The organism is Paraburkholderia sp. BR14320, from assembly GCF_040948665.1.
GTDB lineage: Bacteria > Pseudomonadota > Gammaproteobacteria > Burkholderiales > Burkholderiaceae > Paraburkholderia > Paraburkholderia youngii.
Window position 1 is genome coordinate 1 of the sequence record NZ_JBFPKG010000034.1, and the last position, 85,831, is coordinate 85,831.

General features: G+C 64.9%; 71 protein-coding genes, 3 tRNA genes and 1 pseudogene. 28 read left to right on the forward strand and 47 right to left on the reverse strand.

What is annotated here, in order from left to right; genetic code table 11:
- The 5 genes and pseudogenes from AB3X89_RS26405 to AB3X89_RS26425 all read right to left on the reverse strand — a co-directional run.
- On the reverse strand, positions 1–368 hold a 368-nt coding region (locus AB3X89_RS26405; RefSeq protein WP_368585919.1), incomplete at its 3' end, for an alpha/beta hydrolase fold domain-containing protein.
- Positions 369–458: 90 nt separating this feature from the next.
- The gene (locus AB3X89_RS26410; RefSeq protein WP_368585920.1) at positions 459–1,340 is read right to left on the reverse strand and encodes an SDR family oxidoreductase; all 882 of its coding nucleotides are present in this window, start codon (positions 1,338–1,340) and stop codon (positions 459–461) included.
- Between the two features lie 52 nt (positions 1,341–1,392).
- Entirely contained in the window at positions 1,393–2,391 is a 999-nt protein-coding gene (locus tag AB3X89_RS26415; protein ID WP_368585921.1) for an NADP-dependent oxidoreductase, read from the reverse strand.
- A 78-nt stretch (positions 2,392–2,469) separates the two neighbouring features.
- Positions 2,470–2,955: a PaaI family thioesterase gene (locus AB3X89_RS26420; RefSeq protein ID WP_013089423.1), complete on the reverse strand. Its 486-nt coding sequence runs from the start codon at positions 2,953–2,955 to the stop codon at positions 2,470–2,472.
- A gap of 103 nt (positions 2,956–3,058) precedes the next feature.
- A pseudogene (locus tag AB3X89_RS26425) lies at positions 3,059–3,448 on the reverse strand (aminotransferase class I/II-fold pyridoxal phosphate-dependent enzyme); the annotation flags it as partial.
- Positions 3,449–3,691: 243 nt separating this feature from the next.
- Between AB3X89_RS26425 and AB3X89_RS26430 the strand changes: the two are divergent.
- Entirely contained in the window at positions 3,692–4,198 is a 507-nt protein-coding gene (locus tag AB3X89_RS26430) for an LEA type 2 family protein (RefSeq protein ID WP_368585922.1), read from the forward strand.
- Positions 4,199–4,268: 70 nt separating this feature from the next.
- Here AB3X89_RS26430 and AB3X89_RS26435 read toward each other — a convergent pair whose 3' ends face one another.
- The 3 genes from AB3X89_RS26435 to AB3X89_RS26445 form a co-directional block, all read right to left on the reverse strand.
- Complete coding sequence (locus tag AB3X89_RS26435; RefSeq protein ID WP_368585923.1) at positions 4,269–5,447, reverse strand: acetyl-CoA C-acyltransferase; 1,179 nt, start codon at positions 5,445–5,447, stop codon at positions 4,269–4,271.
- Between the two features lie 146 nt (positions 5,448–5,593).
- The gene (locus AB3X89_RS26440) at positions 5,594–7,684 is read right to left on the reverse strand and encodes a 3-hydroxyacyl-CoA dehydrogenase NAD-binding domain-containing protein (protein ID WP_368585924.1); all 2,091 of its coding nucleotides are present in this window, start codon (positions 7,682–7,684) and stop codon (positions 5,594–5,596) included.
- A gap of 146 nt (positions 7,685–7,830) precedes the next feature.
- Entirely contained in the window at positions 7,831–9,528 is a 1,698-nt protein-coding gene (locus tag AB3X89_RS26445; protein WP_368585925.1) for a 3-(methylthio)propionyl-CoA ligase, read from the reverse strand.
- 210 nt (positions 9,529–9,738) lie between these two features.
- Here AB3X89_RS26445 and AB3X89_RS26450 point away from each other — a divergent pair, with 210 nt between their 5' ends.
- The 5 genes from AB3X89_RS26450 (at position 9,739) to AB3X89_RS26470 (ending at position 13,603) form a co-directional block, all read left to right on the forward strand.
- On the forward strand, positions 9,739–11,295 hold the full coding sequence (locus tag AB3X89_RS26450) for a YdiU family protein (RefSeq protein ID WP_368585926.1): 1,557 nt from the start codon (positions 9,739–9,741) through the stop codon (positions 11,293–11,295).
- 75 nt (positions 11,296–11,370) lie between these two features.
- Positions 11,371–11,793: a peptide-methionine (R)-S-oxide reductase MsrB gene (msrB, locus tag AB3X89_RS26455; RefSeq protein ID WP_013089415.1), complete on the forward strand. Its 423-nt coding sequence runs from the start codon at positions 11,371–11,373 to the stop codon at positions 11,791–11,793.
- A gap of 176 nt (positions 11,794–11,969) precedes the next feature.
- Complete coding sequence (locus AB3X89_RS26460) at positions 11,970–12,500, forward strand: septation protein A (RefSeq protein WP_085481354.1); 531 nt, start codon at positions 11,970–11,972, stop codon at positions 12,498–12,500.
- 1 nt (position 12,501) lies between these two features.
- Positions 12,502–12,813 (forward strand): BolA family protein, encoded by a 312-nt coding sequence (locus tag AB3X89_RS26465; RefSeq protein WP_368585927.1) that lies wholly within the window; start codon positions 12,502–12,504, stop codon positions 12,811–12,813.
- A 10-nt stretch (positions 12,814–12,823) separates the two neighbouring features.
- Positions 12,824–13,603, forward strand: a complete 780-nt coding sequence (locus AB3X89_RS26470) for a peptidylprolyl isomerase (RefSeq protein WP_368585928.1) — start codon at positions 12,824–12,826, stop codon at positions 13,601–13,603.
- 175 nt (positions 13,604–13,778) lie between these two features.
- On the opposite strand, the gene purL is transcribed toward AB3X89_RS26470, so the two are convergent.
- Positions 13,779–17,861, reverse strand: coding sequence for a phosphoribosylformylglycinamidine synthase (gene purL, locus AB3X89_RS26475; protein WP_368585929.1), 4,083 nt, complete (start codon positions 17,859–17,861; stop codon positions 13,779–13,781).
- A gap of 313 nt (positions 17,862–18,174) precedes the next feature.
- Here purL and AB3X89_RS26480 point away from each other — a divergent pair, with 313 nt between their 5' ends.
- The 3 genes from AB3X89_RS26480 (at position 18,175) to pgi (ending at position 23,269) form a co-directional block, all read left to right on the forward strand.
- Positions 18,175–19,470 (forward strand): FAD-dependent oxidoreductase, encoded by a 1,296-nt coding sequence (locus AB3X89_RS26480; protein WP_368585930.1) that lies wholly within the window; start codon positions 18,175–18,177, stop codon positions 19,468–19,470.
- 178 nt (positions 19,471–19,648) lie between these two features.
- A complete protein-coding gene (locus AB3X89_RS26485) occupies positions 19,649–21,304 on the forward strand; it encodes an NAD(P)H-hydrate dehydratase (RefSeq protein WP_368585931.1) in 1,656 nt (551 codons plus the stop codon).
- A 342-nt stretch (positions 21,305–21,646) separates the two neighbouring features.
- Complete coding sequence (pgi, locus tag AB3X89_RS26490; protein ID WP_368585932.1) at positions 21,647–23,269, forward strand: glucose-6-phosphate isomerase; 1,623 nt, start codon at positions 21,647–21,649, stop codon at positions 23,267–23,269.
- A gap of 128 nt (positions 23,270–23,397) precedes the next feature.
- On the opposite strand, the gene AB3X89_RS26495 is transcribed toward pgi, so the two are convergent.
- Complete coding sequence (locus AB3X89_RS26495; RefSeq protein WP_368585933.1) at positions 23,398–24,087, reverse strand: ABC transporter ATP-binding protein; 690 nt, start codon at positions 24,085–24,087, stop codon at positions 23,398–23,400.
- Between AB3X89_RS26495 and AB3X89_RS26500 the strand changes: the two genes are divergently transcribed.
- Positions 24,086–24,790, forward strand: coding sequence for an arylesterase (locus AB3X89_RS26500; protein ID WP_368585934.1), 705 nt, complete (start codon positions 24,086–24,088; stop codon positions 24,788–24,790). The two genes, AB3X89_RS26495 and AB3X89_RS26500, sit on opposite strands and share 2 nt — an antisense overlap.
- A gap of 122 nt (positions 24,791–24,912) precedes the next feature.
- Positions 24,913–25,260, forward strand: a complete 348-nt coding sequence (locus AB3X89_RS26505; RefSeq protein WP_368585935.1) for a hypothetical protein — start codon at positions 24,913–24,915, stop codon at positions 25,258–25,260.
- A gap of 82 nt (positions 25,261–25,342) precedes the next feature.
- On the opposite strand, the gene AB3X89_RS26510 is transcribed toward AB3X89_RS26505, so the two are convergent.
- From AB3X89_RS26510 to tig, 8 genes are all read right to left on the reverse strand, one after another.
- The gene (locus AB3X89_RS26510; protein ID WP_368585936.1) at positions 25,343–27,277 is read right to left on the reverse strand and encodes a SurA N-terminal domain-containing protein; all 1,935 of its coding nucleotides are present in this window, start codon (positions 27,275–27,277) and stop codon (positions 25,343–25,345) included.
- Between the two features lie 86 nt (positions 27,278–27,363).
- Positions 27,364–27,440, reverse strand: a tRNA-Asp gene (locus tag AB3X89_RS26515).
- Between the two features lie 47 nt (positions 27,441–27,487).
- Positions 27,488–27,563 (reverse strand) — tRNA-Val (locus AB3X89_RS26520).
- Between the two features lie 101 nt (positions 27,564–27,664).
- Positions 27,665–27,937, reverse strand: coding sequence for an HU family DNA-binding protein (locus tag AB3X89_RS26525; protein ID WP_008923411.1), 273 nt, complete (start codon positions 27,935–27,937; stop codon positions 27,665–27,667).
- A 316-nt stretch (positions 27,938–28,253) separates the two neighbouring features.
- Complete coding sequence (gene lon / locus AB3X89_RS26530; RefSeq protein WP_368585937.1) at positions 28,254–30,674, reverse strand: endopeptidase La; 2,421 nt, start codon at positions 30,672–30,674, stop codon at positions 28,254–28,256.
- Between the two features lie 201 nt (positions 30,675–30,875).
- Positions 30,876–32,147, reverse strand: coding sequence for an ATP-dependent Clp protease ATP-binding subunit ClpX (gene clpX, locus AB3X89_RS26535; protein ID WP_013089402.1), 1,272 nt, complete (start codon positions 32,145–32,147; stop codon positions 30,876–30,878).
- Positions 32,148–32,343: 196 nt separating this feature from the next.
- On the reverse strand, positions 32,344–32,997 hold the full coding sequence (clpP, locus tag AB3X89_RS26540; protein WP_013089401.1) for an ATP-dependent Clp endopeptidase proteolytic subunit ClpP: 654 nt from the start codon (positions 32,995–32,997) through the stop codon (positions 32,344–32,346).
- 195 nt (positions 32,998–33,192) lie between these two features.
- Positions 33,193–34,539: a trigger factor gene (gene tig / locus AB3X89_RS26545; RefSeq protein ID WP_368585938.1), complete on the reverse strand. Its 1,347-nt coding sequence runs from the start codon at positions 34,537–34,539 to the stop codon at positions 33,193–33,195.
- Positions 34,540–34,996: 457 nt separating this feature from the next.
- Here tig and AB3X89_RS26550 point away from each other — a divergent pair, with 457 nt between their 5' ends.
- From AB3X89_RS26550 to AB3X89_RS26560, 3 genes are all read left to right on the forward strand, one after another.
- The gene (locus AB3X89_RS26550; protein ID WP_368585939.1) at positions 34,997–36,142 is read left to right on the forward strand and encodes a glycerate kinase; all 1,146 of its coding nucleotides are present in this window, start codon (positions 34,997–34,999) and stop codon (positions 36,140–36,142) included.
- A gap of 63 nt (positions 36,143–36,205) precedes the next feature.
- Complete coding sequence (locus AB3X89_RS26555) at positions 36,206–36,655, forward strand: MarR family winged helix-turn-helix transcriptional regulator (RefSeq protein ID WP_368585940.1); 450 nt, start codon at positions 36,206–36,208, stop codon at positions 36,653–36,655.
- Positions 36,656–36,774: 119 nt separating this feature from the next.
- Positions 36,775–37,062, forward strand: coding sequence for a hypothetical protein (locus AB3X89_RS26560; RefSeq protein WP_368585941.1), 288 nt, complete (start codon positions 36,775–36,777; stop codon positions 37,060–37,062).
- A gap of 118 nt (positions 37,063–37,180) precedes the next feature.
- Here AB3X89_RS26560 and AB3X89_RS26565 read toward each other — a convergent pair.
- Positions 37,181–37,267: transfer RNA gene (locus AB3X89_RS26565), tRNA-Leu, on the reverse strand.
- 230 nt (positions 37,268–37,497) lie between these two features.
- Here AB3X89_RS26565 and AB3X89_RS26570 point away from each other — a divergent pair.
- A complete protein-coding gene (locus tag AB3X89_RS26570) occupies positions 37,498–38,334 on the forward strand; it encodes a squalene/phytoene synthase family protein (protein WP_368585942.1) in 837 nt (278 codons plus the stop codon).
- Positions 38,335–38,370: 36 nt separating this feature from the next.
- Here AB3X89_RS26570 and AB3X89_RS26575 read toward each other — a convergent pair whose 3' ends face one another.
- The 3 genes from AB3X89_RS26575 to AB3X89_RS26585 form a co-directional block, all read right to left on the reverse strand.
- Positions 38,371–39,546 carry a DUF1501 domain-containing protein gene (locus AB3X89_RS26575; protein ID WP_368585943.1) on the reverse strand — a complete coding sequence of 392 codons (1,176 nt, stop codon included), beginning with the start codon at positions 39,544–39,546 and terminating at the stop codon, positions 38,371–38,373.
- A 160-nt stretch (positions 39,547–39,706) separates the two neighbouring features.
- Positions 39,707–39,898, reverse strand: a complete 192-nt coding sequence (locus AB3X89_RS26580) for a hypothetical protein (RefSeq protein ID WP_368585944.1) — start codon at positions 39,896–39,898, stop codon at positions 39,707–39,709.
- A 327-nt stretch (positions 39,899–40,225) separates the two neighbouring features.
- Positions 40,226–40,552 carry a hypothetical protein gene (locus tag AB3X89_RS26585; RefSeq protein ID WP_176108610.1) on the reverse strand — a complete coding sequence of 109 codons (327 nt, stop codon included), beginning with the start codon at positions 40,550–40,552 and terminating at the stop codon, positions 40,226–40,228.
- Positions 40,553–40,788: 236 nt separating this feature from the next.
- On the opposite strand from AB3X89_RS26585, the gene ompR reads away from it, so the two are divergent.
- The 3 genes from ompR (at position 40,789) to AB3X89_RS26600 (ending at position 43,634) form a co-directional block, all read left to right on the forward strand.
- Positions 40,789–41,514 carry a two-component system response regulator OmpR gene (gene ompR, locus AB3X89_RS26590; RefSeq protein ID WP_033379433.1) on the forward strand — a complete coding sequence of 242 codons (726 nt, stop codon included), beginning with the start codon at positions 40,789–40,791 and terminating at the stop codon, positions 41,512–41,514.
- A gap of 145 nt (positions 41,515–41,659) precedes the next feature.
- Positions 41,660–43,009: an ATP-binding protein gene (locus tag AB3X89_RS26595; protein ID WP_013089393.1), complete on the forward strand. Its 1,350-nt coding sequence runs from the start codon at positions 41,660–41,662 to the stop codon at positions 43,007–43,009.
- Positions 43,010–43,085: 76 nt separating this feature from the next.
- A complete protein-coding gene (locus AB3X89_RS26600) occupies positions 43,086–43,634 on the forward strand; it encodes a peroxiredoxin (RefSeq protein ID WP_368585945.1) in 549 nt (182 codons plus the stop codon).
- Positions 43,635–43,668: 34 nt separating this feature from the next.
- On the opposite strand, the gene ispF is transcribed toward AB3X89_RS26600, so the two are convergent.
- Positions 43,669–44,148, reverse strand: a complete 480-nt coding sequence (ispF, locus tag AB3X89_RS26605; RefSeq protein WP_368585946.1) for a 2-C-methyl-D-erythritol 2,4-cyclodiphosphate synthase — start codon at positions 44,146–44,148, stop codon at positions 43,669–43,671.
- A 77-nt stretch (positions 44,149–44,225) separates the two neighbouring features.
- Positions 44,226–44,939, reverse strand: coding sequence for a 2-C-methyl-D-erythritol 4-phosphate cytidylyltransferase (ispD, locus tag AB3X89_RS26610; protein WP_368585947.1), 714 nt, complete (start codon positions 44,937–44,939; stop codon positions 44,226–44,228).
- Between the two features lie 119 nt (positions 44,940–45,058).
- On the opposite strand from ispD, the gene mfd reads away from it, so the two are divergent.
- The 4 genes from mfd (at position 45,059) to mscL (ending at position 51,589) form a co-directional block, all read left to right on the forward strand.
- A complete protein-coding gene (gene mfd, locus AB3X89_RS26615; RefSeq protein ID WP_368585948.1) occupies positions 45,059–48,538 on the forward strand; it encodes a transcription-repair coupling factor in 3,480 nt (1,159 codons plus the stop codon).
- A gap of 148 nt (positions 48,539–48,686) precedes the next feature.
- On the forward strand, positions 48,687–49,919 hold the full coding sequence (gene argE, locus AB3X89_RS26620) for an acetylornithine deacetylase (protein ID WP_368585949.1): 1,233 nt from the start codon (positions 48,687–48,689) through the stop codon (positions 49,917–49,919).
- 89 nt (positions 49,920–50,008) lie between these two features.
- Complete coding sequence (locus AB3X89_RS26625; RefSeq protein ID WP_176377838.1) at positions 50,009–51,043, forward strand: threonine/serine dehydratase; 1,035 nt, start codon at positions 50,009–50,011, stop codon at positions 51,041–51,043.
- A gap of 99 nt (positions 51,044–51,142) precedes the next feature.
- Positions 51,143–51,589: a large conductance mechanosensitive channel protein MscL gene (gene mscL, locus AB3X89_RS26630; RefSeq protein WP_368585950.1), complete on the forward strand. Its 447-nt coding sequence runs from the start codon at positions 51,143–51,145 to the stop codon at positions 51,587–51,589.
- 125 nt (positions 51,590–51,714) lie between these two features.
- Here the strand turns inward: mscL and AB3X89_RS26635 are convergent, their stop codons facing one another.
- The 3 genes from AB3X89_RS26635 to AB3X89_RS26645 are packed head-to-tail and all read right to left on the reverse strand — an operon-like array spanning position 51,715 to position 55,905.
- Positions 51,715–53,688 carry a response regulator gene (locus tag AB3X89_RS26635; RefSeq protein WP_368585951.1) on the reverse strand — a complete coding sequence of 658 codons (1,974 nt, stop codon included), beginning with the start codon at positions 53,686–53,688 and terminating at the stop codon, positions 51,715–51,717.
- A 60-nt stretch (positions 53,689–53,748) separates the two neighbouring features.
- Entirely contained in the window at positions 53,749–54,240 is a 492-nt protein-coding gene (locus tag AB3X89_RS26640; RefSeq protein ID WP_368585952.1) for a response regulator, read from the reverse strand.
- Between the two features lie 54 nt (positions 54,241–54,294).
- The gene (locus AB3X89_RS26645; RefSeq protein ID WP_368585953.1) at positions 54,295–55,905 is read right to left on the reverse strand and encodes an ATP-binding protein; all 1,611 of its coding nucleotides are present in this window, start codon (positions 55,903–55,905) and stop codon (positions 54,295–54,297) included.
- Between the two features lie 117 nt (positions 55,906–56,022).
- Between AB3X89_RS26645 and AB3X89_RS26650 the strand changes: the two genes are divergently transcribed.
- A complete protein-coding gene (locus tag AB3X89_RS26650) occupies positions 56,023–56,358 on the forward strand; it encodes a hypothetical protein (RefSeq protein ID WP_368585954.1) in 336 nt (111 codons plus the stop codon).
- Entirely contained in the window at positions 56,291–56,782 is a 492-nt protein-coding gene (locus tag AB3X89_RS26655; RefSeq protein ID WP_013089382.1) for a hypothetical protein, read from the forward strand. Before AB3X89_RS26650 ends, AB3X89_RS26655 begins: the two co-directional genes overlap by 68 nt.
- 195 nt (positions 56,783–56,977) lie before the next feature.
- Here the strand turns inward: AB3X89_RS26655 and AB3X89_RS26660 are convergent, their stop codons facing one another.
- On the reverse strand, positions 56,978–57,103 hold the full coding sequence (locus AB3X89_RS26660) for a hypothetical protein (protein WP_368585955.1): 126 nt from the start codon (positions 57,101–57,103) through the stop codon (positions 56,978–56,980).
- Complete coding sequence (locus AB3X89_RS26665; RefSeq protein ID WP_368585956.1) at positions 57,103–59,562, reverse strand: AsmA family protein; 2,460 nt, start codon at positions 59,560–59,562, stop codon at positions 57,103–57,105. The genes AB3X89_RS26660 and AB3X89_RS26665 overlap by 1 nt, the downstream gene beginning before the upstream one ends.
- Positions 59,563–59,768: 206 nt before the next feature.
- On the opposite strand from AB3X89_RS26665, the gene AB3X89_RS26670 reads away from it, so the two are divergent.
- Both AB3X89_RS26670 and fetB read left to right on the forward strand, forming a co-directional pair.
- Positions 59,769–60,509 (forward strand): ATP-binding cassette domain-containing protein, encoded by a 741-nt coding sequence (locus tag AB3X89_RS26670; RefSeq protein ID WP_368585957.1) that lies wholly within the window; start codon positions 59,769–59,771, stop codon positions 60,507–60,509.
- Positions 60,506–61,312 (forward strand): iron export ABC transporter permease subunit FetB, encoded by an 807-nt coding sequence (gene fetB / locus AB3X89_RS26675; protein WP_368585958.1) that lies wholly within the window; start codon positions 60,506–60,508, stop codon positions 61,310–61,312. Before AB3X89_RS26670 ends, fetB begins: the two co-directional genes overlap by 4 nt.
- A gap of 72 nt (positions 61,313–61,384) precedes the next feature.
- Here fetB and AB3X89_RS26680 read toward each other — a convergent pair whose 3' ends face one another.
- Positions 61,385–61,933, reverse strand: coding sequence for a DUF6013 family protein (locus AB3X89_RS26680; protein WP_368585959.1), 549 nt, complete (start codon positions 61,931–61,933; stop codon positions 61,385–61,387).
- Between the two features lie 222 nt (positions 61,934–62,155).
- Complete coding sequence (locus AB3X89_RS26685; RefSeq protein ID WP_368585960.1) at positions 62,156–63,172, reverse strand: zinc-binding alcohol dehydrogenase family protein; 1,017 nt, start codon at positions 63,170–63,172, stop codon at positions 62,156–62,158.
- Between the two features lie 112 nt (positions 63,173–63,284).
- Here AB3X89_RS26685 and AB3X89_RS26690 point away from each other — a divergent pair, with 112 nt between their 5' ends.
- Positions 63,285–64,253: a LysR family transcriptional regulator gene (locus tag AB3X89_RS26690; protein WP_368585961.1), complete on the forward strand. Its 969-nt coding sequence runs from the start codon at positions 63,285–63,287 to the stop codon at positions 64,251–64,253.
- A 22-nt stretch (positions 64,254–64,275) separates the two neighbouring features.
- On the opposite strand, the gene AB3X89_RS26695 is transcribed toward AB3X89_RS26690, so the two are convergent.
- The 4 genes from AB3X89_RS26695 to AB3X89_RS26710 form a co-directional block, all read right to left on the reverse strand.
- On the reverse strand, positions 64,276–64,578 hold the full coding sequence (locus tag AB3X89_RS26695; protein ID WP_368585962.1) for a hypothetical protein: 303 nt from the start codon (positions 64,576–64,578) through the stop codon (positions 64,276–64,278).
- Positions 64,579–64,664: 86 nt separating this feature from the next.
- A complete protein-coding gene (ligD, locus tag AB3X89_RS26700; RefSeq protein WP_368585963.1) occupies positions 64,665–67,490 on the reverse strand; it encodes a DNA ligase D in 2,826 nt (941 codons plus the stop codon).
- Positions 67,491–67,537: 47 nt separating this feature from the next.
- Positions 67,538–68,548: a Ku protein gene (locus tag AB3X89_RS26705; protein WP_368585964.1), complete on the reverse strand. Its 1,011-nt coding sequence runs from the start codon at positions 68,546–68,548 to the stop codon at positions 67,538–67,540.
- Positions 68,549–68,749: 201 nt separating this feature from the next.
- Complete coding sequence (locus AB3X89_RS26710) at positions 68,750–69,985, reverse strand: cytochrome P450 (protein ID WP_368585965.1); 1,236 nt, start codon at positions 69,983–69,985, stop codon at positions 68,750–68,752.
- A 286-nt stretch (positions 69,986–70,271) separates the two neighbouring features.
- Here AB3X89_RS26710 and serB point away from each other — a divergent pair, with 286 nt between their 5' ends.
- On the forward strand, positions 70,272–71,111 hold the full coding sequence (serB, locus tag AB3X89_RS26715; protein WP_368585966.1) for a phosphoserine phosphatase SerB: 840 nt from the start codon (positions 70,272–70,274) through the stop codon (positions 71,109–71,111).
- Between the two features lie 664 nt (positions 71,112–71,775).
- Here the strand turns inward: serB and AB3X89_RS26720 are convergent.
- The 12 genes from AB3X89_RS26720 to AB3X89_RS26775 all read right to left on the reverse strand — a co-directional run.
- A complete protein-coding gene (locus tag AB3X89_RS26720; RefSeq protein WP_368585967.1) occupies positions 71,776–72,960 on the reverse strand; it encodes a cystathionine beta-lyase in 1,185 nt (394 codons plus the stop codon).
- Between the two features lie 84 nt (positions 72,961–73,044).
- Complete coding sequence (locus tag AB3X89_RS26725) at positions 73,045–73,710, reverse strand: hypothetical protein (protein WP_368585968.1); 666 nt, start codon at positions 73,708–73,710, stop codon at positions 73,045–73,047.
- 63 nt (positions 73,711–73,773) lie between these two features.
- A complete protein-coding gene (bktB, locus tag AB3X89_RS26730) occupies positions 73,774–74,958 on the reverse strand; it encodes a beta-ketothiolase BktB (protein ID WP_368585969.1) in 1,185 nt (394 codons plus the stop codon).
- An 85-nt stretch (positions 74,959–75,043) separates the two neighbouring features.
- Positions 75,044–75,994 carry a sugar kinase gene (locus AB3X89_RS26735; RefSeq protein ID WP_368585970.1) on the reverse strand — a complete coding sequence of 317 codons (951 nt, stop codon included), beginning with the start codon at positions 75,992–75,994 and terminating at the stop codon, positions 75,044–75,046.
- A gap of 3 nt (positions 75,995–75,997) precedes the next feature.
- Positions 75,998–77,392: a 30S ribosomal protein S12 methylthiotransferase RimO gene (rimO, locus tag AB3X89_RS26740; protein WP_368585971.1), complete on the reverse strand. Its 1,395-nt coding sequence runs from the start codon at positions 77,390–77,392 to the stop codon at positions 75,998–76,000.
- 81 nt (positions 77,393–77,473) lie between these two features.
- Positions 77,474–78,517, reverse strand: coding sequence for a tRNA dihydrouridine synthase (locus AB3X89_RS26745; protein WP_368585972.1), 1,044 nt, complete (start codon positions 78,515–78,517; stop codon positions 77,474–77,476).
- A 429-nt stretch (positions 78,518–78,946) separates the two neighbouring features.
- Complete coding sequence (gene phaR / locus AB3X89_RS26750; protein WP_176108638.1) at positions 78,947–79,564, reverse strand: polyhydroxyalkanoate synthesis repressor PhaR; 618 nt, start codon at positions 79,562–79,564, stop codon at positions 78,947–78,949.
- A 137-nt stretch (positions 79,565–79,701) separates the two neighbouring features.
- Positions 79,702–80,442 carry a 3-ketoacyl-ACP reductase gene (locus tag AB3X89_RS26755; RefSeq protein WP_176108639.1) on the reverse strand — a complete coding sequence of 247 codons (741 nt, stop codon included), beginning with the start codon at positions 80,440–80,442 and terminating at the stop codon, positions 79,702–79,704.
- A gap of 227 nt (positions 80,443–80,669) precedes the next feature.
- The gene (locus AB3X89_RS26760) at positions 80,670–81,851 is read right to left on the reverse strand and encodes an acetyl-CoA C-acetyltransferase (RefSeq protein WP_018432060.1); all 1,182 of its coding nucleotides are present in this window, start codon (positions 81,849–81,851) and stop codon (positions 80,670–80,672) included.
- 180 nt (positions 81,852–82,031) lie between these two features.
- Positions 82,032–83,837 carry a class I poly(R)-hydroxyalkanoic acid synthase gene (gene phaC, locus AB3X89_RS26765; protein ID WP_368585975.1) on the reverse strand — a complete coding sequence of 602 codons (1,806 nt, stop codon included), beginning with the start codon at positions 83,835–83,837 and terminating at the stop codon, positions 82,032–82,034.
- Positions 83,838–84,437: 600 nt separating this feature from the next.
- On the reverse strand, positions 84,438–85,301 hold the full coding sequence (pgeF, locus tag AB3X89_RS26770) for a peptidoglycan editing factor PgeF (RefSeq protein WP_368585973.1): 864 nt from the start codon (positions 85,299–85,301) through the stop codon (positions 84,438–84,440).
- Positions 85,298–85,831: RluA family pseudouridine synthase (locus tag AB3X89_RS26775; protein ID WP_368585974.1), on the reverse strand; the 534-nt coding region annotated here is incomplete at its 5' end. The genes AB3X89_RS26775 and pgeF, both read right to left, overlap by 4 nt.

Below are 85,831 nucleotides of genomic sequence, written 5' to 3' on the forward strand. Positions count from 1 at the left end.
GGCGCGAGCCGGTAATCGACCGACAGCACCGCGCACTGGCCGTCGCGCGCGAACATCCGGCACAGCGCATCGTGCGTGTCGACGCTGCCGACCGTGAAGCCGCCGCCGTGGTAGTACACGAACGCCGGCAGCGGCTCGGCCCAGTTCGGCTCGACCGGGAAGTACAGGCGCGCGCGGATCGTCGCGCCATCGCGCGTCGGCACCCGCAGGTCTTCGACGGAGTACATCGGCGCGCTCGGGATCTCGAGGATCGGCGCGCTTTTCTCGTACGACGCGCGCGCCGCTTGCGCGCTCATCTGGTGATATTGCGGGCGTTTGGCCCGCGCGATCATGTCGAGCACCTGCTCGATCGTTGGATTCAGCGGCATGGTTTCAGCAACGTGATGCGCACAGCGCAGCGCGACGCGCAGTGCGCCAATTGTTGTCAGGACCCGGCAGAGCGGCCACGCAGCCGGCCGCTACTCCGCGTTCTTCACTTCGGGTTTCAGCGACATCGGATCGGACGGCTCGCGCAACTGCTCGATGTCCTCGTGACGCAGCTTGACGGTCGCCATGATGCCCGGGTGCGTGATGATGTAGAAACGGCGCGCGGCGATCGCCTCGAACGCAATGTCGGCGACATCGTCGACGCTGAGCTTGCCCGACTGCACCGCGCGCTGCAACTGCCTGGCCGCAGCGATTTGCGAGCGCGTCGGCCGGCTCGCGTTGCGCAGTTCGTCCGGACGCGCGCGCTCGGCCTGGGCGATGCCGGTCGGCACGAAGGCGGGACACAGCAGCGAACAGCCGACCTCGCCGTCCGTGCCGGCCTGCGCGAGCTTCAGGTCGTGATACAGCGTCTCGGTCAGCGCCACCACCGCATGCTTGGACGCGTTGTAGATGCCCATCCCCGGCGGCGCGAGCAGCCCCGCCACCGACGCCGTATTGACGATATGCGCGGGCTCGTTCTGCGCCAGCATGATCGGCGCGAACACACGCACGCCGTGCGCGACGCCCATCACGTTGACGCCGAACACCCACGACCAGTCGTTGGCCGAGCTTTCCCACAGGAAGCCGCCGGTGCCGACGCCCGCGTTGTTGAACAGCAGGTGGACCTTGCCGAACGCGGCGAGCGCGGCTTGCGCGAGCGCCTCGACCTGCGCGGCGCTCGATACGTCGGTCGGTACGGCGATCGCTTCGGCGCCGGCTTCGCGCAATGCGTCGACGGTCTGCGCGAGCTGCCCGGCGTTGACGTCGGCGAGCACGAGCTTCATGCCGAGCGCCGCGCCCTTGTGCGCGAACGCGCGGCCGAAGCCGCTGCCCGCGCCGGTGATCACCGCCACCTTGCCTGCGAATTCGAACATCCTGTGACTCCCTGTTTGAGTGGCGGCTGGCCGATGCGTGACGACGTCGTGCTCAGATCAGCTTGACCAGTTGCTTGCCGAAGTTGCGGCCCTTGAGCAAGCCGATGAATGCCTCGGGCGCGGTTTCGAGCCCTTGCGCGATCGTCTCGCGATAGTGCAGCTTCTTCTGCGCGACGAGCGTGCCGAGCTGCTTGAGCGCCTCCGGCCACACGTCCATGTGCTCGCTGACGATGAAGCCCTGCACGAGCAGCCGCTGCGTCAGCATCAGCGACGGATGCTTGAGCGGCAGCGGCTGGCCGTCATAGCCGGCGATGAAGCCGCACAGCGCGATGCGCCCGAACGGGTTCATGCGCGCGAGCGTCGCGTCGAGCCCCTCGCCGCCGACGTTCTCGAAGCAGCCGTCGACCCCGTCGGGCGTCGCGGCCTTCAGGTCCTGGTACAGGTTGCCGGCCTTGTAGTCGACGCAGGCGTCGAAGCCGAGCGTGTCGACCACGTAGCGGCACTTGTCCGCGCCGCCCGCGATGCCGACCGCGCGCGCGCCAGCCACCTTCGCGAGCTGGCCGACCACGCTGCCCACCGCGCCGCTCGCCGCGCTGACGACTATGGTCTCGCCCGCTTTCGGCGCGATGATGCGGTTCAGCCCGTACCACGCGGTGACGCCCGGCATGCCGACCGGGCCGAGATACGCGGAGAGCGGCACATGCGTGTCGTCGACCTTCTGCATGCCCGCGCCGTTCGAGGTGCCGTACTCCTGCCAGCCGAACATCGCGACGACCTTGTCGCCGACCGCGAACTTCGGATTCCTCGTCTCGACGACCTCGCCCACCGTGCCGCCGATCATCACCTCGTTCAGCGGCTGCGGCGGCGCGTACGACTTGCTGTCGTTCATGCGTCCGCGCATGTACGGATCGAGCGACAGATAGTGGTTGCGCACTCGTACTTGGCCGTCGGCGAGCGGCGCGAGCGGCGTTTCGACGAGCTTGAAATTAGCGGGCGTGGCTTCGCCTTGCGGACGCGAAACCAGCAGCACCTGGCGGTTGATCTGGGCCATGAAGTCGTCTCCTTGGGTTGTTGGCGGGTGACCGGCATGTGTCGAATCCAGGTCTGAACTTGACTGCGATCAGGGGGCTCAGTCGCTCGGACCGGGCTTGGCCGCCGGATCGCTGCGCAGACGCTGACGCCTGACGTCGCGGCCCACCGCGAGGCGGCGCATGTACTTGAAGGTGCCGAGCGCCTTGGCGACGAAGTGACCTTCGCTGTCGCGGATCTCGCCTTCGCAATAGGCCATCGTGGTCGAGCGATGCAGCACGCGGCCGGTCGCGCGCAACTCGCCGCGCCCCGGCTGCATGAAGTTGACCTTCATCTCGACGGTGACGACGCCGACGCCGTCGCCCGCGAGACTGCGCGCGGCCATCGCGAGCGCGACGTCGGCGAGCGTCATCGTGACGCCGCCGTGCGCGACGTCCCATGTGTTCATGTGATCGGGTTGCAACGGCAGCACGACTTCGCTGACGCCATCGGCGGCGCGCAGCAGCTGCGCGCCGAGACGGTCGATGAAGGGGCTTTCCGGCAACGATGGGTTGCCTGTTGTGGCGGAAGTGGTTGGGTCGGTCATGGCGGTGTGTGGAGTTCGTGGCCGGCAAGCCCGGAAATCGGTTCGCCGCGTGCCGGTACTCCGCGAGGTGTACGCATTAACGCTAAATGGGAAATTCTACCGGCTATCGCGTGGCTCCATCCGCCTCATTCCGCTGCAGCATGCGCGTCGCCAAGCGCCCCAATCGGCGCACCGCTTCATCGAGCAGATCGAGGTCCGCGCTCGGGCAACTCAGGCGAATGAAACGATCGAAGCGCCCGGTGTTCGAAAAAACGGTCCCAGGCATGATGCGGATGCCATCGTCCAACGCCGCCTCGAAAAATGCGGCCGACGACAACCCGTGCGGCAACTCCACCCAAAAGAACATGCCGCCGCGCGGCGGCGTGAAGCGTGTGCCATCGGGAAACGCCGCGGCGATCCCCGCCGCCATGCGCTCGCGCTGCAGCCGCAGACTCTCGCGCAAGCGCCGCAAATGCCGCGCGTAAGCGCCCGTCCCCAGAAACCCGGCGAGCACGGCCATGTCGATCCGCGCGTCGCACGCGTCGCGCGCGGGCGCGGCTGTGCTGATCGCGCAAGCTTCGCCCGGCGATGCGGCGGACCGTCGCGAACTCGTCCGTCGAGCCGTCCGGCGACTCGCTGGTGCCGTCGCGAGATCGTGGCGGCGTACTACCTGAAACTCCGACCCGATCACGAGAATCGACGCCTCGCCGCCAGTTAGAATGCGTGACCAACCGCTTCCTGCTTCGAGGTGCCGGTCATGTCCTTCCCACGCCCGCGGCTTTTCGGCCGTCTCGCTACCTTCGTACGCTGTTTCCACCTCGTCTGCGCGATCACGCTGACGCTTGGCGCATGCGCCGGCCTGCTCGGCGGCGATGCGTTGCGCGTCAACGTCGCCGGCATCGAGCCGCTGGCCGGCGAAGGCCTCGAGATGCGCTTCAATCTGAAGCTGCGCGTGCAGAACCCGAACGACTCCGCGGTGAGCTTCAACGGCATCGCGGTCGATCTCGAACTGAACGGCAAGCCGTTCGCGAGCGGTGTCAGCGATCAGAGCGGCACCGTGCCGCGCTTCGGCGAAACCGTCGTCAGCGTGCCGCTGACCGTGCCCGCGTTTGCCGCGGTTCGCCAGGCGCTCGGGCTTGCGGGCATCGCGCAGTCCGGGCAGGTTCCATACCGGCTGCAAGGCAAGCTCGCGGGCGGCCTGACCGGCACGACACGCTTCACCGATCAGGGCATGTTGACGCTGCCGGGTATGGCGTCGCAGTAGGCACGATGGCGGCGGGATAAAAGCGTCGAACCCACGCCGCCCGTCTTCTTGAGCCGCGCTCGCGCCCGAGTTACGCGATCTCGAACAGACCCGCCGCGCCTTGCCCGCCGCCTATGCACATCGTCACGACGACGAACTTCACGCCGCGCCGCTTGCCCTCGATCAGCGCATGGCCGACGAGCCGCGCACCCGACACGCCATACGGATGGCCCACCGCGATCGCGCCGCCGTTCACGTTCAGGCGGTCGTGCGGAATACCGAGCTTGTCCGCGCAATAGAGCACCTGCACCGCGAAGGCTTCGTTCAGCTCCCACAGGCCGATGTCGTCGACCTTGAGGCCGGCCTTCTGCAACAGCTTCGGCACCGCGAACACCGGGCCGATGCCCATTTCATCCGGCTCGCAGCCAGCCACCGCAAAGCCGCGGAAAATGCCGAGCGGCTGCAGACCTTCGCGTTCGGCCAGCGTCGCGTTCATCACGACGCAAGCCGATGCGCCGTCCGAGAACTGGCTCGCATTGCCCGCGGTGATCACGCCGCCCGGCAGCGCGGTGCGAATCTTCGACACGCCTTCGAGCGTCGTGTCGGCGCGAATCCCTTCGTCGCCGCTGACGGTCACTTCCTTCGTGTAGAGACGGCCGCTCGCCTTGTCGGCGACACCGGCGAGCACCGTCAGCGGCACGATCTCGTCGTTGAACCTGCCGGTTTCGAGCGCGGCCGCCGCGCGCTGCTGCGAGCGCACGCCGTATTCGTCCTGGCGCTCCTTCGAGATCGAGTAGCGCTTCGCGACGGTCTCGGCGGTCTGCAGCATCGACCAGTAGATTTCCGGCTTATGCTCGGTGAGCCAGCCGTCGGTCATCATGTGGTGGTTCATTTCGTTCTGCACGCACGAGATCGACTCGACGCCGCCCGCGACGTATACGTCGCCCTCACCGGCAATCACGCGTTGCGACGCGAGCGCGATCGTCTGCAATCCCGACGAGCAGAAACGGTTCACGGTCATGCCCGGCACGCTGACCGGCAGGCCCGCACGCAACGCGATCTGACGCGCGATATTGCCGCCCGTCGCGCCTTCCGGATTCGCGCACCCCATGATCACGTCCTCGACGCGCGCCGGATCGAGCTTCGCGCGCTCGACCGCGGCCTGCGTCACGTGACCGCCGAGCGTCGCGCCGTGCGTCATGTTGAAACCGCCGCGCCACGATTTGGCGAGGCCCGTGCGGGCGGTAGATACGATTACGGCGTCAGTCATGGGTGTCTCCAATTGCAATGTCGAAGTGGCGCGCCGGCTCACCGCCGTGCGTTCAAAAGCGCATCACCGCGCCGCCTCTGTCGTTTGATGCGAGCGCTGCGGGCGTCACCCGCTGCGCTCAATTCGTGTGCTGAAGTCAGCCGCGCTCAGTCGTTGAAGCCGCGACCTTCGGCCGCCAGCTTCGCGATGCTCGGCGCGAGCTTCCACGCGTCGCCGTTCGGCCGCGCCGCGTAGCGGCGAATCGCGCGCTCGACGTTGTAGAGCCCGACCGTGTCCGCGTACAGCATCGGGCCGCCGCGATAGAGCGGGAAGCCGTAGCCGGTCAGATAGACCATGTCGATATCCGACGCCTTCGACGCGATGCCTTCCTCGAGAATCTTCGCGCCTTCGTTGACGAGCGCGAACACCAGACGCTCGACGATTTCCTCGTCGCTGATCTTGCGGCGCTCGCAGTGGGTTTCCTTCGAGTACTCGACGATCATTTCGTTGACCACGCCGGACGGATACGCGGTGCGATCGCCCGTCTTGTAGTCGTACCAGCCGCCGCCGGTCTTCTGGCCGAAGCGTCCCATCTCGCACAGACGATCGGCGATCTTCGAGTAGTGCATGTCGGGATGCTCGACGTAGCGGCGCTTGCGGATCGCCCAGCCGATGTCGTTGCCGGCGAGGTCGCTCATGCGGAACGGGCCCATCGCGAAGCCGAATTTCTCGATGGCCTTGTCGACTTGCGCGGGCAATGCGCCCTCTTCGAGCATGAAGAGCGCCTGGCGCAGGTACTGCTCGATCATCCGGTTGCCGATGAAGCCGTCGCACACGCCCGACACCACCGCGGTCTTCCTGATCTTTTTCGCGAGCTTCATCACGGTGGCGAGCACGTCTTTCGCGGTCTCTTTGCCACGCACGACTTCGAGCAGCTTCATCACGTTGGCCGGGCTGAAGAAGTGCATGCCGACCACATCCTGCGGACGCTTCGTGAACGCGGCGATCTTGTCGACGTCGAGCGTCGACGTGTTCGACGCGAGGATCGCGCCCGGCTTCGCGACTTCATCGAGCCGGCCGAACACCTGCTCCTTCACACCGAGCTCTTCGAACACGGCTTCGACGATCATGTCGGCGTGCTTCAGGTCGTCGTAGGACAGCGTCGGGCTCAGCAGCGCGAGACGCTGCTCCATCACTTCGGGCTTCAGCTTGCCCTTCTTGACGGTGGCCTCGTAGTTCTTGCGGATCGTCGCGAGACCGCGGTCGAGCGCCTCCTGCTTCGTTTCCAGCAGCGTGACCGGAATGCCGGCGTTGAGGAAGTTCATCGCGATGCCGCCGCCCATCGTGCCGGCGCCGATCACTGCCACCTGATTGATGTCGCGCACGGGCGTATCGGACGGCACGTCGGGAATCTTGCTCGCCGCGCGCTCGCCGAAGAACGCGTGACGCAGCGCGTGGCTCTCCGGCGTCTGCACGAGCGCGATGAAGCATTCGCGCTCGAATGCGAGGCCCTTGTCGAAGCCATCCTTCACACCGGCCTCGACCGCGTCGATGCATTTATGTGGCGCCGGGAAGTTCTTCGCGATGGCCGCGACGCTATTGCGCGCGAACTGGATGAAACCGGGCGCGTTCGGATGTTCGATCTTGCGGTCTCGCACCTTCGGATGCGGGCCCGTTTGGGCGCCGACCTTGCGCGCGAACGCGAGCGCGGCTTCGGCCAGTTCGGCGGGATTCGCGACGAGTTCGTCGAACAGCCCCGAATCGGCGAGCTTTTCCGACAGCACCGGCGCGCCCGACACGATCATGTTCAGCGACGCTTCGAGGCCGATCGCGCGCGGCAGACGTTGCGTGCCGCCAGCGCCCGGCAGGATGCCGAGCTTCACTTCGGGCAGCGCGATCTGCGCGCCGGCCGCGGCGACGCGGTAATGCGCGCCGAGCGCAAGCTCGAGGCCGCCGCCCATCGCGACACTGTGAATCGCCGCGACGACCGGCTTCGCGCTGCCTTCGACGGCCTTGATGACGGTCGCGAGCGTCGGCTCCTGGGTCGCCTTCGGCGTATTGAATTCGGTGATGTCGGCGCCGCCCGAGAAGGCCTTGCCCGCGCCGGTCAGCACGATGGCCTTGATGGCCGAGTCGTTCTGCGCGCGATCGAGCCCTTCGACGATCCCCGCCCGCGTCGACAGACCGAGCCCATTGACGGGCGGATTGTTCAGCGTGAGAACGGCCACGCCGTCATGAGTTGTGTAGTCCACTGCCATCTGCGTGCCTCCGTGCGATCCATGCATTCATTGAGGCGGCGCATGATGCGCCGCCTGTCCGGTTCATCGAGCCTGACTATTGTCAGACTTTCTCAAGCGACGGTCCGGGTGTCAGCGCGCAGAATACACCGAAAAAGCACGAACGTTCAATTTATTATCGAACGGGGTTTCCCCTGGGCCTCGGTGGTCAGTGGACAGTCGCGGCTGTCTTCGAGCGCGGACGGCAGCACGTGGTCGCGGAACAGGTCGCGCAACTTGAGCTTCTGCAGCTTGCCGGTCGCCGTGTGCGGCAGTTCGTCGACGAACACGACGTCGTCGGGAATCCACCACTTCGCCACTTTGCCGTCGTAGAACGCCAGCAGTTCGTCGCGCGTGACGTCGTGCCCCGCGCGTTTGACGACGACGAGCAGCGGCCGCTCGGTCCACTTCGGATGCGCGCATGCGATGCACGCGGCTTCCGCGACCGCCGGATGCGCGATTGCGACGTTTTCGAGTTCGATCGAACTGATCCATTCGCCGCCCGACTTGATCACGTCCTTCGAGCGGTCGGTGATGTGCAGGAAGCTGTCGGGGTCGATCGTCGCGACGTCGCCGGTCGGAAACCAGCCGTCGATGAGCGGCGAATCTTCCTTGCGGAAATACCGGTCGATGACCCACGGCCCGCGCACGTGCAGATCGCCGAACGCAACGCCGTCCCACGGCAGCTCGCGGCCATCCTCGCCGACGATCTTCATGTCCACGCCATAGATCACATGGCCCTGCTTTTCGAGCAGCTTGCGCTGCTCGGCGAGCGGCCGCTGGCTCTGCTCCCAGTTCAGCTTCGACAAGGTACCGAGCGGCGACATCTCCGTCATGCCCCATGCATGGATCACCTGCACGCCGTAGTCGTCCTCGAGCACCCGCAGCATCGCGGGCGGACAGGCGGAGCCGCCGATCACGGTGCGCTCGAGCGACGAAAACTTCGCTCCGGTTTCGCGCAGGTGGTTCAGCAGACCGAGCCACACGGTCGGCACGCCGGCCGAGCACGTGACGCGTTCGCTCTCCATCAGTTCGTACAGCGACTTGCCGTCGAGATCCTTGCCGGGGAACACGAGCTTCGCGCCGGTCAGCGGCCCCGCATGCGCGAGGCCCCACGCGTTGACGTGGAACATCGGCACGATCGGCAGCACCGAGTCGCGCGCCGATAGGCTCATCGAGTCGGGCAACGCCGCGCCGAACGCATGCAGCACCGTCGAGCGATGCGTGTACAGCGCGCCTTTCGGATTGCCAGTCGTGCCCGACGTATAGCAGAGGTACGACGCCTGCTGCTCGTCGAGCGCGGGCCAGTCGAACACGCCGTCCTGCCCGTCCATCAGCGTTTCGTAGCACAGCACCGACGTTTGCATCGGCGGCCGATGCGCTTCATCGCACAGTGCGATCCAGCCGCGCACGCGCGGGCACTGCGGCGCGAGCGTGTCGACCAGCGCCGCGAACGTCGTGTCGAACAGCACGTACGCATCGTCGGCGTGATTGATGATGTAGGCGATCTGATCGGGGAAAAGGCGCGGATTGATGGTGTGACACACGGCGCCGAACCCGGTGGTGCCGTAATACGCTTCGAGATGCCGGTAGCCGTTCCACGCGAGCGTCGCGACCCGGTCGCCCGGTTCGACGCCGAGCGCGATGAGCGCCTGCGCGAGTTGCTTCGCGCGCTTCTCGCAATCGCGGTAGGTGTAGCGATGCAGGTCGCCTTCGATGCGCCGCGACACGATCTCGGTGCTGCCGAAATGGCGCGCGGCATGCGCGAGCAACGATGATACGGTGAGCGGCACGTCCATCATCTGGCCCAGCAGCGGCGTCGTCATAAGGCGGGGTCTCCTCGGCTCGTTAGTGTGTCGATGGGGTTGCGGTCGGGTTCGTCGAATATATGGTCGTGAAACGGATAGCGCGCCGAACAGCGCGAGGTGCACGATCGTGGCGGCGTCGTACGCAGCATGGTCCGAACGATGTAGCCGGCCGCCCAGCACCGCCGCGGGCGCGGACTTACAATATCGGCTAATCCAGAGGCGCTCAACATGTCGTTTTCCCCAAGCTTTGCAGGGTTATCCGCAGCATTGACGGATCTTTCCAACACACTCGCCACTCCCCCAGCCAACGCGTTCGCGCGGCTCGGCGGCACCTTCTTCACGCGGCTGCCCGCCGCGCCGCTCGACGCACCCTACCTCGTCGGCTTCTCGGCCGACACCGCCGCGCGGCTCGGGATGCCCGAGGGCATCGAACGCGAGCCGGGCTTCCTCGAGCTGTTCTGCGGCAATGCGACGCGCGACTGGCCGGCCGACGCACTGCCTTATGCGTCGGTGTACTCGGGCCATCAATTCGGCGTGTGGGCCGGCCAGCTCGGCGACGGCCGCGCGCTCACGCTGGGCGAGCTGGAACACGACGGCGAGCGCAACGAGCTGCAGCTCAAAGGCGCGGGCCGCACGCCTTATTCGCGCATGGGCGACGGCCGCGCGGTGCTGCGCTCGTCGATCCGCGAATATCTGTGCTCCGAGGCGATGCATCATCTCGGCATTCCGACCACGCGCGCGTTGTGCGTGATAGGCTCCGACCAGCCGGTGCGGCGCGAGACGATCGAAACCGCCGCGGTGGTCACGCGCGTCGCGCCGAGCTTCGTGCGCTTCGGACACTTCGAGCACTTCTATGCGAACGATCGGGTCGACGCGTTGCGCGCGCTGGCCGATCATGTGATCGAACGCTTCTATCCGCATTGCAGGGAGGCCGACGATCCGTATCTGGCGCTGCTCGCCGAAGCGGTACGCTCTACCGCCGATCTGATGGTCGACTGGCAGGCGGTCGGTTTCTGTCACGGCGTGATGAATACCGACAACATGTCGATTCTGGGCCTGACGATCGACTACGGCCCGTTCGGTTTCATGGATGGCTTCGATGCCAGCCACATCTGCAATCACTCCGATACCCAGGGGCGTTATGCCTACCGGCTGCAGCCGCAAATCGCGTACTGGAACCTCTTTTGCCTCGCGCAGGGATTGCTGCCGTTGTTCGGCGAAAAGCATGACGAAAGCGTGCGCGCCGACAAGGCGGTCGAAGAAGCGCAGCATGTGCTCGCCGGCTTCAAGGAGCGCTTCGCGCCGGCGCTCGAAAACCGCATGCGCGCGAAGCTCGGCCTCGAACAGGCGCGCGACGGCGACGACGCGCTCGTGAACCGGCTGTTCGAAGCGATGCACACGAACCGCGCCGATTTCACGCTGACGTTCCGCAATCTCGCGCGCCTGTCGAAACACGATGCGAGCGGCGATGCGCCGGTACGCGATCTGTTCCTCGATCGCGCCGCCTTCGACGCATGGGCGAACGACTACCGCGCGCGGCTCGCCGTTGAGTCACGCGACGACGCTGCGCGCGCCATTGCAATGAACCGTGTGAACCCCAAATTCGTACTTCGCAACCATCTGGCGGAAACGGCGATCCAGCGTGCGAGGGAGAAGGATTTCTCCGAGGTGGAACGGCTCGCGGCCGTGCTGCGTCGCCCGTTCGACGAGCAGCCCGAATACGCGACGTATGCGGGTCTGCCGCCCGACTGGGCGAGCTCGCTCGAAGTGAGCTGTTCGTCATGACGCGCCGGCGCGGTTCAATCGCCGCGGCCATCCCGCCAGAAAACACCGGTACAAACCCGAGACAGGAACCCGACCATGAGCAACCCCGACGATCTCAAGCATGACGCCCCAGCCGTCCAGAAAAGCGACGCCGAGTGGCGCAAGGAGCTGTCCGACATCGAATACCAGGTGACCCGCCACGCGGCCACCGAGCGCCCGTTCACGGGCCGCTACAACGATCACTGGGAACGCGGCGTCTACGACTGCGTGTGCTGCGGCACGCCGCTGTTCGAATCGGACACCAAGTTCGACGCCGGCTGCGGCTGGCCGAGCTATTTCCGGCCGATCAACGGCGAGGTGATCGCCGAGAAGACCGACCGCTCGCACGGCATGCTGCGCATCGAGGTGCAGTGCAAGAACTGCGGCGCGCATCTGGGCCACGTGTTCGAGGACGGACCGGCGCCGACCGGTCTGCGCTACTGCATCAATTCGGCTGCGTTACAATTCGAGCCCAAGTAACGCGGCGCGGCAGCAGCCTTGCCCGCTTCGGGCGCCGCGGCGCAAAACCGCGCGCGGCGCCCTTTCAATGCGGTACTCCCGCTCGTCGGCGGGCGCCGCGCACCTTGCGCGCCAGGCGGGCGCGCATCAATGTTCGACTCACCGTTCGACTCACTCTCCCACTTCCCGACCAGATAATGAAATTCCTGTTCGATCTGTTCCCGATCATCCTGTTCTTCGTCGCCTTCAAGATCTGGGGCATTTTCACGGCGACGGCAGTGGCGATCGTCGCCACGCTGGTGCAGATCGCGTGGGTGGCGTTCCGCCACCGCAAGGTCGACCCGATGCTGTGGGTGAGCCTCGGCGTCGTCGTGGTATTCGGTGGTGCGACGCTCGTGCTGCACAACGACACCTTCATCAAATGGAAGCCGACCGTGCTGTACTGGGCGTTTTCCGTCGCTTTGATCGTGTCGCAGCTCGGCTTCAACAAGAATCTGATCGAAGCGATGATGGGCAAGCAGATCACGCTGCCGCACGCGATCTGGGGCAAGCTGAACCTGATCTGGGCGGTGTTTTTCGTGCTGCTCGGTCTTCTGAACCTGTTCGTCGCGTATCACTACACGACCGATCAGTGGGTCAATTTCAAGCTGTTCGGCGCGACCGGGTGCCTGCTCGTGTTCATCGTCGGACAGAGCCTGTGGCTGTCGAAGTACATGAAGGAGGAATGACATGAGCGACCTGTTCATGCACGCGACCACCGCCGAGCGCGCCGCGCTGATCGAGGCGCGCCTCGCGGCCGCGCTCGCACCCGTCGAGTCGATCAGCATCACCGACGACAGCGCGCAGCACGCGGGCCATGCAGGTGCCGCGGCTGGCGGTCATTTCAGCGTCACTATCGTGGCCGTCGCGTTTGCCGGCAAGCCCCGCGTGGCAAGGCATCGCATGGTGTATGATGCGCTGGCCGATGCCATGCAGCGCGGCATTCATGCCCTTGCCATCACGGCGTACACGCCCGAAGAATTTGCTTTGTTGCCCCGCTAGGAACCTTTCGATGACCTTGAAGAAAACCCGCCTCTGGGTATTGCTGGCTGCGTTCGCGGCCGCACCTGCATTCGCACAGAACATCGCCGTCGTGAACGGTACGCCGATTCCGAAGTCGCGCGCCGATGCGTTGATCCAACAACTGGTTCACCAGGGCCAGCAGGACACGCCGCAGCTGCAGCAGGCCGTGCGCGAAGAGCTCGTGAATCGCGAAATTCTGATGCAGGAAGCCCTGCGTCGCGGGCTGCCGAACCGTCCGGACATCAAGGCGCAAATCGCGGTCGCACAGCAAACCGTCGTGCTGCGCGCGCTGATCGAAGATTTCGTGAAGAACAACCAGCCGACCGACGCCGAAGTCACCGCGCGCTACAACGCGCTCGTCAAGGAAGCGGGCGGCAAGGAATATCACCTGCACCATATCCTCGTCGACAACGAGCAGCAGGCGAAGGACCTGATCGCCAAGATCAAGGCCGGCGCAAGCTTCGAAGATCTCGCCAAGCAGTACTCGAAGGACCCGGGATCGGGCAAGAACGGCGGCGACCTCGACTGGTCGGACCCGAAGGCCTACGTGCCTGAATTCGCGGACGCGGCCACCCATCTGCAGAAAGGCCAGATGACCGACACGCCGGTGCATACGCAATTCGGCTGGCACATCATCCGTGTGGATGACATCCGCGCCGTCACGCCGCCGCCGCTCGAGCAGGTGCGTGCGCAGATCGTGCAGCAGATCCAGCAGGAAAAGCTGCAGGCATTCGAAGAGAATCTGCGCAAGAGCGCGAAGATTCAGTGAGTGTCAGCGGGCGGATCGTCTTTGGACAGTCCGCCGTCTCCTGGCTCTGAAGAAGCTGGAACGCAAAAAAGCCGCCCGTGGGCGGCTTTTTTGTTGCTGTGAGACTTGCGGGGCGTCAACGTGCTGCCGCCGCAAACAGAGGCCGCCGCACGCAGGCGGCAGCCCCCTCGACTCATCAACCGAGCCAGCGACGTGCGTTCTGGAACACACGCAGCCACGGGCTCGCGTCCGTGCCGATCTCGCCCCAGCCCTGCGGATGCCAGCTCATCTGCACAGCGCGATGCACGCGCTCCGTGTGCGGCATCAGCACCGTGAAGCGGCCGTCTGCCGTCGTGACCGACGTGATGCCCTCGGGCGAACCGTTCGGGTTGAACGGATACTGCTCGGTGGCCTGACCACGGTGATCGACGTAGCGCATCGAAACCGCGACCTTCGACTTGTCGCCCTGCTGCGAGAAGTCCGCAAAACCTTCGCCGTGCGCGACGGCGACCGGAATGCGCGAGCCTTCCATGCCCGCAAAAAACAGCGACGGCGATGCCTGCACTTCGACGAGCGAGAAGCGCGCCTCGAACTTCTCCGACTTGTTGCGCGTGAACTTCGGCCACGCTTCGGCGCCGGGGATCATCGACGCGAGACTGCTCATCATCTGGCAGCCGTTGCAGATGCCGAGCGCGAACGTGTCTTCACGGCCGAAGAACGCGGCGAACATGTCGGCCAGTTGCGCGTTGAAGCGGATCGTCTTCGCCCAGCCTTCGCCGGCACCCAGCGTGTCGCCGTACGAGAACCCGCCGCAGGCGACCGCGCCCGCGAAATCGGCGAGGTTCGCGCGGCCCGCGAGCAGGTCGCTCATGTGCACGTCGTGAGCATCGAAGCCGGCGCGATCAAAGGCATAGGCTGTCTCCAGATGCGAGTTCACGCCCTGCTCGCGCAGGATCGCGACGCGCGGACGCGCGCCCTTGCCGACGAACGGCGCGGCCACGTCTTCCGCCGGATCGAAGCTCAGCACCGGCGTGATGCCCGGGTCGGCCGCATCGAGCAGCGAATCGTATTCGGCGTCGGCGCAAGCGGGGTTGTCGCGCAGACGGGCGATGCGCCAGCTCACTTCGCTCCACGTGCGATGCAGTTCGGTGCGCGGCGCTTCGTAGACCTTCTTTGCGTCGCGATAGATCTCGATCACGTCGCGCTCGTTGGTCTTGCCGATCACGTGCGAACACGCCGACAGACCATGTTCGCGCAATGCGGCGAGCACCGCGTCGCGATCGGCCGTGCGCACCTGCACGACGGCGCCGAGCTCTTCGTTGAAGAGCGCGCGCAGCGTGCGGTCTTCGCGGCGGCCGCTGGTCTGCTTTGCCCAGTCCTTCGCGTCGCCGTAATCGGATTCGTGATTCGCGTCGAGCACCAGCATGTCGACGTTCAGCGACACACCCGCGTGACCCGCGAACGCCATTTCGCAGACCGTCGCCCACAGGCCGCCGTCCGAGCGGTCGTGGTACGCGAGCAGCTTGCCGTCGCTATTGAGCGCCTGGATCGCGTTGAAGAAGCGCTTCAGATCTTCCGGATCGTCGACGTCCGGCACCGTATCGCCGACCTGCTGCGTGACCTGCGCGAGGATGCTGCCGCCCAGACGCTGCTTGCCGCGGCCGAGGTCGATCGCGATCAGCACCGTCTCGCCGACTTCGCTCACGCGCTGCAATTGCGGCGTCAGATGCTTGCGGACGTCTTCGACCGGAGCGAAAGCCGAGATGATCAGCGACACGGGCGCGACCACTTCCTTCGCTACGCCGCTGTCTTCCCAGCGCGTGCGCATCGACAGCGAATCCTTGCCGACCGGAATGCCGATACCGAGCGCCGGGCACAGTTCCATACCGATCGCCCTGACCGTGTCGTAGAGCGCCGCGTCTTCGCCCGGTGCGCCGCACGCGGCCATCCAGTTGGCCGACAGCTTCAGCTTGTCGAGCGACGCGATCGGCGCCGCCGCGATGTTGGTGATCGCCTCACCGACCGCCATGCGGCCCGAGGCCGGCGCGTTGATGACGGCGAGCGGCGTGCGCTCGGCCATCGTCATCGCTTCGCCGCTGAAGCCCGCGTAGTCCATCGTCGTGATCGCGACGTCGGCCACCGGCACCTGCCACGGGCCGACCATCTGGTCGCGTGCGGTCGTGCCGCCGACCGAACGGTCGCCGATCGTGATCAGGAACGACTTGCTCGCAACCGTCGGGTGACGCAGCACGCTCTGCGCGACCTCTTGCAGCGCGAGGCCGGTCACGTCGACCGGTTCGAGCTTGCGCTCGACGCGCTTCACGTCGCGGTGCATACGCGGCGGCTTGCCGAGCAGCACTTCCATCGGCATGTCGACCGGCTGGTGCGCGGCTTCGTTCTGCTCGGCATCGATCAGTTTCAGCTGACGCTCGGCGGTGGCCGTGCCGATCACCGCGAACGGGCAGCGCTCGCGCTTGCACATCGCCTCGAACACCGGCAGATCGGCCGGCGAAATGGCCAGCACGTAGCGCTCCTGCGCTTCGTTCGACCAGATTTCGCGCGGCGACAGGCCGCTTTCTTCGAGCTGGATCTTGCGCAGTTCGAACCGTGCGCCCTTGCCCGCACCGTCGACCACTTCGGGGAATGCGTTCGACAGACCGCCCGCGCCGACGTCGTGAATGCTGAGGATCGGGTTCTTGTCGCCGAGCTGCCAGCACGCGTTGATCACTTCCTGCGCGCGCCGCTCGATTTCCGGGTTGCCGCGCTGCACCGAGTCGAAGTCGAGTTCAGCGGTGTTGGTGCCGGTCGCCATCGAGCTCGCGGCGCCGCCGCCCATGCCGATGCGCATGCCCGGACCGCCGATCTGAATCAGCAGCGAGCCTTCCGGCAGATCATGCTTGTGCGTGTGCTGGTCGGAGATATTGCCGATGCCGCCCGCGATCATGATCGGCTTGTGATAGCCGCGCACGAGACCCGCGACGTTCTGCTCGTAGGTGCGGAAGTAGCCGCCGAGGTTCGGCCGGCCGAATTCGTTGTTGAACGCGGCGCCGCCGAGCGGGCCGTCGATCATGATCTGCAGCGGCGACGCGATACGGTCCGGGCGGCCGTACGCTTCGTGCTGGTCGGCGGGATTGCGCTGCGCGAGCGGCTGCGCCGAGTCGCGCGCGTTTTCCCACGCCTCGACGCCGTCCGGCAATTCGAGGTTCGATACCGTGAAGCCCGTGAGACCCGCCTTCGGACGCGCGCCGCGGCCGGTCGCGCCTTCGTCGCGGATTTCGCCGCCCGCGCCGGTCGCGGCGCCCGGGAACGGCGAGATCGCCGTTGGGTGGTTGTGCGTTTCGACCTTCATCAGCGTGTGCGTGAGCTCGACGCTGCGGCCATAGTGCTCGGGCAATTCGCTCGCGCCGAGCGCGGCCGGCGTGCGCGGGAACCAGCGCTCGGCCATGCCGCCGACCATGATCGCCGAGTTATCCGAATACGCGACGATGGTGCCCTGCGGGTTGAGTTTCTCGGTGTTGCGGATCATGTTGAACAGCGACATGTCCTGCTTCTCGCCGTCGATCGTCCAGTCCGCGTTGAAGATCTTGTGGCGGCAGTGCTCGCTGTTGGCCTGCGCGAACATCATCAGTTCGACGTCGGTCGGATTGCGCTCGAGTTTCGTGAATGCGTCGACCAGGTAGTCGATTTCGTCGTCGGCGAGTGCGAGGCCCAGTTCCACATTGGCGGTTTCTAGCGCGGTGCGGCCGCTCGCGAGCACGTCGACCGTTTGCAGCGGCCTGGCCGGCAGTTCGTCGAACAGATGCAGCGCATGGTCGCGCGACGGCGCGACGCTCTCCGTCATGCGGTCGTGCAGCGCGGCGGCGACGGCCGCGCGCGCTTCGTCGGACAGCGTCTTCTTGCCGCCGAGCAGGCCGCTTTTCAGCGTCACCGAATATTCGACGCCGCGCTCGATGCGGCGCACGTGCGTGAGACCGCAATGATGCGCGATGTCGGTTGCCTTGCTGGCCCACGGCGACACGGTGCCGAAGCGCGGCACCACGAGGAAGGTTTCGACCGCGCCACGCTCCTTGCCTGCTTCGAACGGATCGCCGTAGTGCATCAGCGCCTCGATCTTCGCGCTGTCTTCAGCGGACAGTTCGGTCTGGGCATTGACGAAGTGCAGATACTGCCCGCGCACGCCGGTGATATTCGGGTCGATGCGCGTGAGCGTTTCGAGCAGGCGGGTTTGACGGAAATCGGAAAGGGCCGAAGCGCCGGGGAAACACGAGAAGTGGGCCATGGGACTTGACGTTGCGTCGCTCATTGATGCCGGGGAGCCGCGCATGCAGGCGACGTGAGGCGGAAAGGAAGTCCGAGATTATACCCCGGGAACGGGCTTCCAGCGGGCTCCGGGGTGTCGCGCCGGCGGGCTGCATCTGCGCGCGCGAGGCGTCGCTGGAGTGCCCGTCGCGTCGCCGCGCGGGTGCTTTGACTGCTATCATTCGCGTTTCACCAGATCGGCGCACGCGGCATGGGCTTCACCCTGCGGCGCGCCGCATGTCACAGCCAGCGGGAACGCGCGCGAGCCGCCCGTCGGCACATCGAATCAGAACATGGATGTCATCGTCATTGGCGGCGGGGTAGCGGGCGTCGCCACCGCTTATCAGCTGCGCGCGGCCGGCCATCGGGTATGCGTCGTCGAGCGTCACGCGACCGTCGCGCAAGGCGCCACCTACGGACAAGGCGGCAGCGTGCTGCCGACGCCGCTCGACGTCTGGTTCGGCCCGACCTTCATGGCGAGCCGCTACAACGCGAAAAATGGCGTGATCAGCAAGACCGGCTTCAACGGCGCCGCGCGGCAGTTCATCAAGCAGCTCGGAGCATGGCAGGAACCCGCGGCGTTCGCGCGCCAGTACGCGCTGTTGCGGCCGCTGATCGAATCGTCGCGCGAGGCGATGGCCGACGTGGAAGCCCGCTTCGGCCTCGAATTCGAACAGGCGAGCGGTCTCTTGTACCTCGTGCGCAGCGCGCACGAATGGGAATTGAGCGCCGCTGCGCTCGATCTGTTGGGCCAGTTCGAAGTGCCGCATCACGTGATGAGCCCGGCCGAATGCGCGGCGTTCGAGCATGCGGTGCCCACAGATCCTGAATTCGCCGGCGGCGTGCTGTTCGAGCATGAGCGCACCGCGAACTGTCCGCTTTTCACCAAGCTCGTCAAACAGGTGCTCGACGCCCAGGGCGGCGTGCAGTTCATGCCGAACTGCGAGGTGACCGGCATCCGGCTCGAAAATCAGCGTGCGGCGGTCGAACTCGCGCCGCGCGACGGCGCGCCCCGCTCGCGCGAAATCGACGTGGTCCAGGCCGACGCGGTCGTGGTCGCGGCCGGTTATGGCAGCCTGGCGCTGCTCGAACGCGCGGGACTCAAGCTGCCGCTGCACCCGCTGCGGCTGCATTCGCTGGTCGCGCCGATCGCGCACGAGGAATGCGCGCCGCATGTCGCGATCGTCGATGCGGTCAAGCGCATCGGCATCAGCCGGATGAACCATCGGCTGCGGATCGCGGGCGGTGCGGTGCTGCAAAGCGCGAGCCAGATCGACAAGCCGCTCGGCGAAGCGCTGACCAAGGAGGCGCTCGCGATGCTCGGTCAGGCGACGCACGACTGGATTCCGGGCGCCGCGCGCATTTCGGCGGCGCTGCCGTGGGAAGGCGTGAAACTGCTGTCGCCGGACGGCTTGCCGGTGATCGGCAACGCGCTGCATCCGCGCCTGTTCGTCAACGTCGGGCATGGCCCGGCCGGCTGGGGCCTCGCCTGCGGCGCGGGCAAGCTCGTTGCAGAGCTGATGTCGGGGCAGACACCGACGTTGCCGCCAGACACGCTCGCGGCGTTGCGGCCGGAGCGGTTCCAGTAAGGTTTCGCGCTCTTCCGCGCGGGGATGGCGGGCTGACAGCCCGCTGTCGACACGGCGCGCTCATCGCGCCACTCCCACCGCCAACACCGAAACAGCCGCACGCCGCGCGCCTATCGGCACTACCATAGCGATTCCCAAGTCTGCCCGCCGTGCCGCGGGCGCACCGCCAGGTTTCGCCATGACAGACGCCGAAAACTCGCTGCTCACCCTTTTCGATCCGCTCACCGCCCCACTCAGCGACCCGCAGCCGCTTGCGCTGCCGCTGCTGACGCTGACCGACCTGCGCATCGCCGAATCCCAGGCCACCGCGGCCCTGCCCGAGCACACGCTGATGGCGCGCGCCGGTCACGCGGCCGCGCGCTGGCTGCTCGAACGGATCGCCGCGGATACCTCGGTGACGAAAGCGCAGCAGCGCGCGTGGCTGGTCGCCGGCCCCGGCAACAATGGCGGCGACGCGCTGGTCGTCGCAACGGAGCTGCACAAGGCCGGCATCGCCGTCGAAGTCTGCATGCCGGTCGAAGTGAAGCCGGCCGACGCGCGCTGGGCGCTCGACGCCGCACGCGCCGCCGGCGTGCCGATCGACACTGCGCCGCCCGCCTCGCTCGACGGCTATGGCTGGCTCGTCGATGGCATGTTCGGCATCGGTCTCGCGCGGCCGCTCGACGGCGTATTCGCGACGCTCGCGCGGCAATTGTCGCAACGCACGAAGACGCGCCCGACCCAAGGCGCGGTACTCGCGCTCGATGTGCCCAGCGGGCTCGACAGCGACACCGGCGCGGTGATCGGCGGCAATGGCGCGGCGGTGGTCCATGCGACCCACACGATCACGTTCATCGGCGCGAAACCGGGGCTTTTCACCGCGCAGGGCCGCGACCTGACCGGGCGGGTGACCGTCGCACCGATCGGGCTCACCGCAGGAATCAACGGCGGCGGCGGTGGCCAGGACGCTGCCCCAGGCGCCCCCCGCGCCGCGATCCAGCTCAGCGCCCCCGACCTCTTCGGCCCGTTCATGCCCCCGCGCACCTTCGCGACCAACAAGGGCACCTTCGGCAGCCTCGCGGTGGTCGGCGGCGACACCGGCATGTGCGGCGCGCCGATCCTCGCGGCGCGCGCGGCGCTATACCGCGGCGCGGGCAAGGTTCATGACGCGCCGCTCGGCGCAGGCGCCCCGCCCTACGATCCGCCGCACCCGGAACTGATGCTGCATCCGATCGACACGCTGCCGCTCGATTCGATGGATGCGCTCGCGATCGGCTGCGGCATGGGGCATGGCGAACGCGCGACGCGCGTACTGCACGACGTGCTGCCGCTCGACGTGCCCAAGCTGTTCGATGCCGACGCGCTGAACCTGATCGCCAAAGATCCCGCGCTCGCCGCCGAAGTCACCGCGCGCGGCGTGCAGGGCGATCCGTGCATCCTGACGCCGCATCCGCTCGAAGCGGCGCGCCTGCTCGGCAGCGATGCGGCGAGCGTGCAGCGCGACCGTCTCGCGGCCGCCCGTGCGCTCGCGGCGCGTTTTGCGTGCGTCGTCGTGCTGAAAGGCGTCGGCACGATCATCGCCGCGCCCGACGGCCGCCTCGCGCTGAATCCAACCGGCAACGCCGCGCTCGCGACGGGCGGCACCGGCGACGTGCTCGGCGGCATCATCGGCGCGCTCCTCGCGCAGCACCTGCCACGCTTCGAGGCGGCGCTCGCGGGCGTCTATCTGCACGGCCTCGCCGCCGATACGCTGACCGCGCAGGGCCAAGGTCCCGCGGGTTTGACGGCCGGCGAGCTGGCGCCGATGGTGCGCACCCTACTGAACCGGCTGTTCTATTCGGCGACGCCTGCCTGACGGACGGGTCGTGCGCGGCTCGTTCGCCTCGCTCTTTCACACCGGTGAAACATCGCGATCCCAATCATTGCGAGCGCGCGCAACGCACTGCTGCCCGCCACGCATCCCCGCTATACTGATTGCCTGCGCCGCGCGTCGGATCGATGTCGCGGGTCGCGGCGATACTCCAGCGGGCGCGTGCGCCGCCTCGCGTTTTCGCGAAGTTCACCGGCTTCGCGAAGTATCGTCGGCACCCGCTCGCGAACCGGTCCGCGTGGCATCGCTCTGACTGAATCGCCGCATCATTCTCGGCCGTGCTTCATGCGCGCGCCTTCCTTCGTGCCCCTTGGTTAGACGGACGCTATGACCCAGAACTCGCTCCCCTCCTGGTCCTCGCTGCAGACGCATTACGACAAGATTCGCGATGCGCATCTGCGCGACTGGTTCGCCCCCGAGAACGATCCCGCTCCCACGCGCGCCGAGCGCTTCACGTTCGCGGGCGGCGGTCTCGCAGCCGATTTCTCGAAGCACCGCATCACCGACGAAACCCTGCAACTGCTCGTGCAACTCGCGCGCGAAGCCGGCGTCGAAAAGCGCCGCGACGCGATGTTCGCGGGCGAAGTCGTCAACCCGACCGAAGGCCGCGCCGCGCTTCACACGGCATTGCGCGCAACCGACCCGAAGGCGCCTTTCTTCGCCGACGTGCAGGCCGAGCGCAAGAAAATGGCCGCGTTCGCCGAGCAGGTTCGCAGCGGCGCGTGGACCGGCTACACCGGCAAGCGGATTCGTCATGTCGTGAACATCGGCATCGGCGGCTCGGATCTCGGGCCGAAGATGGTCGTGCACGCGCTGCATCATCTGGCGACGCCCGAGATCTCGACGCACTTCGTGTCGAACGTCGACGGCGCCGATCTGTACAACGTGATGCAGCAGATCGATCCCGAGGAGACGCTCGCGATTATCGTGTCGAAGACCTTCACGACGCTGGAGACGATGACCAATGCCCGTTCGCTGCGCGACTTCTTCATCCAGAAAGGCTGCCCGGAAAGCGCGCTTGCGAAGCACTTCGTCGGCGTGTCGGCGAATACGGCCGAAGTCGTCAAGTTCGGCATCGCGAAAGAAAACGTGTTTTCGATGTGGGACTGGGTCGGCGGACGCTACTCGCTGTGGTCGGCCGTCGGTCTGTCGATCATGATCGCGATCGGCCCGCTGCAGTTCGACGAGCTGCTCGCCGGCGCCAACGAGATGGACCAGCACTTCCGTACCGCGCCGCTCGAAAAGAACCTGCCGGTGCTGCTCGGCATGATCGGCATCTGGTATCGCAACTTCTTCGGCTCGCAGAGCTATCTGGTCGCGCCGTACTCGCAGGCGCTGCATTTTCTGCCGTCGTATCTGCAGCAGCTCGAAATGGAGAGCAACGGCAAGTCCGCGCGTCTCGACGGCGCATTCGTCGACTATGCGACCTCCGCGGTCACATGGGGCGAGCCGGGCACGAACGGTCAGCACGCGTTTTTCCAGATGCTGCACCAGGGCCCGACGATCGTGCCGATCGATTTCATCGCAGTGCTGACGCCCGAGCATCCGCTCGCGAGCCATCATCCGAAGCTGCTCGCGAACTGCTTCGCGCAAAGCGAAGCGCTGATGCTGGGTCGTACGCTCGAGGAAGCAAAGAAGGTGGCCGGCCCCGACAAGCCGGAACTCGCGCCGCACCTGACCTTCCCCGGCAACCGCCCGACCGCGACGCTGCTGCTCGACGCGTTGACCGCGCGCACGCTCGGCGCGCTGATCGCGCTTTATGAACACAAGGTGCTGGTGCAGGCGTCGGTGTGGAACATCAATCCGTTCGACCAGTGGGGCGTCGAGCTCGGCAAGATCCTCGGCAAGGTGGTCGAGGCCGATCTGGGTGCGGCGAGTGCCGACGTGAAGAAGCATGATTCGTCGACCTCGGCGTTGATCGCGCGGGCGCGGGCTGCGTTGAAGCGCTGAGTGGAAGTTTGATGTGCGCGTTAGCGCGCCATAGACAAAACGAAGCGGGCCACGGCCCGCTTTGTTTTTGCTTCGACGACTACATGGTTGCGGCGGTGCGCGAGCGCGAGCCCGCGATCCGGCGCAGATCATTGCGCGAGCCGCCCCGCTTCTATCGTCACCGTCGTATCGCAACGCCGCGCGAGTTCGATGTCATGCGTGACGAGCACGAGCGTCGCGCCGTGTGCGCGATTCATCTCGAACATCAGATCGATGACCGCGTGGCCAGTGGCCGCGTCGAGACTGCCGGTGGGTTCGTCGGCGAACAGGATCTTCGGGCGGGTGACGAACGCGCGAGCGAGCGCAACGCGCTGCTGCTCGCCGCCCGACAGCAACTTCGGATAGTGACCGGTGCGTTGCCCGAGCCCTACCTGTTCGAGCAGTTCGCGCGCACGCGCGGCGGCCTCGCATGTGCCGATGCCGCCTTGCAGTTCGAGCGGTAGCGTGACGTTTTCGAGCGCGGTCAGATGCGGCATCAATTGAAACGACTGGAACACGAAGCCAACCGCGCCGCTGCGCAACGCGGCGCGCCCGTCTTCGTCGAGATCGCCGAGTTCGCGGCCGAGCAGCCGAACCGAGCCTGCGCTCGCGCTGTCCAATCCCGCGAGCAAGCCGAGCAGCGTAGACTTGCCCGACCCGGATGCACCGACGATCGCCACGCTGCTGCCGGCATCGATGGCAAGATCGATGTCATCGAGAATCGTCAGTTCGCCCGTTGCATCCTTAACCCTCTTGCACAAACCCCGCACTTCAATGACTGGATCAGTTCTGTTTGGCATGGTGAAGCGTAGGTTGAAAGTGCGCGCCATCGCCCCTCGTGCCGCGGCGCTGACCGCGGCATTCGGCGCGACCATGATGGCCGCCGCGCTGGTTTGGTTACCGTTGCAGGCTCATGCGGCGAATGCGCCCGAACCCGCGAAGCCTGTGATCGTCGTGCTCGGCGACAGCATCTCCGCCGAGTACGGGCTGCCCCGCGATACGGGCTGGGTCGCGTTGATGCGTCAGCGTCTGGCCGAAGAGCGCATCGATTATAGCGTCGCCAATGCGAGCATCAGCGGCGACACGACGAGCGGCGGGCGCGCGCGTCTGCCCGCGCTGATGGAACGGCTCAAGCCGAGCATCGTGATCGTCGAACTCGGCGCCAACGACGCGTTGCGCGGCGTGCCGCTTTCGACGACCGAGGCCAACCTGCGCACGATCATCGAACAGGCGCAGCAGGGCCATGCGAAGGTCGTGCTCGTCGGCATGTACGTGCCGCCCAATTACGGCCCCGACTATACGCAAAAGTTCCACGGCCTCTACGGCCAGCTGTCGAAGGAATTCCATCTGCCGCTCGTGCCTTTTTTGCTCGCCGGCATCGCGGATAAACCGGATATGTTCCAGGCCGATCAGATCCACCCGACGCAGCAGGCACAGCCGCTGCTACTCAACAACGTGTGGCCCGCTGTCAAGCCACTCCTTCGCACAAGTTCGCCGCACTGAAACACCTACCTGCTAACGACTTGTTTCCGGAACCTGGGGGAGCACGGATCGCCGAGCCGTTCGATACATGGGCCGTTCCGTGCCACCCGGCTCAATCTTGAGCGACTCCTGAGGAGATAACGTTGAAATACTTACCGTTAATCGCTTTGACTGTTGCCATCTCGGCCTGCGCGGCTCAACCGCCCGCGGGGGTTCAGTCGGTGGGTCAAAGCCAGCAGCCGCCTCGCGCCGTCGCAACCTGCATCGCGCAGAAATGGGCGGATAGCTCACAACAGCAGGTCGTTTCGCAAAGTATCCTGGCCAACGATCAGGCCATGGACGTCTACGTCCCGGGCCAGCAACCGCCCAACGGCGCCGCAGCGGTGGTCCGTCCGTCGTATAGCGGCAAGGGCACGTGGGTCGGCTTCCGCCCAGGCGGCGCCGGCGCGGGCGCAAGCAATGCTACCGGCGCGATCAGCGGCTGTCTGTGAAACGATCGCTCTGGCCGTAGATAGAAAAAGCCCCGCAATTGCGGGGCTTTTCTTTTGACCTGCAGGGAATGCTTGCTACGGCTTACTGGTCGGCCGTCTGGGCGGCGTTGTCGAGCGTGCCGTAGAACTGCACCTTCGAGCGCTCGCGCAGCGCCTTCAGATAGGCCTCGGCCTGCGACTGCGAGTCCACCTGCGCAATCTGCTGCTGCGCGACGGCGAGATGCTGCGCGTCGGTGGCAGCGGGCGGCACGATCTGATTCACGCGATAGATCGCATAGCCGTCATCGCCGAGATCGACACCGACGTAGGCCGGCAACTTTTGCGCATCGACCTTGTAGATCGCGCTCAGTGCGGCAGGCGGCACGCCCTGCGCGTCATTGCGCGAAACCTTGAGCGGCGACGAGAAACCGGCGGTCGCCTTCGATTTTTCGAACTCGGCCAGCTTCGCAGCGCCGTCCTTGTGCGCCGCTTCGTTCGCCTGCTCGGCGATCACCTTCTGACGCACCGCGTCCTTCACCGCGTCGAATGCGGGCACGGCGGCGGGCTTGTAGTCGGTCACGCGCGCTGCGATCAGCGTGTTGTTGCCGACGTCGATGGCCTGCGTATTGTTGTGCGCCGATACCGAGTCGTTCGCGAATACGGCTGCGAGGAACTTCGGATTGTTCAGCGGGCTGTCGGGCGGCAGCTTCGCGTCCGGCTGCGGCGTGACCGTCGCGGTCTGGATCTGCAGCTTGAACTTGTCGGCGGCCGGCTGCAGACTCTTGGCCTTTTCATAGACCAGCGACGCGAAGCCTTCCGAGCCGTCGGTGAACGCCTTGCTCGCCAGTTGCGTCTTCAGCTCCCTGGTGATCTGCTCTTTCACTTCGTCGAACGACTTCGTCACCGCCGGCTTTACATCAGTGACCTTGATGATATGGAAGCCGAAGTCCGTCTGCACGATGCCACTGATCTCGTCCTTCTTCAGCGCGAACACCGCGTCGTCGAACGCCTGGCCGCCCGCGATCATGCCGCGGCCGAAGTAACCGAGATCGCCGCCCTTCGATGCCGAACCCGGGTCCTGCGAGTTCTGCTGGGCGATCTGCGCGAACTGATCCGGATGCGCCTTGAGCTGTGCGAGCAACTCCTCGGCCTTCTGTTTCGCCTTGGCCTTGTCGGCCGCGCTCGTGTCCTTCGGTGCCGCGATCAGGATGTGGCTCGCGCGCACTTGGCCTTCGGTGCGGAAGTGGGCGATGTTGTCGTCGTAGTATTTCTTCAGGTCCGCGTCGCTCGGCTGCACCGATGCGCCCAGCGTGGCCGGCGACATCACCAGATACTGGATCGTCGCGGTAGCGGGCGTCGCGAAGTCGTTGCGATGCGCGTCGTAATACGCTTGCAGTTGCGCATCGGTCGGCTGGATCTTCGCCTCGTAATCGTGCGGATGGAACGCGATGCCCTGCACTTCACGCTGCTGCTGCGCGAGCTCGGTCAGGTGCTGCGCAAGCGTCTTCGACGTGAACGCGCTCGCCGCGATGCTCGCGGGCAGCTGTTGCATCGCGAGGTTGTAGCGCATGCGCTCGTCGTACTGATCGGGCGTCATGCCCTGCATCGCGAGCAACTGCTTGTAGCGCTCGAGGTCGATCGAACCGTCGGGATTTTTCAGCGACGAAATCACCGGATCGGACAGCAGCGCACGGCGCACCGCGTCGTCCGATGCGGTCAGATGCAGACGCTGCGTTTCGTCGGCGAGCACACGCTGCTCGATCATGCCGTCGAGCATCTGGCGGCGGCGCTCCGGCGTGTCGAACGACTTCATGTCGAACTGCGCGCCGAGCATCTGACGCCCCCGGTCGAGCTGCTGGCGCATCGCGTCGTCATATTCGACGCGGGTGATCTTGTGACCGTTGACACTCGCGACGTTTGCGCTTTCGTCAAAGAAGCCGCGGAAGCCCTGAATACCCACAAAACCCAACCCCGGCAAAATGACGAGGATGAGCATGAACATCATCAGGCGTTGGTGATTGCGGAAAAAATCGAGCATGCGTGAGGGATGCCAAAAACAGAACGCCCGATCTTACCTCAGCGGGCAACAAAAAAGGCGAACCGGAGTTCGCCTTTCGTGGATACTGGCGGAGTGGACGGGACTCGAACCCGCGACCCCCGGCGTGACAGGCCGGTATTCTAACCGACTGAACTACCACTCCTTTTACTGCGCTCTTGCTACTGAAAACACTGCCGCCGAATCTGAAACTGGTGGGTGCTGAGAGGCTCGAACTCCCGACCTACGCCTTGTAAGGGCGCCGCTCTACCAACTGAGCTAAGCACCCGTTTCGTGATTCAGTGCTTGATGTGTTTTCTGCCTTGCTACCGCTCGCCCGATGAATGGATCACGCAACCGGGTCAAGCAATTCCTCAAGCAGCAAGCCCGTTAGTTTAGCGCATCCTTCAGCGCTTTGCCAGGCCTAAATTTAGGAACTTTTGCTGCCTTGATTTTGATCGCAGCGCCCGTGCGCGGATTGCGCCCGGTGCGCGCGGTGCGCTTGCCGACCGCGAACGTGCCAAAGCCGACCAGCGTGACCGATCCGCCCTTCTTCAACGTGCTTTTGACGCCCGCGATGACTGCATCGAGCGCGCGGCCGGCCGCAGCCTTCGAAATGTCGGCTTGCTGTGCGATGTGATCGATCAATTCCGTTTTGTTCATTCAAAACCCCCGTGAATGTTTATTGGCAATCGTGACAGTGCTTTCCAGCACCTCCCGCCACGCGGCCGGCGCTAACGCCAGGCCGCCCCATTAGAAGCGGCCGAAACCCTTGTGTCAACCGGGGTTGAGCCTGATCGAGGTGATTTTAGAGCGGCACTTTCATCACAGTATGTTGCAGCGGAAAGTCTGGTGATCCGACACCGCGACAAGGTCGCGCAGGCAATAAAAAAACCCGCGGCCTTGACCGCGGGTTTTCTACTTCAGCGAGCAACAGCGCTGCTGTTTGACGTCAGCGCATTCTGATGCGGCTCGGACCTTAGTGCTTGACGACGTCCGTCGCGGCATCCTTGCCCGGCTCGGCACCAACCGGCGCCGAAGGCTTCGGCTCTTCTTCCGGCAACGCCTGCGGCACACGTTCGAGCGCAAGTTCGAGTACCTTATCGATCCAGCGGACGGGCACGATTTCGATCGCGTTCTTCACGTTGTCCGGAATCTCCGTCAAATCCTTGACGTTTTCTTCCGGAATCAGCACCAGCTTGATGCCACCGCGATGCGCCGCCAGCAGTTTCTCCTTCAGACCGCCGATGGGCAGGACTTCGCCACGCAACGTGATTTCGCCCGTCATCGCGACATCGGCGCGCACCGGAATGCCGGTCAACACCGACAACAGCGCGGTCGTCATCGCGATACCAGCCGAAGGACCATCTTTCGGCGTCGCGCCTTCCGGCACGTGGATGTGAATGTCCTGTTTGTCGAACGCTTCGTCCTTGATGCCAAGACGACGCGAACGGGAACGCACGACCGAGCGTGCCGCTTCGACGGATTCCTTCATCACGTCGCCGAGCGAACCCGTGCGGATCACATTGCCCTTGCCCGGCATCACTGCCGCTTCGATAGTCAGCAGATCGCCGCCCACTTCCGTCCACGCGAGACCCGTGACCTGGCCCACCTGATTTTCCTTGGCGGCTAGACCGAAGTCGTACTTGCGCACGCCGAGGAACGTGTCGAGATTGCTACCGTCGACCTTCACCGCGCCTTCCGCCTTCTTCAGCAGAAGCATCTTCACGACCTTGCGGCAAATCTTCGACACTTCACGCTCGAGCGAACGCACGCCCGCTTCACGCGTGTAGTAGCGAATGATGTCGCGGATCGCGGATTCGGTCACATCGACCTCGCCATCCTTGAGGCCGTTGTTCTTCTTCTGCTTCGGCAACAGATAACGCTGCGCGATGCTGACCTTCTCGTCTTCCGTATAGCCAGACAGACGAATCACTTCCATCCGGTCGAGCAGCGGCGGCGGAATGTTCAGCGAGTTCGACGTCGCGACGAACATCACGTCCGACAGGTCGAAATCGACCTCGACGTAGTGGTCGGCAAACGTATGGTTCTGTTCCGGATCGAGCACTTCGAGCAGCGCCGACGACGGATCGCCGCGGAAATCCTGGCCCATCTTGTCGACTTCGTCGAGCAGGAAGAGCGGATTGCGCACGCCGACCTTGGTCAGGCTCTGCAGGATCTTGCCCGGCATCGAACCGATGTACGTACGGCGGTGGCCGCGAATCTCGGCTTCGTCACGCACGCCGCCCAATGCCATGCGCACGAACTTGCGGTTCGTCGCGCGCGCGATCGACTGGCCGAGTGAAGTCTTACCCACACCCGGAGGCCCAACGAGGCACAGAATCGGCGCCTTGACCTTGTCGACACGTTGCTGGACTGCGAGATACTCGAGAATGCGTTCCTTCACCTTCTCGAGACCGAAGTGGTCTTCGTCGAGGACGCGCTCAGCATTCGACAGATCGTTGTTGACCTTGCTCTTCTTGCGCCACGGCAAGCCGATCAGCGTGTCGATGTAGTTGCGCACGACCGTCGCTTCCGCCGACATCGGCGACATCAGCTTGAGCTTCTTCAGCTCGGCGTCGGCCTTCTTCTTCGCTTCCTTCGGCATGCGGGCGGCCGTGATGCGCTTCTCGAGCTCCTCGAGATCTGCACCTTCTTCGCCTTCGCCGAGTTCCTTCTGGATCGCCTTGACCTGTTCGTTCAGGTAGTACTCGCGCTGGCTCTTCTCCATCTGACGCTTCACGCGTCCACGGATACGCTTTTCGACCTGCAGGATGTCGATCTCGGCTTCAAGTTGCGCGAGCAAATGCTCGAGCCGCTCGATCACCGGGAACATCTCGAGGATGTGTTGCTTCTGGTCGAGCTTGAGCGGCAGATGCGCGGCAATCGTATCCGCGAGACGCCCGGCTTCGTCGATACCCGACAAGGAGGTGAGGATCTCCGGCGGGATCTTCTTGTTCAGCTTCACATACTGGTCGAACTGCGACACGATCGCGCGACGCAGCGCTTCGGTTTCAGCGCTGTCGGCGTGGTCGGGTTCGAGCGGCATGACTTCGCACGAGAACTGCGTTTCCTGTTCTTCGATGGAAAGCGTCTTCGCGCGCTGCAAGCCTTCGACGAGCACCTTCACGGTACCGTCGGGCAGTTTGAGCATCTGCAGGATGTTGGCGATACACCCTACTTCGTACATGTCCTTTTCGGTCGGCTCATCTTTCGCAGCCGTTTTCTGGGCGACGAGCATGATGTGCTTGCCGCCTTCCATCGCTGCTTCGAGAGCCTTGATCGACTTCGGGCGGCCTACGAAGAGCGGAATCACCATGTGCGGGAAAACGACTACGTCGCGCAGCGGGAGCAGCGGCAGCGTAATGCGTTCCGGCGGGAGGAGTTGGGTTCCTGACATTTCATTTCCCCATGAGTGGAATCAGTTCGTTCGATAGGTGAGGCCAGCAGAAAATATTGCAAGCCTCCGCGTGTGGGAAAAGTTCAGTGACTCCGAAGATTCAGTGACTCCATAGTTGAGAACAACCAGCCTGACCACACGATAAACGAAAAAGCCGTTCACGTCGCCATGAACGGCTTTTTTGCAGAACTCGAAAGCCGATCAGTTCGAACCCGCGACCTTCGGCGCGTCTTCGTAGATCAGCAGCGGTTTGCCGTCGCCGTCGATAACGTTGTCGTCGATGATGACCTTGCTGACACCTTTCATTTGCGGAAGGTCGTACATCACATCGAGCAACGCCTGTTCCAGTATCGAACGCAGGCCCCGCGCCCCGGTCTTGCGGCGGATCGCCTTGCGCGCCACGGCCTGCAGCGCGGCCGGACGAATTTCCAGTTCGACGCGCTCCATGCTGAAGAGCTTGTGATACTGCTTGACCAGCGCATTCTTCGGTTCGACGAGAATCTTCATCAGCGCTGCTTCGTCGAGCTTGCCGAGCGTGGCGACCACCGGCAGACGGCCGATCAGTTCTGGAATCAGGCCGAACTTGATCAGATCTTCCGGTTCCACTTCACGCAGCACTTCGCCGGCATCGCGGTCCTGCTTGCTCTTCACGCTGGCGCCAAAACCGATGCCAGTCTTCTCTGTACGGTCGACGATGACCTTTTCAAGGCCGTCGAACGCGCCGCCGCAGATGAACAGGATGTTGGTCGTATCGACCTGGATGAAGTCCTGGTTCGGATGCTTACGGCCACCTTGCGGCGGCACCGACGCCATAGTGCCTTCGACCAGCTTCAGCAGAGCCTGCTGCACGCCCTCGCCCGACACGTCGCGCGTGATGGACGGGTTGTCGGACTTGCGGCTGATCTTGTCGATCTCGTCGATGTAGACAATGCCGCGCTGGGCCTTGTCCACCTCGTAGTTACAATTTTGCAGCAGCTTCTGGATGATGTTCTCGACGTCTTCACCGACATAGCCGGCTTCCGTCAGCGTGGTCGCGTCTGCGATCACGAACGGTACGTTCAGAAGGCGCGCGAGCGTCTGCGCCAGCAGCGTCTTGCCGGAGCCGGTCGGGCCGATCAGCAGGATGTTGCTTTTCGACAGCTCGATTTCGTCCTTCTTGTCGAGATGCTTGAGACGCTTGTAATGGTTGTAGACCGCGACCGCGAGGATTTTCTTCGCGCGCTCCTGACCGATCACGTACTGGTCGAGAATTTCGCGGATTTCCTGCGGAGTCGGCAGGTCGGACTTCGACAAGCCCGCCTCGATGCCCGCGCCTGCAGCCTCGTCACGAATGATTTCGTTGCAAAGATCGATACATTCATCGCAGATGAACACCGACGGGCCAGCAATCAGTTTCTTGACCTCATGCTGGCTCTTGCCGCAAAACGAGCAATACAACAGCTTTTCGCTGTTAGAACCTTTCTTGTCCGCCATAGATGTGTGAGCCTCCGGACACCGGATTACATAATACGCCGTTTGCCCCCGCCACGCAGTTTGGGCGCGGCCGGGCTAGTTAGCACGATAACGGCGCTTGCCGCAGACGCCCGGACGGAAGTTGAACATTCACCACCGGCCCGATGACGGTTTTGCCGCGACCGTGGGCAAAACAGCGTGGCAAAACCGTACCAGATCAAGGACGCTTGTGCGCCACCTGGTCGACAAGGCCGTACGCCTGCGCGTCATCGCCGGACATGAAATTGTCGCGGTCGGTGTCACGCGCGATACGCTCGACGGGCTGACCGGTGTGGTGCGCGAGCAGGTGATTCAGCCGATCCTTCAGGTACAGGATTTCGCGCGCCTGGATTTCGATATCCGATGCCTGACCGCGCGCGCCGCCGAGCGGCTGGTGAATCATCACGCGCGAATTCGGCAGCGCAAAGCGCTTGCCCTTCGCGCCGGCCGCGAGCAGGAACGCGCCCATGCTTGCCGCGAGGCCCATGCAAAGGGTCGAAACGTCCGGCTTAATGAACTGCATCGTATCGTAGATCGCCATACCGGCAGACACGGAGCCGCCCGGGCTGTTGATGTAGAAGTAGATGTCCTTGTCCGGATTCTCGCTTTCGAGAAACAGCATCTGTGCAACCACCAGATTGGCCGTCTGGTCGTTCACTTCGCCTACGAGGAACACAATGCGTTCCTTCAGCAGACGCGAGTAGATATCATACGAACGCTCGCCCCGGCCGCTCGTTTCCACGACGATCGGCACCAGACCGAGTGCCTGCGCTTCGAGATCCCGGGACGACTGGGAGGTCAACGTGTCCAGCATTTGGGCGCGAAAGGTCATGCAATGGATCCTTGTCTGGAAATATTCTGAATATTAGCTGCTGGACACAGGTTGGTGCGACGAGCCCGTATTCAAGTGCCGTCCTTGTGTGCGCGTACAAACAGATCCGGTACGTCACCCACACTCTCGCGGCGCAAAAAAACGGCGTGCGGGCCGTCGGTCGCTCCGACAGCCGGCACGCCGTTGCAGCGACGCTTACGCTTGCGCCGTTGCGCTTGCCAGTTCCTCGAAGCTCACTTCCTTGTCCGTCACCTTGGCCTTGCTGAGGACGAAGTCGACGACGTTGGCTTCAACGACGTACGCTTCCATTTCAGCAAGACGTTGCTGGTTCGAATAATACCAGCGGACGACTTCCTTCGGGTCTTCGTAGCTTTTCGCGAATTCGTCGACTTCGGCACGAATCTGCTCCGGCTTCGCCTGCAGCTCATTCGCCTTCACGAGCTCGGCCAGCACGAGGCCCAGCTTGACGCGGCGCTCGGCCTGCTCCTTGAACATTGCAGCCGGGATCGGCGCGTCCTTGGCGTTCGGCACGCCACGCTGCTCCAGATCCTGGCGAGCCATAGCGACGAGGCGTTCCTGATCCTGTTCGATCAGCGCGTTCGGTACGTCGAGTTCCGCGATCTTCAGCAGCGCGTCCATCACCTGGTTCTTGACGATGGCTTGCGTGCGGCGCTTCGCTTCGCGCTCGAGGTTGTCCTTGATTTCGGCGCGCATCTTGGTCAGATCGCCGTCCTGGATACCGAGCGATTTCGCGAATTCGCCGTCGACTTCCGGCAGATGCGGCCATTCGATCTTTTTCATCGTGATCGTGAATTGCGCCGTCTTGCCCGCCACTTCCTTCCCGTGGTAGTCGTCCGGGAACTTCAGGTCGAATTCCTTCGCCTCGCCGACCTTCAAGCCCAACGCGGCTTTTTCGAATTCCGGCAGCATGCGGCCTTCACCGAGGACGAAGCCGAAGTCTTCGGCGCTACCGCCTTGGAATGCTTCACCGTCGATCTTGCCGACGAAGTCCACCGTCACGCGGTCGCCGTCTTTGGCGGCCGTGTCCGCGCCGCCGTCGCCGTGCTCGCCGGCCTCGCCGCGAGCGTGGAAGTGCACGCGCTGCTTGCGCAGGATGTCCAGCGTGCGGTCGATTTCCGCTTCGCTGATGCTGGTGGTGGTGCGCTCGATTTCAGCCGTGGCGACGTCGCCCAGCTTCACTTCCGGGTACACCTCGAAGGTCGCGTCGAACGCGTAGCTGCCTTCAGCGGCGTCGGTCTTCGGCGCGAAGCTCGGCTGACCCGCGACACGCAGGTTCTCGGCGCGGCTGATGTCGAAGAATTCCTTGCCGACCTTGTCGCTCAGCACTTCGGCTTCCACCTGGCCCGAATACTGTTGCGTGACCATCTTGAGCGGCACCTTGCCCGGGCGGAAACCCGGCATGCGCACGTTCTTCGCGAGTTGACGGATACGCGAATCCACTTCCTTCTGCACGGCATCCTTCGGCAGGGAAATCGTCACGCGGCGTTCGAGCTTGCCGAGGTTTTCAACAACGTTAGCCATGGCTTCAATCGTCCTAAAATTATTCGAGCGAATCAGTTATCTTCTCCGTGCTGCCCGTCGATGTCGCTTCGCATCGATTTGCGCCGATTGCATCGATCACGCACCTGCGCCGCGGGCTTGCAGGCCGCCGGCAGCACGGTTGAGTCCAAAGAGCCAAATATTTTAGCAAACTATTTGCGCGCCTAGCCGGGATTCGATGAATGCATCGAGTTTTCCCTGCATTCTGCGCGTTTTGCGGGGCATTTTCGGGTGGTTTTGGCACAGCGAGCGTGATTTGTCGCTGGCCTCGCTATCCGGTTTGCAGCGATCCTGCCTATGCCTTTCGACATATTCAGCCGACGTCCCCATGCTGATAAGCTAACGCACTCGGTCGGGCCGCCACCGCCGGTCACCAGCTGCCGGTCGCTTCATCGGCTCCAGCAACCGCTTACAACGACTCAAACCTCTCAGAGACACCATGCCGAATTCGTCGCCCTCGCCTGTCGTCGTCATCGCTCCCGATTCATTCAAAGGCTCGCTCAGCGCGGAACAGGTCGCGCAGGCGATCGCATCCGGCATCCAGCGTGCACGCCCCGACGCGAGCGTGCGCATTTGTCCGATGGCTGACGGCGGCGAAGGCACGCTCGACGCCATGCTCACGAGCGGTGGCGAGCGCCGCACGCTCAGCGTGCGCGGCGCGGCCGGCCCGACGCGCGCGGCGCTCACAGGCCTGCTCGCGGACGGCAGCGCAATCATCGAGACGGCGGAAATCGTCGGTATTACAGACCCAGTGGGCATGGGCGTGCCGGTCGAGGCGCGCAGCACGCGCGGCATGGGTGAAGCGATTCGCGCGCTGCTCGACGCCGGCGTGCGGCGCTTTTTCGTCGCGCTCGGCGGCAGCAGCACGAACGACGGCGGCGCCGGTCTGCTGACCGGCCTCGGCCTGCAACTGTTCGACGCGCAAGGCAACGCGCTCGAAGGCACGCCCGAGCAGCTTGCACGTGTGGCCCGGGTCGATGCGTCGCTGCTCGACGCGCGGCTTGCCGACACGCAGTTCGTCGGCATGTCGGACGTCGACAATCCGCTGACCGGCGAGCACGGCGCGACCGCGATCTTCGGACCGCAAAAAGGCGTAAAGCCCGAACAGGTCGCACCGATCGACGCGGCGCTCGCGCGCTTCGCCGATCTGCTCGAAGCCGCGCTCGGCCACAGCGCGAGGGACCTGCCGGGTGCGGGCGCGGCAGGCGGCCTCGGCTTCGCGCTGCACATGCTCGGCGCGCAGTTCGAGCCGGGCGCGGAAACGGTCGCGCGGCAAATCGGCCTCGACGCGGCGCTCGCCGGCGCCGACTGGCTGATCACCGGCGAAGGCCGCTCCGACGTACAGACGCTGCACGGCAAGGCGCCCTTCATCGCGTGCGCGCATGCACGAGCCGCGGGCGTGCCCGCCACGCTGCTGTCCGGCGCGGTCGACCCCGCCGCACTGCCGCGTCTTGCCGAACACTTCAACGGCTGCTTTTCGCCGGCGCCTGGGCCGATCACGCTCGACGTCGCGATTCGCGACTCAGCGCGCCTGCTCGCCAACGAGGCCGAGCAGTTGACGCGCCTGAAATACGGCGCGCGTTGACCCGCGAAACGGTTGCCGCAACAATCACAGCGCCACGACGGTTCCACTCATCACGGGGTGACCATGAAGGACTCCGCCAAAGCCGGGCTCGAGCAGTTCCTCACGTATCGTCTGCATGTTTTGAACAAACTGGCCGAGCGCGGCATCAGCGCGCGCTACGCGGCGAAGCTCGACGTAACGCTGCCTGAAGCGCGTGTGATTGCGTCGGTGGGATCGTTCGGACCATTCTCGATCATGGAACTGGCACGCCATGCCAATCTGGACAAAAGCCAGGCGAGTCGCGCAGCCGAAGCGCTGATCCGGCAGGGACTCGTGCAGCGCGAGACGAGCGCCGCAGACGGCCGCGTCGTGCTGGTCTCGCTGACGCAGGAAGGCCGCGCGCTGTATCGCAAGGTGATGCCGATCGCGCGCAAATGGAACGGCGATATGTTCGACTGTCTCGACGAAGAAGAAAGGGCCGCTTTCGGCGCGGCGCTCGACAAGGTGATCCGCGCGATGAACGCGCGCGAGTGATGGCGCGAGACGAACCGGCCATGTTTGAAGAGCGCCGCCCGACGGCATCGGGCGGCGCGTGTCAAAATTGAGCATTGGCCAACGCGCCTTCACCCTCTTTTTCATCCAGGGACGTTTCAGTGGACATCAACAAACAGGTAGCGGCGCTCACCGCGTCGGAACTCCAGACCGCCGGCGCGAGCCAGGCAACCGCAATCGCGGTCAGCGTCGTGCTGCGTCATCTTCGTTCGCCGGAACTGGCGAAACTGCTGTCGTCGGCATTTGAAAATCATCAGGCCGTGATGCTGCAAACGCCGTGGCCGGACCAGATGCTGCAGGCATTCGAGTCGACGCGCCGCTTCCTCGAAGGTGCCGCGCATGCGGAGTTGCCGGGTTCGCAGGAAGCGCCGGGAACACCGGGCGCCTGAGTCGCGTGCTCGCAATGACAGGCCGCGGGGCAATGCTGCGGCCTTGCAGAGACCGTGCAGCAAAGAAAAAACCCCGCCGGTCCAAGGACTTGACGGGGTTTTTCTTGACTCCAATAAATGGTGCGAGGGAGGGGACTCGAACCCCTACACCCTTGCGGGCGTCAGGACCTAAACCTGGTGCGTCTACCAATTTCGCCACCCTCGCAGCCGGGTACGCCGCAATGCGTCGTGCCCGATGTCCTGTGCACTTCCAGACGCGCCAAACAACGTGGCCGAAAGCGTAAGCGCGAGATTCTAACCGATTGATTCGCGCTTGTCTGCACCCAGCGGTATCTGCGCGCGCGGCGCCGATGCTACAATTTTCGGCTCGCCGGGACGGGCGCCGCAAAGGACGCCAGCGCCCTTCTCGCCAGCCCTTCCCCACACTCTAATCCCGTGAATTTCGACGACTATTGCCAGCAGAAAGCGGCGCCCCCAGGATCGAGCACCTACTATGCGCTTCGCCAGGCGCGCGCAGCCAGTCAGCCGCTGTTGACGGCGCTCTTCGCATTGCGTCGCGAGTTCGAGGAAACGGTCAAGGAGACGAGCGATCCCGCGGTCGGCCGCACCAAGCTCGCGTGGTGGCAGAAAGAAATTGCGGCGCTCGCCGCGGGCTCGCCGTCGCATCCGGTGTCCAAGGCGCTCGCGGCCTACCTGCCCGACGCGCAGGCCGAGTATCCCGCTCTACAGGAACTGCTCGCGGGCTTCGAGATGGATCTCGACCAGGCACGCTATCTCGACTATCCGAACCTGCGCCGCTATGTGCGCGGGGTTGGCGGCAATTTTGCGTCGCTGGTGTCGCGCGCTGCGGCAGCCGGATCGGCCGACGATGCCGCGCAAGCGTCGACGTGGGCGGCTCCGCTCGGCGAGGCGCTGATGCTCGCGCAGTTCGTCGCCGAAACCGGCAACGATGCGCGGCACGGCCGCATCTACGTTCCGATCGACGAGATGCAGCGCTACAACGTCACCGCCGCCGATCTGATCAACCGCAAATACACCGACGCGTTCACCGAGCTGATGCGCTTCGAGACGCACCGCGCGCGCGATGCCGTGCAGAGCGCGCTCGCCGCGGTGCCCGCCAGCGCGCGGCGCGCTCAGCGCACGCTGCTCGCGCTCGCGGCGCTCGCGTTGGCGCTGCTCGATGAAATCGAGCGCGACGGCTATCACGTGCTGCATCAACGCATCGCGTTGACGCCGATCCGCAAACTATGGATCGCGTGGCGCGCGAAGTAGCCTGACAGCGAGGCGCGTCGATTCGCGCCCATCCGCTCACACCCGCAGCAACGGCAGCGGCTCGAACCGCTGCTGCAGAATCGTCGATGCGTCTAACCCCCACCAGGGCCCGAGCACTGTCGCATAAATGTGGCGAAAATCCACGCCGACCGGCAGGTTGCCATTTCCGTCGAGCCGCGCGAGCATCGGCGATACGCCATACAAACCGCCCCGCACGCGAGCACCCGTCACGAAGTGCGGCGCCACCGTGCCGTGGTCGGTGCCGTTGCTCTCATTCTCGCGCGGACGGCGCCCGAACTCCGCATACGTCATCACGAGCGTATCGCTCCAGCGGCCCAACTCGACGAGCGCGGCCTGCATCGCCATCATCCCTTCCGCGAAGTGTTGAAGCAATGCGGCGTGCTGTCCGCGCTGGTTCTGGTGCGTATCGAAACCGTTCAGCGTTAGCCGGATCACGGCCACGCCCTGGCCGCTCCACGGCGGTTCCATTCGCTTGCGTCCGGCCGCAACCATCCTCCGGCTGTCCGAAGCGGCCAGCACCTGCATCGCCGTTTTGATCGAACTGCCGAACGCGCCACCTGGAAACGCGGTCTTCAACTCAGGCACCGGCGTCGCGAGTCGCGATGCCCCGACGAACGGCGTGCGATTGACCAGCGCGATCGCGCGCGCGCCATTTGCGAGCGGCCCCATTTCGGCGCTGCCGATGACGACGCCGTCGGCAGCGAAATCGAAGGGCACCGGCTTCATCGCGAACGCGCGCGTAAGCCAGCCGTCCCGCAGATACTGATCGGCGCGCGACGCGGTATCCCAGATCTCGATCGACCGGAAATGCGACAGGTTCGGCTGCGCGTAGCCGACACCCTGCACGATCGCGAGTTGCCGGCTGCGCCACAACGGCATCAACAGCTGCAACGCGGGATGCAGCGCGGTGCGCTCGTCGAGCTGGATCATCTGTTCGCGTCTGATGCCGATGTTTTTGCGCAGCGTGTAGTACGCGGGATCGGAGAACGGGATCACGGTGTTCAAACCGTCGTTGCCGCCTTTGAGTTCGATCAGTATCAGCAGGTTGCTGTAACCACGCCCCCGCACGAACGGCGCTTTCGATTCATCCCCCCACTGCGCAGCGTTCGCGTCCTCTGCGCCGATCCCGCGACACAACCACAGCGATGCACCGGCGGCCGCGCTCATCGACAAAAAGCTGCGTCGTTCCATGCTGCACCTCGTCGTGATCATGATGGCGCGTGTCGGGCCGCCCGTTGCATATGCGCGAGCCAAATCGCGATGTCAAAGCGTACGCCACCCCGGCCATTGCGCGCCATGACGCGCTGCAGCGGCGGGCGGACCTGATTCGCGGCAAGCGCTGGCGCGCCATTCATGCGCGGCGCCCCTGCACTGCCGGTTGCGCGAACCAGTTGGTCGACGAACTGCCTGTGTGCGAGCAGCGTCGAGCTACTGATCCGCGACCGAACGCGCGAATCGGCGCGACGAACCGCGAGGTATCGTCGTAGCCGACATCGAATGCGCGCAACGCTCCGATCATGAACTCGACTGGCGGCGAAGGCATGTTCGACCCTCTCGCACTCAGCTTGCACGTAATAGTCCGTAACGCTGTTCGAGCCGCATTCGTTGCTCGCGACGCTGACCCGGCCTCCATGTGATGCGCTCGGCACGCATTGGAATCGGCTCGAACACCCAGTCGGAAGGCGGTGATTTCGCTTCGCTGCGGGAGCTTTCGCGCGACGCTCAACACACACGTTGAAATGGTTCGCCAACGCGGATCCATTACGAGTCACAACTCGAGCAGATGCTGGCGACTCAACGGAGCAGCGGATCAGGAAGTGGAAGCGGAAGGTGCAACAGGACTACTCATGCGACGATGCGCGCGCTGAGTTCAACGCTTGTACAACTCGCGCACGGCGTCTTCGATGTGCTGCCGCAGCAGCCGACGCTCTTCGGGCGTCATATGCCCGTCTCGGCGACGTTGATCGAGGTCAGGGGGAACCGCGGTACGCAACATCACGTCTGAAGCAGGGTGATCGATGCTCGGGTTGCGGTGGCTGGGTTTGCCATTGCCGGAGCGGGGCGCATGCTCGCTCGCCGCTCTATCCGCGGACGGCTGCGCATGGGCGAGCGTCGGGCCCAGTGTGCCTGCGAGCGTACCGGCAACCGCCAGTGCAATCACGCTCAGGCGCACATTTGGCCAAACCCCTCCCTTCATTTTGTTCCCTTCGTGGCGCGGCAACCGGCTACCTCAGATGCGTATACAAACCCCGGTAACAGCCGGGTACGAGAGTTTTGTCGAGTGAAGTATCCACCGAACAGCCGCATTCAGTAAAGGAGTCTAAACGCGCATACTTTACGTCGCGCCATACCGCGGGTAAATTTTGTAACTGACTGTAACCCCAGAAATGGTGTAACCGCGCACCACTTTCTAATCGCGCTAAGATGCCGACCATGGAAACCAAAAACCCTTCGAAAATCCTCGTCGTCGACGACGATCCACGCCTGCGCGATCTTCTGCGCCGCTACCTCGGTGAGCAGGGCTTTAACGTCTACGTCGCCGAAAATGCGCCGTCAATGAACAAGCTCTGGGTGCGCGAGCGCTTCGATCTGCTGGTGCTCGATCTGATGCTGCCCGGTGAGGACGGCCTGTCGATCTGCCGCCGTCTGCGCGGCAGCAACGACCGTACGCCGATCATCATGCTGACGGCCAAGGGTGAGGATGTCGATCGCATCGTCGGACTCGAGATGGGTGCCGACGACTACCTGCCCAAGCCGTTCAATCCGCGCGAACTGGTCGCGCGCATTCACGCGGTGCTGCGCCGTCAGTCGCCGTCCGAGTTGCCGGGCGCGCCGTCCGAGACCACCGAGGTTTTCGAGTTCGGTGAGTTCGCACTGAATCTCGCCACCCGCACGCTGACCAAGGCCGGCCAGGAAATTCCGCTTACCACCGGTGAATTCTCGGTGCTGAAGGTGTTCGCCCGTCATCCGCGTCAGCCGCTGTCGCGCGAAAAGCTGATGGAGCTCGCGCGCGGCCGCGAATACGAAGTCTTCGACCGCAGCCTCGACGTGCAGATTTCGCGTCTGCGCAAGCTGATCGAGCCGGATCCGGGCAGTCCGCGCTTCATTCAGACCGTGTGGGGCCTCGGCTACGTGTTCATTCCCGACGGCGCAGCCTGAGTTTGTGCTCCGTTTTCATGTCGACCAGAGTAGGCGTTTTAGCTGTCGATCAGAGTTCGCGCTTCAGTGCGTCACCTGGTCCCATGCAAAGCGCCTGCTTCGGTCCCATATAGTTTCTGTCTTTGACTCCAGATAAGAAGGGCCCATGCGGATCGACCGGCGCCTCCTGACGCTCGCGTTCGGCGGCCTTTTCTGGCGGACCTTTCTGCTGATCGCGCTGTTGATCGCAGTCAGTCTCGCCGCGTGGTTCCAGAGCTTTCGCGTGATCGAGCGGGAGCCGCGTGCGCAGCGCGTGGCTTTGCAACTCGTCGCGATCGTCAAACTCACGCGCACCGCACTCCTCTATTCCGATCCCGACCTGCGGCGCGCGCTGCTGCAGGATCTGGAGAGCAATGAAGGGGTGCGCGTGTACCCGCGCGAAGCCACCGACAAATACAAACTCCAGCCCGACGAATCGCTGAATCGTCTGATCGAGCACGACATCCGCGGCCGTCTCGGCGACGACACCGTGATCGCGCAGAGCGTCAACGACATCAACGGCGTATGGATCAGCTTCAAGATCGACGACGACGACTACTGGGTCGCGCTCGACCGCGATCAGCTCGATAACGCGACCGGCCTTCAGTGGGCCGGCTGGGGCGTGTTTGCGCTTGCGCTGTCGCTGTTCGGCGCGGCGTTCATCACGAGTCTGGTGAACCGGCCTTTTGCGCGTCTCGCGATGGCCGCGCGCCGGGTCGGCTCGGGGCAATCACCCGAGCCGCTCCCCGAGCGCGGCATGGGCGTCGCCGCCGAAACCAATCGAAGCTTCAACCAGATGGTGCGCGACCTCGAACAGCTCGAGGCCGATCGCGCGCTGATGCTCGCGGGCATCTCGCACGATCTGCGCACGCCGCTCGCGCGGCTGCGGCTCGAAACCGAAATGAGCCCGTCCGATCAGGCCACCAAGGACGCGATGGTCGACGACATCGAGCAGATGGACATGATCATCGGCCGCTTCCTCGACTACGCGCGTCCGGTGCAGCGCGTGCCGGAACCGGTCGACCTGTCGGTGATCGCAAGCGAGCTCGCCGCGCGGATGCAAAGCGAGGACAGCATGCGGCTGATCACACGGCTCGCTCCGTCGGCGGTGATCGAGGCCGATGAAACCGACATGCGCCGCGTGGTCGGTAATCTGCTCGAGAACGCCCGCAAATATGGTCTTAGCGACGGCGATGGTGTGCCACACGTGATTCTCGAAACGCGCGTGTCGCATTCGCGCGTCGAACTGTCGGTGGTCGACGAAGGCCCCGGCATTCCCGAAGACCAGCTCGCGCTCGTCACGCGGCCGTTCTATCGCGTGAATTCGGCGCGCACCCAGGCCAACGGCACGGGCCTCGGCATGGCGATCGTGCAGCGGCTCGTCGCGCGTTATCGCGGCGCGCTGCGGTTGCGCAACCGCTCGCCCGGACCTGGGCTTGAAGTGACGATCGAGTTTCCGCTCGCAAAGAGCGCGTGAGCCGACGGCGCGCGACACGGCGCGCCGTCGTGATTCGAAGCACGACGCTTTGTACGACTTCCGAAGGAGCCTTTGCATGAAAACCGTTGGCGACAAACTCGAAGCGTTCACCGTCATTGCCGCGAAACCGGGCTTCAATCATCACGAAGAACACGGCGTCTCGGCGTTCGAATACATCACCGATCAATCGTTTCCAGGCAAGTGGAAAATCATCTACTTCTATCCGAAGGATTTTTCGCTGATCTGCCCAACGGAAATCGTCGATTTCAGCAAGCTCGTCAAGGAGTTCGAGGACCGCGAGGCAGTGCTGCTCGGCGGCAGCGTCGACAATGAATACGTGAAGCTCGCGTGGCGCCGCGAGGACAAGGCGCTCGACAGGCTCAACCACTACTCGTTCGGCGACGTGAAAGGCGAGCTGATCGACCAGCTCGGCGTGCGCGACAAGGAGGCGGGTGTCGCGCTGCGCGCGACCTATATCGTCGATCCGGACAACACGATCCAGCACGTGTCGGTCAACAATCTATACGTGGGCCGTAATCCCCAGGAAGTGCTGCGCATCCTCGACGGCCTGCAAACGGACGAACTGTGTCCGAGCAATCGGACGATCGGCGGCGCGACGCTGTAAGCGGAACCGCCGGTCACTCAAACAAAAAGCCCTCTCAGTTCCTGACCAGCAACACCGCGGCCTGCGCCTCGATGCCCTCGCCGCGGCCGAGATACCCGAGCTTCTCGTTCGTCTTCGCCTTGACGTTCACGCGCTCGATCGGCAGGCCGAGGTCCGCCGCAATATTCGCGCGCATCCCTTCGATATGCGGCGCGAGCTTCGGCGCCTGCGCGATCACGCTGCTATCGACGTTGCCGATCGCAAAATCCGCCGCCTTCACGCGCGCCACGCATTCGCGCAACAGCACGCGGCTGTCGGCGCCGGCGAACTTCGCGTCGGTATCGGAGAAGTGGCGGCCGATATCGCCCAGCGCGGCCGCGCCGAACAGCGCGTCGGTGATCGCGTGCAGCAGCACGTCCGCGTCCGAGTGACCGAGCAGCCCACGCTCGTACGGAATCGTCACGCCGCCGATGATCAACGCGCGTCCCGGCACCAGCGCATGCACGTCGTAGCCTTGCCCAATTCTGAAATCCATATGCATCCTCAAGTGCTGAAGCTTTTAAAGCTTCTTTAAAGCCTTCTCAAATCTTTCTATTGAGCAAATACGAGGTATCACGAACCGCCGGCGCGGCTCAGAATCGCCTCGGCCAGATCGAAATCTTCCGGATACGTGACCTTGAAATTGCGCAGACTGCCTTGCACAAGCTTCGGCGCATGCCCCGACCATTCGATCGCGCTCGCTTCGTCGGTCAGATCGTGGCCGTCGGCCTGCGCGCGCAGGATCGCCTCGCGCAACATGCCGATGCGGAACATCTGCGGGGTCTGCGCCTGCCACAAGCCGTCGCGTGCCTCGGTACGGGCGATGCGGCCATCGGCCGACGCGCGGTCGATACGCTTTAATGTATCGGCGACCGGCAGCGCCATGATGCCGCCGACCGCGTCGTCCTTTAGCGTTCCGATCAGCGTGCGGATCAGCGCCGGCGTGATGCCGGGCCGGGCTGCGTCGTGCACGAGCACCCAATCGTCGTCGTGGGCGCCGAACTCGGCGAGCGCGTGCAGACCGTTGAGCACCGACGCCTGGCGCGACGCGCCGCCCACGCGCCGCACCGCGAAACGCAGATTGCCGAAGCGGCGCGCGTCGAAGTGCTGGTCGTCGGGCGCGATGACGACTAGCGTCTGCGTGAATTCGCTGCACGCGTCGAACGCGGCGAGCGAGTAGTGCAGCATGTCGCGGCCGGCGACAGTGCGGTATTGCTTGGGCATCGCGGCGCCGGAACGGCTGCCGGTGCCCGCGCACGGGATCAGGGCGAAGAGACGGGAAGTCACGAGTGCGGATGCCGCCAGGTCAAAGTAAAGGACGGATTTTATAATACGTCCTTCGCATTCACGCCCGTGGACGCGTAAACTTGGCCGTCGTGTGAGCCCCGAGCCGCTTTCTCTCCTTTATGCCAGACATCGCCGCAACCTCGCAGTCCTCCTCGCCCGTCGCGCTCGTCAAGGCCGGCCAGCGTTTCGCCTTCGACGGCACGCGCGGTTCGTCCGACGCGCTGCTGATCGCCCGCTACCATCTCAGCTATCGAGAGAAGATGCCGCTGCTGGCGGTGGTCTGCGAAAGCGCGGTCGACGCGCAGCGGCTGTCGCAGGAAATCGGCTTCTTCGCGCCCGACGCGCGCGTGCGCCTGCTGCCCGACTGGGAAACGCTGCCTTACGACACGTTTTCGCCGCACCAGGACCTCGTGTCCGAGCGTCTCGCGACGCTGCACGATCTCGGCGAAGGCCGCTGCGACATCCTGCTCGTGCCGGCCACGACGGCCTTGTACCGGATGCCGCCGGCGTCGTTCCTCGCCGCCTACACGTTCTCGTTCTCGCAGGGCGAGCGGCTCGACGAAGCGAAGCTGAAGGCGCAGCTGACGCTCGCCGGCTACGAGCACGTGAGCCAGGTCGTGCGTCCCGGCGAATACTGCGTGCGCGGCTCGCTGCTCGATCTGTTCCCGATGGGCTCCCCGCTGCCCTACCGGATCGACCTGTTCGACGACCAGGTCGACTCGATCCGCGCGTTCGACCCCGACACGCAGCGCAGCCTCTATCCGGTCAAGGACGTGCGTCTGCTGCCGGGCCGCGAATTCCCGTTCGACGAAGCCGCGCGCACCGCATTCCGCAGCCGCTGGCGCGAGACCTTCGAGGGCGATCCGAGCCGCGCGTCGATCTATAAAGACATCGGCAACGGCGTGCCGTCGGCGGGCATCGAATACTATCTGCCGCTGTTCTTCGAGGAAACGGCCACCCTCTTCCATTACCTGCCCGACGGTTCGCAGCTCGCGTTCGTCGGCGATCTGGACGCGGCGATCCGGCGCTTCACCAACGACACCAAGCAGCGCTTCAACTTCCTGTCGCACGACCGCGACCGGCCGATTCTCGAACCGCAGAAGCTGTTCCTGTCGGACGAGGATTTCTTCACGTTCGCGAAGCCGTTCGCACGTCTCGTGCTGCCCAGCAACGGCGGCGGCGCCTGGTCGATCGCTTTGCCGAACCTCGCGATCGACCGTCACGCCGACGACCCTGTCTCGGCATTGCGCGCGTACCTGAGCACGACGCCGAACCGCGTGCTGTTTGCCGCAGAATCGGCGGGCCGCCGCGAGACGCTGCTGCAACTGCTCGCCGACAACCAGCTGAAGCCCGCCTCGGCCGACAGCTTCGCCGACTGGCTCAAGAGTGATGCGCCGTTCTCGCTCGGCGTCGCGCCGCTCGCGAACGGCTTCGCGGTGCCGGGCGACGGCATCGCAATCATCACCGAAACCGAGCTGTACGGACCGCTCGCGCGCCGCGCGGGACGCCGCCGCCAGGAACAGGCGAGCAACGTCGATTCGATGGTGCGCGATCTGTCCGAGCTGAAGGTCGGCGATCCGGTGGTCCATTCGCAGCACGGTATCGGCCGCTACATGGGTCTCGTGACGATGGACCTCGGCGAAGGCGAAACCGAGTTCCTGCACCTCGAATACGCGGGCGACAGCAAGCTCTACGTGCCGGTCGCGCAATTGCACGTGATCTCGCGCTACAGCGGCGCCGATCCGGAAAGCGCGCCGCTGCACTCGCTGGGTTCGGGCCAGTGGGAAAAGGCCAAACGCAAGGCCGCGCAGCAGATCCGCGACACCGCCGCCGAACTGCTCAACCTGTACGCGCGCCGCGCCGCCCGCGAAGGCCACGCGTTCGCGCTCGAACCGAAGGACTATGTGAAGTTCGCCGAGAGCTTCGGCTTCGAGGAGACGCCGGACCAGGCCGCCGCGATCGCGGCCGTGATCGGCGACATGACGGGCGGCAAGCCGATGGACCGGCTCGTGTGCGGCGACGTCGGCTTCGGCAAGACCGAGGTCGCGCTGCGCGCGGCGTTCATCGCGGTGATGGGCGGCAAGCAGGTCGCGCTGCTGTCGCCCACCACGCTGCTCGCCGAACAGCACACGCAAACCTTCAGTGACCGCTTCTCCGACTGGCCGGTGCGCATCGCCGAGCTGTCGCGCTTCAAGTCGACCAAGGAAGTGAACGCGGCGATCCAGCAGATCAACGAAGGTTCGGTCGACATCGTGATCGGCACGCACAAGCTGCTGTCGTCCGATGTGCAGTTCAAGCGGCTCGGGCTCGTGATCATCGACGAGGAGCATCGCTTCGGCGTGCGTCAGAAGGAAGCGCTGAAGGCGCTGCGCGCGGAAGTCGACGTGCTGACGCTGACCGCGACGCCGATTCCGCGCACGCTCGGCATGGCGCTCGAAGGCCTGCGCGACTTCTCGGTGATCGCAACGGCGCCGCAAAAACGCCTTGCGATCAAGACCTTCGTGCGGCGCGAGGAAGACAGCGTGATTCGCGAAGCGATGCTGCGCGAGCTGAAGCGCGGCGGCCAGGTCTACTTCCTGCACAACGAAGTCGAGACGATCGAGAACCGCCGGCAGATGCTCGAAGCACTCGTGCCCGAAGCGCGCATCGCGGTCGCGCACGGCCAGATGCACGAGCGCGAACTGGAACGGGTGATGCGCGACTTCGTCGCGCAACGTGCGAACGTGCTGCTGTGCACGACGATCATCGAAACCGGCATCGACGTGCCGAGCGCGAACACGATCCTGATCCATCGCGCCGACAAGTTCGGTCTCGCGCAATTGCATCAGCTGCGGGGCCGCGTCGGCCGCTCGCATCACCAGGCGTATTCATATCTGCTCGTGCATGATCCGCAGGGGCTCACCAAGCAGGCGCAACGACGGCTCGAAGCAATCCAGCAGATGGAGGAACTCGGCTCGGGCTTCTATCTCGCGATGCACGACCTCGAGATTCGAGGCACCGGCGAGGTGCTCGGCGACAAGCAGTCGGGCGAGATTCACGAGATCGGCTTCCAGCTTTATACCGACATGCTCAATGACGCGGTGAAGGCGCTGAAGAACGGCAAGGAACCGGACCTCACCGCGCCGCTCGCGGCGACCACCGAGATCAACCTGCATTCGCCAGCGATCCTGCCGTCGGACTATTGCGGCGACGTGCAGGAACGTCTGTCGCTGTACAAGCGCCTCGCGAACTGCGAACACAGCGATTCGATCGACGGCATCCAGGAGGAGCTGATCGACCGCTTCGGCAAGCTGCCGCCGCAGGCGCATGCGCTGGTGGAGACGCATCGTCTGCGGCTCGCCGCGAAACCGCTCGGCATTTCGAAGATCGATGCCGGCGAAGCGGTGATCGGCCTGCAGTTCATCCCTAATCCGCCCGTCGACGCGATGCGGATCATCGAGATGGTGCAGAAGCACAAGCACATCAAGCTCGCAGGTCAGGACAAGCTGCGTATCGAAACGCGCAGCCCGGATCTCGCGGTGCGCGTCGCGACGGTCAAGGAGACCTTGCGCGCGCTCGGTTCGCCGAGCCGCGGCACGGCGGCGGCGCCCGCGCGCTGAGGGCCCTGAAGCAGCAATAAAACGGGGGGACGTCCCCCGTTTTTTGCATCGATGCTGCGCTGCGCCAACGCACGGCGGACTTTTTGGCTACCTTACCAAAATGCAATATGGGATATGATCGATAGACACAAAATGATGGAGTCATGTCATGTCTCACGTCGCTGAAACAGCGCAATCGTCGCAGTCGTCCGCCTCCTCCGCTGCTCCCGCTTCTCCGGTATCTCTGCCCTGGGTCACCCGTCTCGTGTCGATGGACACGGTGAGCCGCAATCCGAATCTCGGCCTGATCGAAACCGTGCGCGACGAACTGCGCGCGGTCGGTATCGACGCGACGCTGACGCACGGCAAGGGCGGCAAATGGGCGAACCTGTTCGCGACGATTCCCGCGCACGATGGCGAAACGAACGGCGGCGTCGTGCTGTCGGGCCATACGGACGTCGTGCCAGCGGACGGCCAGCAATGGGACAGCGATCCGTTCAAGCCTGAAATTCGCGGCGACAAGCTCTACGGCCGCGGCACCTGCGACATGAAGGGTTTCATCGGCGCGGCGCTCGCGCTGGTGCCGGACATGCAGCGTACCAGGCTCGCGAAACCGATCCACTTCGCGCTGTCGTTCGACGAGGAAGTCGGCTGCGTCGGCGCGCCGCTGATGATCGCCGATCTGATGAAGCGCGGCGTGAAGCCGGACGGCTGTATCGTCGGCGAGCCGACCAGCATGCGCCCGATCATCGCGCACAAGGGCATCAACGCGTATCAGTGCTGCGTGCGCGGCCAGGCCGCGCATTCGTCGCTGACGCCGAAGGGCTTGAACGCGATCGAGTACGCGGCGCGCCTGATCTGCTACATCCGCGACATGGCCGACCAGTTCCGCGCGCAAGGCCCGTTCGACGAACTGTACGACGTGCCATTCAGCACCGCGCAGACCAGCACGATCACGGGCGGCAACGCGATCAACACGGTGCCGGCCGAATGCCAGTTCCAGTTCGAATTCCGCAATCTGCCGACGCTCGATCCCGAGCAGATCTTCGCGCGCATCGACAGCTACGCGCGCGACACGCTGCTGCCGAAAATGCTGCGCGAGCATCCATCCGCCGCGATCGAGATCACGAAGATCGCCGCGGCACCCGGACTTGATTCGTCTGAGCAGGCCGCGATCACGCAACTCGTGCGCGCGCTGACGGCCGACCAGGACAAGCGCAAGGTTGCGTACGGCACCGAGGCAGGCCTGTTTTCGAACGCGGGGATTCCGAGCATCGTCTGCGGTCCCGGCGACATCCAGCAGGCGCACAAGGCGAACGAATTCGTCGAGCTCGAGCAGCTCGTCGCATGCGAGCGCTTCCTGCGCAAGTTCATTCACAGCATGTCGGTCGACGCCGCTTAGCCCGTCTCGTTGCAGCGGCGCGCAGCCGCGGTGAACCTGCGCGCCGCGCCACGGGTCTGAGCGACATCGACGACTCCGGAGCGACCGCCATGTCCAGCGCCATGCAGCAGCACACGGATCACACGATCGACGGCGAGCCGATCCCTACGCTCGACGACATCGCCGCGCAGCATTTCGCATTGACGCCGTGGGTCGCGCGCACGCCGGTGTTCGACCGGCTCGACTTCTCGTCGCTGCGCGGCACCGTCGTCAATTTCAAGTTCGAACTCTTGCAGGCGGGCGGCAGCTTCAAGGCGCGCGGCGCCTTCACCAACCTGCTCGCGCTCGACGACGCGCAGAAGAGCGCTGGCGTGACCTGCGTGTCGGGCGGCAATCACGCGGTGGCGGTCGCTTATGCGGCGATGCGGCTCGGCGTCAGCGCGAAGGTCGTGCTGTTCAGCGCGGCGAACCCGGCGCGCGTCGCGTTGTGCCGTGCATACGGCGCCGACATCGTCTATGCCGAAGATCTCGCCGAAGCGTTCGAACTGGTGCGACGCATCGAGGCCGAGGAAGGCCGTTATTTCGTGCATCCGTTCAACGGTTATCGCACGGTGCTCGGCTCGGCGACGCTCGGCTACGAATGGGCGACGCAAACCCCCGACCTCGAAGCGGTGATCGTGCCGATCGGCGGCGGCGGACTCGCGGCCGGCGTTTCCACCGCGCTGCGGCTCGCGAATCCGAACATACACGTGTACGGCGTCGAACCCGAAGGCTCGGATGTGATGAGCAAGAGTTTTGCCGCCAACCATACGGTCCGAATGGGCCATATGTACAGCATCGCTGATTCGCTGATGTCGCCGCATACCGAGCAATACAGCTACGAGTTGTGCCGCCGCCATATCGATCGGCTCGTCACGGTGTCCGACGATCAGTTGCGCGAAGCGATGCTGATCCTGTTCAATCAGCTCAAGCTCGCGGTCGAGCCGGCTTGCGCGGCCGCCACCGCAGCCTTGCTCGGACCGTTGCGCGAACAGTTGCAGGGCAAACGCGTCGGCGTACTGCTGTGCGGCGCGAACATCGACCCGGTCAGTTTTGCCGCGCATCTGGAGCGTGCGCGTCATGGCGAGTCACAGTTTCCTCATTAACGACGCGCGGCGAATGCACTTGTTGCGTCAGGACCAAAGCACTAGCCTATCCGCTTCAGGTTGGTATGATTCGGCTATTCATATCAGGGAGGTGTGTGTATGAGCATGATCCAGGAATTTAAAGAATTTGCCCTCAAAGGCAATGTGATGGATCTGGCGGTCGGTGTGATTATTGGCGGCGCATTTTCCACCATTGTCAATTCCGTGGTTAAAGACCTGATCATGCCGGTCGTCGGGCTCGCTACCGGCGGCTTCGATTTCTCCAATCTGTTCGTTCGCCTCGGTCATATTCCGCCGACTTACAAAGGCAACCCCGAATCGTATAAAGACCTGCAGACGGCCGGCGTGGCGGTGTTCGGTTACGGCTCGTTCATTACCGCGACGATCAATTTCATCATTCTCGCGTTCATCATCTTTCTGATGGTCAAGTTCATCAACAAACTGCGCAAGGAGCCGCAAGCTGCTCCGGCGGAACCGCCGCCGACGCCGGAAGATGTGCTGCTGCTGCGCGAGATCCGCGATTCGCTAAAAAACCAGCAGCGTTAATTGTTAAATAAAGCTCGGTTTCAAACACCCGAGTCGGTGAAATAAAAAAGGCCTGTTGCGACTCACTTCGCCACAGGCCTTTGTCTTTTTCACTTTGCTTTCAGCGCACTGCCCTTTATCGCGCTTCACGCATTCTTTTGCGCCTTCAATTGCGCGGCGCTTTCGATCATCGCTTCGAGCTGGCCGAAATTGACAGGCTTCGTCAGATGCGAAGTAAAGCCCGCACTCAAACAACGGCGCACGTCCTCGTCGGTGCCGAAGCCGGTCAATGCGACGGCTGGCACGTCGGAACGTTCGCGAAACGCCTCGATGAAATCGAGGCCGGTGCCATCGGGCAACCCGACATCGCTGACGACCAGATCGAAGCTCTGCAACTGCGTCGCCGCAAGCGCATCGTCGATGCGCCCGACCACCGTCACCTGATGACCCAAGCCGCGCATCAATTGGGCCATCACGTCGGCGGTATCAGCATGATCCTCGATCAGCAGCACGGTCAGCGAACTCGCCGGCTGCACGGTGCTCGGCACGATGACCGGCGGCGCGGCGGCCGGCGCGGCCGCGGTCGGCAGCGTGATCGTGAAGGTCGCGCCGCAATGCGGTCCTGGACTCTGCGCGGTCACGGTTCCGCCGTGCACGTCGGTCAGCGCCTTCGTGATCGCGAGACCGAGACCCAGCCCGCCGAACTGTCGCGTCATGCTCTGGTCGCCCTGCTCGAACGCGTTGAACAGCTTGCCGATCTGCTCCGGCTCGATGCCGATGCCGGTGTCTTCGACCGAGATTTGCACCTGCATGCGTTCGTCGCGCGTGCGGACATAGATGTGGCCGCCGTCCGGCGTGAACTTCGCGGCATTGCGAATCAGGTTCCACAGCATCTGTTGCAGACGCGCGCGATCGGCGAGCACGTAGTGATGCGTCGCGCGCTTGTCGACATGCACGTCCTGCTGCTTGACCTGGATTTCGCTGCGAAAGAGTTCGAGCACGCTGTCGATCACGTCGTGCACGTCGACGGTTTCCAGCGACAGCCGCAGCTTGCCGTTCGCGACGCGCGTCAGATCGAGCAGATCGTCGATCAGCCGCGCCTCCAGCTCGACGTTGCGGCGGATCATCCGCACGCTCGCGCGCGCCTGCTCGGGCAGATCGGAAATCATCTCGAGCACGCTCGCGCCCGCCAGCACCGGCGTGAGCGGCGTGCGCAATTCGTGCGACAGCATCGCGAGAAAGCGGTCCTTCGCGCGGTTCGCTTCTTCGGCGGCCTGGCGCGCGGCCTGCTCGGACTCGAGCAGCCGCTCGCGCTCCTCGATCGCCTCGCGCTGCGAGTGAATGTCGGTACAACTGCCGAACCATTTGCTGACGTTGCCATCGGCATCGCGCAACGCGACCACGCGCATATCGAACCAGCGGTACTCGCCGTCGTGGCGGCGAATCCGCATCTCGTGCCGATAGTCGCCGTCGCGGCTCGCCACGGCTTTGAGCCAGCTTTGCCGGATCTGCTCGCGATCGTCGGGATGCACGGCGTCGAGCCACGCAAGACCATGCGAGCTGTGTTCGGGCAAGCCGGTGTAGTCGTGCCATTGCTTCGACAGGAAGTCGCAATCACCGGCCGCATCGCAGGTCAGCACCAGGTGCGGCAAGGTCTCCGACAGCGTGCGGTAATGCAGCTCGCGATCGCGCAGCAGCAGCGCTTCGTCGGACGCGCGTTGCAGCCGCACCTGCGACAGCACGCGCTCCACGGCCTCCGGCAGATAGTCGAGATAGTCGCCCGACTTCGGCACCACGTCGGACACGCCCGCGCGCAGCGCTTCGATCACGCGCGACTCGTCGGTGAAGCCGGTCACGAGGATCGCCGGAATGCGCACGCCCTCCGCGCGCAGACGCCGGAAGAAATCGAGCCCGGTCTCCGGCCCGTTCAACTGATAGTCGAGCACCAGCAGATCGAGGCCGCCACCCGCGAGCCGCTCGCGGGCCGCCTCGACACCGGCGCAGATCGCCACCCGGCAACCGGCGCGTTCGAGCGACTTGCGCGCGAGCCGCAGGATGCCCTCGTCGTCATCGACGACGAGCACGTAAGCGGCATGCGGCGTGGACACTTCTTCGGTCATGCAGAATGCTCTGTGGCTAAGGTCAGTGCTTATGTTGTCATGAACGGCTTTCGGACGCCTTCAGGCCGGCGCGAGCCGATGCCCCGGCGGCAGCTTGACCACTTGCAGAAAAAAGCCCAGCCGGCGCACGGCTTCGACGAACGTATCGTATTCGACCGGCTTGCAGACGTAGACGTTGCAGCCGAGTTCGTAGCAGCGCGCGATTTCGCGCGGATCGTCGGTGGTGGTCAGCACGATCACGGGCACGGCGGCGGTCTCGGGGTCTTTCTTCAGACGCCGCAACACCTCGAAGCCGTCGACGCACGGCATCTTCAGATCGAGCAGCACGACGAAATTCGCCAGATTCTGGCGCGGCGGATACGGCTGGCCGTCGGTGTCGGTCAATGTCTCAGCGGACGCGGGGCCGAAGAAGTAATCGAGCGCCTGCTGGCCGTCGCGAAAGCGCACGAAGCCGTTCGAAATGCCGGCACGGCGCAGATTCCGCTCGACGAGCGTCGCGTGGCCGTCGTCGTCTTCGATCAGAACGATGCTGACCGTTTGCGCGTGATTCATAGGCTCTCCGTGCCAACGATTCGTCATCCATGCCCGCGCCGGCATGCGCGCCGCTCAGAAGCGCACCGGCTGCTCGGGCAGCACCACGAAAAAAGTCGAGCCGGCGCCTTCGGCCGATTCGACCCAGACGCGCCCGCCGTGCCGCTCGACCGTGCGCCGCACCACCGCGAGGCCGATCCCGTCGCCGCTCGCGACGTCTGCATGCAGACGCTGGAACGCGCGAAACACTTTCGATAAATACGCGGCCGGAATGCCGAGCCCATTATCGCGGACGTAATAGGTGCGCATACGGACCGCGCGCGGCTCGGTTTCATCGACGGGTTCGGGCGCCAGCGCGCCGACCTCGATGCGCCCGCTGCGCGCCGGATCGAGAAAAGTCAGCGCATTGCCGATCAGGTTGCTGAAGATCTGCTCGACCGCCGCCGGATCGCCCCATGCGGGCGGCAGCTCGCGCACCGTGACGCTCGCGGCGCGCTGCTCGATCGTGCCTTGCAGCCCATCGACGATCTGCGCCACCGCGCGCCCGACGCTGACCCGCTGCCATTGGTATTCGAGCCGTCCCGCGCGCGAGATGCGCAACAACGCGTCGATGATCGCCGCCGCGCGCGCAACCGCCGTGCGCAAATAGTGCAACGACTCGCGCACGTCGCCATCGAGAATCTGCGTCATGCGCCGCGCTTCGTTCTCAGGCAAGCGAGCCTGCCCGACGAGGCCGTCGAGTTCGTCGCACGACACGTGCAGTTCCTTCGAAAACCCTTGCAGATTGACGAGCGGCGAGCGCAGATCATGCGACACGCTGTAGATGAACATCTCGTTGTCCTGCGTTTCCTGGCGCAATTCCTCATTGACGCCCGCCAGTTCGCGCGCGCGTGCCTCGAGCTCCGTCTTCAGGGCCTGTTGCCCGGCTTCCGCCTCGCGCAGACGCGCATCGGTCTGATGCAGCACCGTGTCGAGCGCGGCGATTTCGTCGCTGCCCGACAACGGCGCCGCGAGCGGCCGGCCGCTGCCGAGCCGCTCGGCATTATCGGTCAGCACTTCGAGGCGCTGGCCGATGCCGCGCGCGAACACGAAGGCGGTGACCGCCCAGATCAGCATCGAGCTGAACGCCGCGGCGATCAGCGCGCGCTGCTGAAGCCCGCGACGCTCGCCGAGCGCGCTCGAGCGCTCGACATCGAGCACCGACGCCGCCGCGTCGAACTGGGCCAGCTCCTCGCGGAACACGGCGATCTGCTCCGGCAACTCGCCGGTTTCGAGCGCGATATAGGGACGTAGACTGCGCCCTTCGTGCAAGGCCTGCGAGATCGCCACACTGTGTGCGCGATACGCGTCGATCGCGCGCCGCATGCTGCGTACGCGCTCGGCCTGGGCCGGCGTTTCGGCTACGAGCGCATCGAGCTTCGCGAGCCGGTCGTTCAGGTCGACCCACACCGCGTGGCGGTCGATCAGCGACGCCTCGCCCGTCACCATCGCGGTGCGCACGCGCGCGGCCTGGCGCAGCAGCGGGTCGACGATGGCCGACGACTCGTAGAGGATCTGCTTGCTGTTGTCGACCCATCGCGCGGCCTGCGCGGTGCGCTCCTGGGTATCGAAGACGACCCCGAGCAGCGCGAGTTCGACCACGCTCGGTATCGCGATCAGCAGCAGGCCTTTGGTGAATAGTTTCATGGTTCCGTCAGGGCGTTCAGGCTGTGGTTCAGGCTGTCACTCGAACGGCGGGGCTCGCGCACACCCGTGGCGCCCTGTTAAGGCGGGCGCCGCGCGGCCGGACGGGCCATTATCGACGTGAACCAGAGATATTTCAACGGCGCGCCTGCAAGCGCTCGACCACACAAAAATGACTTTTTTATTGGGATGGGATGTTTTTTCGGCGCCGCCTGCGTCTATGATGGAGACAAGGTGTGCTGGGATGCGAATGCGCGCGGCGAGGCGGTTCGGCATGATTCGTGCGGGAGCGGTGGAGCGATGCAGCAGCGTCGAATCATCGTGAATCCGGCCTTGTCGTATGCTATAAAAGATCGACGTGCGGCGCGCGAAAGCCGGGAGTGGTCGCATGAGGACGCAGCGTTTCTTGCAATTCTTTTTCAGGCGAATTTTTATGTCCTTCCCGAAAAAGCGTAGACGCGCGAAGGTGGACGGCGACGAGTCGTTCCTCGCGGTTCTGCGGCATTTCAAGCCGTTCGGTCAACTCGACACCAAGATTGCGCGGGCTCGCGCGCAGGACGAACCGGTGCTCTATGCACACGTACTGCCCGGACTCGACGTACTTCTATGCAGTGTGCGCGGCGCGCAGCCGCCCTACCCCGCACCAGCCGAATTGCGGCGGCGCTGCATCGAATCCATAACCAACGCACTGGAGCAACCGCTCGATGGTCTCGAGAACGGCGGCTACTGGTACGAGGCCGACGGCTTCGGCTTCCTCGTGTTCGCGAGTCGTGCGCGCGGCAAGATTCTGACGGAGTTCGGCGCGACGCGGATCGGTACTCGCCGCGGCGTGCGTCGCCAGGATGCGTCGGGCGATGCAACACCGCGCTCGCTCAGATAGCGCCGATCCGATACCCTGAAGTTCAGGGTTACTGACAGGTCGTTTCGTCGTCATCCATCGGCGGTTTCGACAGCCGGTGTCGTCACGCATCGCTGGCGTCTTCGGTGGCGCTGCGCTGCTTTCCTGTCCGCTTCATTGCATTGAAACACGGGCTTTCACGGCCGCCGCGCGCAGTTGCGCGCGGCATCGTGCCATTCATTCGGCCATCGCATCATCGACGCGCTCGCGCGCGGTCGGCACGCTGATCGGCCACAGAAAGATCACGCACAGGCCGCCGCCGAGGCCCCAGTTCAACGAGTCCACCGGCAAAACCGACAACATCAGCTGCCCTTGTATTCGGCCGCGCTCGCCGGCGACTGTGTCGCGGGCTTGCGATTGCTATCCGTCGCGGCCGGCGACGACGCGCCGCCCGAGGACTTGTTGACCGGCGCGCCCTCCAGCGACATCGGCGCCTTCGGCTGTTGCGTCACGCCCGGCGGCGGCGCCTTCGGCATCTGCCGCACCTGCGCGAGCAGTTGCGTGCACGGCAGCGGCTTGTTGTTGCTCGGCGCGAGCAGCGGGATCAGCGCCGCGAACGGATTGATCAGCCCGAGCCCGACCGCCGCGCCGCCACGCAGTGCGAGCGCGGCCGCATTGACGCCGACGTGCGGGTCCTTGAAGGTGCCTTTCACGTACAGCGGCGAGCGCAGCGAAAAGACCCGGAAGCCCTTCGTATGCGGATGCACGCCGAGGTCCATCGTTTCGTCGCGCAGATTGATGTGACCGTCGATGTTGATCACCGCATCGCCGGTATCGAGCGCGAACACGCGCGCTTCGAGCACGCCATCGGTCGCGACGAAATCGGCGGCCGCGCAGTTGATCTTCACGTCGCGATTGCCGAACAGCTTTTCATAGACCACGTTCGCGACGTTCAGGCCGGCCGCCTCCATCAGCAGACGGCTCACGGTGCCCTCGGTCACGAGCGCCTTCAGCTCGCCGTTCGAAGTCGCGGCGAGCGCCGCCGGAGAGTTGCCGGTCGCGGACAGTGACGCGTCGCCGTTGATCTCGCCGAGCGCGCTCTGCATCGTCTTGAAGTTCGGGAACAGTTGCTTGAGCTTCAGATGCCGCGCCGACATCGCGAAGCGCCCCTTCAACGGCGCCCCGCTGCCATCGAGATAAATGTCCGACGCGAGCGAGCCGCCCGCGACGCCGAATTTCAGCGGCACCAACGACAGCACGCCGTCGGTCATCACAACGTGCGTGTACAGATCCGTGATCGGCAAATTCGAGTTCTTGATGATGCGCCGGCCGGTGAACTTGACGTCGGCGTCGATCGCCTTCCAGCGGTCGGTGCGAAACTCCTCGACCGGCAGCGCGCGGTTGCCCGGCTGCGCGGCCGCGCCGCCGCGCTTCGCCTTGCTCGCCTTCGAATCGGCGCCGATCACCGGCGCAAGATCCGAAAACTGCAGCAGATGCGACTCGAGTTCGCCCTTCAGCAGCGGACGCGGCTGGCGGCCGGTATAAGTCAACGAACCGTTCAGATCGCTGCCGCCGACCCGGCCTGTAAAGTTTTCATACGTGAACACGTTGCCGCTCGATTTGAACCGGCCGATCAGATGGCCCTCGGTCGCGTACGGCGGGGTCTCGGGCAAGGTCACACCGGTCAGCGAATACAGCCGCGCCATGCTGTTGCCTTGCAGCCAGAGACGCAGATCGAGCGCCGCGAGATGCGCCGGATCGGTGACCGTGCCGACGAAGGCGATATGCAGGTCACCGGCTTTCACGTCGGCCTGCACCGGGAACGGCCGGTTCGCGTCCTGCAGCGCGAGCACGCCGCCGAGCTTGCCGCTGCCGGACACCGGCGTGCGGTTGTAGGTGCCCTTGACGGTCCAGGCGATCGCATAGAGCGGTGTCGCGCGTGGCGCGCCGGGTGCGGTGCCGCTCGCGGCCGAGACGGCCGCAGACGTGCTGGCGCTCTCGCTGGCCGCGCCGCTCGTCGCAAGCGCGCCTGATGTTGCGCCCGGGCCCGAGGCTGCCGACGCCTGCGCCGGGGTCTGAACTTCGGACGCCGCCGCTGCGGAAGCCGCCTTCGCTTCCGAAGCCGCCTGCGCTTCGGCCTGTGCGGCAAGCTTGCTCGCACCCGCGCGGCCGACCGCCTGCGCCGACGCGCTGCGCGAGGCCGCCTCCTGCTGCTTCAACGCGTCGCCGATCGGGATCGGCTGCCCGAGCGTATCGACGACCATCTGCACCTCGACCTTCTTCTGCTGATCCGACAGCGCGATATTGCCCTTCGCGAACGCGATATCGTGCAGATCGAGCTTCCACTCGGATGGCCCGGTCGACGACGGCAGTTTGAAGGTCCAGTTATTGCGCCCGTCGACAAGACGTTCGAGATCGACGAATGGATTCACGAGGTTGATCGCCGGAATCACGATGTCGTGCGTGAGCAGCGGCAACACCTCGACCTCGAAGTCGATTTCGTCGAGTGTCGCGAAGTGCGGCTGTTTGGCCCAGTCGGGATTGCCGATCGTGATATTGGCCGCCGAAAAGCGCGGCCAGGGCACCCAGCCGCGCCAGCCGGTTTCGCCGACCGCATGACGCCAGCCCACCTTCAGATCGCCGTGGATCGCGAACGGCCGGCCGATCGCCTGGCTCACCTTGTCGTCGATGTAAGGCCGCGCGCGGTTCCAGTCGAAGGTCAGGATGAAGATGACGAGCGCGACGATCAGGATGACGAGCACGGCCAGCAGCCATGCAAGGATTTTTCCGACCCGTCGTCCGATGCTGCTCGACACTGCCATTGAAAGGCTCCGCGTGTTGTTCTACGTTGTGCACCGTGCAGCAGTTATCGTGCCTGGCGCGTGGCAATGAATCGTCGAGCCGGTGGGTTGTGTGCGCTATTGCGCCTCGTCGTTTTATCATGGCGCACGCTTTGCCGACAGACCGACCGGCGCATTGACGCCGTCGCGCCGGCACGAAGCGACACCCTCCCCACGACGTTCCAACCATGACCGATGTTCCCCTCCTCCTCGCCGACGGCATCGTGCGGCGTGATGCGCAGCGCGGCCAGACGCTGTTGCAGCAGACCACCTTCGCGCTGCGCGCCGGCGAGCGCGTCGCGATCACCGGACCGTCCGGCTCCGGCAAGAGCGTGTTCCTGCGCGCGCTCGCGCTGCTCGATCCGATCGATGCGGGGCGCATCTTGTGGCATGGTGCGCCGCTCGTGCGAGCGGCGATTCCGCGCTATCGGCGCGGCGTCGCGTATATCCGGCAGCGGCCCGCGCTGATCGACGGCAGCGTCGAAGACAATCTGCGCTATCCATTCGAGCTGCGCGCGTATCGCGACGCGCGCTTCGATCACGTGCGAGCGGCCAGGCTTGCGATGCAGGCCGGCCGCGGCGAGGACTTTCTCGGCAAGCGCGCAAGCGAATTATCGGGCGGCGAAGCGCAGATCGCCGCGCTGATCCGGGTGCTGCAACTCGCGCCCGAAGTGTTGTTGCTCGACGAGCCGACCGCGTCGCTCGACCCGGCTTCATCGCGCGCAATCGAAGCGCTCGTGCAGGCATGGTTCGATGCCGCGCCGGGCGCGCACGCATCGATATGGGTATCGCACGATCCCGAGCAGGCGGCACGCATGAGCGAACGGCATCTGACGATGCGCGCCGGCGTGCTGGCCGAACACACCACGGTGCGGCGCGACGCGGACCAACGCGATGCCGCGGAGCTGCGCCGGGAGTCCCGCTCATGAGCCTGCAGAATCTGAGCTTGTGGGACGTCGCGATTGCGACGCTGCTGATCGTCGTGAACGGCGCGGTGTCGGTCGCGCTGAAGCTCGATCTCGAACGCAAGCTCGCATGGGCGGCGGTGCGCACCGTGGTCCAGTTGCTCGCGATCGGCTATGTGCTCGGCTGGGTGTTCAGTTTCGCTCGCTGGTACGTGGTGCTGCCGCTGATGATCGTGATGACGCTGATCGCGGGTTTCGCCGGCGCGCAGCGCGGCAGCCATACCTATGCCGGACAACGCGCGGACAGCGTGCTGTCGATCTGGGTCAGCTCGTGGCTCGTGGCCGCGGTGGGGTTGTTCGTCGTGATCCGCATCCATCCGTGGTACGAGCCGCAATATGCGATTCCGATTCTCGGCATGATCCTCGGCAACACGCTGACCGGTGTATCGCTCGGCATCGAGCGGATGACCGAGGAGCTGACCGCGCGGCGCGACCGCGTCGACATGGCGCTCGCGCTCGGCGCGACACGCTGGGAGGCCGCGCAGGCGCCGGCGCGTCAGGCGGTGCGCGCGGGCATGATGCCGACGTTGAATCAGATGGCGGTGGTCGGCGTGGTCAGTTTGCCGGGCATGATGACCGGCCAGGTGCTGGCCGGGCAATCTCCATTGCAGGCGGTGCGCTATCAGATCGTCATCATGTTTCTGATCGCGGCGGCGTCGGCGCTGGGGACGGTGGGCGCGGTGCTGCTCACGTACAGGCGACTGTTTTCGGCTGAGCATCAGTTCTTGCCGGCGCGGCTCGTCGAGCGTGACGCACGCAAAGGATGACTCACCGGGATGACGCGCTCAAGCGTGCTACGGCTCGCGCACGCGGCCATCACGCCGCGTGCGCTCGACCGTTCAACGCTTAGCGGTGATGGCCACCTCAGTGCCATCGCTCAGCGTCAGCGTTTTCGTCGTGCCGTTGACCGGCATCGTGAAACGCACGATCTGACTCATACGCACATCGTTCGGACACTTGAGCGTCTTGCCGCCGCTCGTCACGGTTTTGACACCGTGCGGCGTCTGCGCCTGGAAGCTCAGCTGTACGGTCGCGGTGCCGTCGCTCGCCACCACCGGTGCGAGTCGGATCTGCGTCTGGCGAATCATCGCGCCATTCTCGTCGACCGGCAGCGACGCATAGTCCGGGCATGCATCGGTAGCGGGCACCGGACCGCCGGGCGGCACGGTCTTCCAGGTGAAGTCGTCCGTTTCTCCCGAGCGGATCGTGCGGGTCTCCTGGGAATTGCCGAACTGTTTCGACGTGACGCGAACGGTGTAGCGGATCGGACCGTCGAGCGCGGCCTTGTTGGTCACCGTGATCGGCGTGGCTGCGTGAGCAGCCGGCACGAGCGCGCAAGCGAGAGAAGCGACAACCGAAACGGCGGAGAGTTTGAAGCTGAAGCTCATACTGTCACCTCGTTGTTGTGCCGCTGCGCGCTCGCGTCGACGCGACTGCCCGTGCACTGCCGAGGCCCGGCCGGTTCACACTGGCTAGCCTCGCCGCAAGACACGCAACCGTTTTGGCATGCTGCGTCGTCAGTCTAACGCCAAGCGCGCTGGCGCGCGTGTCGTGTCGGCTCGGGTGTTAACCCGCTTGCGGCGACGCGCTTTCTGCGCGTCGATTTCATCTCAGAAGCCGGTCAGCACCAGCTTGCCGATCGCGCGTCCTGCTTCGAGCAACTGATGCGCGCGGCGCAGATTCTCCGCGTTGATGCGGCCCAGGTCCTGGCCGAGCGTCGTGCGCAACGTGCCCGCGTCGACGAGGCGCGCGACCTCGGTCAGCAGCTTGTGCTGCTCGATCATGTCGGGCGTGCCGAACATCGAGCGCGTGAACATGAATTCCCAATGAAACGCGGCGCTCTTCGCCTTCAGCAATTCGACCGGCACCGCGGCGCTGTTCTCGACGATCGTGCAGATACCGCCTTGCGGTTTGATCAGTTGGGCGGCAGCGGGGAAATTGCGGTCGGTGTCGTTGAAGATCAGCACGTAGTCGACCTCTTCGATGCCAAGCTCTTTCATCTGCGCAGGCAGATCGCCGAAGTGATCGACGACGTGATCCGCGCCGAGCTCACGTGCCCATTTCGCCGATTCGGGCCGCGACGCGGTTGCGATCACCTTCAGCTTGCCGAGCTGTTTCGCGAGCTGGATGCCGATCGAGCCGACCCCGCCCGCGCCGCCGAAAATCAGCACCGTGCGGCCTGCGTCGGCGCCCTGCGGCGATACGCCGAGGCGGTCGAACAAGGCTTCCCATGCGGTGATCGCGGTCAGCGGCAACGCAGCCGCGTGCGTGAAATCGAGCGACGCCGGCTTGTGTCCGACGATCCGTTCGTCCACCAGATGAAACTCGCTGTTGGCGCCAGGCCGGGTAATGCTGCCCGCATAAAACACCGGGTCGCCGACCTTGAACAGCGTGACCTCGGGACCGGCTGCGACGACGGTGCCGGCCGCATCCCAGCCGAGCACGCGCGGCGTCTTCTCGACGCTGTCTTTCGGCGCGCGCACCTTGGTGTCGACCGGGTTCACGGAAATCGCTTCGACCTTGACCAGCAGATCGCGGCCGCTCGCTTCGGGTTTCGGGATCTCGACGTCGACGAGCGCTTCGGCGTGATCGATTGGCAGATAACGGTAGAGTCCGACGGCTTTCATGGCTGCTCCTTGTGGGTTCGGTTGATGTGCAAGCATGACCAGAATCGTAAGACGGTTCTTATTCTGTTAAAACAGTCATAATCACTGAAACATTTTTTTGTTTCCCAGAATAATGAACGATTCAAGTCCGGCTGGCCGGTCCCTGCCCAGCGAGCGCGAACGGCTCGACCTGCTCGATGTCGCGCTGTTCGTGCGCGCCGCGCTGCTTGCCAACGTGTCGGCGGCCGGGCGCGAGTTCGGTTTGTCGGCGGCGGTCGCGAGCGCGCGGATCGCGCAACTCGAAAAGCTGCTCGGCGCGCGCTTGCTGCATCGGACCACGCGCCGCATCAGCCTCACCCAGGACGGTGAAGTGTTCATGACGCGCGCCGAGGCGCTGCTCGACGCGGCCGCCGCCGCGCGCGCATCGGTCGGCCGCGCGCAGGCGGAGCCGCAGGGACGGCTGCGCGTGACGATGCCGTCTTCGTTCGGGCGCCAGCATGTGTCGCCGGTGATCAGCGAGTTTCTGCGCCGCTATCCGGGCGTCAGCGTCGATCTGCGCCTAACGGATCAGGTGGTCGATCTGGTCGACGCGGGCATCGATGTCGCGATCCGCGTCGGCGTGCTGAAGGATTCGTCGCTGGTCGCGCGGCGGCTCGCGGTGAATCGCCGCGTGCTGTGCGCGGCCCCCGCCTATCTGGCCGCGCACGGCACGCCGCATCATCCGTCGGATCTGGCGCGGCACGAGTGCATCATTTTGTCGGAGCAGCGCGACTGGCGTTTCGTGACGCCCACTGGCCCGCTCGACGTGCGCGTGAGCGGCCGCCTCGTCACCGACAACGGCGAGGTGATTCGCGACGCGCTGCTCGCGGGCTTCGGCATCGCGCTGAAATCGACATGGGACGTGGCGCCCTATCTGCGCAGCGGCGAACTCGTCAGCGTGCTCGACAGCTATCCGCTCGCGGACGACGTCGCGATCTGGGCCGTGTACCCGAGCCGCGCGTTCATGCCGCCGAAGACGCTCGCATTCATCGACTTCGTCGCCGCGCATTTCGGCGATCCGCCGTATTGGGATCGTGAGCCGGTTGGAGCGGCGGGCGCGTAAGCGTCACGCCCGTTAAGCGGCGTCAGCGCTTGCCGCCCTTCGCGCCGCCCTGCTTGCGATCCGAGTTCACATCGGTATGCGAGTCGTTCTGCGTGCGCTGCTGATACTCGCCGCCGCCGCGGCGGTCGGTATCCTGCAAGCCATGCTCGATATCCTCATGCGCCTGCTTGCCGACATGGCGCGGATTGTCTTCGTGCTGTGACTCCGGATGCTGGTCGGTTTCATGCGGCAGCGGCGCCGCGGCTTCCTGCAACGACTCCGGGTCCTTGTTCGCGTGCGGGTCGGCTTGCGAGTCGCCATCTGTCGATTGCGGCTGGGTCTTCATTGCATTGCTCCTTCGCGAAGCGCGTTCGCGCACTGAGTGCGCACGGCGAATTCGCGGGTTGATTCAGCCACCTGGACGAGCGCGCATCACGCGACGCCCAGACGTTTTTTCATCGCCGCGGTGATGCGCTGACGGGTCTTCGCATAGTCGGCCCACGGGTCGTTCGAGAGGCCGTCCACGCGCTCGTGGACGTTGCGGATGCCCCATTGATCGCCGCTCGTCGTGCTGTCGAGTTCGTCCCACGCGAGCGGCACCGACACGCCGAGTCCCGGCCGCGCCCGCGCCGAGAACGCGGCCACCGTGCTGGAGCCGCGGTTGTTGCGCAGATAGTCGATGAAGATTTTCTTCTTGCGATTCTGCGCGCCCATCTTCGCGCTGAAATACTGCGGCAGCGTCGTCGCCATATGCTGTGCGACCGCCTGCGAGAAATCCTTCACTTCGTCCCAGCCGGCCTGCTTCGCGAGCGGCACGACCACGTGCAAGCCCTTGCCGCCGCTCGTCTTGACGAACGACTTCAGGCCCAGTTCGTCGAGCAGCGAGCGGGTCAGTTGCGCGGCCTCGACCATCCGTTCCCAGCCGAGCGACGGGTCCGGGTCGAGATCGAACACCATCCGATCGGGCTTTTCGATATTCGACGCGAGCGCATTCCACGTGTGAAATTCGACGGTGCCCATCTGCGCGGCGCCGACCAGTGCGGCGAGCGTGTCGACCGTGATCAGCGCCGGATGGCCCGGGTCGAGTCCTTCGTGCTGCGTGACGTTTGGAATCGACAGCTTCTGGCTGTGCTTCTGGAAGAACAGCTCGCCGCCGATATCCTCGGGCGCGCGCACCAGCGCGACAGGCCGCTCGCGCAGATGCGGCAGCATCCATTCGGCGATTGATTCGTAGTACTGCACCAGTTCGAGCTTGCTTGCGCCGCTGCTCTTGTCGATCACGCGATCGGGATGCGAGATGCGCACGCCGGCGATTTCGCTTTGCGTGCGCGAGCGTGTTGCCGCGGTTCGGGCGGACGCGCGTTCCGTCACGGCAGGCGTGGCGGTCTTGGCGGTCTTGCTGGTTTTCGTGGCTGCGCGCTTTTTCGGCGCGCCTGGTTGCCGCGTATCGTCGGCGGCGGTTTCGGTTTGCTGTTGCACGTCGGCTCCTTGTCGGGCGGTTTCCCTGACGATCTGGCGCGCCGGTTTGTCGTCGCGCAAACTGACGAAAGACGCCTGGCGCACGATGCCATCGCTCGTCCATTCGGCGAAGTTGCATTCGGCGACGAGCACCGGCTCGACCCAATGCACGGGCGTGCGGCTGCGCTCACGCGGCGCGCTCGCGAACGGCATGCGCTTGCTCGTGTGCGCGTCGAGCGCCTGTTTGACCGAGCGCAGCAACCCGGCGTCGAAGCCGGTGCCGACACGTCCCGCGTACTGCAGTTGGCCGTCGGCGTCGTAGACACCGAGCAGCAGCGCGCCGAACGCCTCGCGGCTGCCGGCCGGCTCCGAATAGCCGCCGATCACGAACTCCTGGCGGCGCCGGCACTTCAGCTTGATCCACGACGGCGCGCGGCCCGACACATAGCGGCTGTCGCGCCGCTTGCCGATGATGCCTTCGAGCCCCATGTCGCACGCGCTCTTGAGCAGCTCGCCGGCGCTGAACGCGAAGTCGTTCGAAAAGCGCAGCACGCGATCGTCGACGCCTTCGAGCAGCGCGCGCAGAATCGCGCGGCGCTGTTCCAGCGGCACGCCGCGCAGGTCGTAGCCGTTCAGGAACGGCAGATCGAACAGATAGATCACGATGTCCTGCGGGCGATGCGCATCGAACGCGTTTTGCAGCAACTGGAAGCTCGGCACGTCGCGTTCATCGAGCACGACCGCTTCGCCGTCCAGCCACGCGCTTTGCATGTCGAGCCCGGCGATGGCCTCGATCTGCTTGCTGAACCTGGTGGTCCAGTCGTTGCCGTTGCGCGTGAAAACGCTGACGGCACCAGCCTTCTTTTTCGACGCGTGGTCGATGCGCGCGAGCACGCGGTAGCCGTCGAACTTGATTTCGTACAACCAGTCGTCGCCAGGCGGCGCAGTGTCGACGAGCGTCGCCAGCTCCGGCGTCAGGCTCGCGGGCAGCGCGGCTTTGACCGCGCCTTCGATCGATGGCGATGCGGCGAGTTCGCGTAACGACTGCGCGGTACGCGTCGCGACGATGTCGGGGCGTTTGGGATCGGCTGCGCGGCGCGAGGATGCGGATTGCGACGGCCGGCCCGCGCTCGTGACCTTGCCGTCGCCCGAGGTTTTCGTCTGCGCTTTCGCTTGCTTCGTTTTCCTGCCTTTCGAAGCGCCGTCGGCCAGCACGCTGCCGGGCAGCTCTTTCAGCACGTCGTAGTCGCTTTCGTCGCGCGCTTCCTCGTCGCGCTCCTTGATCAGCAGCCATTGCTCCTTGTCGCCGCTGCCGCGCATATGGCTGCGTACCAGCGTCCAGCCGCCGTGCAGCTTCTCGCCGTGCAAATGAAACTTGAGCTTGCCGGCCGCGTACGAGCGCGCGGCTTCGGCCACGCCGCCCGCCGGCTCCCACGTGCCGCGATCCCACACGATCACGGTCCCCGCACCGTAGTTGCCCGGCGGAATCTCGCCCTCGAAGGTACCGTATTCGACCGGATGATCTTCGACGTGCACCGCGAGCCGCTTGACCGACGGGTCGAGGCTCGGCCCCTTCGGAACCGCCCACGACAGCAGCGCGCCGTTCAGTTCGAGCCGGAAGTCGTAGTGCAGACGCCGCGCGTCGTGCTCCTGGATCACGTAGGACAGTGTGTCGGGCGCGGCACGCGTCGCGCTCTTGCCCGTCTTGCTAGCCGCGCGCTTGCGGGTCGTCGCGCCGGATGGCTCCGGCGTGTCTTCGAAGCGGCGCTTGCGGTGATAGAGCTCGAGTCGGTCGTTCATGGCGATGACTCCGGTGCGTGAGTGCGATAGGCGGGTCGGCCGCGCGTTCAGGCCGCCGCGCGCCGTTTGCGCGACGTTGCGGTGGTTTTCGAAGTGGTGCGGGCGCTGCTGCCACTACCGCTGCGACTGCGCGCGGTGCTCGTCGCGCGAGCCTTTTTGCGCGCGGGCGCGGCCGCCTCTTCATCGGACTCGGCTTCGCTATCGGCCTGATCCTCGTCCTCGCCGGCGGCGCGCTTGCGGCCAGTGGCCGTCTGCTTGCCCTTGCCGCGGCCGAGGCTGCGTTTGAGCAGATCGGACAGGTCGAGAATGTCGGCGGACTTGCGCGACTCGTGCGGCGTTTCGACCTCGGTGACCTCCTCGGTCTTGCCTGCCTGGATCTTGCGCTCGACGAGCGCCATGATGTCGTCGCGAAACGTGTCGTGATACTGCATCGGGTCCCACGTCTCGCTCATGTCGTCGATCAGCTTTTTCGCCATGTCGAGTTCTTTGGCCGACACGCCGGCGGCCTTCATGCCTTCGGGCGGCACCTTGAATTCGTCGAGGCTGCGCACCTCGTCGGCCCAGCGCAGCGTGTTCAGCGCGAGCATCGGACCGAGCGGAATCAGCGCGGCCAGATGCTGCTTGTTGTGCAGCACGACGCTCGCGACGCCGATCTTGCCCGAGGCCGTCATCGCCTCGCGCAACAACGCATAGACTTTTTCGCCCTTGCGGTCGGGCGTCAGGAAATACGGCGTGTCGAGATAGAGAAACGAGATATCGGCTGCGTCGACGAACGCGAGGATGTCGACCGTCTGCGTCGACTCGGGATTCGCCGAGCGGATTTCGTCGTCCGACAGTACGACGTAGCGATCCTTCTCGTATTCGAAGCCGCGCACGATGTTCTCACGGGTCACGTCCTTGCCGGTGCGCTTATTGATCTGCTTGTAGCCGATCGGGTCGATCGTGCGCTTGTCGAGCAGATTGAAGCCGACCTTTTCCGACTGCGTCGCCGGATAAAGCTGCACCGGTACGTGAACCAGCCCGAAACTGATTGCGCCCTTCCAGATCATATGTGCCATCGCGCGCTCCCCTGTCCCATGGCCCTGAGATATCAGGCGAAGCAGCAAGCGTGCCCGCGTTTTGGCGGGTTTTGCGCTGCTGCCACGCTTAAAGCATGCGCCGGTCCGCTCGGCGGCGTGCTGTCATGAGGCTGTAAGTCTTGCGACGAAGCGGCAAAAGCTACGGCTGTCCTTGTTCGCGCGCGCTACCCGGAGGTCGTATCAAGGCTCGAGCAGGACCGGCACGGACGCAAACCCGCGAAACCGCACGCGCCCGCCCCGCGTCGGCTCGCCATCGACGCGATACGCCGGGAAGCGCCGCACGAAGCGCCCGATCGCAATCCGCGCCTCCAGCCGCGCCAGCGACAGGCCCGCGCACTGATGAATCCCGAAGCCGAAAGCGAGATGCCGGTTCGGATCGCGGCGAATGTCGAAGCGGTCCGGCTCGGCAAACTGCTCGGGATCACGATTGGCCGCGCCGATGCACAGCGTGACCGGCGTGCCGCGCGCGACCGCGACGCCGCCGATCTCGGTATCGACCGTGGTCATGCGGTTGCCGAGCTGGTTCGAACTTTCGAAGCGCAAACACTCCTCGACCGCGGTGCCGATCAACTCGGGCTCGCGCAGCAGCGCGGCACGCTCGTCAGGCCATTGGCTCAGCGTCACGAGCCCGTTGCCGATCAGGTTGGTGGTCGTTTCGTGCCCCGCGTTCAGGATGAAAATGCAGTTCTGCAGCAGCTCGGCCTCCGATAGCTGATCGTGCGGGCCCTCGCCCTGAATCAGCCGCGTCAGCACGTCGTGCTGCGGATCGCCGGGCTCGCGGCGGCGGCGTGCGACGAGGCCGCGCAGATAGTCGACGAATTCGCTGACCGCGCGATTGCCGCGCTCGAACTGCGCGTCACTCAGCGACGGCTCGAGCGCGCCGAGTATCGCGAGCGACCAGTCTCGCAGCGGCGCGCGTTCGTCGTGCGGCACGTCGAGCAGATTGCCGATGACCTCGACCGGAATCGCCGACGCGAACTCGCCGATCAGATCGATCCGCCTGCGCTGCGCGGCCGCATCGAGCAGGTCGTCGACGAGCCGGATCAACGCGGGCTCCATCGCCGCGATCGCGCGCGCGGTCAGTGCGCCGGCGATCAGCTTGCGCACGCGAGTATGGCGCGGCGGATCGTTGAACACGAGGCTCGTGGTGTGATGCGCGTAAAGCGGCGAGTCGCCGTATTTCGGGCGGAACTCGACGGTCTTGTCGGAACTGAAGGTCTTCGGGTCGCGGTAGACCGCCTGGACGTCGCGAAAGCGCGTCAGGAACAGCGAGCCGTCGGGCATGCGGCGGATCGGCTCATAGGTGCGCAGTGCGCGATAGACCGGATAGGGATCGGCGTAGAACGCGGGACTCAGATGACGCAGATCGAAGTCGCGGGCAAGGGAGGAAGCGTCGCTGGCGGTTGCCGGGGTCATGCGTTGTCTCCGTGGGGCGTCTTGTTGCGCCTGTGATGTGGCGGGTTCGTGTGACCGTATTTGTTCGGTCTGTTCCGTTACGGCGATACGCAGACCGCCGACTTCAATCAACCTGACGACGACTGCGCCACACGATTCGATGCGTCAGTATGAACTGTGCGCTGCCGGAGCGCACGGCCAACCGGCCCGCTACGGCCGCCCGCGACGGCGCGGCGGACAGAACCGATACAATAGCGGGATTTTCCGCGCGCCACGCGCCTCTTTCTTCCCGCGTCACTGGTCGTCCATGAACCTCGTCATTCAAAGCGTCGCCCCCCTTTCCGCCGACCACCACAAAACACTCGCCGCGCTCGCGCGCGGCTCGCAACCCGCCGTCATCGACGAGAACGCGATTCGCATCGCCGGCGCGACCCTCGCGCAACGCGCCGACGTCGAAGCGTATTGCTACACGCATCAACTCGACTACGCGTTTGTCGAAGCCGGCCGCCAGTTGCGCGACTTCGGACTCGTCGCGATGGACATGGATTCGACGCTGATCACGATCGAGTGCATCGATGAAATCGCCGATTTCTGCGGGCTCAAAGCCGAAGTCGCGGCGATCACGGAGGCTGCGATGCGCGGCGAGATCAAGGACTTCAACGAAAGCCTGACGCGCCGCGTCGCGCTGCTCAAGGGGCTCGACGCCAGCGCGCTCGAACGCGTGTACGAAGAGCGGCTGCAGTTGTCGCCGGGCGCCGAACGCATGCTCGCCGGCGCGAAACAGGCGGGCCTGAAAACGCTGCTCGTGTCGGGCGGCTTCACGTTCTTCACCGCGAAGCTGAAGGCGCGCCTCGGCCTCGATTTCACGCGTGCGAACACGCTTGAAATTGTGGACGGCAAGCTGACCGGCAAGGTGATTGGCGAGATCGTCAATGCCGACGTGAAAGCGCGCACGCTGCGCGAAACCTGCGCGACGCTCGGGATCGAGCCTTCGCGCGCCATTGCGATGGGTGACGGCTCGAACGACCTGAAAATGATGGCCGAAGCGGGACTTTCCGTTGCATTCCGCGCGAAGCCGGTGGTGCGCGAAGCAGCCAGCGTGTCGTTCAATTTCGTTGGACTGGACGGGTTGCTGCGGTTGTTTTGAGGCTGGTGCTTAAAGGGTTCGTTATCGCGTCGGCACAACGACCGACGCGTTGGCGAAATGCGCGAACCGTGTTGTTATCGGTTGAAAATGGCCGGCAGAAACAGGGCGAACATGCCGATGGAAATCAGGATGTCGAAGATCAACACGCCCTTCATGATGCGGTCGTGATTTTTGCCTATTTCCAACGACAGGATAAATTGTTTCATAAGAGGTAAATGTGTAGGGCCGCGAACAGAAACGCCGCCAGGCGGATCGTGAAAATCGACGCGCTTATCGCCCCACGTGAAAGCGCGCCAACCATGGACTCGGTCTGCCTGTCATCGAGAGCGGTGACGAAGCCATCCTGCCGCACCTTGAGCAAGCATGCCATCACGGCCGTGGGGCAATGCGCCAGCCATACGCGGGCGCAACGAGCGCAAGCGTAAAAATCGGCCCAACAATCGGCACCGCGAGATTCAGCAACACCCAGAAGAAAAGATTCATCGAAGCCCCTCCCCGAGCGCGGCAACGTTATTCGGCAAGCACACGATCGTAGCGTCGCGCACCCGTATCGAACATTCGGGCAATCGGTCAGATCTGCTCGATACTCCGGGCAACAAAAAAGCCCGCCGGGAACGCATCCCGACGGGCTTCTCGAACAACGTGTCGAACAGGCTGACGCGTATTAAGCAAGCTTAGCGAGGCTCTGCTCGATATCCGCCCGCAGATCAGCCTCGTCTTCCAGACCGATATAGAAACGCACCAGCGTGCCGCGGTGCGGCCACTCAGCCGCCGTGCGCATCGACGCGATGTCGTACGGCATCGCGAGGCTGTGCGCGCCGCCCCAGCTCCAGCCGAGCGAAAACAGTTCGAGCGATTCGCAGAACATGTCGATCTGCGCCGCGCTGTATCGCTCGTCGAACACGACCGAGAACAGGCCGCCCGCGCCGGTGAAATCACGCTTGTACACTTCGTGCCCCGGACAGTCGGCGAGCGCCGGATGCAGCACCGCGACGATTTCCGGCCGGTTCTTCAACCACGCCGCGAGCGACAGCGCCGCGCGATCGTGCTGAGCAAAACGCAGTTGCATGCTCGGCAGGCTGCGCAGGATCAGCGAGCAGTCGTCCGAGGACACCCCGATGCCCATGCGCATACGCGCCGCCTTCAGCTTCACATGCACGTCGCGGTCGACCGTGATCGTCGCGCCCATCAGCACGTCGCCGCCGCCCGACTGGTACTTGGTCAGCGCCTGCACCGAGATGTCGACGCCGTGGTCGAACGGCCGGAACGCGAGGCCGGCGGACCATGTGTTGTCGATCGCGGTGAAGACGTTGCGCGCGCGCGCCGCCGCCGTGATGGCCGGCACGTCTGGCACTTCCATCGTCACCGAGCCGGGCGCTTCGATCCAGATCAGGCGCGTGTTCGGCTGGATCAGCCTGGCAATGTCCGCACCGATCAGCGGATCGTAGTAGCGCGCCGTGATGCCGAAATCGCGCGCGAGCCAGTCGCCGTGGTCGCGGTTCGGCGAATAGACGTTATCGGGGATCAGCACGTCGTCGCCGGCCTTCACGAGGCCGAAGTAGACGTTCGAGATAGACGACAGCCCCGACGGCTGCAGCAGCGCATGATTGCCGCCCTCGATCGCGGCGAGGCGCTGCGCGAGCGCGATCTGCGTCGGTGTCGCATGCAGGCCGTAGCGCCATTGCGCGTCGTTTTTCCAGTCGAGCGCGCGCATCGCCGCGAGATCGGGGAACACCACCGTCGACGCCCGCGTGACCGGCGTCGAAAAAGATTCGAAGCCCGGCGTGATGTCGTCCTCGGCACGCACGATGCGAGTCTGCAGGCGGTGTTTGAGTTTGGATTCAGTCATGTAGAGCTCGATGAAATACACAGGGAAGCGGGCTTGAAGCAACCGCCGCGCCGCGCGACTCAAGATGCTCGGCGTGCGTACGCATTAGTCGCCGGTTTGCAGGTTGCTGACGCCGCCCACCGGGTGCCCGCCGGCAGCGGATGCCGGCGCCGGAGCCGCCACTGCGCCGTTCGCAGCAGCCGGCTGCGGAGTTGGGGTGGCCGCCTTGGCCGCCGCGCCGGCCGAACCGGCCGCCGGTACCGCCTGCCCCGCCGCCAGGGGCTTCAGGTTGAATTCCTGCGGGTTCGAATCGTCGACGTTCATGCGGTCGCCTTCGAGCGAGCCGTCCGCCGCGAACTTGCCGACCCAGTTGCCGGTGATATGCGTGCCGTCGTTCGATTCCTCGACTTCGAGCGTATCGCCGACGCGGTCGCCCGCGATCAGGATCACCTCACCGTTATCGGTGTACTGATACTCGCCGTGCACACCGGAAGGATCGTCGGTCTTGGACCCGAGCCGCAGCACGATCGGCCGCGCGCCGAGCGTGCCCACGTAGCGCGGAAACTTCGCGAACTCGGGGCTCGGTTTCAGCGGCAGCTGGATCGGCGGCGGCGCGGCCAGCTCCTTGACCGCATCGCTTTCCGCCCACGCCTGCGACGGCATCCACAGCACCGTGCCGGCACACAGCAGCGCGACGGCGCTTGCCGCCACGCCGGCGCGCTGACGCAACGCGCGCGTTACCGAACCCTTCGTCACTTTCGCTTCCCGCATCCTGTCGATCCTTGTTGCTGGTTCCTGCTTGCTACCTATGCCGGGCCGGCCTGCCGTGCGCGGTCACAGACGCTCGAAAACCGCCGCGATGCCCTGGCCGCCGCCGATGCACATCGTGACGAGCGCATAGCGCCCGCCGATGCGCTGCAACTCGTACAGCGCCTTCACGGTGATCAGCGCGCCGGTCGCGCCAATCGGATGGCCGAGCGAAATGCCCGAGCCATTCGGATTGACCTTGGCCGGATCGAGACCGAGCTCCTTGCTGACCGCGCAGGCCTGCGCGGCGAATGCCTCGTTGGCCTCGATCACGTCGAGATCGGCGACCGTCAGACCTGCCCGCTCGAGCGCCTTGCGGCTCGCCGGCACCGGCCCGATGCCCATATACGCCGGATCGACGCCCGCATGCGCGTACGACACGAGCCGCGCCAACGGCTTCACGCCGCGCCGCTCGGCGACACTGCGCTCCATCAGCACGACGGCCGCGGCCGCGTCGTTGATGCCCGACGCGTTGCCCGCCGTCACCGTGCCGTTCTCCTTCACGAACACCGGCTTGAGCTTCGCGAAGTCGTCCGCGGTTGCGTTCAGCCGCGCGTGCTCGTCAGTGTCGAATACGATGTCGCCCTTCTTCGATGCAAGCGTGAGCGGCAGAATCTGTTCCTTGAAGTAGCCGCTCGTGATCGCGTGGGCCGCGCGACGGTGCGATTCGAGCGCGAGCGCGTCCTGCGCGTCGCGCGAGATGTCGTACTTGCGCGCGACGTTCTCGGCGGTCACGCCCATATGGATCGACTGGAACGGATCGTTGAGCGCGCCGACCATCATGTCGACCAGACGCGCATCGCCCATGCGCTGACCGAAGCGCGCGGCCGGCATCGAGTACGGCGCGCGGCTCATGTTTTCGGCGCCGCCGCCGATCGCGATATCGGCATCGCCGAGCAGCACGCTTTGCGCGGCCGACACGATGGCCTGCAAGCCCGAGCCGCACAGCCGGTTCACCGTCAGCGCGGGCGTATGCTGCGCGACCCCGCCGTTGATCGCCGCGACGCGCGCGAGATACATGTCTTTCGGCTCGGTGTGCACGACGTTGCCGAACACGACATGCCCGACTTCATCGCCCGATACGCTCGCGCGCTCCAGCACTGCGCGCACGACGCGCGCGCCGAGATCGGTCGGGGCAAAATCCTTCAGGCTGCCGCCGAACGTGCCGATTGCCGTGCGCACACCGCTTACCACCACTACGTCCCGTTGCATCGCTTGCCCCTCCTGTTGTCTCCAGTTCGCCTGGATGATTGCGCCAACGCGGGCCATGCTGCGCCGCGCGCGGCTTACGTGATATCTAGCCTGCCAGAAGCCGCTCGACGGTCTCGCGCGACGGGATCGGCGCGACCGCGCCATAACCTTGCGTCGACAGCGCGGCGGCGACGTTCGCGTAGCGCGCGGCGGCAAATGGATCGTCGCCCGCAACGATGCGCGCGATGAATGCGCCGCCGAAGCAGTCGCCGGCGCCGGTCGCATCGACCGCATCGACGACGTAACCCGGCACGACGCGTCGTTCGTTAGGTGTCGCGATATACGAGCCGTCCTTGCCGAGCTTCAGCGCAACCACGCTCGGCCCGTGCGACAGCAGAAAATCGACGATTTCGTCGCGGCCGGTCAGCCCGGTCAGTTCGGTGACGTCGTCCCAGCTCGGCAGGCAGATGTCGGTCTGGCGGATCGCCTCGAGCATCACCGCGCGCGCCCGCGCGAGCGGCCACAGCTTCAGACGCAGATTGGTATCGAAGCTCACGCGCACGCCATTCGCGCGCGCATGCGCGATCGCCTCGAGCGCGGCGTCGCAAGCGCTGACGCTGATCGCGAGACTGATGCCGGACAGATGGATGACCTTCGCCGCCGCGAGCGCGTCGCGCGGCAGATCGGCGGGCGCATAGCGGCTCGCCGCCGAGCCCGCGCGCAGATAGTCGAACGCGTGGCCGTTGGGACCGTGGGATACGAAATAGACGCCTGTCGACGCTTGCGCATCGATACGCACGAACGACGTGTCGACCTGCTCGCGCTCCCACAGGTCGACCAGCAGGCGTCCGAAATGATCGGCGCCGACCGCCGATACAAAGCCGGTCCTCGCACCCTGGCGCGCGGCCGCGATGCAGAAGTTCGACGTGTCGCCGCCGAAGCCTTGCAAGTAGTTCGGCTGATCCTTCGCCGACTGGTTGAATTCGATCATCGCCTCGCCGAGCGCGAGGATGTCCGGTGTTTGAGCTTCAGGCCGTGCGGCCGCGCCGGGCGTCATCGCTTAGACCTCGCCCCACAAATCGTGGCCGTCCGCGCCAGTGATCTTCACCGACACGAAATCGCCGACCTTGTAGCGCTTCGACGCCTTGGTGGACGGCGCGATATAGACGACGCCGTCGATCTCCGGCGCATCCGCCGCGGTGCGGCCGATGCCGCCGTCCGCGTTGATCTCGTCGACCAGCACCTTCAGCGTCTTGCCGACCTTCCTCGCGATGCGCTTCGCCGACACCTGCTCGGCCACTTCCATGAAACGGGCGCGACGTTCCTCACGCACTTCGTCGGGCAATGCGCCGTCGAGTTCGTTCGCGCTCGCGCCTTCGACCGGCGAATACGCGAAGCAGCCGACGCGATCGAGCTCCGCCTCGCGGATGAAATCGAGCAGCGTCTCGAACTGCTCTTCGGTCTCGCCCGGAAAGCCGGCGATGAACGTGCTGCGGATCGTCAGATCCGGGCAGATCTCGCGCCACGCCTTCACGCGCTCCATCACCTTCTCGGCGTTGGCCGGGCGCTTCATGCGCTTGAGCACTTCCGGATGCGCGTGCTGGAACGGCACGTCGAGATACGGCAGCACGTGACCCTTGTACGGACCCGCGGCCATCATCGGAATCACTTCGTCGACGCTCGGGTACGGATACACGTAGTGCAGACGCACCCACGCGCCGTATTGCGCGGCGAGTTCACCGAGCGCGGCGACCAGATCCGTCATGCGCGTCTTGATCGGCTTGCCGTTCCAGAACCCGGTGCGGTATTTGACGTCGACGCCGTATGCGCTCGTGTCCTGCGAAATCACGAGCAGTTCTTTCACGCCGGACTTGAACAGGTTCTCCGCTTCGAGCATCACTTCGGCGACCGGACGCGACACCAGATCGCCGCGCATCGACGGGATGATGCAGAACGTGCAGCGATGATTGCAGCCTTCGGAAATCTTCAGATACGCGTAGTGGCGCGGCGTGAGCTTGACGCCGGCGGCAGGCACAAGATCGACGAACGGATCGTGCGGCTTCGGCAGATGGCTGTGCACCGCCTGCATCACCTCGCCGACCGCGTGCGGGCCGGTCACCGCGAGCACCTTCGGATGCACTTCCTCGATCAGCCCGGAACCGCTCGCGCTTTTCTTCGCGCCGAGGCAGCCGGTGACGATCACCTTGCCGTTTTCGTTGAGCGCTTCGCCGATCGCGTCGAGGCTTTCCTGCACAGCTTCGTCGATGAAACCGCAGGTGTTGACGACCACGAGGTCCGCGCCGTCATAGGTGCCGGAGATTTCGTAGCCTTCGGCGCGCAGCTGCGTGATGATCTGCTCGGAATCGACGAGGGCCTTGGGGCAGCCGAGGGAAACGAAGCCGACTTTCGGCGTGGCGCCCGGCGCGGCCGGAGCGTTCGAGGGGGTGGAAGACATGGGGAACCGCTTGAAGACGTTAAACCGTGAATTGTAGCGGTTCGCCACCGCCACCGCTCGTAAGTCTTTGAATTCTAGTCTTCAAACGGGGATCAGTTCGGCAGGATCGGGTTGATTCAGCTCGCTGTTTTCGGCGCTCAAAACGTGCTCACGCGTCGGCGCCGACGCGCCTGCGGCCGCCAGCGCCTGGCCGATCACCGTAAGAATTTCGTCAGAGTCCTGCACTCGCCGGATCGCCGCATGCAGCTCGGCCGCTTGCGGCCAGGTCCGCTGCAGGTAGCTGAGCCACTGCTTGACGCGGCCGTGCTCATGGGTCAGTGAACCGTGCGCCCGCAGCTTGTTCAGATAGCCGGCGATCGAACCCAGCACCTGCGGCCATTCGCCGGCCGACGGGCACGGGTCCATGCGCCCGCGAATTCGCTGCGCGAGGAACGGGTCCGACACCGCGCCGCGGCCGATCATCACGTCCGCGCAGCCGCTGACAGAGCGGCAGCGCTGCCAGTCGGCGACCGTCCAGACCTCGCCGTTCGCGATGACGGGCACATCGACGGCGTCGTCGATGCGCGCGACCCACTCCCAGTGGGCGGGCGGCCGGTAGCGGTCGTCGCGCGTGCGTGCATGCACGACGAGCGAGGCCGCGCCGCCGTCCACCAGCGCCTGCGCGCATTCGATCGCCCGCGACGTGTCGGACACGCCGAGGCGCATTTTTGCCGTCACCGCGATATCGGCCGGCACCGCGGCGCGCACGGCAGAGACGATCTGGTTCAGCAGCTTCGGGATCGCGAGCAGCATCGCGCCGCCGCCATGCTGATTGACGACTTTGGCGGGACAGCCGAAGTTCAGGTCGATACCGTACGGTGACAGCGTGGCGGCGTACGCGGCATTGCGTGCCATCCACTCGGGATCGCTGCCGAGCAGCTGGATCACCATCGGCGTGCCGCTGGCGGTCACGCTCGCGTGCAGGATCTCGGGCGCCTCGCGCTCATAGACGCGCGTGGGCAGCATCGAGCCCGTGATGCGGATGAACTCGGACACGCAGCCGTCGAAAGCGCCCGCGCTGGTCAGCACGTCGCGCAGTACGTAGTCCGCAAGCCCTTCCATTGGGGCGAGAAACAGCCGGCTCATGAGAATATGGGTGAACGGCGGATCAGCGAAGAACGATCCGTGCGGCCTTCGCAACGGAAGACTCGGACGCGATCGGGGAGACGGTCTGAAACATAAGGCGGGTCCAGCGGAAGGAAAACGATAACGGCGCTAGCAGCGATGTGCCGGCACAGGGGCGCGACGGACCTTAAACCGCGGCCTGAATCCGGTTCCGACGGAAAAGCGTCCCCACGCGCGGGCCGATATTGTAGCGCGCCGGTGGCTGCGCACTCCTGCGAGCCATCTGGGAGATTGGCAACGCAGCAGCCGGATGCCAACGGTACGCCGACGGCCAGTAGCTCCCTCAGCCATGTCGCGCGATGCCGCTGCAGCTATGAAGGCCGGCTGCGCGTCCGCGGGCTACCCGGAAGCCCCGGTCGAACCGAGCGGACCTCGCCGCCATTCACTCGCTCACTTCTTTTCCGGCTCCGGATTGCCCTGTGGCGTAGCGGGCGCATTGCTCGCGTTGTTCGCATTGACCGCGCCGCCCGGCGTGAACGGGAACGTGGCGAACATGGTCTTCGCCTGGTTCTGCATCTGCTCCTGCATTTGCACGAACATGTTCTTCGATTGCTCGATATAGCTGGTCATCATGCCCTGCATCATCGGCGCCTGCATGTTCATGAACTGCGACCAGACTTCAGGGTTCATCGCCTTGCCTTCATACAGATTCTTCGACTGGTCGGCGAGCTTCGCCTGAATGTCGATGAAGGCCTGGATGTTCTTTTCCAGATACGTGCCCATCATGCCCTGCATCGCATGACCGTAGAACCGGATGATCTGCGACAGCATCGAAGAAGAGAACATCGGCAGGCCGCCGCTCTCCTCTTCGAGAATGATCTGCAGCAGGATCGAACGCGTGAGGTCCTCGTTGCTCTTGGCATCGATCACCTTGAAATCTTCCTGATCGAGCACGAGCTGCTTCACATCAGTCAGCGTGATGTAGGTGCTCGTCTCCGTGTCGTAGAGCCGACGATTCGGATATTTCTTGATCAGTCGTTCGGCCGTTTTCTTTGTAGTAGTAGTCATGTAACGCCTTTAAGCTCGAGTTAAGCAAACGCGGAAACGGCGTCCGGGCTGTGCGATCGAATCGATTGCGCAGCCGGGACGCCGGCGAAACCATCTGAGCCGAAGCGCGCCGCCTTCCGGTCCGGCGCGCCGATAGCTCAGCCCATATGCAAGCCGCCATTCAGCGAAAAATCCGCGCCGGTGGCGAAGCCCGATTCGTCCGACGCGAGCCATGCGACGATCGAGCCGATTTCGTCCGGCTGACCGAGGCGACGCACCGGAATCGTCGCGACGATTTTTTCCAGCACGTCCGGGCGGATGGCCTTGACCATGTCGGTGCCGATGTAGCCCGGCGACACGGTGTTGACGGTCACGCCCTTGGTCGCGACTTCCTGCGCGAGCGACATCGTAAAGCCGTGGATGCCCGCCTTCGCCGTCGAATAATTGGTTTGGCCGAACTGGCCCTTCTGGCCGTTCACCGACGAAATGTTGATCACGCGGCCAAAGCCACGCTCGACCATGCCGTCGATCACCTGCTTGGTGACGTTGAACAGGCTCGTCAGGTTGGTGTCGATCACCGCGGTCCAATCTTCGTGCGTCATCTTGCGGAACACAACGTCGCGCGTGATGCCGGCATTATTGACCAGCACGTCGATCTCGCCGACTTCGGCCTTGACCTTGTCGAACGCGGCCTTGGTCGACTCCCAGTCGCCCACGTTACCCTCGGAGGCGACAAAGTCGAAGCCAAGCGCCTTCTGCTCGTCGAGCCACTTCGCACGGCGCGGCGAATTCGGGCCGCAGCCCGCGATCACCTTGAAGCCTTCCTTGTGCAGACGCTGGCAGATGCTGGTGCCGATGCCGCCCATGCCGCCCGTTACGTACGCAATTCGCTGTGTCATAAACCACACTCCGTTATCGTTGTCGAGGCGCCTGCCGGCGGCCTCGTGCCTGGCCTGATGCCGGTTCACGTTGCCGCCGGGCGACCGTCTGGCAACGCGCGCTGCCGACACGAGTCATCTGTTGCAGCGCGCCGCACCGCCAGTTGGCGTGCGGCGCGGCCAGATGCCTGTGCCGGCGAAGGCCGCGCGCGAACGGTCGCGATCGCGCGCGGCGTACCCAGCGTACTTTAAACTCGCTCGACCGCGAGCGCGACACCCATGCCGCCGCCGATACACAACGACGCCAGCCCCTTCTTCGCATCGCGCTTCTGCATTTCGTGCAGCAGCGTAACGAGAATCCGGCAGCCGGACGCGCCGATCGGGTGGCCGATCGCAATCGCGCCGCCGTTCACGTTGATCTTCGACGTGTCCCAGCCCATCTGCTTGTGCACGGCGAGCGCCTGTGCGGCAAACGCTTCGTTGATTTCCATCAGATCGAGGTCGGCCGGCGTCCAGCCCGCGCGCTCGAGGCAGCGGCGCGAAGCCGGCACCGGGCCCATGCCCATCACCTTCGGATCGACACCCGCATTCGCGTACGCCTTGATGCGCGCGAGCGGCGTGAGGCCGAGCGCTTCCGCTTTTTTCAGCGACATCACGAGCACCGCGGCCGCGCCGTCGTTCAGGCCCGACGCATTCGCCGCCGTGACCGTGCCTTCCTTCGAGAACGCCGGCTTCAGGCCCGCGAGCGATTCCGCCGTCACGCCGTGACGCACGAATTCGTCGGTGGCAAAGCGCAGCGGCTCGCCCTTGCGCTGCGGAATCTCGACCGGCACGATTTCGTCGTTGAAGCGCCCCGACTTCTGCGCGGCTTCCGCCTTGTTCTGGGACAGCGCCGCGAACGCGTCCTGCTGTTCGCGCGTGATGCCGTGTTCCTTCGCGACGTTCTCAGCCGTCACGCCCATGTGGTACTGGTTGTACACATCCCACAGGCCGTCGACGATCATCGAGTCGATCAGCTTCGCGTCGCCCATGCGGAAACCATCGCGCGAACCCGGCAACACGTGCGGCGCGGCGCTCATGTTTTCCTGGCCGCCTGCGACGACGATGTCCGCATCACCGGCGATGATCGCGTTGGCCGCGAGCATCACGGCCTTCAGACCGGAGCCGCAAACCTTGTTGATCGTCATGCCCGGCACGGCCGACGGCAAACCCGCCTTGATCAGCGCCTGACGCGCGGGGTTCTGACCAGAGCCCGCCGTCAGCACCTGGCCCAGGATAACCTCGCTCACCTGTTCCGGCTTCACGCCTGCCCGTTCGAGTACGGCGCGCACCGCGATCGCTCCGAGTTCAGGTGCGGCAACCTTCGCCAGCGACCCACCAAACTTGCCCACTGCAGTACGAGCGGCCGATACGATCACAACATCAGTCATTTCCATATCCTCAGGGCATCCCGGCAAACTGCGCCGCAGCCCGTTACGTTAAAAATTGCGTTGCAACTTGCGTTGCTCTCACGCCTTCATCAACCAGACGCTCATTCACCTGCCAAACACCTATGCACCGGCCGACTGCGCAGCAACCTCGGACGCGCGCGTCGAGCCCGTGCGTGAAACCTACTCCCGTTGCCGCACATAGCGGCCCGGCGCCGGCTCGATGACCGGGAATTCGTCGGAGCCCAGCGTGGCGCGCGGCTTCACCTTCTTGCCGCCGTACTGATCGAGCCACTCGGTCCATTCGGGCCACCAGCTGCCGGGCACTTCTGTCGCCGCGTCGAACCATTCGTCCGCGCTTGCGGGCAGCGTCTTCGCGTCGCTCTCGAGCTTCCAGAAACTGCGCTTTTTCTTCGCGGGCGGATTGATCACGCCGGCGATATGACCCGACGCGCCGAGCACGAACTTCAGCGGCCCGGAGAGCAGCGGCGCGGACGCATACGCGGTTTGCCACGGCACGATATGGTCTTCGCGCGAACCGTAAATAAAGGTCGGCACGTCGATTTTCGACAGATCGATCGGCTCGCCGCAGGTGGTCAGCGCACCCGGCTCGCGCAGCTTGTTCTCGAGATACGTGTTGCGCAGATACCAGACGTACATCGGCCCCGGCACACTGGTCGAGTCGCTGTTCCAGTACAGCAGGTCGAACGGCACCGGCGTGCGGCCCTTCAGATAGTTATCGACGACGTAGTTCCACACGAGGTCGTTCGGGCGCAGGAACGAGAACGTGTTCGCGAATTCGATGCCGCGCATCAGCCCGGGCGGCGCACCGTTCTTGCCGCCGATGGTCTGCTCGCGCATCTGCACGTGCGCCTCGTCGACGAAGACGTCGAGCACTCCCGTGTCGGAGAAGTCGAGCATCGCGGTGAGCAGCGTCATCGACGCGGCCGGATGTTCGCCGCGCGCCGCGGCCACCGCGAGCGCGGTGGCGAGCAATGTGCCGCCGATGCAGAAGCCGAGGGTATTGATCTGCTCGCGGCCGCTGACCTGACGCACTGTGTCGATCGAAGTGAGCACGCCCTCGCCGATGTAGTCGTCCCACGTCTTGTGCGCGATCGACTGATCCGCGTTGCGCCACGAAATCAGGAACACCTGGTGGCCCGAATCGAGCGCGTGCGCGACCAGCGAGTTTTCAGGCTGCAGGTCGAGGATGTAGTACTTGTTGATGCACGGCGGCACGATGAGGAGCGGCCGCTCGCGCACGGTCGCCGTGCGTGGCTTGTACTGGATCAGCTGCAGCAGATCGTTCTCGAACACGACCGAGCCTTCGGTGTTCGCGAGGTTCTCGCCGACCGTGAAACGCGATTCGTCGGTTTGGGAAATCTTGCCGCGCTGCATGTCGCCGAGCAGGTTCATCACGCCCTGGCGCAGGCTCTCGCCCTTGCTGTCGAGCAGCGTTTTCTGCGCTTCGGGATTCAGCGCGAAGAAGTTGCTCGGCGAGGCCGCCGCGGTCCACTGCTGGACCGCGAAGCGAATGCGCTCGCGGGTTTTCGGCTGGGTATCGAGCGCGTCGACCATCTGCTGCAAATAGCGCGCGTTCAGCAGATACCACGCGGCGGTGAACGCGTAAGCGGGCGCCTGGCTCCAGGCGTCCGCGCTAAAGCGCCGGTCCTTGAGCTCGGGCGCCTTGATCGCCGAGGTGGTGGCCTGCTGGATCAGTTCCATCGCCTCGCGCGAATAGTCGGTTTGCAGCTTCTGCAAACGCTCGGGCGGAATCGCGGCGGTGGGAATGCTCAACCCCGGCAGCGCGCCGGCGGCCAACTTGCTGAAGTCGGGCATGCCGGGAAATGCCGGGATTTGCGGAAAGCCCGCCGTGATCTGCGCGAGGTCCGGCATCTGCGGCATTGAAGGCATCTGGAATGCCGCGCCATTGGGCTGAGCGCCGAACGAACGCCAGGCGTTCATCCAGGCGTCGAGAAATTGCTGCATGCCTGCGGCTGACGATGCACCGCTCGTACCGGCCTGCTGCGTCTGCTCCTTCGAGGAGTCCGTGCTGGGGGAAGCTGAGGAATGAGATGCTGCCATGCCTGCTTTTGACCGGTAAGTCCTTGCGGACGGGTTGAGAGGCAGGTTCGTGCGCACGGAGCGATTGCTCGCGACTTCGTCACACCCTGTCCCATGAACGAGGAGGAGCTTAGAAGGAACATTCTTGCTCCCCATCACAAGGCATGTCAATGCTTGCTCCCGATTTTGCCGCAGTGCGATATTTTTTTAATTATCGTTTTCCCTGTATGGCAAATCGCGCTTTTGCGAATAAATGTTCCATGCCGCACGCAAATCGAAAAAAGTCCTGCGGCGCATGGTACTTAAGCATATTTATTCGTTCGGTCGAGCACAGAGCAGGCGGGGAATTCACGCTATCGGCAATCCTTCCGGCAGTGCAACAAAAAATGTGTCTGAAGGCCGGGCAAGGCCTTCAGTGACGGGTCTGCAGTGCCATTCGTGAATCTCGAACCGGTGCGCATTCACGCAAAATAAGCAACCGTTCGATTTTAAAAATATGACGAGATGCGCGCGCGCCACCCCGAATTAATCGGCAATCGATTGCGCCTGTTCGTCGATCCAGATCAACGCGGCCATACGGCCGGTTTCGCGGTCACGGCGATACGAATAAAAGCGCTCGCGCAGCGTGACCGTGCACAGATCGCCGCCGCCGATACGCGTAAGGCCGAGCCGCTGCAGGCGCAGGCGCGCGAGCGCCGGCAGATCGGCGAGATATTTGCCGGCATTCGCGGGATGCGCGACGAACGCCTTCGCGGTCGCATCGCGTTGTGCGCCGTCGACATCAGTCATGAAGGCGTCACGCACGTCTGGACCGACTTCGAATGCGTCGGGCCCGATCGACGGTCCGAGGTACGCATGCAACTCGGCGGCCGGCACGCCCGCCAGCGCCGCGACCCGCGCGGCAGTCTGCTCGACGATGCCTGCCGCGAGTCCGCGCCAGCCGGCATGCGCGGCGCCGACCGCGCGCCCCGCTTCGTCGCACAACAGCACTGGCATGCAATCGGCCACCATGACGACGCACGCGACGCCCGCGCGATCGGTGACGCTCGCGTCGGCGCGCGGCGGCGCGCCGTGCTCGCGCGCGTGCGCGACGGCGTCCTCGGCGCGCACGATGCCGGCGCCGTGAATCTGTTCGAGCCACGCGGTTTCGCGAACACCGGTCAGCGCGACGAGCCGTGCGCGATTGCTCGCGACCGCGGCCGGATCATCGCCGGTCTTCAGGCCCAGGTTCAGCCCGCCGGGCTGGTCGGCGCCGTCGCGCCAGCGGCCGAACGGCGAGTCGCTGACGCCGCCGTCGCGCGTGGTCACGAGCGCGCGCACGCGCGGCGAGACGTTCCATGCGGGTTGCACGACATCGGCAAAACCCAGCTCAGGCAGATTGGCGCTCATGCGTGATCGTCCTCGTCGTGGTCGCTGTCTTCATCGTACGCGCCGTCGTCGAACGATGCACCGTAGTCCTCGTCCTCGTCATACGCGTCGTCGAACTCGCCCGTGTCGTCGCGACCCAGGCCGAGCGCTGCCGACAACGCCTCGATGTCGGCCGGCACGTCGGCGCGCCATTGCATCGAGCGGCCGGTCTTCGGATGGATCAGGCCGAGCCGCCACGCGTGCAGCGCCTGGCGCGCGAAGCCGTCCGGCAGCGGCGTGACCGAGCGCTTGCCGCGCGCGCGTCCGTACACCGGGTCTCCGAGCAGCGGATGACCGATATGCGCGCAATGCACGCGAATCTGATGCGTGCGGCCCGTCTCCAGATCGCAGTGGATCGCCGTGACCGGCTGACGCTGCCAGATCGCCGCGGCCACGCGCCGGAAATGCGTGCGCGCCGGCTTGCCTGCCGCGCCCGTCACCACGGCCATGCGCGTGCGCTCGCGCGGGTCGCGGCCGATCGGCGCGTCGATCGTGCCTTCGTCGGGCATGTT

What these genes read in the sequence shown, in the direction of transcription:
- AB3X89_RS26580 (WP_368585944.1), bottom strand. Translation starts at nt 39,898, where the DNA reads ATGCCTTCGCCGCCAGTCGAGTTCATGATCGGAGCGTTGCGCGCATTC.
- AB3X89_RS26690 (WP_368585961.1), top strand. Translation starts at nt 63,285, where the DNA reads ATGAACGATTCAAGTCCGGCTGGCCGGTCCCTGCCCAGCGAGCGCGAA.
- AB3X89_RS26725 (WP_368585968.1), bottom strand. Translation starts at nt 73,710, where the DNA reads ATGCGGGAAGCGAAAGTGACGAAGGGTTCGGTAACGCGCGCGTTGCGT.
- AB3X89_RS26735 (WP_368585970.1), bottom strand. Translation starts at nt 75,994, where the DNA reads ATGACGCCCGGCGCGGCCGCACGGCCTGAAGCTCAAACACCGGACATC.
- AB3X89_RS26550 (WP_368585939.1), top strand. Translation starts at nt 34,997, where the DNA reads ATGCCGAATTCGTCGCCCTCGCCTGTCGTCGTCATCGCTCCCGATTCA.
- AB3X89_RS26660 (WP_368585955.1), bottom strand. Translation starts at nt 57,103, where the DNA reads ATGTTGTCGGTTTTGCCGGTGGACTCGTTGAACTGGGGCCTCGGCGGC.
- AB3X89_RS26720 (WP_368585967.1), bottom strand. Translation starts at nt 72,960, where the DNA reads ATGACTGAATCCAAACTCAAACACCGCCTGCAGACTCGCATCGTGCGT.
- AB3X89_RS26445 (WP_368585925.1), bottom strand. Translation starts at nt 9,528, where the DNA reads ATGACGACGCCGCTGCTGGGCCAGATGATGGACGTGCCGCTCACCGTA.
- AB3X89_RS26685 (WP_368585960.1), bottom strand. Translation starts at nt 63,172, where the DNA reads ATGAAAGCCGTCGGACTCTACCGTTATCTGCCAATCGATCACGCCGAA.
- AB3X89_RS26760 (WP_018432060.1), bottom strand. Translation starts at nt 81,851, where the DNA reads ATGACTGATGTTGTGATCGTATCGGCCGCTCGTACTGCAGTGGGCAAG.
- AB3X89_RS26705 (WP_368585964.1), bottom strand. Translation starts at nt 68,548, where the DNA reads ATGGCACATATGATCTGGAAGGGCGCAATCAGTTTCGGGCTGGTTCAC.
- AB3X89_RS26485 (WP_368585931.1), top strand. Translation starts at nt 19,649, where the DNA reads ATGACAGACGCCGAAAACTCGCTGCTCACCCTTTTCGATCCGCTCACC.
- fetB (WP_368585958.1), top strand. Translation starts at nt 60,506, where the DNA reads ATGAGCCTGCAGAATCTGAGCTTGTGGGACGTCGCGATTGCGACGCTG.
- msrB (WP_013089415.1), top strand. Translation starts at nt 11,371, where the DNA reads ATGAGCAACCCCGACGATCTCAAGCATGACGCCCCAGCCGTCCAGAAA.
- AB3X89_RS26500 (WP_368585934.1), top strand. Translation starts at nt 24,086, where the DNA reads ATGGTGAAGCGTAGGTTGAAAGTGCGCGCCATCGCCCCTCGTGCCGCG.
- AB3X89_RS26510 (WP_368585936.1), bottom strand. Translation starts at nt 27,277, where the DNA reads ATGCTCGATTTTTTCCGCAATCACCAACGCCTGATGATGTTCATGCTC.
- AB3X89_RS26415 (WP_368585921.1), bottom strand. Translation starts at nt 2,391, where the DNA reads ATGGCCCAGATCAACCGCCAGGTGCTGCTGGTTTCGCGTCCGCAAGGC.
- AB3X89_RS26585 (WP_176108610.1), bottom strand. Translation starts at nt 40,552, where the DNA reads ATGAAGGGAGGGGTTTGGCCAAATGTGCGCCTGAGCGTGATTGCACTG.
- AB3X89_RS26430 (WP_368585922.1), top strand. Translation starts at nt 3,692, where the DNA reads ATGTCCTTCCCACGCCCGCGGCTTTTCGGCCGTCTCGCTACCTTCGTA.
- ispF (WP_368585946.1), bottom strand. Translation starts at nt 44,148, where the DNA reads ATGGATTTCAGAATTGGGCAAGGCTACGACGTGCATGCGCTGGTGCCG.
- AB3X89_RS26470 (WP_368585928.1), top strand. Translation starts at nt 12,824, where the DNA reads ATGACCTTGAAGAAAACCCGCCTCTGGGTATTGCTGGCTGCGTTCGCG.
- AB3X89_RS26465 (WP_368585927.1), top strand. Translation starts at nt 12,502, where the DNA reads ATGAGCGACCTGTTCATGCACGCGACCACCGCCGAGCGCGCCGCGCTG.
- pgi (WP_368585932.1), top strand. Translation starts at nt 21,647, where the DNA reads ATGACCCAGAACTCGCTCCCCTCCTGGTCCTCGCTGCAGACGCATTAC.
- lon (WP_368585937.1), bottom strand. Translation starts at nt 30,674, where the DNA reads ATGTCAGGAACCCAACTCCTCCCGCCGGAACGCATTACGCTGCCGCTG.
- mfd (WP_368585948.1), top strand. Translation starts at nt 45,059, where the DNA reads ATGCCAGACATCGCCGCAACCTCGCAGTCCTCCTCGCCCGTCGCGCTC.
- ligD (WP_368585963.1), bottom strand. Translation starts at nt 67,490, where the DNA reads ATGAACGACCGACTCGAGCTCTATCACCGCAAGCGCCGCTTCGAAGAC.
- phaR (WP_176108638.1), bottom strand. Translation starts at nt 79,564, where the DNA reads ATGACTACTACTACAAAGAAAACGGCCGAACGACTGATCAAGAAATAT.
- AB3X89_RS26495 (WP_368585933.1), bottom strand. Translation starts at nt 24,087, where the DNA reads ATGCCAAACAGAACTGATCCAGTCATTGAAGTGCGGGGTTTGTGCAAG.
- AB3X89_RS26665 (WP_368585956.1), bottom strand. Translation starts at nt 59,562, where the DNA reads ATGGCAGTGTCGAGCAGCATCGGACGACGGGTCGGAAAAATCCTTGCA.
- AB3X89_RS26680 (WP_368585959.1), bottom strand. Translation starts at nt 61,933, where the DNA reads ATGAGCTTCAGCTTCAAACTCTCCGCCGTTTCGGTTGTCGCTTCTCTC.
- phaC (WP_368585975.1), bottom strand. Translation starts at nt 83,837, where the DNA reads ATGCAGCAATTTCTCGACGCCTGGATGAACGCCTGGCGTTCGTTCGGC.
- AB3X89_RS26695 (WP_368585962.1), bottom strand. Translation starts at nt 64,578, where the DNA reads ATGAAGACCCAGCCGCAATCGACAGATGGCGACTCGCAAGCCGACCCG.
- argE (WP_368585949.1), top strand. Translation starts at nt 48,687, where the DNA reads ATGTCTCACGTCGCTGAAACAGCGCAATCGTCGCAGTCGTCCGCCTCC.
- AB3X89_RS26755 (WP_176108639.1), bottom strand. Translation starts at nt 80,442, where the DNA reads ATGACACAGCGAATTGCGTACGTAACGGGCGGCATGGGCGGCATCGGC.
- pgeF (WP_368585973.1), bottom strand. Translation starts at nt 85,301, where the DNA reads ATGAGCGCCAATCTGCCTGAGCTGGGTTTTGCCGATGTCGTGCAACCC.
- tig (WP_368585938.1), bottom strand. Translation starts at nt 34,539, where the DNA reads ATGGCTAACGTTGTTGAAAACCTCGGCAAGCTCGAACGCCGCGTGACG.
- AB3X89_RS26745 (WP_368585972.1), bottom strand. Translation starts at nt 78,517, where the DNA reads ATGAGCCGGCTGTTTCTCGCCCCAATGGAAGGGCTTGCGGACTACGTA.
- AB3X89_RS26710 (WP_368585965.1), bottom strand. Translation starts at nt 69,985, where the DNA reads ATGACCCCGGCAACCGCCAGCGACGCTTCCTCCCTTGCCCGCGACTTC.
- AB3X89_RS26600 (WP_368585945.1), top strand. Translation starts at nt 43,086, where the DNA reads ATGAAAACCGTTGGCGACAAACTCGAAGCGTTCACCGTCATTGCCGCG.
- AB3X89_RS26525 (WP_008923411.1), bottom strand. Translation starts at nt 27,937, where the DNA reads ATGAACAAAACGGAATTGATCGATCACATCGCACAGCAAGCCGACATT.
- purL (WP_368585929.1), bottom strand. Translation starts at nt 17,861, where the DNA reads ATGGCCCACTTCTCGTGTTTCCCCGGCGCTTCGGCCCTTTCCGATTTC.
- AB3X89_RS26480 (WP_368585930.1), top strand. Translation starts at nt 18,175, where the DNA reads ATGGATGTCATCGTCATTGGCGGCGGGGTAGCGGGCGTCGCCACCGCT.
- serB (WP_368585966.1), top strand. Translation starts at nt 70,272, where the DNA reads ATGAACCTCGTCATTCAAAGCGTCGCCCCCCTTTCCGCCGACCACCAC.
- AB3X89_RS26410 (WP_368585920.1), bottom strand. Translation starts at nt 1,340, where the DNA reads ATGTTCGAATTCGCAGGCAAGGTGGCGGTGATCACCGGCGCGGGCAGC.
- AB3X89_RS26460 (WP_085481354.1), top strand. Translation starts at nt 11,970, where the DNA reads ATGAAATTCCTGTTCGATCTGTTCCCGATCATCCTGTTCTTCGTCGCC.
- AB3X89_RS26640 (WP_368585952.1), bottom strand. Translation starts at nt 54,240, where the DNA reads ATGAATCACGCGCAAACGGTCAGCATCGTTCTGATCGAAGACGACGAC.
- ompR (WP_033379433.1), top strand. Translation starts at nt 40,789, where the DNA reads ATGGAAACCAAAAACCCTTCGAAAATCCTCGTCGTCGACGACGATCCA.
- AB3X89_RS26625 (WP_176377838.1), top strand. Translation starts at nt 50,009, where the DNA reads ATGTCCAGCGCCATGCAGCAGCACACGGATCACACGATCGACGGCGAG.
- AB3X89_RS26450 (WP_368585926.1), top strand. Translation starts at nt 9,739, where the DNA reads ATGTCGTTTTCCCCAAGCTTTGCAGGGTTATCCGCAGCATTGACGGAT.
- AB3X89_RS26645 (WP_368585953.1), bottom strand. Translation starts at nt 55,905, where the DNA reads ATGAAACTATTCACCAAAGGCCTGCTGCTGATCGCGATACCGAGCGTG.
- AB3X89_RS26655 (WP_013089382.1), top strand. Translation starts at nt 56,291, where the DNA reads ATGAGGACGCAGCGTTTCTTGCAATTCTTTTTCAGGCGAATTTTTATG.
- clpX (WP_013089402.1), bottom strand. Translation starts at nt 32,147, where the DNA reads ATGGCGGACAAGAAAGGTTCTAACAGCGAAAAGCTGTTGTATTGCTCG.
- AB3X89_RS26435 (WP_368585923.1), bottom strand. Translation starts at nt 5,447, where the DNA reads ATGACTGACGCCGTAATCGTATCTACCGCCCGCACGGGCCTCGCCAAA.
- AB3X89_RS26670 (WP_368585957.1), top strand. Translation starts at nt 59,769, where the DNA reads ATGACCGATGTTCCCCTCCTCCTCGCCGACGGCATCGTGCGGCGTGAT.
- bktB (WP_368585969.1), bottom strand. Translation starts at nt 74,958, where the DNA reads ATGCAACGGGACGTAGTGGTGGTAAGCGGTGTGCGCACGGCAATCGGC.
- clpP (WP_013089401.1), bottom strand. Translation starts at nt 32,997, where the DNA reads ATGACCTTTCGCGCCCAAATGCTGGACACGTTGACCTCCCAGTCGTCC.
- AB3X89_RS26420 (WP_013089423.1), bottom strand. Translation starts at nt 2,955, where the DNA reads ATGACCGACCCAACCACTTCCGCCACAACAGGCAACCCATCGTTGCCG.
- AB3X89_RS26575 (WP_368585943.1), bottom strand. Translation starts at nt 39,546, where the DNA reads ATGGAACGACGCAGCTTTTTGTCGATGAGCGCGGCCGCCGGTGCATCG.
- AB3X89_RS26635 (WP_368585951.1), bottom strand. Translation starts at nt 53,688, where the DNA reads ATGACCGAAGAAGTGTCCACGCCGCATGCCGCTTACGTGCTCGTCGTC.
- mscL (WP_368585950.1), top strand. Translation starts at nt 51,143, where the DNA reads ATGAGCATGATCCAGGAATTTAAAGAATTTGCCCTCAAAGGCAATGTG.
- AB3X89_RS26440 (WP_368585924.1), bottom strand. Translation starts at nt 7,684, where the DNA reads ATGGCAGTGGACTACACAACTCATGACGGCGTGGCCGTTCTCACGCTG.
- rimO (WP_368585971.1), bottom strand. Translation starts at nt 77,392, where the DNA reads ATGTCTTCCACCCCCTCGAACGCTCCGGCCGCGCCGGGCGCCACGCCG.
- AB3X89_RS26595 (WP_013089393.1), top strand. Translation starts at nt 41,660, where the DNA reads ATGCGGATCGACCGGCGCCTCCTGACGCTCGCGTTCGGCGGCCTTTTC.
- AB3X89_RS26555 (WP_368585940.1), top strand. Translation starts at nt 36,206, where the DNA reads ATGAAGGACTCCGCCAAAGCCGGGCTCGAGCAGTTCCTCACGTATCGT.